Source organism: Erwinia sp. S38 (assembly GCF_016624545.1).
Classification (GTDB): Bacteria; Pseudomonadota; Gammaproteobacteria; order Enterobacterales; family Enterobacteriaceae; genus Erwinia; species Erwinia coffeiphila.
Genome location: NZ_JACVTS010000008.1, coordinates 1 through 115,343, shown reverse-complemented (window position 1 = coordinate 115,343; position 115,343 = coordinate 1). Strand labels below are relative to the sequence as shown.

99 protein-coding genes (1 of these 99 running past the window's edge) are annotated in these 115,343 nt (G+C 56.0%); 53 read left to right on the top strand and 46 right to left on the bottom strand.

What is annotated here, in order from left to right; translation table 11 throughout:
• Nucleotides 1-824: the start of an ATP-dependent endonuclease gene (locus tag IBT46_RS11395; protein ID WP_200545764.1), read on the bottom strand. It extends 841 nt beyond the left edge of the window; 824 of the gene's 1,665 nt are visible here — the first part of the coding sequence; it begins with the start codon at nt 822-824; its stop codon lies off the left edge, out of view.
• A 207-nt stretch (nt 825-1,031) separates the two neighbouring features.
• Between IBT46_RS11395 and hcp the strand changes: the two genes are divergently transcribed.
• The 4 genes from hcp to ltaE all read left to right on the top strand — a co-directional run bounded on the left by hcp (nt 1,032) and on the right by ltaE (nt 6,596).
• On the top strand, nt 1,032-2,684 hold the full coding sequence (hcp, locus tag IBT46_RS11390) for a hydroxylamine reductase (protein WP_200545763.1): 1,653 nt from the start codon (nt 1,032-1,034) through the stop codon (nt 2,682-2,684).
• 3 nt (nt 2,685-2,687) lie between these two features.
• A complete protein-coding gene (gene hcr / locus IBT46_RS11385) occupies nt 2,688-3,686 on the top strand; it encodes an NADH oxidoreductase (RefSeq protein WP_200545762.1) in 999 nt (332 codons plus the stop codon).
• A 121-nt stretch (nt 3,687-3,807) separates the two neighbouring features.
• Complete coding sequence (gene poxB, locus IBT46_RS11380; RefSeq protein WP_200545761.1) at nt 3,808-5,529, top strand: ubiquinone-dependent pyruvate dehydrogenase; 1,722 nt, start codon at nt 3,808-3,810, stop codon at nt 5,527-5,529.
• Between the two features lie 62 nt (nt 5,530-5,591).
• On the top strand, nt 5,592-6,596 hold the full coding sequence (gene ltaE, locus IBT46_RS11375) for a low-specificity L-threonine aldolase (RefSeq protein WP_200545760.1): 1,005 nt from the start codon (nt 5,592-5,594) through the stop codon (nt 6,594-6,596).
• 81 nt (nt 6,597-6,677) lie between these two features.
• On the opposite strand, the gene IBT46_RS11370 is transcribed toward ltaE, so the two are convergent.
• Complete coding sequence (locus IBT46_RS11370; protein WP_105593468.1) at nt 6,678-7,526, bottom strand: N-acetylmuramoyl-L-alanine amidase; 849 nt, start codon at nt 7,524-7,526, stop codon at nt 6,678-6,680.
• Complete coding sequence (locus IBT46_RS11365) at nt 7,523-7,846, bottom strand: heavy metal-binding domain-containing protein (protein ID WP_200545759.1); 324 nt, start codon at nt 7,844-7,846, stop codon at nt 7,523-7,525. Before IBT46_RS11365 ends, IBT46_RS11370 begins: the two co-directional genes overlap by 4 nt.
• 97 nt (nt 7,847-7,943) lie before the next feature.
• Here IBT46_RS11365 and IBT46_RS11360 point away from each other — a divergent pair, with 97 nt between their 5' ends.
• From IBT46_RS11360 to artJ (IBT46_RS11335), 6 genes are all read left to right on the top strand, one after another.
• Nucleotides 7,944-8,483, top strand: coding sequence for a lipoprotein (locus IBT46_RS11360; RefSeq protein ID WP_200545758.1), 540 nt, complete (start codon nt 7,944-7,946; stop codon nt 8,481-8,483).
• 215 nt (nt 8,484-8,698) lie between these two features.
• Nucleotides 8,699-9,427, top strand: coding sequence for an arginine ABC transporter ATP-binding protein ArtP (gene artP / locus IBT46_RS11355; RefSeq protein ID WP_200545757.1), 729 nt, complete (start codon nt 8,699-8,701; stop codon nt 9,425-9,427).
• A gap of 14 nt (nt 9,428-9,441) precedes the next feature.
• Entirely contained in the window at nt 9,442-10,173 is a 732-nt protein-coding gene (gene artJ, locus IBT46_RS11350) for an arginine ABC transporter substrate-binding protein (protein ID WP_200545820.1), read from the top strand.
• A 3-nt stretch (nt 10,174-10,176) separates the two neighbouring features.
• Complete coding sequence (gene artQ / locus IBT46_RS11345) at nt 10,177-10,893, top strand: arginine ABC transporter permease ArtQ (protein WP_200545756.1); 717 nt, start codon at nt 10,177-10,179, stop codon at nt 10,891-10,893.
• Nucleotides 10,893-11,561, top strand: a complete 669-nt coding sequence (artM, locus tag IBT46_RS11340; protein WP_200545755.1) for an arginine ABC transporter permease ArtM — start codon at nt 10,893-10,895, stop codon at nt 11,559-11,561. Before artQ ends, artM begins: the two co-directional genes overlap by 1 nt.
• Before the next feature lie 31 nt (nt 11,562-11,592).
• Nucleotides 11,593-12,324 carry an arginine ABC transporter substrate-binding protein gene (artJ, locus tag IBT46_RS11335; RefSeq protein WP_105593474.1) on the top strand — a complete coding sequence of 244 codons (732 nt, stop codon included), beginning with the start codon at nt 11,593-11,595 and terminating at the stop codon, nt 12,322-12,324.
• 36 nt (nt 12,325-12,360) lie between these two features.
• Here the strand turns inward: artJ (IBT46_RS11335) and rlmC are convergent, their stop codons facing one another.
• The gene (gene rlmC / locus IBT46_RS11330; RefSeq protein WP_200545754.1) at nt 12,361-13,491 is read right to left on the bottom strand and encodes a 23S rRNA (uracil(747)-C(5))-methyltransferase RlmC; all 1,131 of its coding nucleotides are present in this window, start codon (nt 13,489-13,491) and stop codon (nt 12,361-12,363) included.
• An 88-nt stretch (nt 13,492-13,579) separates the two neighbouring features.
• Nucleotides 13,580-14,053 carry a YbjO family protein gene (locus tag IBT46_RS11325; RefSeq protein ID WP_200545753.1) on the bottom strand — a complete coding sequence of 158 codons (474 nt, stop codon included), beginning with the start codon at nt 14,051-14,053 and terminating at the stop codon, nt 13,580-13,582.
• Nucleotides 14,054-14,381: 328 nt separating this feature from the next.
• Here IBT46_RS11325 and IBT46_RS11320 point away from each other — a divergent pair, with 328 nt between their 5' ends.
• Entirely contained in the window at nt 14,382-15,485 is a 1,104-nt protein-coding gene (locus IBT46_RS11320; protein ID WP_200545752.1) for an amidohydrolase, read from the top strand.
• A 159-nt stretch (nt 15,486-15,644) separates the two neighbouring features.
• On the opposite strand, the gene potI is transcribed toward IBT46_RS11320, so the two are convergent.
• From potI to IBT46_RS11280, 8 genes are all read right to left on the bottom strand, one after another.
• Nucleotides 15,645-16,490, bottom strand: a complete 846-nt coding sequence (potI, locus tag IBT46_RS11315; RefSeq protein ID WP_200545751.1) for a putrescine ABC transporter permease PotI — start codon at nt 16,488-16,490, stop codon at nt 15,645-15,647.
• Nucleotides 16,487-17,446, bottom strand: coding sequence for a putrescine ABC transporter permease PotH (gene potH / locus IBT46_RS11310; RefSeq protein WP_200545750.1), 960 nt, complete (start codon nt 17,444-17,446; stop codon nt 16,487-16,489). The genes potI and potH overlap by 4 nt, the downstream gene beginning before the upstream one ends.
• Before the next feature lie 12 nt (nt 17,447-17,458).
• Complete coding sequence (gene potG, locus IBT46_RS11305; RefSeq protein WP_200545819.1) at nt 17,459-18,592, bottom strand: putrescine ABC transporter ATP-binding subunit PotG; 1,134 nt, start codon at nt 18,590-18,592, stop codon at nt 17,459-17,461.
• A 119-nt stretch (nt 18,593-18,711) separates the two neighbouring features.
• Nucleotides 18,712-19,821, bottom strand: a complete 1,110-nt coding sequence (potF, locus tag IBT46_RS11300) for a spermidine/putrescine ABC transporter substrate-binding protein PotF (RefSeq protein ID WP_105593481.1) — start codon at nt 19,819-19,821, stop codon at nt 18,712-18,714.
• A 503-nt stretch (nt 19,822-20,324) separates the two neighbouring features.
• Nucleotides 20,325-20,804, bottom strand: a complete 480-nt coding sequence (locus IBT46_RS11295; RefSeq protein ID WP_200545749.1) for a YbjN domain-containing protein — start codon at nt 20,802-20,804, stop codon at nt 20,325-20,327.
• 86 nt (nt 20,805-20,890) lie between these two features.
• The gene (gene rimK, locus IBT46_RS11290) at nt 20,891-21,793 is read right to left on the bottom strand and encodes a 30S ribosomal protein S6--L-glutamate ligase (protein ID WP_200545748.1); all 903 of its coding nucleotides are present in this window, start codon (nt 21,791-21,793) and stop codon (nt 20,891-20,893) included.
• 24 nt (nt 21,794-21,817) lie between these two features.
• The gene (gene nfsA / locus IBT46_RS11285) at nt 21,818-22,540 is read right to left on the bottom strand and encodes an oxygen-insensitive NADPH nitroreductase (RefSeq protein ID WP_200545747.1); all 723 of its coding nucleotides are present in this window, start codon (nt 22,538-22,540) and stop codon (nt 21,818-21,820) included.
• Nucleotides 22,524-22,808, bottom strand: a complete 285-nt coding sequence (locus IBT46_RS11280; protein WP_200545746.1) for a YbjC family protein — start codon at nt 22,806-22,808, stop codon at nt 22,524-22,526. The genes nfsA and IBT46_RS11280 overlap by 17 nt, the downstream gene beginning before the upstream one ends.
• A gap of 225 nt (nt 22,809-23,033) precedes the next feature.
• Here IBT46_RS11280 and IBT46_RS11275 point away from each other — a divergent pair, with 225 nt between their 5' ends.
• A complete protein-coding gene (locus IBT46_RS11275) occupies nt 23,034-23,300 on the top strand; it encodes a GrxA family glutaredoxin (RefSeq protein WP_200545745.1) in 267 nt (88 codons plus the stop codon).
• Between the two features lie 65 nt (nt 23,301-23,365).
• Here the strand turns inward: IBT46_RS11275 and ybjM are convergent, their stop codons facing one another.
• Nucleotides 23,366-23,743 carry an inner membrane protein YbjM gene (ybjM, locus tag IBT46_RS11270; RefSeq protein WP_105593487.1) on the bottom strand — a complete coding sequence of 126 codons (378 nt, stop codon included), beginning with the start codon at nt 23,741-23,743 and terminating at the stop codon, nt 23,366-23,368.
• Between the two features lie 295 nt (nt 23,744-24,038).
• On the opposite strand from ybjM, the gene IBT46_RS11265 reads away from it, so the two are divergent.
• From IBT46_RS11265 to IBT46_RS11250, 4 genes are all read left to right on the top strand, one after another.
• Complete coding sequence (locus tag IBT46_RS11265) at nt 24,039-25,724, top strand: aspartate:alanine antiporter (protein ID WP_200545744.1); 1,686 nt, start codon at nt 24,039-24,041, stop codon at nt 25,722-25,724.
• Between the two features lie 229 nt (nt 25,725-25,953).
• Nucleotides 25,954-26,688: a phosphatase PAP2 family protein gene (locus IBT46_RS11260; RefSeq protein WP_200545743.1), complete on the top strand. Its 735-nt coding sequence runs from the start codon at nt 25,954-25,956 to the stop codon at nt 26,686-26,688.
• A gap of 8 nt (nt 26,689-26,696) precedes the next feature.
• A complete protein-coding gene (gene ybjG / locus IBT46_RS11255; RefSeq protein ID WP_200545818.1) occupies nt 26,697-27,302 on the top strand; it encodes an undecaprenyl-diphosphate phosphatase in 606 nt (201 codons plus the stop codon).
• Nucleotides 27,303-27,821: 519 nt separating this feature from the next.
• On the top strand, nt 27,822-29,105 hold the full coding sequence (locus IBT46_RS11250; protein ID WP_200545742.1) for an HAAAP family serine/threonine permease: 1,284 nt from the start codon (nt 27,822-27,824) through the stop codon (nt 29,103-29,105).
• Between the two features lie 67 nt (nt 29,106-29,172).
• Here the strand turns inward: IBT46_RS11250 and IBT46_RS11245 are convergent, their stop codons facing one another.
• On the bottom strand, nt 29,173-30,363 hold the full coding sequence (locus IBT46_RS11245) for a serine hydrolase (RefSeq protein ID WP_200545741.1): 1,191 nt from the start codon (nt 30,361-30,363) through the stop codon (nt 29,173-29,175).
• A gap of 275 nt (nt 30,364-30,638) precedes the next feature.
• On the opposite strand from IBT46_RS11245, the gene IBT46_RS11240 reads away from it, so the two are divergent.
• Entirely contained in the window at nt 30,639-31,295 is a 657-nt protein-coding gene (locus IBT46_RS11240) for an HAD family phosphatase (protein WP_105593492.1), read from the top strand.
• A 9-nt stretch (nt 31,296-31,304) separates the two neighbouring features.
• Here the strand turns inward: IBT46_RS11240 and IBT46_RS11235 are convergent, their stop codons facing one another.
• Nucleotides 31,305-32,417 (bottom strand): PQQ-dependent sugar dehydrogenase, encoded by a 1,113-nt coding sequence (locus IBT46_RS11235; RefSeq protein WP_200545740.1) that lies wholly within the window; start codon nt 32,415-32,417, stop codon nt 31,305-31,307.
• 844 nt (nt 32,418-33,261) lie between these two features.
• Here IBT46_RS11235 and IBT46_RS11230 point away from each other — a divergent pair.
• A complete protein-coding gene (locus IBT46_RS11230; RefSeq protein WP_234480085.1) occupies nt 33,262-33,486 on the top strand; it encodes a hypothetical protein in 225 nt (74 codons plus the stop codon).
• Between the two features lie 163 nt (nt 33,487-33,649).
• Here IBT46_RS11230 and gsiD read toward each other — a convergent pair whose 3' ends face one another.
• From gsiD to IBT46_RS11205, 5 genes are read right to left on the bottom strand one after another with little or no spacing between them, the layout of a single operon-like run.
• Nucleotides 33,650-34,555 carry a glutathione ABC transporter permease GsiD gene (gene gsiD / locus IBT46_RS11225; protein ID WP_200545739.1) on the bottom strand — a complete coding sequence of 302 codons (906 nt, stop codon included), beginning with the start codon at nt 34,553-34,555 and terminating at the stop codon, nt 33,650-33,652.
• Nucleotides 34,556-34,564: 9 nt separating this feature from the next.
• The gene (gene gsiC, locus IBT46_RS11220) at nt 34,565-35,485 is read right to left on the bottom strand and encodes a glutathione ABC transporter permease GsiC (RefSeq protein ID WP_105593496.1); all 921 of its coding nucleotides are present in this window, start codon (nt 35,483-35,485) and stop codon (nt 34,565-34,567) included.
• 47 nt (nt 35,486-35,532) lie between these two features.
• On the bottom strand, nt 35,533-37,068 hold the full coding sequence (gene gsiB / locus IBT46_RS11215) for a glutathione ABC transporter substrate-binding protein GsiB (protein ID WP_370569439.1): 1,536 nt from the start codon (nt 37,066-37,068) through the stop codon (nt 35,533-35,535).
• 39 nt (nt 37,069-37,107) lie between these two features.
• On the bottom strand, nt 37,108-38,958 hold the full coding sequence (gene gsiA / locus IBT46_RS11210; protein WP_200545737.1) for a glutathione ABC transporter ATP-binding protein GsiA: 1,851 nt from the start codon (nt 38,956-38,958) through the stop codon (nt 37,108-37,110).
• A complete protein-coding gene (locus IBT46_RS11205) occupies nt 38,958-39,914 on the bottom strand; it encodes an isoaspartyl peptidase/L-asparaginase (protein ID WP_200545736.1) in 957 nt (318 codons plus the stop codon). Before IBT46_RS11205 ends, gsiA begins: the two co-directional genes overlap by 1 nt.
• Nucleotides 39,915-40,179: 265 nt before the next feature.
• On the opposite strand from IBT46_RS11205, the gene moeA reads away from it, so the two are divergent.
• The 3 genes from moeA to IBT46_RS11190 all read left to right on the top strand — a co-directional run bounded on the left by moeA (nt 40,180) and on the right by IBT46_RS11190 (nt 43,828).
• Nucleotides 40,180-41,415, top strand: a complete 1,236-nt coding sequence (moeA, locus tag IBT46_RS11200) for a molybdopterin molybdotransferase MoeA (RefSeq protein ID WP_200545735.1) — start codon at nt 40,180-40,182, stop codon at nt 41,413-41,415.
• Between the two features lies 1 nt (nt 41,416).
• Complete coding sequence (moeB, locus tag IBT46_RS11195; protein WP_200545734.1) at nt 41,417-42,181, top strand: molybdopterin-synthase adenylyltransferase MoeB; 765 nt, start codon at nt 41,417-41,419, stop codon at nt 42,179-42,181.
• Nucleotides 42,182-42,277: 96 nt separating this feature from the next.
• Nucleotides 42,278-43,828 (top strand): sensor domain-containing diguanylate cyclase, encoded by a 1,551-nt coding sequence (locus IBT46_RS11190; protein WP_200545733.1) that lies wholly within the window; start codon nt 42,278-42,280, stop codon nt 43,826-43,828.
• A gap of 35 nt (nt 43,829-43,863) precedes the next feature.
• On the opposite strand, the gene IBT46_RS11185 is transcribed toward IBT46_RS11190, so the two are convergent.
• The 7 genes from IBT46_RS11185 to mntR form a co-directional block, all read right to left on the bottom strand.
• On the bottom strand, nt 43,864-45,456 hold the full coding sequence (locus tag IBT46_RS11185) for an ABC-F family ATPase (protein WP_105593503.1): 1,593 nt from the start codon (nt 45,454-45,456) through the stop codon (nt 43,864-43,866).
• Nucleotides 45,457-45,591: 135 nt separating this feature from the next.
• Nucleotides 45,592-47,082 (bottom strand): sugar porter family MFS transporter, encoded by a 1,491-nt coding sequence (locus IBT46_RS11180; RefSeq protein WP_200545732.1) that lies wholly within the window; start codon nt 47,080-47,082, stop codon nt 45,592-45,594.
• Nucleotides 47,083-47,640: 558 nt separating this feature from the next.
• A complete protein-coding gene (locus tag IBT46_RS11175) occupies nt 47,641-49,152 on the bottom strand; it encodes an efflux transporter outer membrane subunit (protein WP_370569438.1) in 1,512 nt (503 codons plus the stop codon).
• A gap of 40 nt (nt 49,153-49,192) precedes the next feature.
• A complete protein-coding gene (locus IBT46_RS11170; protein WP_200545730.1) occupies nt 49,193-50,761 on the bottom strand; it encodes a DHA2 family efflux MFS transporter permease subunit in 1,569 nt (522 codons plus the stop codon).
• A complete protein-coding gene (locus IBT46_RS11165; protein ID WP_200545729.1) occupies nt 50,758-51,897 on the bottom strand; it encodes an HlyD family secretion protein in 1,140 nt (379 codons plus the stop codon). Before IBT46_RS11165 ends, IBT46_RS11170 begins: the two co-directional genes overlap by 4 nt.
• A 110-nt stretch (nt 51,898-52,007) precedes the next feature.
• Complete coding sequence (locus IBT46_RS11160) at nt 52,008-53,123, bottom strand: SLC13 family permease (RefSeq protein ID WP_200545728.1); 1,116 nt, start codon at nt 53,121-53,123, stop codon at nt 52,008-52,010.
• A gap of 24 nt (nt 53,124-53,147) precedes the next feature.
• Entirely contained in the window at nt 53,148-53,600 is a 453-nt protein-coding gene (mntR, locus tag IBT46_RS11155; RefSeq protein ID WP_105593509.1) for a manganese-binding transcriptional regulator MntR, read from the bottom strand.
• A gap of 517 nt (nt 53,601-54,117) precedes the next feature.
• On the opposite strand from mntR, the gene IBT46_RS11150 reads away from it, so the two are divergent.
• Complete coding sequence (locus IBT46_RS11150; RefSeq protein ID WP_200545727.1) at nt 54,118-55,698, top strand: phosphoethanolamine transferase; 1,581 nt, start codon at nt 54,118-54,120, stop codon at nt 55,696-55,698.
• Nucleotides 55,699-55,772: 74 nt separating this feature from the next.
• On the opposite strand, the gene ompX is transcribed toward IBT46_RS11150, so the two are convergent.
• Nucleotides 55,773-56,282, bottom strand: coding sequence for an outer membrane protein OmpX (gene ompX, locus IBT46_RS11145; RefSeq protein WP_200545726.1), 510 nt, complete (start codon nt 56,280-56,282; stop codon nt 55,773-55,775).
• A gap of 371 nt (nt 56,283-56,653) precedes the next feature.
• Between ompX and rhtA the strand changes: the two genes are divergently transcribed.
• From rhtA to ybiO, 6 genes are all read left to right on the top strand, one after another.
• On the top strand, nt 56,654-57,550 hold the full coding sequence (gene rhtA, locus IBT46_RS11140) for a threonine/homoserine exporter RhtA (RefSeq protein WP_200545725.1): 897 nt from the start codon (nt 56,654-56,656) through the stop codon (nt 57,548-57,550).
• A 348-nt stretch (nt 57,551-57,898) separates the two neighbouring features.
• A complete protein-coding gene (dps, locus tag IBT46_RS11135) occupies nt 57,899-58,402 on the top strand; it encodes a DNA starvation/stationary phase protection protein Dps (protein WP_200545817.1) in 504 nt (167 codons plus the stop codon).
• 396 nt (nt 58,403-58,798) lie between these two features.
• Entirely contained in the window at nt 58,799-59,545 is a 747-nt protein-coding gene (gene glnH, locus IBT46_RS11130; RefSeq protein ID WP_200545816.1) for a glutamine ABC transporter substrate-binding protein GlnH, read from the top strand.
• 92 nt (nt 59,546-59,637) lie between these two features.
• Nucleotides 59,638-60,297: a glutamine ABC transporter permease GlnP gene (gene glnP, locus IBT46_RS11125; protein WP_105593515.1), complete on the top strand. Its 660-nt coding sequence runs from the start codon at nt 59,638-59,640 to the stop codon at nt 60,295-60,297.
• Nucleotides 60,294-61,016 carry a glutamine ABC transporter ATP-binding protein GlnQ gene (gene glnQ / locus IBT46_RS11120; protein ID WP_200545724.1) on the top strand — a complete coding sequence of 241 codons (723 nt, stop codon included), beginning with the start codon at nt 60,294-60,296 and terminating at the stop codon, nt 61,014-61,016. Before glnP ends, glnQ begins: the two co-directional genes overlap by 4 nt.
• 131 nt (nt 61,017-61,147) lie before the next feature.
• Nucleotides 61,148-63,418 carry a mechanosensitive channel protein gene (gene ybiO / locus IBT46_RS11115; RefSeq protein ID WP_200545723.1) on the top strand — a complete coding sequence of 757 codons (2,271 nt, stop codon included), beginning with the start codon at nt 61,148-61,150 and terminating at the stop codon, nt 63,416-63,418.
• 129 nt (nt 63,419-63,547) lie between these two features.
• On the opposite strand, the gene rlmF is transcribed toward ybiO, so the two are convergent.
• Nucleotides 63,548-64,477 carry a 23S rRNA (adenine(1618)-N(6))-methyltransferase RlmF gene (rlmF, locus tag IBT46_RS11110; protein WP_200545722.1) on the bottom strand — a complete coding sequence of 310 codons (930 nt, stop codon included), beginning with the start codon at nt 64,475-64,477 and terminating at the stop codon, nt 63,548-63,550.
• 93 nt (nt 64,478-64,570) lie between these two features.
• Between rlmF and IBT46_RS11105 the strand changes: the two genes are divergently transcribed.
• The 5 genes from IBT46_RS11105 (at nt 64,571) to IBT46_RS11085 (ending at nt 71,874) form a co-directional block, all read left to right on the top strand.
• Nucleotides 64,571-65,203 carry a flavin reductase family protein gene (locus tag IBT46_RS11105; protein WP_200545721.1) on the top strand — a complete coding sequence of 211 codons (633 nt, stop codon included), beginning with the start codon at nt 64,571-64,573 and terminating at the stop codon, nt 65,201-65,203.
• Between the two features lie 114 nt (nt 65,204-65,317).
• Nucleotides 65,318-65,857: a PadR family transcriptional regulator gene (locus IBT46_RS11100; protein WP_234480084.1), complete on the top strand. Its 540-nt coding sequence runs from the start codon at nt 65,318-65,320 to the stop codon at nt 65,855-65,857.
• 421 nt (nt 65,858-66,278) lie between these two features.
• Nucleotides 66,279-67,400 carry an efflux RND transporter periplasmic adaptor subunit gene (locus tag IBT46_RS11095; protein WP_200545720.1) on the top strand — a complete coding sequence of 374 codons (1,122 nt, stop codon included), beginning with the start codon at nt 66,279-66,281 and terminating at the stop codon, nt 67,398-67,400.
• Complete coding sequence (locus IBT46_RS11090) at nt 67,400-70,507, top strand: efflux RND transporter permease subunit (RefSeq protein WP_200545719.1); 3,108 nt, start codon at nt 67,400-67,402, stop codon at nt 70,505-70,507. Before IBT46_RS11095 ends, IBT46_RS11090 begins: the two co-directional genes overlap by 1 nt.
• Nucleotides 70,507-71,874 (top strand): efflux transporter outer membrane subunit, encoded by a 1,368-nt coding sequence (locus IBT46_RS11085; protein WP_200545814.1) that lies wholly within the window; start codon nt 70,507-70,509, stop codon nt 71,872-71,874. The genes IBT46_RS11090 and IBT46_RS11085 overlap by 1 nt, the downstream gene beginning before the upstream one ends.
• 688 nt (nt 71,875-72,562) lie before the next feature.
• Here the strand turns inward: IBT46_RS11085 and IBT46_RS11080 are convergent.
• Nucleotides 72,563-74,812, bottom strand: coding sequence for a TonB-dependent siderophore receptor (locus IBT46_RS11080; protein ID WP_200545718.1), 2,250 nt, complete (start codon nt 74,810-74,812; stop codon nt 72,563-72,565).
• Between the two features lie 483 nt (nt 74,813-75,295).
• Here IBT46_RS11080 and IBT46_RS11075 point away from each other — a divergent pair, with 483 nt between their 5' ends.
• Nucleotides 75,296-75,817 carry a 5'-3'-deoxyribonucleotidase gene (locus IBT46_RS11075; RefSeq protein ID WP_200545717.1) on the top strand — a complete coding sequence of 174 codons (522 nt, stop codon included), beginning with the start codon at nt 75,296-75,298 and terminating at the stop codon, nt 75,815-75,817.
• Nucleotides 75,818-75,988: 171 nt separating this feature from the next.
• Here IBT46_RS11075 and hutG read toward each other — a convergent pair whose 3' ends face one another.
• Both hutG and hutI read right to left on the bottom strand, forming a co-directional pair.
• A complete protein-coding gene (gene hutG, locus IBT46_RS11070) occupies nt 75,989-76,777 on the bottom strand; it encodes an N-formylglutamate deformylase (RefSeq protein WP_200545716.1) in 789 nt (262 codons plus the stop codon).
• Nucleotides 76,774-77,991 (bottom strand): imidazolonepropionase, encoded by a 1,218-nt coding sequence (hutI, locus tag IBT46_RS11065; protein ID WP_200545715.1) that lies wholly within the window; start codon nt 77,989-77,991, stop codon nt 76,774-76,776. Before hutI ends, hutG begins: the two co-directional genes overlap by 4 nt.
• A gap of 82 nt (nt 77,992-78,073) precedes the next feature.
• Here hutI and IBT46_RS11060 point away from each other — a divergent pair, with 82 nt between their 5' ends.
• Together IBT46_RS11060 and IBT46_RS11055 are read left to right on the top strand one after the other, a co-directional pair.
• Complete coding sequence (locus tag IBT46_RS11060; RefSeq protein ID WP_200545714.1) at nt 78,074-79,429, top strand: formimidoylglutamate deiminase; 1,356 nt, start codon at nt 78,074-78,076, stop codon at nt 79,427-79,429.
• Nucleotides 79,426-79,986, top strand: coding sequence for a HutD family protein (locus IBT46_RS11055; RefSeq protein WP_200545713.1), 561 nt, complete (start codon nt 79,426-79,428; stop codon nt 79,984-79,986). The genes IBT46_RS11060 and IBT46_RS11055 overlap by 4 nt, the downstream gene beginning before the upstream one ends.
• Here the strand turns inward: IBT46_RS11055 and hutC are convergent.
• Nucleotides 79,970-80,725, bottom strand: coding sequence for a histidine utilization repressor (hutC, locus tag IBT46_RS11050; RefSeq protein ID WP_200545712.1), 756 nt, complete (start codon nt 80,723-80,725; stop codon nt 79,970-79,972). The genes IBT46_RS11055 and hutC overlap by 17 nt on opposite strands.
• A gap of 277 nt (nt 80,726-81,002) precedes the next feature.
• On the opposite strand from hutC, the gene hutH reads away from it, so the two are divergent.
• From hutH to fucP, 7 genes are all read left to right on the top strand, one after another.
• Nucleotides 81,003-82,547 carry a histidine ammonia-lyase gene (gene hutH / locus IBT46_RS11045; RefSeq protein ID WP_200545711.1) on the top strand — a complete coding sequence of 515 codons (1,545 nt, stop codon included), beginning with the start codon at nt 81,003-81,005 and terminating at the stop codon, nt 82,545-82,547.
• Nucleotides 82,548-82,575: 28 nt separating this feature from the next.
• The gene (hutU, locus tag IBT46_RS11040) at nt 82,576-84,261 is read left to right on the top strand and encodes a urocanate hydratase (RefSeq protein WP_200545710.1); all 1,686 of its coding nucleotides are present in this window, start codon (nt 82,576-82,578) and stop codon (nt 84,259-84,261) included.
• A 113-nt stretch (nt 84,262-84,374) separates the two neighbouring features.
• Nucleotides 84,375-85,532 (top strand): M20 aminoacylase family protein, encoded by a 1,158-nt coding sequence (locus tag IBT46_RS11035; protein WP_200545709.1) that lies wholly within the window; start codon nt 84,375-84,377, stop codon nt 85,530-85,532.
• A gap of 284 nt (nt 85,533-85,816) precedes the next feature.
• Nucleotides 85,817-86,818, top strand: a complete 1,002-nt coding sequence (locus IBT46_RS11030; RefSeq protein ID WP_200545708.1) for a LacI family DNA-binding transcriptional regulator — start codon at nt 85,817-85,819, stop codon at nt 86,816-86,818.
• 21 nt (nt 86,819-86,839) lie between these two features.
• On the top strand, nt 86,840-87,337 hold the full coding sequence (locus IBT46_RS11025; protein ID WP_200545707.1) for an ureidoglycolate lyase: 498 nt from the start codon (nt 86,840-86,842) through the stop codon (nt 87,335-87,337).
• The gene (locus tag IBT46_RS11020; RefSeq protein WP_200545706.1) at nt 87,334-88,248 is read left to right on the top strand and encodes a carbohydrate kinase; all 915 of its coding nucleotides are present in this window, start codon (nt 87,334-87,336) and stop codon (nt 88,246-88,248) included. Before IBT46_RS11025 ends, IBT46_RS11020 begins: the two co-directional genes overlap by 4 nt.
• Before the next feature lie 42 nt (nt 88,249-88,290).
• On the top strand, nt 88,291-89,619 hold the full coding sequence (fucP, locus tag IBT46_RS11015; protein WP_200545705.1) for an L-fucose:H+ symporter permease: 1,329 nt from the start codon (nt 88,291-88,293) through the stop codon (nt 89,617-89,619).
• A 118-nt stretch (nt 89,620-89,737) separates the two neighbouring features.
• On the opposite strand, the gene blc is transcribed toward fucP, so the two are convergent.
• Entirely contained in the window at nt 89,738-90,262 is a 525-nt protein-coding gene (blc, locus tag IBT46_RS11010; RefSeq protein WP_200545704.1) for an outer membrane lipoprotein Blc, read from the bottom strand.
• 271 nt (nt 90,263-90,533) lie between these two features.
• Between blc and IBT46_RS11005 the strand changes: the two genes are divergently transcribed.
• Complete coding sequence (locus IBT46_RS11005) at nt 90,534-90,791, top strand: hypothetical protein (RefSeq protein ID WP_200545703.1); 258 nt, start codon at nt 90,534-90,536, stop codon at nt 90,789-90,791.
• 243 nt (nt 90,792-91,034) lie between these two features.
• Here the strand turns inward: IBT46_RS11005 and ybiB are convergent, their stop codons facing one another.
• The 4 genes from ybiB to IBT46_RS10985 all read right to left on the bottom strand — a co-directional run bounded on the left by ybiB (nt 91,035) and on the right by IBT46_RS10985 (nt 95,398).
• Nucleotides 91,035-92,006 (bottom strand): DNA-binding protein YbiB, encoded by a 972-nt coding sequence (gene ybiB / locus IBT46_RS11000; RefSeq protein WP_200545702.1) that lies wholly within the window; start codon nt 92,004-92,006, stop codon nt 91,035-91,037.
• Between the two features lie 21 nt (nt 92,007-92,027).
• Entirely contained in the window at nt 92,028-94,190 is a 2,163-nt protein-coding gene (gene dinG / locus IBT46_RS10995; protein ID WP_200545701.1) for an ATP-dependent DNA helicase DinG, read from the bottom strand.
• A 129-nt stretch (nt 94,191-94,319) separates the two neighbouring features.
• A complete protein-coding gene (locus IBT46_RS10990; RefSeq protein WP_200545700.1) occupies nt 94,320-94,838 on the bottom strand; it encodes an N-acetyltransferase in 519 nt (172 codons plus the stop codon).
• Nucleotides 94,835-95,398 (bottom strand): helix-turn-helix domain-containing protein, encoded by a 564-nt coding sequence (locus IBT46_RS10985; RefSeq protein WP_200545699.1) that lies wholly within the window; start codon nt 95,396-95,398, stop codon nt 94,835-94,837. The genes IBT46_RS10990 and IBT46_RS10985 overlap by 4 nt, the downstream gene beginning before the upstream one ends.
• A 146-nt stretch (nt 95,399-95,544) precedes the next feature.
• Between IBT46_RS10985 and IBT46_RS10980 the strand changes: the two genes are divergently transcribed.
• The 3 genes from IBT46_RS10980 (at nt 95,545) to IBT46_RS10970 (ending at nt 98,105) form a co-directional block, all read left to right on the top strand.
• Nucleotides 95,545-96,315: a MerR family transcriptional regulator gene (locus IBT46_RS10980; protein ID WP_200545698.1), complete on the top strand. Its 771-nt coding sequence runs from the start codon at nt 95,545-95,547 to the stop codon at nt 96,313-96,315.
• A gap of 55 nt (nt 96,316-96,370) precedes the next feature.
• Nucleotides 96,371-96,478 (top strand): protein YohO, encoded by a 108-nt coding sequence (locus tag IBT46_RS10975; RefSeq protein ID WP_123332295.1) that lies wholly within the window; start codon nt 96,371-96,373, stop codon nt 96,476-96,478.
• Nucleotides 96,479-96,623: 145 nt separating this feature from the next.
• Nucleotides 96,624-98,105: an MFS transporter gene (locus IBT46_RS10970; protein ID WP_200545697.1), complete on the top strand. Its 1,482-nt coding sequence runs from the start codon at nt 96,624-96,626 to the stop codon at nt 98,103-98,105.
• Nucleotides 98,106-98,191: 86 nt separating this feature from the next.
• On the opposite strand, the gene idi is transcribed toward IBT46_RS10970, so the two are convergent.
• From idi to bglX, 4 genes are all read right to left on the bottom strand, one after another.
• Nucleotides 98,192-98,749: an isopentenyl-diphosphate Delta-isomerase gene (gene idi / locus IBT46_RS10965; protein WP_200545696.1), complete on the bottom strand. Its 558-nt coding sequence runs from the start codon at nt 98,747-98,749 to the stop codon at nt 98,192-98,194.
• A gap of 127 nt (nt 98,750-98,876) precedes the next feature.
• Nucleotides 98,877-99,986 carry a suppressor of fused domain protein gene (locus IBT46_RS10960; RefSeq protein WP_200545695.1) on the bottom strand — a complete coding sequence of 370 codons (1,110 nt, stop codon included), beginning with the start codon at nt 99,984-99,986 and terminating at the stop codon, nt 98,877-98,879.
• A 105-nt stretch (nt 99,987-100,091) separates the two neighbouring features.
• Entirely contained in the window at nt 100,092-100,958 is an 867-nt protein-coding gene (locus IBT46_RS10955) for an oxygenase MpaB family protein (RefSeq protein ID WP_200545694.1), read from the bottom strand.
• Between the two features lie 44 nt (nt 100,959-101,002).
• Complete coding sequence (bglX, locus tag IBT46_RS10950; protein ID WP_200545693.1) at nt 101,003-103,300, bottom strand: beta-glucosidase BglX; 2,298 nt, start codon at nt 103,298-103,300, stop codon at nt 101,003-101,005.
• Nucleotides 103,301-103,487: 187 nt separating this feature from the next.
• Between bglX and dld the strand changes: the two genes are divergently transcribed.
• Both dld and murF read left to right on the top strand, forming a co-directional pair.
• Nucleotides 103,488-105,209: a D-lactate dehydrogenase gene (gene dld / locus IBT46_RS10945; protein WP_200545692.1), complete on the top strand. Its 1,722-nt coding sequence runs from the start codon at nt 103,488-103,490 to the stop codon at nt 105,207-105,209.
• Nucleotides 105,210-105,375: 166 nt separating this feature from the next.
• On the top strand, nt 105,376-106,827 hold the full coding sequence (gene murF / locus IBT46_RS10940; protein WP_200545691.1) for a UDP-N-acetylmuramoyl-tripeptide--D-alanyl-D-alanine ligase: 1,452 nt from the start codon (nt 105,376-105,378) through the stop codon (nt 106,825-106,827).
• A gap of 45 nt (nt 106,828-106,872) precedes the next feature.
• On the opposite strand, the gene IBT46_RS10935 is transcribed toward murF, so the two are convergent.
• Nucleotides 106,873-109,305: a DUF3772 domain-containing protein gene (locus tag IBT46_RS10935; RefSeq protein WP_105593548.1), complete on the bottom strand. Its 2,433-nt coding sequence runs from the start codon at nt 109,303-109,305 to the stop codon at nt 106,873-106,875.
• A 194-nt stretch (nt 109,306-109,499) separates the two neighbouring features.
• On the opposite strand from IBT46_RS10935, the gene IBT46_RS10930 reads away from it, so the two are divergent.
• Nucleotides 109,500-110,045, top strand: a complete 546-nt coding sequence (locus IBT46_RS10930; protein WP_105593549.1) for a GNAT family N-acetyltransferase — start codon at nt 109,500-109,502, stop codon at nt 110,043-110,045.
• 25 nt (nt 110,046-110,070) lie between these two features.
• Here IBT46_RS10930 and pbpG read toward each other — a convergent pair whose 3' ends face one another.
• Both pbpG and IBT46_RS10920 read right to left on the bottom strand, forming a co-directional pair.
• A complete protein-coding gene (pbpG, locus tag IBT46_RS10925; RefSeq protein ID WP_200545690.1) occupies nt 110,071-111,021 on the bottom strand; it encodes a D-alanyl-D-alanine endopeptidase in 951 nt (316 codons plus the stop codon).
• Nucleotides 111,022-111,200: 179 nt separating this feature from the next.
• Entirely contained in the window at nt 111,201-111,788 is a 588-nt protein-coding gene (locus IBT46_RS10920) for a Yip1 family protein (protein ID WP_200545689.1), read from the bottom strand.
• 221 nt (nt 111,789-112,009) lie between these two features.
• Here IBT46_RS10920 and IBT46_RS10915 point away from each other — a divergent pair, with 221 nt between their 5' ends.
• The 3 genes from IBT46_RS10915 to IBT46_RS10905 form a co-directional block, all read left to right on the top strand.
• Nucleotides 112,010-112,579 (top strand): DedA family protein, encoded by a 570-nt coding sequence (locus IBT46_RS10915; protein ID WP_200545688.1) that lies wholly within the window; start codon nt 112,010-112,012, stop codon nt 112,577-112,579.
• Nucleotides 112,580-113,443: 864 nt separating this feature from the next.
• Entirely contained in the window at nt 113,444-113,872 is a 429-nt protein-coding gene (locus IBT46_RS10910) for a hypothetical protein (RefSeq protein WP_200545687.1), read from the top strand.
• Between the two features lie 517 nt (nt 113,873-114,389).
• Nucleotides 114,390-115,343: BapA prefix-like domain-containing protein (locus tag IBT46_RS10905; RefSeq protein WP_200545686.1), on the top strand; the 954-nt coding region annotated here is incomplete at its 3' end.

The following is a 115,343-nucleotide window of genomic DNA, read 5'->3' as shown; positions in this document are numbered from 1 at the left end:
TGTGCAAACATCTGTAGCAGGATCAGCCGCCGGCTGCGGCTGTCGGCGGCCACAATCAGCTGATTGATTTCGGCCAGATGCCGCCAGCCAAGTCGGGAAGCACGATGATGATGAGGCGCCCGTTTTTGCGGCACATCATCCACGGACTGCTGCCAGGAGAAATAGTGCTCCAGCAGCTGTTGCAGCGTGCCCAGCCCCTGCTGTAGCGCGCTGTCAGTAAGATTTTGCGGTCGGGAAACCACGTCGCGCGTCAGATTGCTTATCTGGCTGACCAGCTCACCAAACTGCCGCTCTCCTGCCTCGGCAATCGCTTCACGCGGCAGACGTCGGCTAAAGCGCGCATCCCGTAACCTAAGTACCGGATGCAGCTGTATCAGCAATTTCACCCGCTCATTGCAAGCGCTGCCTTCCAGCAGCGGCAGCCCTTCGCTATCGATAAACTGGCGTCGGGTCGTCACACGATCGTCGGCCTGTAAACGCCCTTCAAAGCGTAATCTGATCCGCTGAAGACGATCGTCTCCTTTACGCCACAACGACGAATAACGCTGATAGCGATCGGACTGCACATCGCCCTGCTCCTCACACCAGGTAAAGGTTGCATACAGACGTTGCTCGCGGCTTTGTTGCTCCCCTGGCGGATAATAGAAATCATGCGGGGTAAACTGATACAGCTCCTGCTGCGGCGCTAACAGCAGCGACAGTACATCCAGCAGGCTGGATTTACCCCAGGCATTCTCACCAATCAGTACATTGTGCTGTTCCAGCGGCAGCACCAGTCGACTCAGGCCACGAAAACCCATGACGTCAATTTGTTCCAGAATCATATCCGCCTCAACTCGTCCGTTTTAATGAGAATGGTCGGCGGACAGCGTCAGGTCAAGGCTCGTAATGCAGATTACTATTATTTCCATTTGCGCATGAATTTGAGCCAGATCAAGTCGATACCTGATTAACCCGGCTGGAGCTTGCAATCATCAGCTGCACGATCTTTTATAAGGTGCATTTAAAATGCATCTTATAAGGATGAGATCATGTTTTGTATTCAATGTGAGCAAACAATGCGTACGCCAGCCGGTGACGGCTGCGCCTATGCACAGGGCATGTGTGGTAAAACTGCGGAAACGTCCGATCTTCAGGATCTGCTGGTCGCCGTACTACAGGGTCTGTCAGCATGGGCGCTGGAAGCACGCAGCCTGGGCATCATCGATCACCAGGTCGACAGCTTTTCACCCCGCGCCTTCTTCTCCACGCTGACCAACGTCAACTTTGATTCCCATCGTATTATCGATTACGCCTTCGAAGCGATTCGCCTGCGTGAGGATTTGCGCCAGCGCTGCGAGCTGATGGCCGGAAACGCGGCACCGCATCATCCGCTGGCAAATCTGCGGCTGGAAAGCCACGACATCAGCGTTCTGCAACAGCAGGCGGCGCAGTTTGCCCTGCGGGATGCGAACACCCACCCCGATATCCTCGGCTTACGCCTGCTGAATCTGTACGGTCTGAAAGGCGCGGCGGCTTATATGGAGCATGCTCACGTACACGGTCGTTTCGACAATGACGTCTACGCCCAATATCACCAGATCATGGCCTGGCTCGGCACCCAGCCGAACGACAGCGCGAAACTGGTCGACTGCGCGATGCAAATCGGCAAAATGAACTTCACCATTATGGGCATGCTGGATGAAGCACAAACCAGCGTTTACGGCGACCCGCAGCCGACAACGGTGAACGTCCGCCCGGTTGCCGGTAAAGCGATTTTGATTTCCGGCCACGATCTGAAAGACCTCCAGCTGCTACTGGAACAAACCGCAGGCAAGGGCATCAACATCTATACTCACGGCGAGATGCTGCCCGCTCACGGCTACCCGGAACTGAAAAAACATCCGCATCTGGTCGGTAACTACGGCAGCGGCTGGCAAAATCAGCAGACCGAGTTTGCCCGTTTCCCCGGCCCGATCATCATGACTTCCAACTGCATCATCGATCCCACCGTCGGTGATTATCAGCAGCGCATCTGGACCCGCAGCATCGTTGGCTGGCCGGGCGTGAACCACATTACAGGCGATGATTTCACTGCCGTTATCCATCAGGCGCTGTCGATGGCCGGATTCCCTTACAGTGAAATTCCCCATGAGATCACCGTTGGATTTGGCCGAAAAGTGTTACAGGATGCATGCGACAGCGTTATCGACCTGGTCAGCCGTAAAAAACTGCGTCACGTCTTTGTGATTGGCGGCTGTGACGGCAGCCGCGACCAGCGCAGCTATTACACCGAACTGGCGCTGGCAGCCCCGAAAGACGCGCTGATTATGACACTCGGCTGCGGCAAGTATCGCTTTAACAAGCTCGACTTCGGCACCATCGAAGGGCTACCCCGCCTGCTGGACGTCGGCCAGTGCAATGACAGCTACTCGGCCATTATGCTGGCGGTGAAGCTGGCCGAAAAACTTAACTGCGGGGTTAACGATCTGCCGCTGTCGCTGATGCTCTCCTGGTTTGAGCAGAAGGCCATCGTGGTGCTGCTGACGCTGCTGGCGCTGGGGGTTAAGAATGTGCGTACCGGCCCAACCGTTCCGGCATTCCTGACAGAAAACCTGCTGACCATCCTCAACGAACAGTTTGGCCTGATGCCGGTCAACACTGCCGAACAGGATATGGCTATCGCGCTGGGCGAAGAGGTATAAATCATGGACATGCATCCCCTGTGTCAGTGGCGGATGCAGGTTCATCACCTGCATCAGGAAACGCCGGATGTCTGGACCATTGCGCTGATTAACCACGATTTTTATCGCTGGCAGGCAGGACAGTATGCACTGGTCAGTATTGCGGGCAGCGATGAACTGCGCGCCTATACCCTCTCCTCCACGCCCGGACAAAGCGCGCTGATTACGCTGACCGTACGCCATATTGCCGAGGGCAAAGGCTCAGGCTGGCTGACGCAGCAGCTGAAACCGGGCGATCACCTCTGGCTGTCCGATCCGCAGGGCGAATTCAGCTGTGAAAAGCATCCGGCCGCAAACTATCTGTTTCTGGCCGCGGGCTGCGGCATCACGCCGGTGATGTCAATGTGCCGCTGGCTGCGGCAGCATCGGCCGGAATGCAGCGTGCGGTTGATTTACAGTGTGCGTTCAGCCAGCGATGTGATTTTTGCCGGTGAACTGGCCGCCATGCAGCCCTGGCTGAAACTGACCGTAGTAGCGGAAAATCAGCCCGCAGCGAACATGCTGGCAGATCGCCTGGACCGCGAACGCCTTGCCGCAATCGCGCCGGATATTGCTGACGCAACGGTGATGATCTGCGGACCTCAACCCTATATGGATCTGATGGAGAGCGATGCCGCCGCGCTGGGTGCCAGGCAAATACTGACAGAACGATTCACGCCCGTTGCCGCTACTGCACATGTTGAACCAGCCTCCGAAGCAGGTGCTACTCTGACCATCAGCGGCCCGCCGCTCGCTGCTGCGGCACCGTTCCCCGCTGGCTGGTCACTGCTGGCCGCCATGGAAGCCCATCATCTGCCGGTCACCGCCGTATGCCGGGCGGGCGTTTGCGGCTGCTGTAAAACGCGCGTTGCCAGCGGCAACTACACAACCAGCAGCACGCTGACGCTCAGCGATGCCGAGATCGCCCAGGGTTATGTGCTGGCATGCAGCTGCCAGCCAAACAGCGATATTGTTATTGGCTAACACACCGCGTGTGAAACAGCTTGTTGCACACGCTTTCCCGATCCTGTTCGTCTTCAACTATGCTTTTGCCAGGAATTAATCACGGTATTTTAATTCGATCGTGCTGAACGAGGAGGAAAGCATGAAGCAAACTGTTGCGGCACTGGTCGCGAAAACCCTTGAAAGTGCAGGAGTAAAGCGCATCTGGGGCGTGACCGGTGACTCGCTTAATGGACTGAGTGACAGCCTTAATAAGATGGGAACCATTCGCTGGATGCCCACCCGCCATGAAGAGGTCGCGGCTTTTGCTGCCGGGGCAGAAGCACATCTTACCGGTGAACTGGCGGTCTGTGCCGGTTCCTGCGGACCGGGTAACCTGCATCTGATCAATGGCCTGTTTGACTGTCATCGCAACCATGTTCCGGTGCTGGCCATTGCCGCACATATCCCCTCAAGCGAAATCGGCAGCAACTATTTCCAGGAAACACATCCGCAGGAGCTGTTCCGCGAATGCAGCCACTACTGTGAGCTGGTCTCCAATCCCGAGCAGCTGCCGCAGGTACTCGGTATCGCGATGCGTAAAGCGATACTCAACCGGGGCGTCTCGGTGGTGGTTCTGCCGGGTGACGTCGCCCTTCAGCTCGCCCCGGAGGGTGCCAGCGATGCCTGGTATCCTCCGCAGCAGCCGCTGGTGCGCCCTACGGCCGGACAGCTCTCCGCGCTGGCTGAAAAACTTAACGCCGCCAGCAACATTACCCTGCTGTGCGGCAGCGGCTGCGCCGGAGCCCATGCAGAGGTGGTGAAACTGGCCGAAACCCTGAAAGCGCCGATTGTTCACGCCCTGCGCGGGAAAGAACACATTGAGTATGACAACCCCTATGATGTCGGTATGACCGGGCTGATCGGTTTTTCATCGGGATATCACGCGATGATGAATGCCGATACGCTGGTGGTACTCGGTAGCCAGTTCCCCTATCGCGCGTTTTATCCGCCTGAAGCACAGATTATTCAGATTGATATCAATCCCGGCAGCCTTGGCAGCCACAGCCATGTGAATATGGCGCTGGTGGGTGATATCAAAGCCACACTGAGCGAGCTTCTGCCTCAGCTCAGCGTAAAAAGCGAGCGACGGTTCCTGGACAAAGCCCTGGAGCACTATGCGAGGACCCGCAAAGATCTCGACGATCTGGCCACTGCCAACGATAAACAGGCGATCCACCCGCAGTATCTGGCACAGCAGGTCAGTCGGTTCGCCGCAGAAGATGCCATATTCAGCTGCGACGTCGGCACGCCAACCGTGTGGGCGGCCCGTTATCTGAAAATGAACGGCAAGCGTCGCCTGCTGGGATCGTTCAGCCACGGTTCCATGGCTAACGCCATGCCGCAGGCGCTGGGCGCGCAGGCCATCGATCCACAGCGGCAGGTTATCGCCCTGTGCGGCGACGGCGGCTTCAGTATGCTGATGGGCGATTTTCTTTCGCTGGCCCAGCTCAAACTACCGGTGAAAATCGTGGTGTTTAATAACAGCGTGCTGGGCTTTGTGGCGATGGAAATGAAAGCCGGAGGCTATATGACCGACGGCACCGAACTGCATAATCCTAACTTTGCGGCAATCGCCGAAGCCTGCGGCGTTAAGGGAATTCGTGTGGAGCGCGCCTCCGACCTTGATGATGCACTGCAGCAGGCATTTGCACACGATGGCCCGGCCCTGGTGGATGTGGTGACCGCGAAAGAAGAACTGGCTATGCCGCCGGAGATTAAACTGGAACAGGCCAAAGGATTCAGCCTGTATATGCTGCGGGCGATTATCAACGGTCGTGGCGATGAAGTGGTCGAACTGGCAAAAACTAACTGGCTGAGGTAAAAAAGGATTGTCTTTTTTTCGGGCGCTGCGGCGCCCGTTTTCATGAGTAGAGGAGAGCAAATGTGATCGATCTGCGTAGTGATACCGTAACACGCCCGAGCCAGGCAATGCTGGCAGCAATGATGACCGCTGAAACCGGTGATGATGTCTATGGTGATGACCCGACGGTAAATCTGCTGGAGGCGGAAGCCGCAGCGCTCAGCGGCAAAGAGGCGGCGCTGTTTCTGCCCACCGGCACTCAGGCAAATCTGGTGGCGCTGCTCTGCCACTGCCAGCGCGGCGAGGAATACATCGTCGGCCAGCTGGCCCATAACTACAAATATGAAGCGGGCGGAGCTGCAGTGCTTGGCAGCATCCAGCCGCAGCCGATTTTAGCCGCCGGTGACGGCACGCTGCCGCTGGATGTGGTCGCACAGTTTATTAAACCAGACGATCTGCATTTCGCCATCACCCGCCTGCTCAGCCTGGAGAATACCCATAACGGCAAAGTGCTGCCGCTGAGCTATCTGCAACAGGCATGGGAATTTACCCGCCAGCGCGGGCTGGCACTGCATATTGACGGTGCGCGCATCTTTAATGCTGCGGTGGCGCTGAACGTGCCGCTGGAAGAAATCAGCCGCTACTGCGACACCTTAACCATCTGCCTGTCTAAAGGACTGGGTGCGCCGGTCGGTTCCCTGCTGTGCGGCAGTGCGGAATTTATCCAGCGCGCACGCCGCTGGCGGAAAATGACCGGCGGCGGACTGCGCCAGGCGGGTATCCTCGCCGCAGCCGGGCGCTATGCGCTGCAAAACAACGTTGAACGCCTGCGGGAAGATCATGATAACGCGGCCTGGCTGGCCGGTGCGCTGCGTGAAATCGGCGTGGACGTCACACGTCACGACACCAATATGCTGTTCCTGCGCCTGCCGGAAGATCAGATTGCCGCGCTGGGGCCGTGGATGCGCGAACGTGGCATTCTGCTCAGCCCGGGCGCTGTAACACGGTTGGTGACCCATCTGGATGTCAATCGCGATGCGCTGCAAACCCTCGTCAAAGCATGGCAGGCATTTTTGGCACAATATTGATTAACCCCAGGCCAGGCGATATTGCTGCCGGTATGAGGGACGCTGAACGGGCCAGTACAAGCCCGTCCAGTATCCGGGCGATTAACCCGAACCCGTCCCATATTTTTCAATCAGCGCCGAAGCAATAGCTTCCGTTTCCGCATCGGCAAAGCCGCGATAGTCGCTCTGGCGAAAGTGCATCTGGAACGCCGCGATCAGCACCTGCTGCTGGTACGGTGTCATCTGCGGAGTGACCTCATAACCGTAGCTTGCCAGCAGGCCAAGCAGCTTACTTTTATCTACCCGCTGGGCGGGTGAGCGGTTGCCGAGATAAAACGCGACCCGGTCAGCATCGGGCCAGGCGCCCACACCCTGCTCCGCCAGCCACTGCCAGGGAAACATCGGGCCGGGGTCCTGCTTACGCATCGGCGCAATATCGCTGTGCGCCACCACATCCTGCGGACGAATACCGTAGCGCTGCACAATATCGCGAGCCAGCGGCAGTAGTGCAGCCATTTGTGAAGGGGGAAACGGAGCGAAAACCATCTCTTTGCCCACCCGCCGCCAGCCGGGGTTTTCCAGTTCAATACCAATTGAGGTGTCGTTAAGCCGCGTGGCTCCCTGCCAGTAGCTGATTCCCGCATGCCACGCCAGCATCGATTCCGGCACCAGCCGCCAGACCAGTGGTTGCCCATCATATTTCGGGGGGGATGCCGGCAGCAGATAGTGCGCACTCACCGAGTGGTTAGTCAGCGTATTGAGTGAAGGGGAAAAATCACCTGCGGTATAGTGGATAACCAGCACTTTAATACGCGGACGCGCCCCCCAGGCCTCCTGGCGGGTATCCACCGTATATCCCTTCTGTTCATGCAGCCCCTGTGGCGTAACAGATGTCAGCAAATAGATTGCCAGCAGTACCAGCAGTGGGCGAATAAAGGACAGCGGAGTCATGGGCGGCTCAGCTTCACCGCGGTGCCGCTTATCAATATCATCAGCATATTGTCCTTACCGACGCTCTCATAACCAATATGGACGCCAACCACGGCATCAGCCCCCATTGCTTTTGCCTGTTTTTCCAGGTCTTCAAAAGCAATTTTACGTCCTTTAGCCAGCTCTTTCTCATAAGAGCCCACTCGACCACCCACGATGTCGCGTATTCCCGCAAAAAAATCACGGAAGATGTTCACGCCCAGGATCACCTCTGAGGTAACAACGCCACAATAGTCAGCGATCGGGCTCCCTTCCAGCGTTGGGGTAGTGGAAAATTTCATGTATCTCTCCTTGTAACAATTACAACGCTCTTACTGTGAAGCAGAGCAAATGCCGTCGGTGGTAAAAGCATTCAAGCAGAACAATAAGGAAATCAAGATGAAATACCAAGTCTTTGCTGCTGTTATTCCCCTGACTATACTACTCAGCGCCTGTACCACTGTCGAACCCGCTTATAAGGATATCGGTTCACGTGATGCTCCCTGCATTAGTGGCGGGCCGGACCAGGTCGCCCAGCAGTTCTACGATATGCGCCTGGAACAGCCTTCCTTCGGCGTTCCCGATAAGCAACAGCTGGCTAAATATCGTCCCTGGCTTAGCGGGCCGCTTTATCAGGATTTACTGAAAGCCACCCAAGAGCAATCTTCTAAAACTCCACTGCGGGGAGACTTGTTCAGCAGCCGCTCTGCGGGTGCGAGCAGCGCCAGCGTGGCCGACTCATCCACGATCCCGAATACCGACGCGCGTAATATTGCCCTGCGGGTGAATCTCAGTCATACCGGAAAGCCGGAAGTTCTATGGCAGGATGAAATCCTGATGGCGCGGGAAGGCACCTGCTGGACCGTAGACGACATCCGCTACCTCGGCCCCGTTCCCCATATTACCGGCGGTTCACTTCGCCAGCGGTTCGAAGAGTGACCAATCCTTCCGTGCCGTCAGACCCGACGGCACGATCTCACTCACACATTTGCATAACAACAGCAAAGCTTTTCATGGTAAACGGCAACATTGCCCTATCTTGTGCTACTCTTTAATCACCTCGCCAACAATTATAAATTTTAACGCACGATGATTGCATAACTATTCTGTCGACGTTAAGATTTGCGGCATCAATTGCTATTCACTTTTTGCGCATGAGTATTCAACTAAACGGTATTAACTGCTATTACGGTGCCCACCAGGCGCTATTTGACATACAGCTGGCGTGCCCGCAGGGCGAAACGCTGGTTCTGCTGGGGCCAAGCGGTGCCGGGAAAAGCTCACTTCTGCGCGTGCTGAATCTGCTCGAAATGCCGCGTTCCGGAACGCTTGAGATCGCCGGTAATCACTTCGACTTCAGCAAGCCGCCAACCGAAAGTGCCATTCGTGAACTACGGCAGAACGTCGGTATGGTCTTCCAGCAGTATAATCTCTGGCCGCATCTGACCGTCACGCAGAATCTGATTGAAGCGCCTTGCCGCGTGCTGGGTCTGAGTAAAGAACAGGCCCATGAACGGGCCAGTAAACTGCTCGATCGCCTGCGCCTGACGCCCTTTGCCGATCGCTTTCCACTGCATCTTTCCGGTGGTCAACAGCAGCGCGTGGCCATTGCTCGCGCGCTGATGATGGAGCCGGCGGTATTGCTGTTCGATGAACCCACCGCGGCACTGGATCCGGAAATTACCGCGCAGATTGTCAGCATTATTCGCGAACTGGCGGAAACCAATATCACTCAGGTAATCGTCACCCACGAGGTGGAAGTCGCGCGTAAAACCGCCAGCCGCGTGGTGTACATGGAAAATGGGTACATCGTCGAACAGGGCGATGCCAGCCGCTTTACACAGCCGCAAACCGAGGCGTTTGCAAATTACCTTTCGCACTAACGCAGGACATAATGATGAAAAAAGTTGTACTTGCCGCACTTTTAGCCACCATCAGCCTGGGAGCCAGCGCTGCCCAGACCATTCGTTTTGCGACAGAAGCGTCCTACCCTCCGTTTGAGTTTGTTGACGCCGACAACAAGATCCAGGGATTTGATGTCGATCTGGCTAACGCACTGTGCCGCGAAATTGGTGCAGAATGTACCTTCAGCAACCAGGCTTTTGACAGCCTGATCCCCAGCCTGAAATTCCGTCGCTTCGATGCGGTAATGGCCGGTATGGACATCACGCCAGAGCGTGAAAAACAGGTCCTGTTCACAAATGCCTACTACGACAACTCCGCGCTGTTCGTGGTGCAGAAAGGCAAAGTCGCCAGTATTGATGCCCTGAAAGGCAAACGCGTTGGCGTGCAGAACGGCACCACTCACCAGAAATACCTCAGCGAAAAACAGGCTGATATTCAACTGGTCCCTTACGACAGCTATCAAAACGCCATCCTCGATCTGAAAAATGGCCGCATCGACGCGGTATTTGGTGATACCGCGGTGGTGAACGAGTGGCTGAAACAGAACCCGAACCTGGCCGCGCTGGGTGAGAAAGTGACCGATAAGTCTTACTTCGGTACCGGCCTGGGCATCGCCGTTCGTCAGGGCAATACCGATCTGCAGGGCAAATTCAATGCGGCGCTGGACAAGGTGAAAGCCGACGGCACCTATAAAACTATCTACAGCAAGTGGTTTCAGCAGTAATTAATGAGCGAATTTTATTCTCTTGCCAGCGCCGCCGGGATGACCGTCGGCCTTGCCGTTTGTGCTTTGGTGGTCGGGTTAGCTCTCGCGATGGTTTTCGCCGTATGGGAATCCGCACGCTGGCGGCCGCTGGCGTGGCTGGGCACGCTGCTGGTTACCCTGTTTCGCGGGCTGCCGGAAATTCTTGTGGTGCTGTTTATCTACTTTGGCGCCTCGCAGCTGCTGCTGACGCTCTCGGATGGCTTCACCCTGAATCTCGGCGTGGTGCAGATCCCGATTCAGGTCACCATTGAAAACTTTGACGTCAGCCCGTTCCTGTGCGGCGTGATTGCGCTGGCTATCCTCTACTCTGCCTATGCTTCACAAACCCTGCGCGGCGCGCTGAAAGCGGTGCCTGCTGGCCAGTGGGAATCGGGCCAGGCGCTGGGAATGAAAAAAGCGGCGATATTCTTCCGGTTAATCATGCCGCAGATGTGGCGACACGCCCTGCCCGGTTTAGGCAACCAGTGGCTGGTGCTGCTCAAGGATACCGCACTGGTTTCACTGATTAGCGTGAACGATATTATGCTGCAGACCAAAAGCATTGCCACCCGTACCCAGGAGCCGTTTACCTGGTACGTCATTGCGGCGGCGATTTATCTGCTAATCACCCTGTTCAGTCAGCAGGTGCTGAAGCGTATTGAACTGCGCACGACGCGCTTCGAGCGCGGAGATTCCTGATGCTGAGTTACTTCCCCGAACTGCTTAAAGGGCTGCAAACCAGCCTGACGCTGACCGTGGCATCGCTGCTGCTGGCACTCCTGCTGGCGCTGATCTTCACGGTGATTCTGGCATTGAAGGTGCCGGTCCTCAGCCTGATTACCCGTGGCTATATCACACTGTTTACCGGTACGCCGCTGCTGGTGCAAATATTCCTGATTTACTACGGCCCGGGCCAGTTTCCTTCCATACAAAATATTCCCTGGCTATGGCATTTACTGTCACAGCCGTGGCTGTGTGCCCTGCTGGCGCTGTCGTTAAACAGTGCCGCCTACACCACGCTGCTGTTCCACGGTGCCGTACGGGCAATCCCTGCCGGGCAGTGGCAATCCTGTGCGGCTCTGGGCATGAACCGCAAGGATACGCTGCGCATTTTACTGCCGTATGCCTTTAAGCGCGCCCTCTCCTCGTATTCGAACGAGGTGGTGCTGGTGTTTAAAAGCACCTCGCTGGCTTACACCATTACGCTGATGGAAGTGATGGGCCACGGGCAGCTGCTGTACGGCCGAACCTATGACGTGACGGTGTTTGCCGCCGCCGGGGTAATTTATCTCATCGTCAATGGCTTGCTAACCTTGCTGATGCGACTGATTGAACGCCGGGCATTAGCCTTTGAGCAGCGCAGCTGAGCGAACGATTTCTAAAAAAGGAACTGATAACATGAAAAAAATTATTCTGGCCACGGTTCTGGCCAGCATGACCTTTGGGGCTGTAGCCGCAGATAAAATTCGTTTTGCTTCCTCTGCTACCTATCCACCGTTTGAATCGTTGGACAGTGAGAATCAGATTGTTGGATTTGATATCGATCTGGCCAAAGCGCTGTGCGAAGAGATGAAAGCAGAGTGTACCTTCACCAATAACCCGTTTGACAGCCTGGTTCCTGCCCTGAAGTTTCGCCGTTACGACGCCGTGATTTCCGGCATGGATATCACCCCGGAGCGCAGTCAGCAGGTCAGCTTCACCAAGCCTTACTACGCGAACTCCGCGATTCTGATTGCGCCAAAGGGTAAATTTACCGACCTTTCGCAGCTGAAAGGCAAACGCGTGGGTATGGAAAACGGCACCACACATCAGAAGTATCTACAGGAGCAGCATCCTGAGATTACCGCCGTGGCCTATGACAGCTATCAGAACGCTATTCTGGACCTGAAAAATAACCGCCTGGACGGTATTTTCGGCGACAGCGCAGTGGTCAATCAGTGGCTGAAAACCAGTCCGAATCTTGGCACCGTAGGCAAGCACGTTACCGACAGCAGCTATTTTGGTACGGGCTTAGGGATTGCCGTGCGTAAGGATAACGCGGAGCTGCTGGCAAAACTGAATACCGCGCTGGATACGCTGCGCGCAAACGGCACGATTGAGAAAATTAATCAGCGCTGGTTCCCGGAGTAATGCACAAACGGCAGGCGAATATCTCGCCTGCCCGCTTTATGCTTTCCGCTGTAACAGCGTCAGCACTTCGTAGTGCGCCGTATGCGGGAACATATCAAACAGTTGCACCTGCACAATACGATAGTCACTTAGCCGGGCAAGATCCGTTGCCATCGTCAGCGCATTACAGCTGGAATAAAGTATCCACGGCGGTGCCATTCGGGTGAGATAGTCGCACAGCTCCGCACCGATACCGCGTCGTGGCGGATTCACCAGTACCAGCTCCGGCACGCTGCCCTCTCCGGTGGCAAATTCCGTTGAGTCCAGCGCCGCAAAATTCACCCGCGTTAATCCCATCAGTTCGGCGGAACGTTTCGCGCAGGCAATCGCTTCTTTACTGATCTCAATCCCGGTTAGCTGCATGTCCGGCGTGGCGCAGTGCAGGCCAAAGCCCCCGACGCCGCAGAACAGATCCCACATGCTGTTAACGCCTAATTCCGCTACCCAGCGGCGCGCGGTGGCATACAGCGATGCCGCCACTTCCGGGTTGGTCTGGAAAAAGCTCTGCGGCCGTATCCACAGCGGCACGTCATTGAGCTGCTCGGCCAGAGCCTGATTATCGGTAAGCGGGATCTCTTCATCCCCTTCGAGAATCGCCATCGGCACCGGCTGGATATTGGCGGAAATCGCCGCCAGCTGCGGTAGCGTGCGCTGTAGTTCCGGCAGTGCAGCCTTAAGCTGCGCCAGCTTAGTGGTGGAGCGCAGCACAAAGCGCAGCATCAGCTCACCGCTGTAGCGGCTTTCCGTCAGTAGAATAAACTTCAGCTCGCCGCGGCGGCGCGCAACGTTATAGGGCGTCAGCCCGGCGCGGGCAATAAACGGGCGCAGCGCGGCAAACACATCGGTAAAGCTGTCGGGATAAAGCGGGCAGTCACAGAGATCGACCGGCGTGCCGTCGCGATGCAGCATACCGAGCAGCGGGCGCTCAACGCTGCCGCTGACCACCATTTTCGCCTTGTTACGGAATTTTTCCGGCGGAGAAATCACCGGCTCCAGCCAGTTTGCCACCGGCAGAGAAGCCATCAGCTGCTGCAGATGAGCCTGTTTTTGCGAAAGTTGCTGGGTGTACGGCGTTTCCAGCCACTGGCAGGATCGGCAACGACCGGCGTCGTAGAGCGCGCAATGCATGTTAAAGCCTGTTGATTGGGAGTGCGAAATGCAGGGCGACAGTATATACCCAAATTCGCGCCGGGTGCAGTCTCAGACGAAATGCGGCTCAGCGATAATAGTGTCGGCTGCTCACCGGCACAAACACTAAAAGCAACACCAGCAAATCCGGGAGTTTCTGCGCGATAAGCGAGCTGATAATACGGACGTTATCTTCGCCGCTGATGCTGAAAATCTCCGGGTAGATCCCGGTCAGCGTTGCGACCATCATATACAGCAGCACAACCACCTGAGTGGCAAGGAACGTCCAGCGCCCCCAGTTCCGCCCACGGATCATTGCAATCGCGCAGCGCAGCTCAAGGAAGAAGATCAGCTGGCTGGCAATAAAAATTAAAGTGGAATCCCAGGATTGTGCGCTGCGGTGAATAAAATTCATCACCTCTTCATATCCCAGTTCATTGGCCAGAAGCAGCACGCTAAGCACACGGGTCGCGATCACCGCGCTGCCAGCAATCAGCACCGGTACAGGGATAGCCATCCGGTCGCCGGACAATGTACCACCACCTCTGAACACCTCTGACATATCCCTCTCCTGCCCTGTGCTAAATATCGTCAATCCGCACTGCTACTGTCTGGTTATTAACCTACAACACGCATTCAGACAGATTAATTCAACTATTTTTAGCCTATACGCGCCAATAATTCCACTCCACGAAATAAAATTATTTTCGGTCATTAATTATACCAAAATAAAACCAGACAAAACGTATATTTCTGCATCTGAATATATTTTAATCTCTCAGGAAAACGGCGTACCCGTTGGCTGAGGATGGCCAGATGCATGATTACCGTAAGGTAACCGCCCACTGGTAAGCGTATTACTTTAATTATTTCTGAATGGAGTGGAAAACGTGTTAAGGGTTCTGGAGCACTATAACTACCTGCATGAAATCCCGGAGCTGGGATTCCAGGAATTTAAAACGTCGGCCTATATCAGCCAGCAGTTAAAAAACGCGGGCTTTGTCGTACAGGATAATTTCAATGGGACTACCGGTATTGTGGCGATCCTTGACAGCGGTATTCCAGGCCCAACTCTGGCGCTGCGGGCGGATATGGATGCACTTGGGCACATTATTGACGGAGTACACTGCGCGCGGCACACCTGCGGCCACGATGGCCACTCTTCCGTCGTGCTGAGCGCCGCCGAGGAGCTGATCGCCGGGCATGAAGTAAAACGCGGTCGGCTGAAGCTGATTTTCCAACCGGCGGAAGAGCTGGGGGCTGGCGCGCTGGCGATGATCGCCGGAGGCGCAATTGACGATGTGGATATGATTTTAGGCTTCCATGTACGCCCGGCCCAGGAATGCGCCGTGGGTACAGCCATTCCGGCGGTACACTATTCGGCATGCGTCACACTGGAAGCCATTATTTATGGGCAGGCGGCACACGGTGCACGACCGCATTTGGGTGTCAACGCGCTGGATGCCGCCGTCAGCGCGGTACAGGCGGTAAATGCGGTACATCTGGCCCCGGACAGTGGGTGGAGTGTAAAAGCCACTCGCTTTATCTGCGATGCCGGCGTAACCAATTCCATCCCGGATGAAGCCCGAGTGGTATTCGATCTGCGTGCAGCCAAAAATGAAGATATGGTTGAGCTACAGGCGCGCGTTCAGCGGGCCGTTGAGCACAGCGTGGCGGCCTACGGTGCCAAAGCCAATGTGACGGTGGTGAAAAGCATGCCTGCGGCAGTGATTGATGACGAGATGACCGCACTGATAGCGCAGGCGATTGTTGATGTACTGGGTGAAGCTGCGCTGATGCCGGTACGTTCAACGCCAGGCAGCGAAGATTTCTTCCAGTATCCGGTACAGCGGCCGGAAGTGAAGGCGGGTTTCTGGGGGCTGGGCACGGATCTGCTGCCGGGGCTGCATCACCCTGATATGCATTTCGATCTGGCTTCGCTACCGGTCGGGGTGAAAATATTTAAAGCCTGCGTTCGAAGGGTGCTGGGGTAACTGCTGCCAGGCCTTTGCGAGAGCTGCCGGATTCCGCAGCACGGTAGCGAAAAGGAGAGAACAGCACGGATGCGGCCATCAGATCGGGCGCGGGCAGGAAGCCCGCGCCCTGGTGGTTCGTCGACCGGATGCTGAAAACGAACGCACCCGCCTGACAACTCAATGCCCGGAACGGGCCTTCTGAATATCCTTGATTCGCTGCTTCTCTTCGTGTGCCATCAGACGCCAGGCGATAAAGCCCACCAGCCCAACCACAAACAGAATTAACGAAGCCAGCGCGTTGATTTCCGGATTCACACCGCGACGAACGGTAGCAAAGATCTGCATCGGCAGCGTTGTAGCCCCCGGTCCGGTAACAAAGCTGGAAATCACTAAATCATCCAGAGACAGCGTAAAGGCCAGCAGCCAGCCGGTGACGATGGCCGGCGCGATCATCGGCACGGTGATCACAAAGAACACCTTCAGCGGTGTCGCACCCAGATCCATTGCCGCTTCTTCGATTGACCGATCCAGCTCCCGCAGGCGCGAGTTGATCACTACCGCCACATACGCGGTACAGAAGGTCACGTGCGCCAGCCAGATGGTCAACATCCCGCGATCGGCAGGCCAGCCAAAGGCGTTCGCCATTGCCACAAACAGCAGCAGCAGCGAAAGACCGGTAATCACGTCGGGCATCACCAACGGTGCCGTCAGCATAAAAGCAAAACCGGTCGATCCTTTGAAGCGACCAAAGCGCACAATGATCACGGCGGCAATGGTGCCGAGCATCACCGCCGCCGTTGCCGACAGTGCGGCAATCGACAGGCTGAGCGTGACGGCGCTAATCATCGCATCATCGTGGAACAGCACGTTATACCAGTGGAACGAGAAGCTTTCCCACGCGGCCAGCTGCGACGAGTTAAACGAATAGATCACCAGCAGCAGCATCGGCGCATAGAGGAAGAAGAAACAAACAGCGAGGATCGCCGTACGCCACTTCGAGCGAATGGTCGGCAAACTGTTCATGCCTTATCCCCCATTTCTTTGTTCTGATGCTTGTGGAACCAGACGATCGGCATGATCAGGATCAGCAGAATAATCACCGCCAGCGCAGAAGCCACAGGCCAGTCTCGGTTATTGAAGAACTCCTGCCACAGCACGCGGCCAATCATAATACTGTCCGGTCCGCCCAGCAGTTCCGGGATCACGTACTCGCCCACCGCCGGGATAAATACCAGCATTGAACCGGCAATAATGCCGCCTTTCGTCAGCGGCACAATCACGCTGAAGAAGGTCTTCAGCGGACGCGCGCCGAGGTCGAGAGACGCTTCCACCAGCGAATAATCGATGCGGGTCAGTGCGGTATAGATTGGCAGCACCATAAACGGCAGATAGCAGTAAACAATCCCGATATACACCGCCATATTGGTGTACAGAATGGCGATCGGGTGATCGATCACGCCGGTCCACATCAGGAAGCGGTTCAAAATACCGTTATCGTTCAGGATACCCATCCACGCATATACCCTGACCAGGAAGGAGGTCCAGGATGGCAGGATCACCAGCAGCAGCAGGATATTGCGCGTTGAGGGTGAGGCATGCGCCACCGCCCAGGCCAGCGGATAGCCGATCAGCAGGCAGATGCCCGTTGAAATGGCCGCAACCTGGAGCGAATGCAGATAGGCATCGACGTATAGCGGATCGTCGGTCAGCGTGAAATAGTTGCCGAGATTCAATACCATACTCAGCTGGCCATCGGCCCAGGTCAGCAGCTCAGTGTACGGTGGAATGGCACGCGCAATGTCAGCAAAACTGATTTTTAGTACGATAAGGAACGGCAGTAAAAACAGCAGCGACAGCCAGATGTAAGGCAGTGCTATTACCAGCTTGCGGCCGTGGGCCATCTGTAGCCGGGTCAGCAGCGAAACGCCGATGCGCCGCACGCTCGGTGGTTTGGTGGTACGTTCAGAAAATTGGCTCATTATTCCCCCCGCTTATACCGTCAGAACCACACAGCTATCGGCATCCCAACACAGGCGAACTTCATCACCCCATGTCGGCGTACCGTTGCGGAAACGCTGGCCGTTTTGCAACTGAGCGCTGATCATCTGTCCGCTACGCAGGCGCACGTGATAGATAGACAGGTCGCCCAGATAGGCAATATGCACCACCTCACCCACGGCAAAATTGAAGCCGTCGGCCGGAACATCGTCGCACAGCAGCACTTTTTCAGGGCGTAGCGCCACGTACACCGGCACACCGTCCAGAACCGACACATCGCTCGCCACTTTCAGCGGATGCACCAGTCCGGGGCTGTCAATAATCAGCCCGTCTTCCTGGCGCTCGCGCAGCAGGCCTTCGAAGACGTTAACCGATCCAATAAACTCAGCGCTGAAGCGGGTGGTCGGATGCTCGTAAATCTCCTCCGGCTCGCCGATCTGCACAAACTTGCCGCGGTTCATAATGGCAATACGGCCCGCCATGGTCATCGCTTCTTCCTGATCGTGAGTCACCATCACGCAGGTGGCGCCCACGCGCTCCAGAATATCGACCACTTCCAGCTGCATACGGTCGCGCAGCTTTTTATCCAGTGCGCCCATTGGCTCATCCAGCAGCAGCAGTTTAGGCCGCTTCGCCAGGCTACGTGCCAGCGCCACGCGCTGACGCTGACCGCCAGAAAGCTGGTGCGGTTTACGTTTAGCATATTCCTGCATGTGTACCAGGGTCAGCATTTCGGCCACGCGGCTGGCGATTTCCGCTTTGGGCAGGCGGTCCTGCTTCAGACCAAAAGCAATATTCTGCTCCACCGTCATATGGGGGAACAGCGCATAGGACTGAAACATCATGTTAATTGGGCGCTGATAAGGCGGCACGTGGGAGAGATCCTGGCCATCCAGCAGGATTTGTCCCTGCGTCGGGCTTTCAAACCCGGCCAGCATACGCAGCAGCGTAGACTTACCGCAGCCAGAAGCACCCAGCAGGGCGAAGATTTCGCCTTTGTAGATGGTCAGGTTGACATCATCTACCGCGTGCTGACCATCAAACGATTTCGTCAGATTGCGGATTTCCAGCAGCGGCGTTAACGCCCTGCCAGCCTTGCTTTGAGGACGGGGGATCGCGTCGTTCACTACCATTACTCTCCGGCGCTAAAGAGCCTTCCCGCTGTGGGACAGGCCCAAAAATAACAAACAGAGGCCGATAACCGGCCTCTGCTGCTTAGCAAGAGTGAGTCAGACTCACTACTCAGTTATTTACCACTTTTAACTTTAGTCCATGCACGGGTGCGCACACGATCAAGTTTCGGGTCCTGCAACTTAAGCGTAAACAGTTTTGCCATGGTTTCTGGAGTTGGGTAGATACCCGGGTTGTTGCGGATAGCTTCATCAACAAACGGAATCGATGCTTTCACGCCGCTGGCATAGAAGACAGTATTAGAGATCTGCGCCATCACTTTCGGTTCCATCAGATAGTTGATGAACTGATAGGCCGCATCGGTATTTTTCGCATCTTTAGGGATCGCCAGCATATCGAAGAACGCCAGCGCACCCTCTTTAGGAATGCTGTAGGCAATGTTCACGCCGTTTTTCGCATCTTCCGCACGTTTCTTCGCCTGCAGGACGTCACCCGCCCAGCCAATGGCCACGCAGGTGTTACCGTTCGCCAGGTCGTTAATGTACTGAGAAGAGTGGAAGTAACGAATGCTTGGACGCAGTTTCAACAGCAGATCGGTTGCCGCACCCGAGTAATCTTTTGCATCGCTACTGTTCGGATCTTTACCCAGGTAGTTCAGCACGGTAGCAAAGATCTCTTCCGGGGCATCCAGGAACGACACGCCACAGCTTTTCAGTTTCTCAAGGTTTTCCGGCTTCAGTACCAGATCCCAGCTGTCAACCGGCGCATCTTTACCCAGCGCGGCCTTCACTTTATCAACGTTATAGCCGATGCCGGTGGTAGCCCACAGGTAAGGAATAGCATATTTGTTGCCCGGATCGTGCTGTTCCAGCTTTTTCATCAGATCCGGATCGAGGTTTTTATAGTTTGGCAGCTTGCTGCGATCCAGCGGCTGAAACACACCGGACTGTAGCTGACGCGCCAGGAAGCTGGAAGATGGCACCACCACGTCATAACCGGTGCTGCCCGCCATCAGTTTGCCTTCCAGCACTTCATTAGAGTCAAACACGTCGTAAACGACTTTGATGCCGGTTTGCTTTTCAAAATCGGCTACGGTGTTTGGCGCAATATAATCAGACCAGTTATAAACGTGCAGCGTTTTATCTTCCGCCAGAGAGCCAGCGGAGATCGCCATCAGCGCACCCGCAACCACACCTGACAACCATTTTTTGCGTTGGTTGAACATCTTCCATTCTCCTGAACAGGGATAATCACAGCAGTACCCAGAGGTACATTTCTCAGCAAGCGAACCGGTGAGCGCCTGCCGCAAAATACAGGTCCACAATGAATCATTATTCACTGCGCCGTTAATAGAAAAAACCTATATTTGTAGCGACGTTGCACGCATGAATACGGCAACGCAAGAATAGCCCCACTCACTGGTCCAGACCAGACCTTAGCGTAAAAAACGCCTTTTATCGATTTTCTATGCATGTTTCCTCTACGTGATATGCCATTCGCGGCATAAACAGCGATAGATATCTGGCAATTAAGGGCAAAATGCAGAATAAAAAGTGGTGGCGTCCGGACGGTTAGAGGCAGGAAAAATACAGCTCGCGCAAATAATTAAGCAGAATGCTGAAAAGTCGGAAACCGGGATATTGGCTGTCGGGCTGTCGGGCTGTCGGGCTGTCGGGCTGTCGGGCTGTCGGGCAGTATGCTCCACTGCCCGGCGAGGAGAGAATAGAATCAGTGCAGCATAGAGTGCCCGGTAATAACCGGTGCCCGATCTTCGTCTTCTCCGATCATCAATAGATGATTGGCAAAAGCTTCCATCACAATCATCGAAATCTGCTCTTCACTCTGCTTCATAAAGTGAACGAACTGCGCGTAAGTCACACCGGCACTCACGCTGAGCGACTGGCAGACAATCAGTTTTGGCAGATTATCATCCTGAATATCGAGGAACGCCTTCACCGTCAGTGAACTGGCGTTAATTTGCGACAAATCGCCGACCAGCGGAATCAGCGCAGTAGGCTTCACTTCGGCCAGCGCCGAAAACAGGATCACGTTATCAACCAGATCCAGTTTGGCATCAAACACACCGTCAAAATTCTGCATATGCGGCAGATGAAGGGCCTGGCAGGAATCACACTCAAACCAGGTGATGCTTTGCTGATCCAGCCAACGCCGTAATACGTCGAGATCCGGGACGATGAGTGAATCCATATGCTTTATCTCTTGCCACCATAAAATTGCGCACTAGCTTACGGAAAATCGTTAACAAAAACTACGTTTACGACAGAAATAAGACGTCAGCCACCGGTTTTGAGGCAGAAACCTGGACGAGCCTGTTCTTCGATCCAGCCGATCATCATTGCAGCAATATTAAGACCGGTCGTTTTTTCAATGCCTTCCAGTCCGGGAGAGGCGTTGACCTCCATGACCAGCGGGCCGCGTTCAGCACGAAGAATATCCACCCCGGCCACATCCAGACCGAGCGTTGCGGCCGCACGAACCGCAATTTCCCGCTCGCGATCGTCAATGACCACGCGTCGGGCGCTGCCGCCACGATGCAGATTGGACCGGAATTCCCCCTCTTTCGCCACCCGTTCAATAGCGGCAACGACTTCGCCACCGATCACGAGGCAGCGAATATCCCGCCCCTGCGCCTCTTTAATAAACTCCTGAACCAGAATATGCGCATTCAGCCCGCGAAAGGCGTCAATCACACTTTCCGCCGCCTGCCGTGTTTCCGCCAGCACTACGCCAATACCCTGGGTTCCTTCCAGCAGCTTCACCACCAGCGGCGCGCCGCCGACCATCTTTATCAGGTCGCTGGTATCGTCCGGCGAGTGCGCAAAGCCGGTAATGGGCATGGCAATCCCGGCGCGGGCCAGCAGCTGTAGCGAACGCAGCTTATCGCGCGCACGGGCAATCGCCAGCGACTCATTAAGAGGATAACTCCCGCACATCTCGAACTGGCGCAGCACCGCCGTTCCATAAAAAGTGGTTGAAGGACCAATACGCGGGATCACGGCATCAAAATGTTCCAGCTGGCGGCCGCGATAATGAATCGCCGAGGAGCCAGGGTTGATATTCATATAGCAGGAGAGCGGATCGATGACCTCTACACTGTGGCCGCGCGCGCGCGCAGCCTCAACCAGACGCTTACAGGAATAAAGCGAACCATCGCGAGAAAGTACGGCAATTTTCAACAGTTACCTCCGAAAGCGGGAAGATCAGCGCGTCGCCCAACCCTGCTGGTGCAGATAATCAAGAATAAACGGTCGGCTTTCTTTCACCAGCGTTTTACGAATATGGTCGCTCCAGCTTTCCACCCGGCGATTGCTGTCACGGCTCAGGTAGTAATTTTCCAGCTGGCGGTCATACGCTTCCAGCTCGGCCGGTTCCAGAGCCCGATACTGGTTTTCATGCACCAGCATTGTTGCAGGCATGCGCGGCTTGAAAACCGGGTCCTGCGCGGGTTCCCCCAGGCACAACCCAAACAGCGGCAGCACATATTTCGGCAGTTTAAGCTGTTGGGTCACCTCGGCGATATTATTGCGAATACCGCCGATAAACACGCCGCCAAAACCCAGCGATTCCGCAGCGGTCATTGCGTTCTGTGCCATCAGTGCGGTATCAACACAGCCCAGCAACAGCTGCTCTGCCAGCCCCAGTTGCGCATTCGGGCAAATCTGCTGCAGGCGATTAAAATCGGCGCAAAACACCCAGAACTCGGCGGCCTGGGCAACATATTTTTGCCCACCGCTCAGGGTGACCAGTGCCTCACGCAGTGCGGGATCGCTGATGCGTACTATTGAAGTGCACTGTAAAAAACTGGAACTGGAAGCCGACTGCGCAGCGGCAAGAATGGCAGCGCGCTGCTCCCCGGTCATCTTCCGCTCGGTAAAAGCGCGAATGGAACGATGGGCGCAGAGCAAATCAATGGTCGGCGTCATGAGAATCTCCTTTTTTCCTGGTATGCGAACGGCGCGTGTTAAATAAGTCCGGGGCCATAGCTTTAGCGGTGCGCCACATCATCACGATGGCGGCGGGCAGCATCAGGACAATCCCGGCGAAAATCATGACGGTTAGGGCCAGTTTACCGGTGAAAGGGGATGGCAAAGGAAGCAGTTCATGCAGCGTCAGCAGGGCAATAAGCAACACGATTCCACCCAGGGCTTCGAGAATAAGAACCGATCGGGGTAACTGAGTAAAAGCACGCATTCTGACTCTCCTTACGCTCTGTTAATCAACCCAAAAGTCCCGGCCTCGCGCCGCCACACTCTGCCTTAAAAGAGCAGAAAAACGCAAGGGGTATAGCCTGTACGAATCATACCAACAGGTAATTCCTTCTTTCATTCAACAGGGGTTGCGGGCATCATAGGCGGCATTGAGCAATAAGTTGTGACTTAAGTCACATAAAAGAATCCAACCCTTGAGGAGACATCTATGTTTGCTGTGATTTTCGGACGCCCGGGCTGCCCTTACTGCGTGCGTGCTAAAGAACTGGCTGAGAAACTGACTGAAGAGCGTGATGATTTTAACTTCCGCTATGTGGACATTCACGCGGAGGGTATCACCAAAGCAGATCTGGAGAAGACCGTGGGTAAACCTGTTGAAACCGTGCCGCAGATCTTCCTCGATCAGACTCACATCGGTGGCTGCACTGATTTTGAAGCCTACGCTAAAGCTAATCTGGGACTGTTCCAGTTTTAACAGCTTTGTTCCTCAGGGGAGGCGATATCGCACCCCCTGATGCTGTACTTCCCTCTTCGCCCCCCTTACCCTCTGCTCTGCCGCTGATGAATCTCCACCAGCGTTCGGCAAAGCATCACCGCCAATGCTCCTGAGCCACACCAGAAAACCGCGCTGGTGATAATTGCGATCTCCTGACCCAGCCCCACGCTATGAAAAGTGCTTAGCTGCATTAGCGCCAGGCAGGGCGGCGACGCCAACAGCACCGCCAGCAGTAAAACGGTAAACGGAGCCTCTTTCGACATCAGCGCCGCCAGCGCGCCGGGGATCATAAACAGCAGCAGGCCAAACTGGACGTGGTTAGCCCCACCGATAGCGATCAGATAACGCACGGCAAGAAAGAGCAACCCATAAAGAGAGCTGCAGGCAATAACACCAGACCAGCTGAAGGCTTTAACCCACATCAGAATCTTCTCCAGGTTATTTTTAACCCAACATCAATTCAAAAAAGAATGAGTGTGTGATTGTTATACAACAACAAATTTAATTATCTTGATATTGCTAAAAATAACCAGGCGGATGCTGGCTGTAAGGCAGTATAACGATTAAAATAGTCGTCGCTTTATCCGTAAACATCATTGCTAAAAATTAGCCCACAGCTCTCATGCTGTGACTGAACGGCAACGGGGCCTGGCGGATAAAATTTAGCGCATAAATGCCCTTTCATCAATAGGTTAATGGTAAACAAGAAGTTAAACCGTGAATATAAACGTCGCAGACTTGTTAAGTAGAAATTACATACTGTTATTGTTTGTTGTTTTATCATTGGGCTTGTGTTTAGGAAAATTACGACTGGGCTCGGTACAACTGGGTAATTCCATTGGCGTTTTAGTGGTTTCTTTGCTGCTCGGTCAACAGCATTTTTCAATTAATACCGAAGCCCTGAATCTTGGCTTTATGTTATTTATTTTTTGTGTCGGAGTTGAAGCCGGCCCGAACTTTTTTTCTATATTCTTCCGGGATGGAAAAAATTATCTGATGCTGGCGGTGGTCATGGTCACCAGCGCAATGATTCTCGCATTGGGATTGGGCAAACTTTTCGGCTGGGACATCGGTTTGACTGCCGGGATGCTGGCGGGGTCGATGACCTCTACGCCGGTTCTGGTGGGTGCAGGTGATACCCTGCGGCAAACAATGACAGAAAGCGATAGCCTCAGCCACGCGCAGGATCATCTCAGCCTCGGCTATGCCCTGACCTATCTGATTGGCCTCGTCAGCCTGATTGTTGCCGCCCGTTATCTTCCCAAACTGCAGCACCAGGATCTGCCGACCAGCGCCCAGCAAATCGCCCGCGAACGCGGCCTCGACCCGGACAGCAAGCGGAAAGTCTACCTTCCGGTGATCCGCGCCTATCGCGTTGGCCCCGAATTAGTTGAATGGAGCGACGGCAAAAATCTGCGCGAACTGGGCATTTACCGGCAGACCGGCTGCTATATCGAACGTATTCGCCGCAATGGTATTCTGGCAAATCCCGACGGCGATGCGGTACTCCAACCCGGCGACGAGATTTCACTGGTGGGTTACCCGGATGCCCATTCGCGCCTCGATCCCAGCTTCCGTAACGGCAAAGAGGTGTTCGACCGCGATCTGCTGGACATGCGCATCGTTAATGAAGAAATCGTGGTGAAAAATAACAATGCGGTTAACAAGCGGCTCAGCCAGCTCAAGCTGACCGATCACGGCTGCTTCCTCAACCGGGTTATCCGCAGCCAGATTGAAATGCCGATCGACGACAGCATCATCCTGAATAAAGGTGATGTGCTGCACATCAGCGGTGAAGCAAAGCGCGTGAAGTCCGTTGCTGACCGCATCGGCTTTATTTCGATCCACAGCCAGGTAACCGACCTGCTGGCCTTCTGCTCCTTCTTTATTATCGGTCTGATGATCGGCATGATTAACTTCCAGTTCAGCAGCTTCAACTTTGGCATTGGTAATGCCGCCGGGCTGCTGTTTTCCGGGATCATGCTCGGTTTCCTGCGGGCTAACCACCCTACGTTTGGCTATATCCCACAGGGTGCACTCACGATGGTGAAAGAGTTTGGCCTGATGGTGTTTATGGCCGGTGTCGGGCTTAGCGCGGGCAGCGGAATTAATCAGGGGCTGGGTGAAACCGGTCTGCTGATGCTGGCTGCCGGCCTGATAGTCAGCCTGCTGCCGGTCGTGATCTGTTTCCTGTTTGGCGCGCTGATACTGAAGATGAACCGCGCCCTGCTGTTTGGTGCCATTATGGGAGCACGTACCTGCGCCCCGGCGATGGAGATTATCAGCGATACCGCGCGCAGCAACATCCCGGCACTGGGATATGCAGGAACTTATGCGATTGCTAACGTTTTGCTTACGCTCGCCGGTACGCTGATCGTGGTAATCTGGCCGATTTTCGGCTGACAAAAAATATTTAGGGACTTCAGAGAACTTTTATAGCGGGGTGCAGTCTGAATTAATGCCACTGCTTTTCTTTGAAATCCCCAAATTGAGGAGCCCGTTAAACATTATGTTTAGCGGGTTTTTTTCTTTTCTGCTCCGTAACTTCCACAGCCTCCTTTCCTTCCGCTCTTAATGTTGCCTTAAGCGCTTTCAGGCATCGTAGACTCCCTGTACTTATCGTCGAAACGTCATGAAAATGTCATCAATTCTCAACAAACCCGAAACGAAGCGCGTAATTAGGAGGGAAGCTCTTTACCCTCTTCCGGCTGACTTTTATTTTAAGCAATCCGTGCTGTTAGTGCTGAGCGCGATGTTTCTGATTTGGCTGTCGCGCAGTGAAAGCTGGGACATGGCCATCAGCCAGATGGGGTATGACCCGTTGACTCAGCAGTTTCCATGGAAAGATAACGTCTGGCTGGATGTGATTAACCACCGCCTGTTAAAAGACCTGGTCATCGGCGGCGGTGTACTGCTGCTGATTGCCGGGATCGTACGCCGTCAGTGGCGTTGGGTACTGGTGGCACTGCTGATGGGTATCGGACCGCTGGTGGTTGGTGTGCTGAAAAGCAGCAGTGCGCACTCCTGCCCATGGGACCTGGTGCAGTTTGGTGGTCATGCCGTTTCCTATCCGCTATTTGGATCTATTCCCGAAAATAGCGGGCCGGGCCGCTGCTTCCCTGGGGGGCATGCCTCCAGCGGATTCAGTGCGATGGCGCTGTTTTTCCTGTTCTGGCCCCGTCGCCCGCGCCTCGCCTGGTGCTGCTGGTGGGCGGCGCTGGTACTGGGGACGGCCATGGGCTTTGGTCAGATTATGCGAGGCGCACACTTCATGTCCCACAACCTCTGGGCCGCGTGGTGGGTATGGCTGACGCAGTGTGTAATTTTCGGGTGCGTGACGCATCTGTTTAAAATGAAGAGGAAATAAATACAATGATGGAAGAGATTAACCGCTCGCTGTTTCTCTGGATTAACGCCAACGGCGACTCGCCGGGATGGCTGATCGCACTGGCAACGTTTATCGCCCGCGACGTGATTGCCATCGTCCCGCTGATGATCGTCGTACTGTGGCTGTGGGGGCCACGCAGCCAGCTGACCTCGCAGCGCGTGCTGGTGGTGAAAACCGGTGTGGCGCTGCTGTATGCGCTGGCAATATCCTGGAGCCTCGGCCATCTTTTCCCGCATCCTCGCCCCTTCGCAATCGGGCTCGGCCACCAGTATCTTGCCCATGCCCCTGATGACTCCTACCCCAGCGATCACGGCACGGTGATCTTTACCTTTGCACTGGCGTTTATTGCCTGGCATCGCATCTGGTCCGGTGCCGTACTGCTGGCTACCGGTGCGGCTATCGCCTGGTCACGCATCTACCTTGGCGTCCACTGGCCAATGGATATGCTGGGCGGGCTGCTGGTCGGCGTATTGTCCTGCCTGTTTGCACAAATTTTCTGGCTGATGTTCGGTAGTCGCCTGTTACCGCTGCTCTCTTCTCTTTATCGCACGGTATTTGCTTTTCCAATCAGTAAAGGCTGGGTACGCCACTAATTATTTGATGGGCCGGAATCCTCCGGCCCGCAACGCCAGGATAAACCTCTTCCTCTCCCTCCACTTTTCTTATTGCGCAATAAATCCGAATTAAATGCTGCCTGCTCACTGCCGTTGCGCAATTGATTAAACCAGCAACACTTCAATCCATAAAATTAAAATAACTCATTGTTTTTAATAAAATATAAAAACAGGCACTAACAAAAAACAGCCAACAAGACTACTATTTAACCATTTAAAAAACCTTAAATTCAGTTTAAATGCCTGTTAATAAAGCAGTTACCTGGTAGATAATCCCTGCAAAACCCCCTACGACAGATGTTCGCACCAAAAAAGGTAATAGAATTGTGACTGCGATCACCGGTAATAGATCATCCAGTGCTTTCATCTATTTTTTCTGATGGTAGAGTGTGCGCCATAAAAATCAGAGTGATTAATTAAATCCGTTATCGGTAATTAAAAATTGCTGTGCGGATGTTAAGCGATTTAATTAATTGTTTTTAAACACTGGAGAAAGTGATGGACTCATCCCAAACAGCGGTGCTCAATCCCGTAGCCCCTCAGGATGCCAGTACGTGGCGTAAAACCGACACCATGTGGATGCTGGGCCTGTACGGCACGGCCATTGGCGCAGGTGTGCTGTTCCTGCCGATTAACGCCGGAATTGGTGGCCTGATCCCACTGATCATTATGGCGCTGCTGGCCTTCCCGATGACGTTCTTTGCCCACCGGGGACTGTGCCGCTTCGTGCTTTCAGGCAGCAAACCTGACGGCGATATTACCGAAGTGGTGGAAGAGCACTTTGGAGTTGGTGCCGGTAAGCTGATCACCCTGCTCTATTTCTTCGCCATCTACCCTATCCTGCTGGTTTACAGCGTAGCGATTACCAACACCGTCGAAAGCTTTATGACCCATCAGCTGCAAATGCAGGCACCGCCGCGTGCGCTGCTGTCGCTGATCCTGATCGTCGGTCTGATGACCATCGTGCGTTTTGGTAAAGACATTATCGTCAGAACCATGAGCATGCTGGTGTATCCGTTTGTTCTGGTGCTGATGGCGCTGGCGCTCTATCTGATCCCACACTGGAACAGCTCGATTTTCAACAACATCAGTCTGAGCGGCAGCGGCAGTGGCCTGCTCATGACACTGTGGCTGGCGATCCCGGTAATGGTCTTCTCCTTCAACCATTCACCGATTATTTCCGCCTTTGCCGTAGCCAAACGCGGTGAGTACGGCGAAATGGCCGAGAATAAATGCTCCCGCATACTGGCTCGCAGCCATATCATGATGGTGATTACAGTGATGTTCTTTGTGTTCAGCTGCGTGCTGAGCCTGTCACCGGAAAACCTGGCGGAAGCCAAAGCGCAGAACATCTCTATCCTGTCCTACCTGGCAAACCACTTCAGTACCCCGCTGATGGCGTGGCTGGCACCGATGATTGCCATCGTGGCGATCACCAAATCTTTCCTCGGCCACTATCTTGGCGCGCGTGAAGGTTTCAACGGTACGGTGAATAAGATGCTGCGCAGCCGCGGTAAAACCATTGCTGAACATAAACTGAACCGCTTTACCGCGCTGTTTATGCTGGTAACAACCTGGATTGTTGCCACGCTGAACCCGAGCATTCTCGGCCTGATCGAAAGCCTGGGCGGCCCGATTATCGCCGTGCTGCTGTTCCTGATGCCGATGTACGCCATCAACAAAGTTCCGGCAATGCGTAAATACAGCGGCAAGCTGAGCAACGTATTTGTGGTGCTGGTAGGCCTGGTGGCGATTTCCGCCGTGGTTTACGATTTAATCTGATGTTCCTCAGCGGGCGGACCGATCGGTCCGCCCCTGCTTCACGAGCGCAAGTCAACAACAATTAGCGTTAGCTAAACAGCCCGGTGATTTTCATCACGATAAAGTCCCAGATACGGCCAAAGAATCCCGCCTCTTTCACTTCATCCAATACCACCAGAGGACGCTGATCGATGGATTTGCCATCCAGCTGGAAATCAATGGTGCCGACCACCTGATTTTTTGCCAGCGGCGCAGTGAGCTGCGGCTGAGTCAGCGTAAAGCTGGCTTTCAGATTCTTCATCTGTCCCTTCGGCACGGTGATCGCCGCATCCTTAGCAACACCAAGATTGACCTCGCTTTGCTCACCGTACCAGACGCGCTGCGTGGCAAACGGTTTACCGGCCTTTATCGGGGTCACCGTTTCATAAAAGCGGAACCCCCAGGTCAACAGCTTCTCGCTTTCACGCATGCGAATCGCATCGGTTGCCGTCCCCAGCACCACAGAAATCAGCCGCTGATCGCCGTCAACCGCCGATGCGACAAGGTTATTTCCCGCGCCGGAAGTATGACCGGTCTTGATACCGTCCACCTGCAAATTGGTGCTCCACAGCAGGCGATTGCGGTTGTACTGGCGGATTTTATTGAAAGTAAACTCTTTCTCTTTGTGAATCGCATACTCATCGGGCACATCGCGGATTAGGGCCTGACCAATCAGCGCCATATCACGAGCGGTACTGTACTGCCCGTCGGAATCCAACCCGTGTACGGTCTTAAAATGGGTATTCTGTAAACCCAGCGCCTTCACGTAGTTGTTCATCAGGCCAACGAAAGAATCCTGACTGCCCGCAACATAATCCGCCAGGGCGATACTGGCGTCATTGCCGGACTGAATGATAATGCCCTTGTTCAGCTCTGAAACCGGGATGCGATCCCCCGGCTTCAGGAACATCAGCGATGACCCCTGCAATACTGGATTGCCGGTCGCCCAGGCATCTTTACCCACGGTGACCATATCATCTTTGTTAATCTTGCCGGATTTCAACGCCTGACCAATCACATAGCTGGCCATCATTTTGGTCAGGCTGGCCGGATCGAGGCGGTCGTCCGCCTTGTATTCCGTCAGCACTTTACCGCTGTTGTAATCCATCAATATCCAGGCTTTGGCATCAATCTGAGGCGCAGCAGGAGCCTGTTCAGCGTAGGCCGCTGGCAGTGTTAATAACACCGTTGTGGCAGTGACCAGCGTAAAAACGCTGGCAGAAAGGAGTTTTTTCTTCATGGCGTGACCGGATATCCATTTGAAAGACGTGTATTCGAAGCGCAATCGGGTACAGAGCCACCCTACACTAAGACGTTACATCACTTAAAAGAACCTTCGAACCGTAAAGTTTCTTAGAGTTTATTAGATAAATCTTAACCTTGCCTGTCATGATGGGTAAATAATCGCCAACCCCGACACGATTACACCAGGACAAATTCTGAATTAGGGTTAAACGGTTAAGCCTGTCACAATAATTCGCTACTCTGAGAGCAATCTGCTGAGGAGGAATGACCATGGATCTCGCACTGTTTGACCTGGATGAAACTATTATTTGTGAAGACAGCACAGGATTATGGCTGCACTGGCTGGTTTCTCAGGGCTTCGCCCCTCCCGCAATCCTTCAACAGGAGCAGGCGCTGATGGATCGGTACTATCAGGGTACCCTTTCAATGGAAGAATATATGGATACCACGCTTGCACCGCTGGCGGGCCTGGCGACCTCGACGGTTAGCGGCTGGATACGTCGATTTATCCAGCGTGACATTGTGCCGCGCGTCTATCCGGCGGCACGCGAGCGTATGCGCTGGCATCAGCAGCGCGGCGATACGGTAATGGTGATTTCCGCCAGCGGGGAGCATCTGGTGGCCCCCATTGCGCAACGCCTGGGTGCCGATTGCGCACTGGCGATTGGCGTTGAGGTGGTCGACAGCCGCTACAGTGGCAAAATCTTCGGACCGCTGACCTATAAAGAAGGCAAGGTGGAGTGCGTTAATCGCTGGCTGTCGCAGAGCAGCGCCCGCCAGTTTGAGAAAACCTGGGCCTACAGCGACTCAATAAACGATCTGCCGATGCTGGAAAATGCCGATCGCCCGCACGTGGTGAATCCGGCCGATACGCTACTCTCCCTGGCGCAGCAGCGCGGCTGGGAAGTGTGTAACTGGGTACGCTAGAGCGCTATTTCAGGGAGCCAGCCCCACCCGCAGCAGCTTGCCGTCGGACTCATCGGTGAGCAGATACAGCCAGCCGTCCGGCCCCACGCGGACATCGCGAATGCGCTCGCCGCGATCCTCAAGCAGGCGCTGCTGATCGACTACCCGCTCGCCGTTCAGGCTGAGCCGAATCAGATTCTTTTCCTTCAGCGCGCCGATAAACAACGAGTTTTTCCACTGCGAAAAGCGGTCGCTGTCATAAAATGCCATACCGCTGATAGCGGGTGAAACCTTCCAGTACCAGATCGGCTGCAGCGTTCCCTCAACCTCGCCGGCTTTTGAGCCGGGAACTTTCGCACCGCTGTAATCGATACCCCAGGTCGCCAGCGGCCAGCCGTAGTTGGCCCCTTTGCGTAAAATATTCACTTCATCACCACCGCGCGGACCGTGTTCGCTCTCCCACATCTGCCGGGTCCAGGGATTGAGCGCCAGCCCGTGCGGGTTGCGCATTCCCCACGTCCAGATTTCCGGGCGCGCCCCTGCTTTACCCACTAGCGGATTATCCGGCGGTATTGCACCATCCGCCTTCAGCCGCACAATTTTTCCCTGTAGCGCATTCAGATCCTGCGCTTTTTCAGCCTGAAAGTTATCCCCGAAAGCGATAAACAGATTTCCACTGTCGTCGAACGCCATGCGGGTACCCAGATTAGCTCCACCGGAAAGGCCCGGCTGCTGGCGGATGACTTCGCGGAAATCGCTGAGCTGCTGATAATCCTCACTGAGCCGCCCATAACCTACGACAGCCCCACCGCGTCCATCCGACTCGCCCCGCGTATAGCTCAGCCAGACGCGGCGGCTCTCGGCAAAGTCGGGGGCCAGCACCACGTCAAGCAGGCCTCCCTGGCTGCGGGTCCAGACTTCCGGTACGCCTTTAAGCGGCGCAGATAGCCCTTTTCCGGCCTGCCAGCGCCGGAGCTCGCCGGATCGTTCAGTGATTAACATCCCCTGATTATCAGGTAAGAACGCCAGTGCCCAGGGATGATTAAGACCATCCTGTAGTTCTTCAACCGTTACGTTTTCCGCCATAGCCGTCGGGCTGAACAGCAGTGCGAGCAGGCTAACAGCGGCCAGAGGTTTGAACATTGTTTTCTCTCCGTAACGGGATGTATCAGATAACCGTAGCGAATCGGGGCTAAAGAGGCGGGCTTTTTACAAAACCTTAATGAGGAATGGGAAATCCGCAGCGCTGAACGGAATCCATCACTATTAATTCGTGTAGGGTATGAGTTCATTCACATGCCGCTGAGGAATGGGTGCATGAGGTTCAGCCTCTGCTGCTGCTCCGGGCGGTCCTCGCGCCGCGTTGCGGTGCCTTCGGTTACGCCATTTCGCCGACGGATCGGCCAGGATTGAACATCCCTGTTCAAACCCGGCCTGATGGCAGCGTCCCTGCTGCCTTCTCCTGGCGTAATGCCTCCACCTCAGCGCTGCGGATGCCCTTACGCAGCAGCAGAGGCTTTCTCCTTTGAGCATTTTATCGCTGCATGAACGTCGCTTTAGCATCGGATGTAAGCATGAACCTACAGAGTTATTTAAATATCAGGCAACGCAAAAGTCAGAAAGCAGGCTGGCCGTGCCCCCGCTCGGGCAATCCGCAGCGCTGAATGCAGAGAGGAAGCCAGGATTCGCCTGCATGGACGCAGGCGAAAGGCCCAGCCGCGCAGGACGCGCGTCTGGGCCGGTCCGTGAGGCTGACGAACGGAGTGAAGGAACCGCAACGCGGCGCGAGGACCGCACGAGCGGGGGCACGGCCAGCCAGCGCAAACTACCAAATCTGCAAACAACTTCACGGTAGATCGCACATCTTTGCCGGTCCGTGAGGCTGACGAACGAAGTGAAGGAACCGCAACGCGGCGCGAGGACCGCCCAAGCGGGGGCACGGCCAGCCAGCGCCAACTTCAGAATCTGCAATCAACATAACGGCAGAATGCCCGACCGGGACAACAACCAGCATAGCATTCAGATACTGACCGATAACGCGGCCAAGCTGTACCTGTTCTGCCTGCTGCCGCCCGCAGCGAACATTATCGTGCTGGAAACCCACTACCTCGGCACCGGCCGTTCGGCGAAAGCGATTTCCTGCGGAACCTGTATCAGCATTGTTGCCATCGCAATTTACGCTGCCGCGATCGTGCTCAGCCGCATGATGTAAGTTGGATGATGTGCCGTGAGAAGGACGATGTAAGTTAAATGCTCTGAGCTGGATAATGTGAACCGCACGGTGTGCGTTGGGTAATATCAACCGGGTGGTTTGAGCGCGCAACTGTCCCTGCGCGCTCAACGTGCTATCAGTGCTATCAGTGCTATCAGTGCTATCAGTGCTTCAGTTTAGGGTCCAGCGCATCGCGCAGACCATCCCCCAGCAGATTGAAGGCCAGCACCGTCAGGAAAATGGCCAGACTCGGAAAGATCGCCACGTGCGGCGCCATCACCATATCCGCCTGCGCCGCATTGAGCATTGCGCCCCACTCCGGCGTTGGCGGCTGAGCACCCAGCCCCAGAAACGACAGGCTGGCGGCAGAGATAATTGAGGTGCCGATACGCATCGTGAAATACACCACGATGGAAGAGAGCGTTCCCGGCAGAATATGGCGCAGAATAATCACCCAGTCCGGCGCACCGATGCTGCGAGCGGATTCAATATAGGTCAGGTGCTTCAATACCAGGGTATTACCGCGCACCAGCCGGGCAAAGGCTGGAATGCTGAAAATCGCCACCGCGAGGATCACGTTAGACATGCCGTTACCGAGTACCGCCACCACCGCTATCGCCAGCAGGATACCGGGAAAGGCGAACAGCACGTCGCAGATGCGCATAATAATGCGGTCCCACCAGCCTTCGTAATAGCCGGCCAGCAAACCCAGCAGCGTGCCGATAGCGGCCCCCACCGCCACCGAAAAGACCCCGGCAACCAGCGACAAACGCGCACCGAGCAGCACGCGGCTGAAGATATCGCGGCCCAGCGCATCCACGCCGAACCAGTGCAGCATCGACGGCCCTTCATTAAGCCTGTCGTAGTCAAAATAGTTTTCCGCATCGAACGGTGCCAGTACGGGGGCAAATGCAGCCACCACGACCAGCAGCACGATAAATATGGCTGCCGCCATCGCCAGATGCTGACGACGAAAACGCCGCCAGAACTCACGCCACGGGGTACGCAGACGATCGGGGCTGATTGTCGGCAGTGCGGATAGCGCAGCTTTGCGTCGCCAGTTAAGCATCAACCATCCTTATTTGTAGCGAATTGCCGGATTGATCGCCGCGTAGAGCATATCGACCATCAAATTAATCAGGATAAACTCCAGTGAGAACAGCAGCACCTCGGCCTGAATCACCGGGTAATCACGCATCTCAACGGAATCCACGAGCAGCCGTCCCAGTCCAGGCCAGTTGAACACCACCTCCACGACGATCGACCCGCCAAGCAGGAAGCCAAACTGCAGCCCCATCATGGTGACCACCGGAATCATCGCATTGCGCAGGCCGTGTTTGACCACCACCAGCGATTCACGCACGCCTTTGGCACGCGCGGTACGCATGTAATCTTCCTGCATCACCTCGACAAACGATGCGCGGGTAAAGCGGGCCATCACTGCCGCGACGGCGGCACCAAGGGTAATCGAGGGTAAAATATAGTGCTGCCAGCTGTCGGCGCCAACGGTCGGCAACCAGCCCAGCTCAACGGAAAACACCTGCATCAGCAGGATACCCAGGGCAAAAGCCGGGAAGGAAATGCCGGACACCGCCAGCGTCATCCCCAGACGGTCGGGCCAGCGGTTGCGCCACACGGCGGAAACAATGCCAATCGCCATGCCGAAAACAACCGACCACGCCATGCTGCTCAGCGTCAGCCAGAAAGTGGGCATAAAGCGCAGCGCAATCTCTTCAGACACCGGGCGTTTTGACACCATCGACAGGCCAAAATCCCCCTGCAACGCATTGGTGATATAGCGCCAGAACTGCTGCGGCAGCGGCAAATCCAGCCCCAGCTGTTCGCGTACCATCGCCACCACTTCGGCATCCGCTTCGCGGCCGGCAATCAATCGCGCCGGGTCTCCCGGCAAAAGATGAACAAACAGAAACACCAGCACCGCCACAATCAGCAGCGTCGGGATCAGGCCCAGCAGGCGTTTAATAAAATAGTTAAGCATCGATGTTCCTACGCCCCCTTAACAGGGGGCGTTTTTGCTGTCGGGCGTTACTTCAGGTCAGCATCGTCGAAGCTGAACGAGGTATCCGGCATCACGTAGAAACCGGTCAGGTTTTTAGTGTTGGCGGAAACCAGCTTCTCTACCACCAGCGGCACCCACGGCTGATCTTTCCAGATGCGATCCTGGGCATCTTTATACAGGGCGGATTTTTTCTCGCCGTCGGTAGTGTTCAGCGCATCGGTCAGATCTTTATCCACCTGCGGGTTGCTGTAGAAGGCGGTATTAAAGATGGTTGGCGGCCAGGACTGAGTGGCAAACAGCGGCGTCAGCGCCCAGTTGGCTTCACCGGTCGATGCCGACCAGCCGGTGTAGAACATTCGCACGCCGCTCTCTTTCTGGCCCTTATCTTCAACCTGCGCCGCACGCTGGCCGGCATCCATTGCCGTCAGCTGTACCTTGATCCCCACCTGCGCCAGCTGCTGCTGGGTAAACTGCAGCACCTTCTGCGCGGTGCTGTGGTTATGGGAGGACCACAGCGTGGTGCTGAAACCGTCAGGATAGCCCGCCTCTTTCAGCAGCTCACGCGCCTTCGCCGGGTTGTACTCCGGTGCCGGATAGCTTTGTGCGTACTGAATAGACGGCGGAACAATACCGGTTGCCGGAGTGGCATAACCGGCAAAGGCCACTTTTGCCAGCGCATCACGATTAATCGCGTAGTTAACCGCCTCGCGCACTTTCGGGTTATCAAACGGCTTCTGGGTCACGTTCAGGCTGATATAGCGCTGCATAATGGATGGTGAGGTGACCAGATCGAGCTTGCTGTTTTTCTCCAGCAGTTTGGCCTGCTCGAAGGGGATCGGGAAAGCAAAGTTCGCCTCACCGGTTTGCAGCATTGCCGAGCGGGTATTGTTGTCGACCACCGGACGCCAGGTAATGGAGTCCAGCTTCGGATAGCCCGGCTTCCAGTAGCCGTCAAACTTCTTCACTTTAACGAAGTCGGTTTGATTCCAGGTGACAAATTCATACGGACCGGTTCCCACCGGGTGGAAGCCGATATCCTTACCGTACTTCTTCAACGCGTCCGGGGAAATCATCGCGGCCACCGGGCTGGCCAGCGTATTGATAAAGGCAGAGAACGGCTGCGAAAGCGTAATCTTCACCGTGGTCGGGTCGATAACTTCAGTGCCGGACACCACTTTAAACAGGTTAAAGCGCTTGAGGTGATTGTCAGGATTGCTGGCGCGATCGAGGTTGGCCTTCACCGCCGCCGCATTGAACTCCGTACCGTCCTGGAACTTCACGCCGCTGCGCAGTTTGATGGTGTAGTTCAGACCGTCGGGACTGACCTGATAGCTCTCGGCCAGCACGTTCTGCAGCTTCATGTCCTTATCAAAACCGAACAGGCCCTGATAGAAGGATTTTGCTACCGCCTGCGACAGCGTATCGTTCGCATCATACGGGTCGAGGGTGGTAAAATTAGAGGCGACGGCGATCGTCACATCCTTCGCCGCCCAGGCAGGCAGAGCGGCAAAACTGCCCAGCAGCCCGGCGGTTAACAACAGCTTATGCGTTTTCAGAACCATCATCTCAATCTCCTGTCTCTTATTTTCATTATCAAATAATCAGGCGCGGTTAATCGCATGGCGGGCAACATAATGCCCGGCACTGACCTCAACCAGCGGGGCCACCAGCGGTTCATCGCCAAGGGCACGGATCGGGCTGGGAATTTCATCAACAAGCAGCGCTCGTTCGCGGCGGCGATGGCCGGGCTGGGCGACCGGCACGGCCGCCATCAGCTTGCGGGTATACGGATGCTGCGGATTTTCGAAGACGGCCTGGCGCGGGCCGATCTCTACGATCTGCCCCAGATACATTACCGCCACCCGGTGGCTGATGCGCTCAACCACCGCCATATCATGGGAAATAAACAGAAACGCAATGCCGTAGTCGCGCTGGAGGTCAAGCATCAGGTTAATAATCTGCGCCTGAATCGACACATCCAGCGCGGACACCGATTCATCGGCAATCACCACCTTCGGATTCAGCGCCAGCGCCCGGGCGATACAGATACGCTGCCGTTGGCCGCCGGAAAATTCGTGCGGATAGCGCTGCGCATGTTCCGGCAGGAGACCGACCCGCTCCAGCAGGCTGGCCACTCGCTGCTCGGCCTCCTGCCCGCGGGCGATGCCGTGGACCAGCAGCGGCTCCATAATCGAGTAGCCCACCGTCAGACGCGGATCGAGAGAGGCGTAAGGGTCCTGAAAAATAAACTGAATATCGCGGCGCAGATGCGACAGCGCACTGCCTTTGAGCAGATCGATGCGCTTACCGTCAAAGGTAATCGAGCCGCCCTGGCTCTCTACCAATCGCAGCAGCGATCGCCCGGTGGTGGATTTGCCGCAGCCGGATTCACCGACCAGCGCCAGCGTTTCGCCGTGATGAAGATCGAAGCTGACTTTTTCCACCGCATGCACTCGCCGTGTAACGCGGTTAAAGATACCGCTGCGAATATCAAAACGTGTCACCAGATCGCGAACCTGCAACAGCGGCGGGCCGTCTTTACGCACGGTATCCTGCGGCGGCTCGTTCGCTGCAACCTCGTCACCCACCAGTGGAAACTTCTGCGGAAAGGGGCGACCGGTCATTGCACCGAGTTTTGGCACCGCCGCCAACAGCGCACGGGTGTAAGGCTCTTTCGGTGCGGAAAACAGCGCATCTACTTCGCCGGTTTCCACTACGTTGCCGCGATACATCACCTGTACCCTATCGGCCATTTCCGCCACCACGCCCATATCGTGCGTGATAAATATCACTCCCATCTGCATTTCCTTTTGCAGTACGCGGATCAGCTGCAGGATCTGCGCCTGAATGGTCACATCCAGCGCGGTGGTCGGCTCGTCGGCAATCAGCAACGCCGGGCGACAGGAGAGCGCCATGGCGATCATCACCCGCTGACGCATGCCGCCGGAGAGCTGATGCGGATAGCGGGACATAATATTTTTAGCTTCCGGAATGCGGACCAGATCCAGCATGCGCTTCGCTTCCTCCAGCGCCTGCTGGTGATCTTTCCCCTGATGCAGGCGAATAGACTCGGCGATTTGCTCACCGACAGGAAACACCGGGTTCAGCGAGGTCATCGGCTCCTGGAAGATCATCGCGATATCGGCACCGCGAATCTCACGCAGTTTCCGGGGGGAGAGCGTCGCCAGATCGACCTGCTGCTGATTGCGGCGGCGTAGCAGAATGCTGCCGCTATCAATGCTGCCACCGCCCTGCTCTACCAGCCGCATCAATGCCAGTGAAGTCACCGACTTACCGGAACCGGACTCGCCGACAATCGCCAGCGTTTCGCCTTCGCGAACCGTTAACGAGAGATTATTTACCGCCTGAATGCGCTGACCTTCCTGCTGAAAACTCACGCTGAGGTCGTTGACCGTCAGCACCCGTTCGTTGTGCTGGTGAAGCGCGCTCATCAATACTCCTCGCGAAAAATAGCCGCCACCGGCGCTTCGCCGACCACGCCGTAACCGCGATACATCCCTTCACTGTTAAACGGCAACAGCACATTTCCCTGGCGATCGATGGCGATCAGCCCACCGCTGCCGCCGAGCTGAGGGATTTTTTCCATAACGACCCGTTCGGTCGCCTGCTGAAGCGACAGGCCGCCGTAGTTCATCAGCGCGGCAACATCATAGGCCGCAAGAGTACGAATAAAGACTTCGCCGGTGCCGGTACAGGAAACCGCCACCGTATCGCTGGCATAGCAGCCCGCACCCGGCAGCGGGGAGTCACCCACCCGGCCAACCTGTTTATTGGTCATGCCACCGGTGGAGGTGGCGGCAGCAAGATTTCCCGCTGAATCCAGCGCGACGGCACCGACGGTGCCCATTTTACGATCCGGGTCGAGCGGCTCGCCCGAACGGGCTTCGTCGTGATCCAGCACCACTTTCTGCTGGTTCTGCGCCCGTTCAAGCTGCTTGCGGCGGCCCGGCGTAGAGAAAAAGTCAGCGGCAACCATTTCCTGCCCCTGGGCAGCCGCAAACGATTCCGCACCGGCGCCAGTGAACAGCACGTGGGGACTGTGTTCCAGCACCGCGCGCGCTGCCAGCACCGGATTGCGAATATGGGATACGCCCGCGACGGCACCAGCTTCAAGCGTACGGCCATCCATCACGCAGGCATCAAGTTCATGGGTCGCCTGATGGGTAAATACCGATCCCACCCCGGCGTTAAACATCGGGCATTCTTCCAACAGACGGACCGCTTCAGTCACCGCATCCAGCGCGCTGGAACCGCTGGCCAGCATCGCCTGGGCGCTGGCCACAATCTGCGTCAGCGCCTGACGATAGCGTTGCTCGGCTTTTGCATCCATACTGGTACGAGTTATCGTGCCTGCACCACCGTGGATGGCAATCGTCGCTCTGACCATGATTATTTATCCTGTCTGTTAAATCAGCATGAAAAACACCGGGTTAGCTGGTATTTTTTGAAAAAATACCGTTTTGACTATAGGTAGCATACCTGAGGTTGTAAAGCGGAAAGTTCGCACCCTGATAATAACCAATGGTTCTAACTTAGCTGCGTTTCTTACTTTCGTACCGCCGTTTTCAGCATGCGTGACCCTGCTGTCGAATCGCGCCATAATACTGCCAAAAGCATTTCGCCCGCCCTGCGCCGCGAACCGAGGAGAAGTTATGGAAGCGTTTACATCGGGATTGATCTCCCTCGACGATGCCCTGAGCAATATGCTGAGCCGCATTACCCCTATTGATGAAAGTGAGCTTTTACCGCTGCCGCAGGCGGCAGGACGCATCAATGCGTCGCCGGTAATATCGCCGATGGCGGTTCCCCCTTTTGATAATTCTGCGATGGATGGCTATGCCGTCCGCATGGCCGATATTCAATCCGGTACGCCGCTGACCGTCGCGGGGAAAGCCTTTGCCGGCTCGCCTTTTGACGGTGACTGGCCAGCCGGCAGCTGTATTCGCATTATGACCGGCGCGCCGATACCTGCGGGATGTGAAGCCGTGGTGATGCAGGAACAGACCGAGCAGCAGGGTGACGCAGTGGTGATTACCGCCGAAGTCAGCGCCGGGCAAAACATCCGCCGGGCTGGCGAAGATATCCGCCAGGGAAGCGAAGTACTGACCGCCGGTGTCAGGCTCGGTGCCGCCGAACTGCCGCTGCTGGCCTCGCTGGGGATCGCCAGCGTGCAGGTACTGCGCCCGTTACGCGTGGCGATTTTCTCCACGGGGGATGAACTGCAATCACCGGGCCAGCCGCTGGCCGCCGGGCAGATCTACGACACTAACCGCTTTGCCGTGCATCTGATGCTGAATAAGCTGGGCTGTGAAGTGATCGATCTGGGCATTATTCGTGACGATCGCGATGCGCTGCGCGCCGCTTTTCATGAAGCCGATGCCCGTGCTGACGTGGTGATCAGCAGCGGCGGTGTCTCCGTTGGCGAGGCCGATTACACCAGGGAGATGCTGGAAGAACTGGGCGAAGTCACCTTCTGGAAGCTGGCAATTAAGCCGGGTAAACCGTTCGCCTTTGGTCGACTGCAAAACAGCTGGTTCTGCGGCCTGCCGGGCAATCCGGTCTCCGCCATGCTGACCTTCTACCAGCTGGTGCAGCCGCTGCTGGCTAAACTCACCGGCCAGAGCGGCCCTGCCCTGCCGCCGCGCCAGCGGGTACGCAGCGCCGATGTGCTAAAAAAATCGCCGGGCCGCCTCGATTTCCAGCGCGGGCTCCTGCTGCGTAACGCGCAGGGAGAACTGGAGGTGAAATCCACCGGTCGTCAGGGCTCCCACATCTTCAGCTCATGGCATCAGGCAAACTGTTTTATCGTTCTTGAGCGCGAACGCGGCACTGTACAGCCCGGTGAGTGGGTAGAAATTGAACCGTTTAACGCGCTGCTGGAAGGCTGATATGCATCCCGAACTCAGCGATGAAGAGATGCTGCGCTACAACCGCCAGATTGTGCTGCGCGGCTTTGATTTTGAAGGCCAGGAGCAGCTGAAAGCGGTAAGCGTGCTGGTGGTCGGGCTGGGCGGGCTGGGCTGTGCCGCCAGCCAGTATCTTGCCGCGGCGGGCGTCGGTCATCTGACCCTGCTCGACTTCGACAGCGTTTCACTGTCGAACCTGCAGCGGCAGGTGCTGCACGGCGAAGCGCAGCTGGGTATGGCGAAAGTCGAGTCAGCGCGTGCGCGTTTAGCAGCCATCAACTCGCAGATCCGCTACAGCACGATAAATGCGCAGCTTGACGATGGCGAACTGGCGCAGCTGATTGCCGATCATCATCTGGTGGTCGACTGCTGCGATAACGTCGCCACGCGTGAACAGCTCAACCGCCTGTGCTATGGCAGCAAAACGCCGCTGGTTTCCGGCGCGGCGATTCGTATGGAAGGGCAAATCAGCGTGTTTCGCTGGGGCGATAACGAACCGTGCTATCGCTGCATCAGCCGGCTGTTTGGTGCCGCAACGCTCAGCTGCGTGGAAGCCGGTGTGATGGCACCGCTGGTCGGGGTGATCGGTTCCCTGCAGGCGATGGAGGCAATTCGCACACTCACCGACTACGGCAGCCCGGTTGCCGGTCAACTGCTGCTGTACGATGCCATGACCTTACAGTTCCGCACAATGAAAGTGGCCCGCGATCCCCACTGTGAAGTTTGTTCAGGCAGCGCATCGGAATAAACGCTTTTCATAATTTTTACGGAGTAAAAACAAGCGTTTCGGCTGGCAGAATCTATAATAAAGATGACCGCCCCGGTGGCAGGAAGGATGACGTAGATGATTGCAGACCAGCATGCCGTGACCACTCACTCCAGTAAGCTTTCATTACGCCAGATGATGATTATTTTTTTACTGGCGATCGTGAGCGTAGTGATTCTGATAAACGGCTGGCTGATCTGGAACTCCTGGCAGCGGACCATCGCCTCGGCGCAGAACGACGCGCATAATCTCTCGCAGTCGCTCTCCCGGCAGGCGGAGGACTCGTTTTTACAGGTCGATCTGACATTACAGGACGTCAGCGACCGCATCTCGCTAATTGGACTGAATCAGGCACAGCACGGCTATCTGCGCGAGCTGCTCAGCTCGCGCACCAACTCACTGCCGCAGCTTAACGGTATGGCGATCTATGATGCGCAGGGTAACTGGTTAGTCACCTCCAGGGGGAACATTCCAAAACAGATCAATAACAGCGATCGGGAATATTTCCGCTATCACCTCACCCATACCGACAACAAAGTCCATATCGGCAAGGTGATCCGCAGCCGCGCAACGGGTGATTTGGTGATCCCGGTTTCATTACGCCTGAATAACAGCGATGGGTCCTTCCGCGGAATCCTACTCGCGTCGGTCAACCTTAGTTTTTTCAAAACGGTTTATGGCTACTACAATCTCGGCCGTCACAACGTGCTGGCGTTGATGCTCAGCGACGGCACGATCCTTTACGTGCGCCCCTATGTTGAGAGCGCCATTAACCGCAATATCTCCGACAGCCCGCTGTTCACTACCCTGCTAAAAAATGCCTCCAGTGGTGCCGCCGTGTATAAATCCGCGCTCGATGGTAAAGAGCGGGTCTTCGGCTATTCGGCCCTGGAGCGCTACTCGCTGGTCACCGTTGCCGGCTATGATAAAGGGCAGCTGATGCGCGGCTGGTTCTCCACGCTCAGCGTCTACATCGCGCTTTGTACCATTCTGCTGCTGGTGATTTTCCTGCTGGGTATGCTGGTACTGCGACATATCAGCCTGAACCAGAAAAACCAGCAGGAGCTGACCGCCGTGCGCGATCGGCTTACCGCCATGAACCGGACGTTACAGACGCTGGCGTTGGTTGACGGCCTGACCGGGCTGGCTAACCGCCGCCAGTTCGATCTCTATTTGCAGCACAGCATCGATCGGGCGAACAAATTACATATTCCGCTGGCGCTGCTGATGATTGACGTCGACGCGTTTAAGGCATTTAACGATACTTACGGCCATCCGGCGGGCGACGACTGCCTGAGAAAAATTGCCGATGCGCTGGCCCAGCTGCCCCACCGGCCGGATAATCTGGTCGCCCGCTACGGCGGAGAAGAGTTTGCAATTATTCTGCCCGGCTGCGATCGTGAGGTGGCGAGTCGCCTGGCGCAACAGGTGGTCGAAGCGATTAGTGCACTAAATATTCCCCATCAGCAAAACAGCTGTGGCCAGCAGAGGGTTTCCGTTAGTGTCGGGCTGCATGTCATGACCCAGGAAAATCAGAGACTGTCGCCGCAGGCGTTGATCGCCGGGGCGGATCGGGCGCTGTACGTGGCGAAAAATGCGGGGAAAAATCAGGTGGCGGAGAGCCATTAAGGTGGGCCAGAGGAGCCTGGCCCACGAACAGCAATTTAGACGATGCCCTGGCTGCGCAGGTAGTCTTCATAGTTGCCGGTGAAGTCAGTGATCTTGCCCGGAGCCATTTCAATGACGCGGGTCGCCAGCGAGCTGACGAACTCACGGTCGTGAGAAACGAAGATCAGCGTTCCTTCGTACATCTCCAGGGCCATATTCAGCGCTTCGATAGACTCCATATCCAGGTGGTTGGTGGGTTCATCCATAATCAGGATATTTGGCTTCTGCATCATCAGCTTGCCAAACAGCATGCGCCCTTTTTCCCCACCCGAAAGCACTTTAGCAGGCTTCTTGATATCATCCTGACTAAACAACAGACGACCGAGAATGCTGCGAACCGCCTGCTCGTCGTCCCCTTCCTGCTTCCATTGGCTCATCCAGTCGAATACGGTAAGATCGTCGCTGAAGTCATGGGCGTGGTCCTGCGCGTAGTAGCCAACCTGCGCGTTTTCAGACCATTTCACGGTGCCGCTATCTGCAGCCAGTTCACCCACCAGCGTTTTCAGCAGGGTTGTTTTACCAATACCGTTCGGGCCGAGGATCGCCAGCTTTTCACCCACTTCCAGCAGCATATTCAGGTTCTTAAACAGCGGACCGTTATCAAAGCCTTTGGTTACCGCTTCAAGCGTCAGTGCATTACGGAACAGCTTTTTATCCTGTTCAAAGCGGATAAACGGGTTCTGACGGCTGGAGGCTTTGACCTCTTCCAGCTTGATCTTATCAATCTGCTTGGCGCGAGAGGTTGCCTGACGGGATTTCGAGGCGTTGGCGCTGAAGCGGCTGACGAAGGATTGCAGTTCGTTGATCTGCGCCTTCTTCTTGGCGTTATCAGACAGCAGACGTTCACGCGCCTGGGTCGCCGCTGTCATGTATTCGTCGTAGTTACCCGGATAAACACGCAGTTCACCGTAGTCCAGGTCAGCCATATGCGTGCAGACCATATTCAGGAAGTGACGGTCGTGCGAAATAATGATCATGGTGCTGTTACGCTCGTTCAGCACCTGCTCCAGCCAGCGAATGGTATCGATGTCCAGGTTGTTCGTGGGTTCGTCAAGCAGCAGAATTTCCGGGTTAGAGAACAGCGCCTGCGCCAGCAGCACACGCAGTTTCCAGCCGGGGGCGACTTCGCTCATCGGACCGTAGTGCTGCTCCAGCGGAATACCCACGCCCAGCAGCAGTTCACCGGCGCGCGCTTCAGCGGTATAACCGTCCATTTCGCCGTACTTCTCTTCGAGATCGGCAACTTTATAGCCATCTTCTTCGCTCATTTCCGGCAGCGCATAAATACGGTCGCGCTCTTCCTTCACCGCCCACAGTTCTACGTGGCCCATGATGACCGTATCCAGCACCGAATACTGTTCGAAGGCGAACTGGTCCTGACGCAGCTTACCGATACGCTCGTTAGGATCGATGGAGACGTTACCGGCAGAAGGCACCAGATCGCCACCCAGAATTTTCATAAAGGTGGACTTACCGCTGCCGTTGGCACCGATCAGACCGTAGCGGTTGCCACCGCCAAATTTGACAGAAATGTTTTCGAACAGCGGCTTACTGCCAAACTGCATGGTGACGTTGCTGGAAACTAGCACAGGATTGCCTTTATTTTACGTAATGAGGATGTGAGTCAGCGCGCATTATGCCAAAAACGGTGCGGCGAATACAGTGTGCTGGTGCGGCAGGCGGGCGCGGAGGTAAAAAGGCCGGGTGAATGCCCGGCCGGAAGCTTAGTGACTTTCCGCTTTATGCTTCGATGGAGCTAGCGTTGCGGCCTCTTCGTCGTTACTCAGCCAGTCGTGCAGATAGTGTTCAATCTGCTCCAGGCTGCGGTTACGGGTTTCCGGCACGCACTTAATCACAAACAGCGCGCCGCAAATCCCGATCAGACCGAAAATAAAGAACGCTCCAGAAAGACCGACGCTGGCCAGCAGAAGCGGGAAGGCCAGAGATATCAGGAAGTTGGCAATCCACATCGCGAATACCGCCCCGCCCATGAATACCCCGCGCAGGCGGGTTGGGAAAATTTCGGACAGCAGCAGCCAGGTGACCGGAGACAGCGCACCCTGCTGGAAGCTTAAAAACATCAGCATCCCCAGCAGCACCATATAGCTGCGCAGGACATCCACCTCGCCGTTAATGGTTTCCGGCATGAAGTAGCTGACCGCACCGATAAAGAACAGACAGGCGGTACAGCCGAACTGGCCGATTTTCACCAGCGTGCGACGACCAATGCGCCCCAGCAGCCAGATGCCGACCAAAGTCATCAGCACCGAGATCGCCCCGTTGGCAATGGTGGCAAACAGCGCCGCGTCGGTGCTCATGCCTACCGCTTTCAGCATCGTTGGCGCATAGTACATGATGGTGTTCACCCCCGAGGTTTGCTGAATGACGGCAATCCCAATGCCGATCAGAAACAGTTTAAACAGCCAGGGCTTTTTCAGTTCGCGGATGCTGGAGCGCGTTTGCTGGCGGTCCTCTTCTTCCAGCGTTTCGGTAATCTCTTCCAGCTCCCACTCCACGTCTTCCTTCGCTCGCGTGCGCTCCAGCACCTTGCGCGCTTCGGCCAGCCGCCCTTTCATCGCGTACCAGCGCGGCGTGTCCGGCATAAACATCATGCCGAACCACAACAGTACGGCGGGAACCGTGGCAACGAACAGCATCCAGCGCCAGGTATCATGCCCGCCCCAGGCCGCGTTAAACCCGGCGTTGGAGATATAGGCCAGCATCTGACCGGAAACGATCATCAGCTCCTGAATCGTCACCAGTTGCCCGCGCTTGTTGGCGGGTGCAATTTCCGCGATATACACCGGCACCGTGGCCGACGCGCCGCCGACGGCAACGCCTAAAACCACGCGGAAGAAGATCATCCACTCCACGTCAGGGGCCAGCGCGGTGCCTATCGATCCCATCGCGAAAATAATCGCCAGGGTAATGATGATCTTTCTGCGGCCTACGACGGCGGCAAAATGACCGGAGAACAGTGCGCCAAATGCCGCACCAAACAGCAGTGAACTGGTAACCAGTCCGGTAGTGAAGGGGGTAAGGTGTAACTCGTCGCCCATAAACAGCAGGGCTCCGGAAATAACGCCGGTGTCATAGCCAAACAGCAGGCCACCTAAAGTAGCGATTGCGGCAATCACTTTAACAAGGGGTTCTGTTTTGGTGTTGCTGTTGGGACCTGACGCACGGTTAGCGGTTATATATTGTTCTTTTGCCATAGCGACTTCAATGACCTCTTAACGACCTGGTTGGTAAGGGGACAGAGCGGTAAAACTCAACCTTGTTTTAACAACAACCGTCTGCACATCCAATTTAGATCATTTTTTTCATTTTAATTAACAATGAAAATTAAATTTTGAGAAACCGATCCCATTACTGCCTTTAATTTGTGACGCATCGCTCATTAATCCGCTTTTAAGGTTGAACCGGCCCGATAATATGCCTGCCGTTTCATTTCACATCACAACAAAAGAGAATATAAATTTCATTGCAAAATAGGAATGATAGCCATCTATCATTCATACTCTCAATTAAAATCAACCAAAAATATATTTAAATTAATTAAAAATCAATTAGTTATGATAATGATGGTTTATTTATCATTTCATCATCATCGCTATCACTTTTATCTTGTGGAGTAGGGTTACGGGAGATAACCGGAATTAAAACAGGGATTAAACCTGTGCGGATATAAGAACTGTTCGGCAGCAGCGGCAGGAAGGGATTAACACGGAAAGTTATCAGCCCCCGAAAAGGGGGCTGTGGGGAAGGCAATATTACTGTGGGGTTTCCGCCGGGCCAAATACGGAATATTCCGGCAGGCTGACGTTCTGGTAATTTTCCCAGCCGCCGCCCAGCGCTTTATACAGTGCAACCAGATCCAAACCGGTCTGTACCCTCGCCTGCTCGGCCTGCTGCTGCGCCTGCGCCAGCTGACGCTGGGCGTCGAGCGCCTCAATAAACGAAGAGATCCCCTGGCGGTAACTGTCGCTCGCCAGATTGAACGCCGACTGCTGTGCTTTTACCGTTTCATCCAGACCGACCACCTGCTGCTGATCGCTGCGGTAGCTGACCAGCGCATTTTCCACATCCTGCAACGCGGTCAGCACAGTTTGCCGGTAGCCCAGCGCGGCGCTGGCCTGCTGCGCACGTGCCACTTTAACGCTGGAAACCAGCCTTCCTCCCTGGAATATCGGGATGGAGACGGACGGACCGTAGCTGTAGAAGTGGCTGCTCCAGTTATCCAGGTAGCCCGCGTCGCTGTTGCGCATACCAAACTGCCCGGTCAGCGACACGCTGGGGAACAGCTCGGCCACCGACACGCCGATATTCGCCGTGGCGGCATGCAGGCTGGCTTCCGCCTCGCGCACATCGGGGCGACGGCGGGCCAGCGTGGCAGGGATGCCGACCGGCACCACCTGCGGCAGCGATGGGAACGCTTTGCTGGCCGCCAGTTCGCCATCCAGCGCGCCGGGCACGCGACCGGTTAGCACCGCCAGCCCGTTCATCGCCTGATGGATCTGCGCTTCGTACTGCGGCAGCTGGGAACGCAGCAGGTTGTACTGGGCGCGGGCGTTCTCCACGTTGGTTTGCGGCGCCAGCCCGTTGCGCTGCTGGCTCTGAGTCAGCTCCAGCGTCTGCTGCGCAACGGCGATTTGCGTCTGGAGCGTGGCGGTGATCGCCTGCGCGCCGCGCAGTTGCAGATAGGCCCGGGCCACTTCGGCCTCCAGCGACACCAGCGCGTCGTTGCGGCTTTCTATCGACTGCTGCTGCTGCGCGCCGGCCATTTCAACCTGACGACGGACTTTGCCCCACATATCCAGCTCCCAGGAGGCATCAAAGCTGCCCTGATACAAGCCGACCGGTTTAGACAGACTGTCCAGCACCGGTTTTAAGTCGGTATCGGTATCAATTTGATCAACGCGATCATAAACCCCTTCGGACTCCAGCTCGCCTTTGATGCCCAACTGCTGGCGGTTAAACCTGGCGTTACCGTTCACGGAGGGAGCCCAGGCTCCGCGTGCCTGGCTCAGCTGCTGACGCGCACCGGCAATGCGCAGTACCGCCTGCTGTAGTGAGAGGTTCCCGGCAATCGCCCGCTCAATCAGGCTGTCCAGTTGCGGATCGTTAAAGGATTTCCACCAGCTGGCGTTGATCGCCGTTGCCTGCGGGCGCGATGCGCTGCCCGACTGCATGCTGTTAAAGCTGCCCGGCGTGGCGGGTTTGGGTGCCTGGTAATCCGGGCCAACGGCACAGGCGCTCAGCGCCAGCACGGCAGCCACCAGCATTGCCGTTCGTGAACGGGCCAGAGGGAAATAAACGTGCATGTCAGTGTGCTCCCGCACTGCCTTCGCTCTTGATTGGCGACAGCAATAGACAAAATGGAATCAGGATCAGGGCCACAATGCTCAGGCCCATAAAAACGTCAATATAGGCAAGGAACCTCGCCTGTACGATCATCTGCTGATAGAGCTGCCCGGTGGCAATGGTGATGGGATCGCCCGCCATATGGACAAAGTCGCGCACGCCCTGGGCCCAGCGCTCTACGGCAAGATTGAACGGCTCGTTAAGCGGCGTCATGTTATGCACCATTTCCGCACTGCGCGCCTGGGTTCGTTCGGTGATCATCGCCGTTGACAGCGAAATGCCGATCGAACCGGCCACGTTACGGAACATGGTAAACAGCGCCGAGGCGTCGGCGTTGAGCCGCTGCGGGATAGTGACAAAGGCAATCGTGGTCAGCGGCACAAACAGGAAGCCCAGACCGATAGTTTGCGCGCTGCGCATCATCACCAGCGTCGTGAAGTCGATATCCGGGGTCAGCGTGGCCGAATAGATAAACGACAGCATCAGCAGCGTGAAGCCAAAGGCGATAATCAGCCGGGTTTGTATCAGCGGCATCAGCTTCAGAACCAGCGGGATCGACAGGACGATCAGCACGGCCCCCGGCGACAGCACCAGCCCGGAAAGCGTGGCGGTATAGCCAAGATCCTGCTGTGCGAGCTGTGGGATCACCACCGAGCTGCCGTAAAGTATCGCGGCCATCCCCGCCATCAGCAGCCCCGCCACCGCGAAGTTGCGATCCTTGAGCACGTGCAGATCGACTACCGGTTTTTTGGCATAAATCAGCCAGTAGATCGCTCCGACAATGCCGGTCAGCGCCAGCAGGCCAAAGGTGACGATAAAGCTGGAGTTAAACCAGTCTTCATCTTCACCGCGATCCATCATCACCTGCAGGCAGCCCAGTCCGAGGGTGATCAGGCTGATACCGATATAATCTACCCGCAGCTTGCCCTTCGCCCACTTTCGCTCCCACGGCGGATCTTCCAGCAGCTGATAAATTGCCAGCACGCTGAGTATCCCTACCGGGATGTTAATGAAGAACACCCAGCGCCAGCTGTAGTTGTCGGTGATCCAGCCGCCGAGCGTCGGCCCCATCACCGGCGCGACGATCACCGCAATCGAAGAAAGACCAAACGCTTTGCCGCGATCCTCCGGTTTGAAATAATCCAGCAGCACCGACTGCTGCACCGGCTGCAGGCCACCGCCAAAGAAGCCCTGCATCACGCGGAACAGAATGATCTGCCACAGCTCGGTGGCAATGCCGCAGAGGAACGAGCAGACGGTGAACATCACAATGCAGATCAGGAAGAACTGCTTACGCCCCAGCAGGCGGCTGAGGAAGGCGGAGATCGGCAGCACGATACCGTTGGCGACCAGGTACGAAGTCAGTACCCAGGTGGATTCGTCATAGCTGGCAGAGAGCGAACCGGCTACGTGCGGCAGGGCCACGTTGACGATGGTGGTATCCAGGATCTCCATGAATACCGCCAGCGTGACCGTCATGGCCACCAGCCAGGGGTTACTGGACGGCTTCCAGATCTGGCCGGGGGTCATTCCACCGTCACCTTCGGCTCAACCGAGAGGCCAATCGGCAGCGGCTGATTCGGGTCCAGCCCCTTGTCGATAACAATTTTTACCGGAACGCGCTGTACGATTTTTACGTAGTTACCGGTGGCATTCTCCGACGGGAAGGCCGAGAAGCGTGAACCCGAGCCCATCTGCACACTGTCAACGTGCCCTTCCAGCTTCAGATCCGGCCAGGCATCCACGCCGATTTCCACCTTATCGCCCGGCTTCATGCGGCGCAGCTGGGATTCTTTAAAGTTAGCGACAATCCACACCTCCGGCGAGACCAGCGAGAACAGCGACGATCCGGCCTGTACCAGCGTACCGACCTGCACATTGCGTTTGGTGACAAAGCCATCGTAAGGTGCACGCACTTCGGTGTACGAGAGGTTCAGATTCGCCACGTTAAGCTGCGCCTGCGCCTGTTCAACCTGGCTCTGTCGGGCTTCGACGTTGGTTTCCTGCTGGCGAATTTGCAGAGCAACCTGCGAGGCCACTTCTACCTGCGCTTTGGCATTTTCCAGTTCCGCTTTAGCGGAGCGCAGCTGGGCGCTGGCAGAATCGATATTGCGCTGCGATGTGGCGCGCGGATCGACGTTGCGCTGGCGCTTATCGTCAGCCAGCGCATTCGCATAGTTGGCCTCGGCACGTGCCTGCTGCGCCAGCGCCTGGTCTTTTTGCGCCGGATACTGCACCTTCGCCAGGCTGAGCTGCGCCTGGGCCTGATGCAGCTGTGCCTGCGCCAGACTGAGCTGGGCCTGCGCCTGCGCCTGCTGTGCGGTGGTATCGCGCGGATCGATCACCACCAGCAGATCGCCCTTCTTCACCCGCTGGTTATCTTTCACCCGCAGTTCGGTGACGTAGCCCGAGGTTTTCGGCGAAATGGTCACGGCGTCCGCCTCGGTAAAGGCGTCATCGGTGGTTTCAATATTACGGGTGGTCAGCCAGAACCACAGCGCTATCACCAGCATCACCACCACCACTATCGCGAGGATAATTAGTGGCTTTTTACCGGGCCGTTTGCGGGGAGCTTCATTGTCATCGTGGTTCGGGGATTGCTGGTCATGCTGATGAGGTGTCTCATCAGTCGAGCCTGGTGTCGTTTGATTAGCCATAGTTCCCATCGATCAGAAGGCGCACTCAAAATTAAGTCGCAATGAGTCAGTCTGATCTAAACATAAAGCGTAAATTGACAATTACCAGGCTTTCTTGACGAAACCAGACTATCCCGGGTTCAGGCAGCACGAATAATCAAAAGAAGAATCCAGCCGCTGACCAGCGCCCACAGCAGCATCGGCACGGAATAAAGATGGAAATGCCACCAGATGCGGCGATCTTTCGCCATTCTCAGTGCGATGAGGTTGGCCAGTGAACCCGGCAACAGTCCAAAGCCGCCGATATTCACCGCCCAGGCCAGCATCGCCGAAGGCGGCAGGCTGCTCAGCAGCAGAATGGTGGTGGGAACGTTGCTAATCACCTGAGACAATCCCGCCGCCAGCAGAAACTGCCCCAGCTGCGGCATCTGACCCACGGCGTGCAGCGACGACTGCAGCACCGGCAGCCGGGTCAGTAAAAATACGTCGATAAACATGGCGATAAACACCACCAGCAGGCTCCAGTCGATGGTCAGCAGAATACGCCGCGCCATCAGCAGGAAGACAGCAAACACCAGGCCCAATCCCCAGACCGCCAGCTCCAGCTCCAGGGCTGCAATAAACACCGCATAAAGCAGCGCGCTGGCGAGCAGTAAAGGACGCTGCCAGCGGGCCTCGTCTTCATGCGGATGGCGCTCAATCCGCCTGGCCGGGAAGCAAAAAACGGTTAGCAGCAGCAAACTCAACAGGAGCAACGCCGCCAGTGGCAGCATCTGCCAGATAAATCCGCCGAAACCCAGATCGCCATGACGCCATAGCAAAATATTTTGCGGATTACCGATCGGCGTCAGCAGCGATCCCGCATTCACCGCCAGCGCTTCAAAGATAATCAGCCGCGCGATAGGCAGCGCCGAATATTTCCGTAGCGAAAGCGTCAGGGGAACGAGAATAAACAGCGCGACATCGTTGGTAAGAAACGTCGACAGCAGCGCGGCGCCAGCCACCAGAAACAGCGCCAGCTGGCGCTGATGGTGAAAGCCCTTCACCAGACGCCGGCCCAGCGCGTCGAAGTAGCCGCTGGCCTCAATGCCTTTAGTCAGCATTAACAGACCACAAAGGGTGATCATCGTCGGCCAGTCAACTGCTCGGCGCAGTTCGGCCAGGGAGAAAGGAACAAAGCAGGCCAGCAACAGGCCCAGAACCACTAATAGATGCAGAAAACGATCGTGCAAAAAAGGCCTGAGCAGGGTTGTCATGCTGGCTCGCAGAGTTGAAGTAGATTACTTACGGCTTTCGCTAAACTTCTGGAAAATAGCTAACGTCTCGTCGCTGACGTGATGCTCAATGCCTTCGGCATCGCGGCGGGCGGTATCCGGGCTGATACCTAACGCCAGCAGGAATGTCTCAACGATATGGTGACGTTCGCGACTCTCTTCGGCCAGCTTTTCACCTTCCGGGGTCAGGAAGACGCCACGATAGGGGACCTGCTCCACCAGGCCAGCGGTTGCCAGACGTTTCAACATTTTTGCCACCGTGGGCTGTGAAACCCCAAGACGGGCAGCCATATCCACCTGCCGGGCTTCTCCGAACTCGCGGATCAGATCGGAAATCAGCTCAACATAGTCATCGATTAATTCACGGCGATGGGCTTCACGTACCTGGCGGAAGCCTTCGACATGCTCTTCAATATCTTTCAGTGGCGCGGGCACTGCTACTTTTGCGCGACGACTCATTCAGCTTCCTCTTATTATCCACCGCTGCTTTTTACCAACGTGCAGCGGTCTGTTCGTCTGACATTGTAAACGAAGCTCAAAGAAGCACAAAATTTAGCGTATTAGCTCTGGCTATGGGATATAGCCTGTGCTATATCTGTTGATAATTCGTTCATACCCTGACGTTTGGGAGGGGCTTAAAATGAGAGTACCACTACTGTTGAAACTACTAAGTCGTTCACCGTTCACCCTGCGGCTGATGCTGCTGGACATGCTGCTGAATAACAGGCCGGCAACCCCGGCCTCTTGATCCCTTCCCCGTCCGTATTCATTTTGTATACTGCTTCACATAACTTATTCATATTGCTGGTTGCCTTCCGCTAAAACAACGACTATCTTCCCAGCCTTTCGTAAAGAGTGCCGGCCGATCGGGTCCCTCCCTTCACCTGCCCCCCATTTCTGACGATCTGTATCAGGCGGTCTGCCCCTTAAGTCAAGCTGAAGCGGTGAGCTATAGCGTTTTCTATAAGAATTGAGTATGAACCTGACCCTGCTGAGAACCGCTTCGTTAAGCCGCTACCGTGGCTTACTGAGCCCGTATACCGGGCTGTATTTTCTGCTTTCCTTTATGATTAACCAGGCATTTGGCTACGTTTTGCAGTGGCTTTATCTTTTTGCCTTTACTGCACTATTGATGCTGCTTGCCCGCGTACTGCCTCGTGGGCAAAAGATCCTGCTGGTGCTAACTACGCTGGTTGCCGGCTTCTATTATCCGTTTGGCCAGGTTTATGGCCCGCCCAATTTCAACACCCTGCTCGCCCTGCACGCCACCAATGCGGAAGAAGCCAGCGAGGTGCTGATGATTTTCCCGCTGCACGATTATGCGATTGGCCTGGCGATTATCGCCGCCGGTTTACTGTCGCTGAAGCGCAAACCCGAGCCAAAGGCCAGGTGGGGGCATCGTGAGAGCGCCTGTCTGGCTTTCGTCGTGGTGGCCTGGCTCACCCAGCCGGTGCTGAATCAGCTCACCGGTGGCGTATTCAATCTGAAAGATGCCGGCTATCCGCTGGTGCGCTTCGTGAAAGATACGATTGAAAGCAAAGTGTCGGTGGATAAAGAGATCGACCGCATGAATCAGCTTGCCACACTGCAGGATGACTGGCATCTGCTGGGGGTCAAACCCGATCGGCAAATTTACGTTATTGTGATCGGCGAAAGTGCGCGTCGTGATGCCATGGGGGCTTTTGGTGGCCGCTGGGATAACACCCCTTTTGCCAGCCAGCTTAACGGCAAGTTTTTCAGCCAGTACACCTCCGCGGCCTCCTCCACGCAGAAATCGCTGGGGCTGACGCTGAATCAGGTGGTTAACGGCCAGCCGCAGTACCAGAACAATATTATCAGCCTGGCGAACCGCGCGGGCTTTGATACCTGGTGGCTGTCGAATCAGGGGCAAATTGGGCAGTTTGATACGCCGATTGCCAGTATCGCCCGCCGCGCGAAGACGGTGCATTTCCTCAAGCAGGGCGATTTTGAAGCGGATAAAAATACGCGGGATGAAGATCTGCTGGGCTTTACCGCCGCGGCGCTGGCCAGGCCGGTGGAAAAACCGCGCCTGCTGGTGTATCACCTGGTGGGATCGCACCCGAAAGCCTGCGATCGCACTCGCGGGCGCTTCGTGGAGCATCTGCACTCCAGTGAAACCTCCTGCTATCTGTACAGCATCACGCAGACTGACGGTTTTCTTAGCCAACTGTGGCAACAGCTGCACGGCAGCGGGCTGAGTTTCTCGCTGATGTATTTCTCCGACCACGGTCTGGCGTTAAAGGAAAAAGGCACGCGCAACGAGTATCTGACGCACGATGACAAGTACCGGCAGAATTTTGAGGTGCCAATGTTTATCAGCTCCAGCAACGACAGCCGCCATCAGGTCATCAGCCAGCCGCGTTCGGCGAATGACTTCCTGCTGCTGTTTTCACAGTGGACCGGCATCAGTGCCAAAGAGATAACCCCCACCTATCGGTTTATTTCCAACGATAAGGGCCCGGCGATTCAGATCACCAACTTTGCCCTCAAGCGCCTGCCGTTCAGCCAGCTGAAGCAGGACCCTTTCGCCAAATAGCAGCCAAAAAAAATCCGCCCCGAAGGGCGGATTTATCAGCGCAGATTCGCCGAAGCAAATCGGGCAAAGGCAACTTAGAAGCTGTAGCCTACGCCAGCAGTCCAGGTACCCACGTCAACGCTGCGGATACGGCTCTGCTCGTAGCCCACGTCCAGAGCAACGTTCTGGATTGGGTTGAACTGCAGGCCTGCACCGTAGGAGAAGCCTACGTCGCTGGAATCATATTTTTCGCGGTTTGGTTCGTTGTACTGGTATTTACCGTAGCCGATACCTACAACGCCGTAGATGCTTGCCCAGTCGTTCAGACGGTAAGCCGGGCCACCGGTCACGCCGTAGTACTGGCCTTTGATGTAATCGCCCGCGTCAGTACGGTCTTTCTCGGTGTAAGTGAAAGAACCAATCCAACCCAGCGGATCGCTGCCGTTTTCGTAGCGGTATTTCAGGTTGAAACCGTTCGCTTTGTTAGCAATTCCCTGGTAGTCGCTCTGTGCATAACCAGCGGTAACGGTGCTTTGTGCCATTGCTGAACCAGCAGATACTGCCAGAACGCAAGCCAGTGCGGAAAGACATGCAATTTTTTTCATAACCACCTCAAATGTAAAAAGTACTTCTATCCTGACAACGCTAAAAATATAACAAAATATAGTGAGAAACTCCGCCCTATTTTCATTGTCTAACGGAATATTTGGTGTAACAGAAAGTTAATGAAAGTTTATATGTTATTCATTTTTCTTATATTTATGCGACACAGCGCGGTATTTTATCCCCTGTAAAAAAAGGTTCATTGAGAGTAATCCTAATTGAAACCTGACAGTTCTTTACCTAACTCTTTTGTTTTCTTTAGCTTCCGTTTATTTTTTAGCGCGGCAAGCTGAGATTATCGTCGTCATTCAAGTAGACTGTCGTTCTACATCTGTTAACAACTAACAACGGAACATAAGAACTGAGATTAAGGATGTCCCCTCAACAGTTAAAAAATTCCATCTGGCTTCCGGTCCTGCTTTTACTGATCGCAATGACGTCAATTCAGGGTGGGGCAGCACTGGCAAAATCACTTTTCCCGCTGGTTGGCGCGCCGGGCATTACCGCACTTCGCCTCGGGCTGGGTACGTTAATCCTCTGCATCGTATTTAAACCCTGGCGTCTGCGCTTCCAGCGCAGCCAGATCCTGCCGCTGATTATTTACGGTTTGTCACTGGGCGGCATGAACTATCTGTTTTACTTATCGATCCGCACGGTTCCGCTGGGCATTGCGGTGGCGCTGGAGTTTACCGGGCCGCTGGCACTGGCGCTGGCCAGCTCGCGCCGCCCGCTGGATTTCCTTTGGGTGGTACTGGCGCTGCTGGGACTGGTTTTCCTGCTGCCGCTGGGTGAAAACGTCAGCAGCGTCGATCCCGTCGGCGCGCTGCTTGCCCTCGGCGCAGGTGCGCTGTGGGCGGTATATATCATTACCGGCAAGCGTGCGGGCAGCCAGCACGGACCGGCTACCGCCGCTATGGGTTCGCTGATCGGCGCACTGGTGTTTGTTCCGCTAGGCATTACCTTTGCCAATAGCGGCGGCTGGGCGCTGTCGCTGATCCCGATTGGCCTGGCGATTGCCGTCCTGTCCAGCGCGCTGCCCTACTCGCTTGAGATGGTGGCGCTGACCCGCATGCCTGCACGCACGTTTGGCACTCTGATGAGTCTGGAACCGGCAATGGCAGCGATCTCCGGCATTCTTTTCCTGGGGGAAGTACTGAGCCTGGTCCAGTGGTTGGCGCTGCTGGCGATCATCGTGGCATCGGCAGGTTCCACCATGACTCTGCGTCCGGCAAAGGCGAAAATCGTGCCGGTCAATGAGAACCGTGAATAATAAACATGTTCCCGCTTTGCCAGAACGAAGCGGGAAATTCATCAATATATTATTTTATAAAGTAACAATAAATTAACATGAAAATAATCGTTAATTATTAATTACAAAGAATGACCGTTTCGATGAAAAACAAAAACAGTCATGCAATTCAAAGACCTGCATAAAACCGAAATAAAAATCATTCTTGTTAATATTATCCACCCTGAAAAATAAATAAATACCCACCAAATCAACTCATCACGCACTATTAAAGCGATAGGAACGACCTTTACTGCAGGTTTAAAAAACGGTGCTATACTTATTTCCGTAATTTAACAGGACAACCTGACCATTAAGAGGATATTAATGATGAGTACCGCTAAACTGGTTAAAGCAAAATCTTCTGATCTGATTTACACCCGTAACGATGTGGCCGACGACGAGAAAAAAGCCACCATAGAGGTGCTTAATCGTCTGGTTACCGAATTCATCGACCTGTCCCTGATCACCAAGCAGGCACACTGGAACATGCGCGGCGCCAACTTTATCGCCGTTCACGAAATGCTGGATGGATTCCGCACCGCGATTACCGATCACCAGGATACGATTGCAGAACGCGTGGTTCAGCTGGGCGGCGTTGCCCTTGGCACAACGCAGATCGTTAACGACAGAACGCCGCTGAAAAGCTATCCGCTTAACATTCACAGCGTACAAGAGCACCTTAAAGCGCTGGCTGACCGCTATGCGGTCGTAGCTAACGACGTGCGTAAAGCCATCAGCGAAGTGTCTGATGAAGACAGCGCCGATATCTTCACCGCCGCATCCCGCGATCTGGATAAATTCCTGTGGTTTATCGAATCCAATATCGAATAAACCTGAAACACCGTTGTTGATACTTTCCACCGACATGAGCAGATGGCCACGCCGTCTGCTCTTTTTTTATCCCGCTGCGCTGCGTAGACTTCACGCTATTCCCACAAAAAATCAGAGCCCACTGGCAATTAATTAATCCCCCACGACACTATCTGTTGTTTTTATCCGGCAATTTGCTACAACTGCTAATGCAAGCGGGGCGGCCCATTGCACCACACTGGACGAGATGCACCAAAATGACGCCCCAAATAAGTGCAATACACTGTATCGTGTCAGCACCTTTCGGAAAACTCGCATTAACCTGCTGTTTTCCATATCATTGCAAACCTGGCATGATTCTTTCATAGGGCTGCTGGCATTTACCCGGGACGTCCGGGAAGCGATAAGGATAAAATGATGAAGTCAATTTTTAAGGTCACTCTGGCTGCGCTGACCATGGCGTTCGCCGTGTCTTCCACAGCTGCAGATAAGAAACTGATCGTAGCAACAGATACCGCTTTTGTTCCTTTCGAATTTAAACAGGGTGATAAATATGTCGGCTTCGACATCGACCTGTGGGATGCAATTGCAAAACAGCTGAATCTTGAATACACCCTGAAACCGATGGATTTCGCCGGTATCATCCCTGCGCTGCAAACGCGTAACGTTGACCTGGCACTGGCCGGTATCACCATTACCGACGAGCGTAAGAAAGCGATCGAATTCTCTGACGGCTACTACAAAAGCGGCCTGCAGGTGATGGTGAAAGCGAACAACGACAGTGTGAAGGGTATTGAAGACCTGAACGGCAAAGTTGTGGCAGTGAAGAGCGGTACCGGTTCCGTGGACTATGCGAAAGAGCACATCAAAACTAAAGATCTGCGCCAGTTCCCGAACATCGATAACGCCTACATGGAGCTCGGCACCAACCGTGCTGACGCCGTGCTGCATGACACGCCAAACATCCTGTACTTCATCCATACCGCGGGCAAAGGCCAGTTCAAAGCGGTTGGCGAGCCGGTTGAAGCTCAGCAGTACGGTATTGCCTTCCCGAAAGGCAGCGACGACCTGCGTGAGAAAGTTAACGGCGCGCTGAAAACGCTGAAAGAGAACGGTACTTACAACACGCTGTACAAAAAATGGTTCGGCAGCGAACCTAAATAATAAGAGTCGAACGGCTGTACTTAATGCGGGAGCCGATGCGTTCCCGCATTTTTCCACATCAACAAAAATGGTTTTAGATCCGGAGAATAAACATGCAGTTTGACTGGAGCGCCATCTGGCCTGCTATTCCAATCCTGCTTGAAGGTGCCAAGCTGACCCTGTGGATTTCGGTCCTCGGTCTGATTGGCGGAGTGATTATCGGCCTGGTTGCCGGTTTTGCCCGCGCCTACGGCGGCTGGCTGTCACGCAACATCGCGCTGGTATTTATCGAACTGATTCGCGGCACCCCAATCGTGGTGCAGGTGATGTTCATCTATTTTGCACTGCCCATGGCGTTTACCGATCTGCGGATCGACCCGTTCAGCGCGGCCGTGGTCACTATCATGATCAACTCCGGTGCCTACATTGCTGAAATCACCCGTGGTGCGGTGCTGTCCATTAACCGTGGCTTCCGTGAAGCCGGTCTGGCACTGGGCCTGTCCAGCCGCGAGACGCTGCGCTACGTGATTATGCCACTGGCCCTGCGCCGCATGCTGCCACCGCTGGGTAACCAGTGGATTGTCAGCATCAAGGACACCTCCCTGTTTATCGTTATCGGCGTGGCCGAACTGACCCGTCAGGGGCAGGAAATTATTGCCGGTAACTTCCGCGCGCTGGAAATCTGGAGCGCCGTTGCCGTTATCTATCTGATTATTACGCTGGTGCTGAGCTTTGTTCTGCGTCGCATTGAGAAAAGGATGAAAATCCTGTGATTGAATTTAAGAACGTTTCCAAGCACTTCGGTGCCACTCAGGTCCTGCACGATATCGACCTGAAAATCGAAAAAGGCGAAGTCGTCGTGATTATCGGCCCATCGGGTTCCGGTAAATCCACCCTGCTGCGCTGCATCAACAAGCTGGAAGAGATCACCAGCGGCGAGCTGATCGTTGACGGCCTGAAGGTGAACGACCCGAAAGTTGATGACCGCCTGATCCGCCAGGAAGCCGGCATGGTGTTCCAGCAGTTCCATCTGTTCCCGCAGATGAGCGCGCTGGACAACGTCGCCTTTGGCCCGATCCGCGTTCGTGGCGCGAAAAAGGAAGATGCACAGCGGCTGGCAAAAGAGCTGCTGGGCAAAGTGGGCCTCGCCGAGCGCGCGAACCACTTCCCTTCCGAGCTGTCCGGTGGCCAGCAGCAGCGTGTGGCCATTGCCCGCGCGCTGGCGGTGAAGCCGAAGATGATGCTGTTTGATGAGCCAACCTCAGCCCTTGATCCGGAACTGCGCCACGAAGTCCTGAAAGTGATGCAGGACCTGGCGGAAGAAGGCATGACCATGGTTATCGTCACCCATGAAGTCGGATTTGCTCAGAAGGTGGCTTCGCGCCTGATCTTTATTGATAAAGGCCGTATTGCCGAAGATGGCAACCCGGACGAGTTGATCAGCAACCCGCCGAGTGCCCGCCTGCGCGAATTCCTGCAGCACGTCTCGTAATCCTGCCGGGGCGGCATTCACCGCCCCGTTTTCGTCTGATTCCTAAAATCCCCCGGTTACCCGCTGCCCCTGAGGCAGGCGTCTATACTTTTCTGTTGCCGCTGATGCTGGCGTCACAACAGGAGAACAGGATGCCCGGACTCACTTCCCCACTGCGCTGTCTGTTACAGGCTTTGCTGCTGATGCTGTGCAGCACGTTGCTTTCAGCAGGTCACGCCGTGACCCTGCCCGCCGCGGCCGTCGCCGCCCAGTCACAGCAGACGGCGGCTTCTGCAGAAACTACGCCGCCTGATGCCGATGAGAAGCGTGCAGCGTGGGCCGCACTGGCCAACATTCTGGATAACGACCAGTCGCGCCAGCAGCTGATCGAACAGTTGCGTAAAGCATCAGAACCCCCGGCAGCACCAGCAGATCCGGTCCTGACGCCACCAGAGGAAGAGGAAGATAAAACCGTTCTCCAGAGCGTGACTGACTTCAGCCGTCAGTTCGGCGGCGAGTTCGCCTCCAGGCTGCAAACCCTGCAACGGAATATCGTTGATGCCCCGCATAAGCCGTTTAATCAACAGACCTTCTTTAACGCGCTCAGCCACTTTGCCATGCTGGCCGCGGCGCTGTTCGCCTTCTACTGGCTAACGCGCTGGGCGGCATCTCCACTTTATCGCCGGATGGGAGCGTGGGGGCGGCGTAAAAACAGCGAAAGGACCAACTGGCTGCATTTGCCTGCAATGATCGCCGGTGCCTTTGTTATCGACCTGCTGCTGCTGGCGCTGGCGCTGTTCGTCGGGCAGATACTCAGCGACAACATGAACGCGGGCAGCCGCACCATTGCCTATCAGCAGGGGCTTTTTTTGAACGCCTTTGCCCTGGTCGAGTTCTTTAAGGCCGTACTGCGGCTGATGTTCTGCCCACGTTTTCCCCAGTTGCGTTTCTTCCATCTTACCGACGACCGCGCCATCTACTGGAGCACCCGCATCAGCTGGCTGAGCGGGCTGATCGGCTATGGCCTGCTGGTGATCGTGCCGATCGTCTCCAATCAGGTGAATGTGCAGGTCGGGGCAGTCATCAACGTGCTGGTAATGGGGCTGGTCACCGTATGGGCGCTGTATCTGATTTTCCACAACCGCCGCAATATTCAGCAGGAGCTGACGCGGCTGGCGGACCGCTCGCTGGCGTTTTTCGCGCTGTTTATCCGCGCCTTTGCGCTGGTGTGGCACTGGCTGGCCAGCGCCTATTTTATCGCCCTGTTCCTGTTTTCGCTGTTCGATCCCGGCAACAGCCTGAAGTTCATGATGTCCGCCAGCGTGCGATCGCTGGCGATTATCGCCATCGGGGCGCTGGTGTCCGGTATGCTGACCCGCTGGATCAATAAAACCATCGTGCTCTCCCCGGAACTGCGCCGTAACTACCCTGAGCTTCAGCAGCGGGTAAACGGCTGGCTGTCGGCGATGCTTAAGCTGGCACGGGTGATCAGCGTGTTTGCCGTCACCCTGATGCTGCTGAATGCCTGGCACCTGTTTGACCTCTGGCACTGGCTCACCGTGGGCGCAGGCGAAAAGCTGGTGGATATTCTGATCCGCATCGTGGTGATCCTGTTCTTCTCGGCGGTGGGCTGGACGCTGCTGGCCAGCCTGATTGAGAGCCGCCTGGCTTCGGATTCGCACGGCAGACCCATGCCCAGTGCGCGCACCCGCACCCTGCTGACGCTGTTCCGCAACGCGCTGGCAGTGGTGATCAGCACCATCACCATTATGATCGTGCTCTCCGAGATCGGTGTGAATATCGCTCCGCTGCTGGCCGGTGCCGGGGCGCTGGGCCTCGCGGTGTCGTTCGGTTCACAAACGCTGGTGAAAGATATTATTACCGGCGTATTTATCCAGTTTGAAAACGGCATGAACACCGGCGATCTGGTGACCATCGGGCCAATTACCGGCACGGTGGAGCGGATGTCGATTCGTTCCGTTGGGGTACGTCAGGATACCGGGGCTTACCACATCATTCCGTGGTCTTCGATCACCACCTTTGCCAACTTCGTGCGCGGCATCGGCTCGTTTGTGGCGAACTACGACGTCGATCGCCGCGAAGATACCGATCGAGTCAATGCCACGCTACAGGCGGCGGTCAGGGAGCTTCTGGAGGATAAAACCATTCGGGGCATGGTGATCGGCGAACCGTCGTTTGCCGGGCTGGTCGGTTTAACCAATCAGGCGTTTACCGTGCGCGTTTCGTTCACCACCCAGCCGCTGAAGCAGTGGACGGTGCGGTTCGCGCTGGACGGCATGGTGAAAAAGCACTTTGATGCCGCAGGGATCAAAGTGCCTTACCAGACGGTGCAGGTGATGCAGAGCGGCAACGATGTGGCCGGGGCCGCTGGGGTGCAGGCTGCGCTGCCTGCTCCAGAGTAAACCATTTGAAGCCACCTTACCCGCAACTCTGCACCGAAAAGCGGGGATTGAGTGCAGCGTGCCCTGCTCCGCGATTGTCCTGGCCCGTGAGTTCAGGGCGCTGATGACGCCTGCGCAGCCACAGTCAGCTTACTTGCCCAGCAGGCGCGTACGCTGCGGCTGTTCCATAAAGGTCCAGGCGATAAAGCGGCTTTGTTTTTGCCCCTGGGCCATATCGATGGTACGCACGGCGGCCACATCGGCCTCTTCCAGCGCGCGCCACAGCTCCGGCAGGTTCTCACGGCGGGAAACCAGCGAGGTGAACCAGACGCACTGGCGGGCGAAATTAGCGCTTTCCGTAATCATCCGGCCGATAAACGCTTTTTCACCGCCCTCACACCACAGCTCGTCCTGCTGCCCGCCGAAATTCAGCGGCGCATTGCGATCCAGCCCAAGATTCCGCAGCTTACGCTGGCTGCCTTCATGCGCGTCAGCGGCAGAGGCATGGAATGGCGGGTTACACATCGTGGCGTGATACACGTCATTTTTATGGATAATACCGCTGAAGATCGCCGAACTGTCCTTCTGGCGACGCAGGCGAATCGCACGATTCAGGCCCGGATTCGCGGCGATAATGCCGTTGGCGGCGGTCATCGCCTGCGGGTTTACCTCGGTGCCGGTAAAGCGCCACTGGTACTCGCTGTGGCCGATAATGGGATAGATCAAGTTGGCACCGCAGCCGATATCCAGCACGTTAATCTCGCGCGGCACGACGCGGCTGTTATCTTCCGCCAGCAGATCGGCCAGATGGTGAACATAGTCAGCGCGGCCAGGCACCGGCGGGCAGAGGAAGCCTTCCGGGATATCCCAGTGGGCCAGCCCGTAAAAATGGTGCAACAGCGCCTGGTTCAGGGTTTTAACCGCTTCCGGGTTGGCGAAATCAATCGACTCGCTGCCCCAGTTATTCACGGCAACAAACTGCGCCAGCGCCGGATGACAGGCGATCAGCGCGGCGAAATCATAGCGTCCGCGATGGCGGTTACGCGGGTGGAGAACATTTTTCTCGGAAGGGGTTTTCATCAGTAACTCTCTTGTCAGCAGCGGCGTAAGATACCCTCTGTGCTATTAATGGTAAACATTTCCCGCTGACTTTACTCTTTATAAGGACGATTTATGTCACGATCACGCCATTCCTACCGGCCGGAACAGGGGCACGGTCTGCCCCACGATCCGCTGAATGCCATTATCGGCCCGCGCCCGATCGGCTGGATCAGCTCGCAGAATGCCGCCGGGCAGCGCAACCTGGCGCCCTACAGCTTCTTTAACTGCTTCAGCTATCGCCCACCGATTATTGGCTTTGCCAGCAGCGGCTGGAAGGACAGCGTGGCGAACATCGTTGAAACCGGCGAATTCGTCTGGAATCTGGCCACGCGATCGCTGGCGGAAGCGATGAATGAAAGCTCGGCTTCGCTGCCGCGCGGCGAGGATGAATTTATCCACGCCGGACTGACCGCCCTGCCCGCCAGCCTGGTCAACGTTAGTATGGTGGCGGAAAGCCCGGTCAACTTCGAGTGCAGGCTCACCCAGTGCATCCAGCTGCAGAACGCACAGGGCGGGCTGCTGGACAGCTGGCTGGTGCTGGGAGAAGCCATCGCCATTCATATCGACAGCGATCTGCTGGACAACGGCGTCTATCAGACCGCCCGTGCGGAACCGATCCTGCGTGCCGGCGGCCCCAGCGCCTATTACGGTATCAGTGAAGCCCAGCGTTTTGACCTTGTTCGCCCGGATGCGCGCATAAAATAGGGTCTTAACGAAACTTTTACTCTTTGCAGGCAGAATCCTCTCAAGATATATCTTGATGCGTTTATTGCTCAAGATATATCTTATTTTGGTCAGCCATTAACCTGCAATGTCACCATGAAAGAGATGCTTCATCCCACTGAATCACCTGCCGATGAGTCAAAAAAAGGGAGCGACGTCGGCAAAAATCAGGTTCGCCGCGGCAAAGCCTTTAACCGCACCGAACTGGTCCTGCTGGTGCTGCATCTGATACGGCTGAATCCGACACACGGATATGAAGTTATCACCTCAATCAGGGACTATTCACAGGGCGTATACCGCCCCAGCCCCGGCGTGATCTATCCGATTTTGACCTCGATAGAAGAAGAGAAGTACGCCACGACCATTGAAAGCGGCGGCGGTAAAAAGCAGTACTCGCTGACGGCGGCGGGCGAAGCCTATCTCGCCCAGCATCATGAGGCGCTGCGCGATACGCTGATAAAAATGAAAAAAATGGTGGTCAGCCAGACGCAAAAAGATCCGCTAATCGAAGAGGCGTTTGAGAAGCTGAAATTCAGCCTGCGCAGGCTGACGACAAACAGAACCATTAACACTGAAGAACGTGCGGCTATTGTCGACGCGATTATTGAAGCCAGCGAAAAAATAAGACGAATTTAAAAATCATGGCCAAATAAGTTCAGTTCCATGAGGGCTTAATAAAAAATTCGTTATGGCAATTAATTCACTTCGGCCTAAAACCGAATAGTCATTAGTCGATAAGTTTCTTTCGATTTAATGCGAACAGGAAGACAAAACTTTACACCAATTCAGCTAAGCGCCTTACCGCACAAGGGCTGATGGAGAAAACCCGGGCATACATGCCAGAAAAAAAGAATAACAGTGACCCGTCTGGTTTGAAAACATGACGATACAGTGAAGTTCGCAACATGCTTCGCAATCATCAAAACGATTTCATTGCAATTACTTTACCGATTAACAGCAGTACCTAAATTTTATTAAACGTATCCTGAGCCATTGCTAAATAATGATGGCTCACCGATGTGCCATTTTCTTTTTTTAATTTGAGTGGAATAGCCATATGCAATTACGCATAGTCTCGCTGCTGACCCTTTTTTGCCTGGCCGGCTGCGATAACGTCACCTCCAGCGCCCCGGCCCCCGGTCTGACCGAAGTTGGCGTCGTCACGCTGAAAGCCAGCAGCTTTACGCTGACCAGCGATCTTACCGGCCGCACCACCGCCACCCAGACGGCTGAAGTCAGACCGCAGGTGGGTGGGCTGATCCAGAAGCGCCTGTTCACCGAAGGGGCCGAAGTGAAAGCCGGACAGCCGCTGTATCAGCTTGATGCCGCCAGCTATAAAGCGACCTGGCAACAGGCTGCCGCCGCGCTGAAAAGTGCTCAGGCGCTGGTGATCGGTGACTGCCAGAAAGCCAAACGCTATGCCGGACTGGTGCAGTATCAGGGCGTTTCACAGCAGGATGCCGACGATGCGAAATCCACCTGCGACCAGGACCGCGCCAGCGTCGCGGAAAAACAGGCCGCGCTGGACAGCGCGCGCGTCAACCTTGACTGGACCACCGTCACCGCGCCAATCGCAGGCCGCATCGGTATTTCTGCCGTCACGCCCGGTGCATTGGTGACCGCCGGGCAGGACACCGTACTGGCCACCATCCGCAGTCTCGACAGCATGTACGTTGATCTAACCCGCTCCAGCGTGGAGCTGCTCAACCTGCGCAAGCGCGCGCTGGCCAGCGATAACAACACGCTGAACGTCACCCTGACGCTGGAAGACGGCACCACCTACCCGGAAAAGGGTCGCCTGGAACTGACCGAAGTAGCGGTGGATGAAGCCACCGGATCGGTCACGCTGCGCGCCGTGTTCCCGAACCCACAGCACGTACTGCTGCCGGGCATGTTCGTTCATGCCCTGGTGGATGAAGGCGTGGTGGAAAACGCGATTCTCGCTCCGCAGCAGGGGATTACGCGCGATGCCAAAGGCAACGCCACCGCACTGGTTGTCAATGCAGAGAACAAAGTGGAACAGCGCGAAGTGGTGACCGCCGATGCCATCGGAACCCACTGGCTGATAACCAAAGGCCTGCAGGCGGGCGATCGTCTGCTGGTGGAAGGCAGCGATAAAGTCGCCGCCGGGGACAGCGTGAAGCCGGAAGAAGTGACCCGCAGCGAGGGAGCGAACTGATGTTTTCGCGTTTCTTTGTTCGCCGCCCGGTTTTTGCCTGGGTCATTGCGATACTCATTATGCTGGCGGGGATTATGGCTATCCGCACCCTGCCGGTGGCCCAGTACCCCGACGTTGCTCCACCGTCGATCAAGATCAAAGCCACCTATACCGGTGCCTCGGCGGAGACGCTGGAAAACAGCGTCACCCAGGTGATCGAACAGCAGATGACCGGTCTGGATAACCTGCTCTACTTCACCTCGTCCAGCAGCTCGGACGGTTCGGTGGATATCAACGTCACCTTCCAGCAGGGCACCGACCCGGATACCGCGCAGGTGCAGGTACAGAATAAGGTGCAGCAGGCCGAATCTCGCCTGCCGAGCGAAGTGCAAAGCGCCGGGATCACCGTCACCAAAACGCAGTCCAACTTCCTGCTGATCATGGCGCTGTACGATAAAAACGACCGAGCCAGCAGCTCCGATATCGCCGACTGGCTGGTGAGCAACCTGCAGGACCCGCTGGCCCGCGTCAGCGGCGTCGGCAGCCTGCAGGTTTTCGGTGCCGAATACGCCATGCGCATCTGGCTCGATCCCGCCAAACTCGCTTCCTACAGCCTGATGCCGTCGGACGTGCAGAGCGCGATTGAAGCACAGAACGTACAGGTGACCGCCGGTAAACTCGGTGCCCTGCCTGCCGCCAGCGACCAGCAGCTGACGGCCACGGTGCGCGCGCAGTCGCGTCTGCAAACCGTCGATCAGTTCCGCAATATCATCATTAAAAGTGCCACCGGCGGTGCCGTGGTGCGCATCGGCGACGTCGCGCGCGTGGAAATGGGCAGCGAAGACTACAGCGCCAGCTCGAAACTGAACGGTCACCCGGCGGCCGGTGTGGCGGTGATGCTCGCTCCCGGTGCCAACGCGCTGGATACCGCCAGCCTGGTGAAGGCAAAAATTGAAGAATATCATCACAATATGCCTGCGGGTTATGAAATCGCCTACCCGAAAGACAGCACCGAATTTATTAAAATCTCGGTACAGGATGTGATTGAGACCCTGCTGATCGCCATTGTTCTGGTGGTGACGGTGATGATGCTGTTCCTGCAAAACCTGCGCGCCACGCTGATCCCCGCGCTGGCGGTGCCGGTGGTGCTGCTCGGTACTTTTGGCGTGCTGGCGCTGTTCGGCTACTCCATTAATACCCTGACGCTGTTTGCCATGGTGCTGGCCATCGGGCTGCTGGTGGATGACGCCATCGTGGTGGTGGAAAACGTCGAGCGCATCATGCGCAACGAAGGACTGAACGCCCGTGAAGCCACCGAGAAATCAATGGGTGAAATCGCCGGTGCGCTGGTGGCGATTGCGCTGGTGCTGTCGGCGGTATTCCTGCCCATGGCCTTCTTCGGCGGCTCTACCGGGGTGATTTATCGCCAGTTCTCGGTGACGATTATCGCCGCCATGATGCTGTCGGTGGTGGTCGCTCTGACGCTAACCCCGGCGCTGTGCGGCATGCTGCTCAAGCACACCCAGCCTCCGCAGCACGGCTTCTTCGCCCGCTTTAACCGCCTGTATCAGAACGGTGAGAAGCGCTACCGCAAACGCGTGCTGTGGCTCCTTGGCCGCCCGGTGCGACTGATGCTGGTTTACGCCGTGTTTGCCGGACTGATGGCGCTGCTGCTATGGCGTCTGCCGGGCAGTTTCCTGCCGGAAGAAGACCAGGGCGAAATCATGGTGCAGTACACCCTGCCCGCCGGTGCCACCATCAGCCGTACCGATGCGGTGAACAAGCGCGTCACCGACTGGTTCATTAATCAGCAGAAGGACAACACCAACGTTATCTTCACCGTTAACGGCTTTAACTTCAGCGGCAGCGGCCAGAATGCCGGGATGGCCTTCGTTTCACTGAAAGACTGGAGCCTGCGTTCCGGCGAGAAAAACAGCGCCCAGGGCATCGCCCGTGAAGCCATGGCGGCGCTGAGTGATATCCGCGATGCGAAAGTCTTCGCCATGACCCCGCCGTCGGTGCAGGGGCTGGGGCAGAGCAACGGCTTTACCTTTGAACTGCTGGCCAGCGGCGCAACCGACCGTAACACCCTGCTGAAGCTGCGCAGCGACCTGCTGAAAGCGGCGAACAGTAGCCCCGAGCTGCAATCGGTGCGCGCCAGCGATCTGCCGCAGATGCCGCAGCTACAGGTGGATATCGACAATAACAAAGCGGTGGCACTCGGCCTGTCGCTTTCTGATGTAACCGACACGCTGAGCAGCGCCTGGGGTGGCACCTACGTGAACGATTTTATCGATCGCGGCAGGGTAAAAGAAGTGTATATCGAGGGCGACAGCCAGTTCCGCTCGAAGCCGGAGGACCTGGCGAAATGGTTTGTGCGCGGCAGCGACAGCAGCATGACGCCATTCTCCGCCTTCGCCACCACGCACTGGATCTACGGCCCGGAAAGCCTGTCACGCTATAACGGCTCGGCCGCCTTTGAAATTGCCGGTGAAAACAGCGCGGGCTACAGCTCGGGTGCAGCGATGGACAAAATGGAGCAGCTGGCTAATCAGCTGGCACCGGGTTCCAGCTGGGCATGGAGCGGCCTGTCACTGCAGGAAAAACTCGCCAGCGGCCAGGCCATGAGCCTGTACGCCATCTCGATTCTGGTGGTATTCCTCTGCCTGGCGGCGCTGTACGAGAGCTGGTCTGTGCCGTTCTCGGTGCTGCTGGTGATCCCACTGGGTATCTTCGGTGCCGCGCTGGCCGCCAGCCTGCGCGGGCTAAGCAACGATATCTACTTCCAGGTTGCCCTGCTGACCACCATCGGGCTGTCGGCGAAAAACGCCATCCTTATCGTGGAATTCGCCGAGGCGGCGCTAAAACAGGGAAGCTCGCTGAGTGCGGCGGCGATTTCCGCTGCCCGTATCCGCCTGCGACCGATTGTCATGACCTCGCTGGCCTTTATTGCCGGGGTGCTGCCGCTGGCGGTGGCGACCGGAGCCGGAGCCAACAGCCGTATTGCGATTGGTACCGGGATTATCGGCGGAACGCTGGCCGCGACCATTCTGGCGATTTTCTTTGTACCGCTGTTCTTCGTGCTGGTGAAGCATCTGTTCACCTCACGCCACGGGAGTAAACAATGATGTACCGAATTAGCGTGATAGCCCTGTCGATGATGCTGGCGGGCTGTCTGTCTCTCGATCCCGATTATCAGCGCCCCGCCGCGCCGGTTCCGGCCACCTGGCCGGGGCAGAATGCGGACGGCAGCGCACCAGCCGTGCTCAGTAACTGGCAGCAGGTCATGGGCGACAGTCGACTGAAAACCGTGGTGGCACGCGCCTTAGCCAGCAACCGCGATCTGCGCAAAGCGATCAGCGATATCGAACAAGCGAAGGCGCTGTACGGCGAAGAGCGCGCCAGCCTGTTCCCGACGCTGAATGCCGGGCTGACCAGCACCCGAAGCCGGACCACCGATGCCGGTGTGACCGGCAGCGCGGAGGCCAGCGGCAGCGTCAGCAGCTTCGAGATCGATCTGTTTGGCCATAACCGCAGCCTGAGCCGCGCGGCGAAGGAAACCTGGCTGGCCAGTGAATTTACCGCGCAGAACACTCGCCTGACGCTGATTGCCGAAACCGCCACCGCCTGGGTGACGCTGGCAGCGGATAACAGCAACCTGCAGCTCGCGCAGGAGACGATGGCCAGCGCCGGTAAAACGCTGGAGATCACTCAACGCCGCCAGGCTGCCGGTGTGGCCGACGGGACGGATATGAACGAAGCGATGACCGTTTATCAGTCGGCACGCGCCAGCGTGGCCAGCTATCAGACGCTGGTTGCTCAGGATCGCAACGCCCTGACGCTGCTGGCGGGTGAAAGCCTGCCGGATTCGCTGCTGCCCGGGCCGCTGGATAAGTTGAACGATAATGCCATTGCGCTGGTGCCTGCGGGCGTGTCCTCTTCGCTGCTGCTGCGCCGCCCGGACGTGCAGGAAGCCGAGCACAGCCTGAAGAGCGCCAATGCGGATATCGGTGCCGCGCGCGCCAACTTCTTCCCGACCCTGTCGCTGACGTCCAGCGCGGGCGTGGCGAGCGGGTCGCTTTCCAGCCTGTTCAGTCACGGTGCCAACGTCTGGTCATTTGCACCGAGCCTGTCGCTGCCGCTGTTTGCCGGTGGCACCAACGTGGCGGCGCTGAAGTATGCCGAGGCGGAGAAGCAGGGGCTGATTGCGGCGTATGAAAAGGCGATTCAGAGCGGGTTTAAAGACGTTGCCGATGCGCTGGCGCGCCGTGCCACGCTCAACGAGCAGATGGATGCGCAGCGCGAATACGTAGCAGCGGCGCAGCGCAGTCTGGATTTGTCACTGCACGGTTATCAGGCCGGAAGCGGGGATTATCTGACCGTGTTGACCAATCAGCGTACGCTGTGGTCGGCGCAGCTGGAGCTGATTGCGCTACAGCAAACGGATTACGATAACCGGATTACGCTGTGGCAGTCGCTGGGCGGCGGGAGCTGATCGCGCCCTGGCCGGTATTCAGTTTCTGATAAATAGCTGCTGGGGATGTTCTTTGGGGTGAGTGATTGCCGGGACTGCTGGGACTGCTGTCAGTGCGGTGATTGCTGGGATTGCTGTCAGTCTGCTGATTAGTCATGGATTTGCCTGTCTAAGAGCACGGATTTATTGATTACTTATATCTAACGTTGATTTAAAAACAGCGAATGCTGTAGTTAGAGGTAGCCCTGCCTCTGCGGCTGCCGGTTTTTTGCATATCACTCGAAATTTATACAGCAGGCTGACTGTTCCGCCGCCCGGATAATCCGCAGCGCTGAACGGAGAGAGGAAGCCAGGATAAGCCCGCAGGACGCGGGCGCAAGGCTCGGTCGGCACACGGATGTGCCGTCTGAGCCGGTCCGACAGGCTGACGAACGAAGTGAGGGCACCGCGAAGCGGGGTGAGGACCGTCCGGGCGGCGGAACAGCCAGCCAGCGAAAAACACCACTGCTGCAAACGCCATCAGGTGCAAGGACCACCCGACAACCGCAGAGGCTGGGCGACAAACTCCGGAAAACGCAGTCGAAAAAAAACCGCCATCCAGACGGATAGCGGCCTTATCAAACACAACCCGCGAACGAGAAACCCTCGCCCACCGCTGTTATCAGAAGTGCGTATTCAACGACATAAAGTACGTTCTGCCCGACTCATTTTACGTCTCCGCACCCGCACCATACAGATACGCGCCGGTCGTCGCATTACCGGTAGTCGATGCATTACCTGCACGGTAGTGGCGTTTATCCAGCAGGTTATCAATCCCCGCCGTCACATCCACATACTTATTCACGGTATAAGTCGCGCTCAGACCAAACAGTGCATACGGGCTCAGCTCATTGGTTTCGCTACCCGTTGCCGCCACGCCTTTGTAGTTGTACTTCTTCGGCTTCTGCACGCCGTACCAGGCCATCGTGCCGCGCAGGGACAGATCGTTCATCGCCTGCCATTCCAGCGTCGAGTTAATGGTGTACTCTGGAATAATCGACAGATAGTCGCCGGTTTTCTTGTTCTTGTTCTCAATGATGTAGGTGAAGTTATTCTTCATTGAGACGGTGTCGGTAATCGGGAAGTTCAGCGTACCTTCCAGACCCTGGATCAGCGCGCGCGGCACATTATCCCACTTATACACATCGGTCGTACCGACGCTGTAGTCCGCCGCATAGCCCGCTTCAATTTTATTGCGGTAATCGTTATGGAAGTAGGTCAGGCCCGCCTGATAATCGTCATGATGGTATTCCAGCCCAATCTCTTTGTTGATGCTGGTTTCCGCCTTCAGATTATCATTACCCTGCAGATAACAGGCACCGGCGCTGGCGTAGCAGCCCTGGCCGTTGCTGTACAGGATATAGTTCGGGTTGGTCTGATACAGGTTCGGCGCCTTGTAGGCGCGGGCGATGCCCATTTTCAGCGTAAAATCACTACCGAGTTCCTGAGACAGGTTCAGCGAGGGGCTGAAGTTGCTGCCGGTAATCGAATGGTAGTTAAAACGAATGCCCGGGGTCAGCATCGTGGTGTCGGTCAGCTCAATATTATCGTCGGCAAAGACGGAGTAGAGATCGGCTGAGCTGTAAACGCTGCGGCCGGTCGCAGAAACCCCTGCCACGCTACCCGCCGTTGCGGCATTCTGCGTGTTCGAGGTCGGATCTTTCATCTGCTGATGATTCCATTCGCCACCCAGAGTCAGCGTCTGCTGGAATAACAGGTCCAGCGGCACGTTAAACTCGGTATGCGCGTTGGTATCCGCCAGATTAATGGTGGAGAAGCCTTCGTCAGTGGCATTAAAGATCCCCTCCGTTCCTCCTGCCAGACCTTCATTCAGACGGGTGTTGCGCGTGCGCTCATACTGAATGTAATTGGTGGTGGTGACGCCGTTATCCCATGAACCGGTATGCTTGAGGCTGACGTTCTGGCGATACAGAACATTGGTCTCTTTACCGTAGTACTTCTGCACCAGCGTATTGGTGTTGGTGTTCTGCGTATCTCCGGCGTAGATATTGCCCTGGCGGCTAAATCCGGCACCCAGCTCCAGTGCCTGGCCCGGAATAAATTCCCAGCGCAGAGAGCCGTTGATGTCTTCGTTTTTCAAACCTTCACGGCCCGAAGGAACGCTGCCAATATAAGCGCCGGTGCGCTGAGCTTCATGTCCGGAGTTAATGTACTGCGCATCGGCCTGAGTTTTCGCCCAGCCGCCGTACAGTTTGAAGGTCAGATTATCCAGCAGCTCACCGGTCAGGCTGCCGTTAAAGCGGCGCGTGGCACCTTCAGCCTTATGCTCCGGTACGTTGTAGTAAGTATTAAAACTACCGTGCCAGTCTTTGGTTGCCGGTTTAGTGATGATATTGATCACCCCACCCGCTGCACCGCTGCCGTACAGCGCCGCCGCAGGACCGCGCAGGACATCAATGCGTTCAATCATTTCCGGTGGCACCCAGGCAGTATCGCCGCGGGAATCACGTTCGCCGCGCCAGCCGTAGCGCACCGAATTCTTGCTGGATACCGGCATCCCGTCGATCAGGATCAGGGTATTTTCCGGGCCCATACCGCGAATATCGACCTGCCGATTGTTACCGCGCTGACCACTGGTGGAATTCCCGGTCAGGTTCACGCCCGGCATGGTGCGAATCAGTTCAGAAACATCGCGCTCCGGTGGGTGTTTTTTGATTTCTTCCGCGTTGATAGTAGAAACGCCCGGTGCCTGTAAGGTCTGTACTCGGGCGGAAACGACCATCGTCTGGTCGCCGGAAGCCGCATCTTTTTCGGTTTTTTTGCTGGTTTTTGCCTCAGCGCTATCGCTGGTTTGCTGCGCATCTGCGGCCACGGCTTCTGCGGAGAAGCCCTTTAACGGCAGCAGCGCAAGTCCGACAGCGACACTGATAAGGCTCAATTTTTTACTATTGAATTCCATACTCATCCCTTAATGCCCTGATTTCTTTTTAAAATTACTTATTGTTTTATAAGTAAAAATTCATTTTTATTGTCAACAAACGAAAAGAGAAAGACAATAATAATGATTATCACTTACGAATAAGTATTGCAGCAAATTTCAGGGATCAAATCTCGTGGAGATTAAGTAAATAAAGGGAAATAGATGTATGCAAATGTTTCAATCTGATAACAATGCCCGCGACATACACTTGATATTGGTCAAGTCGAAATCGGGGTTGTCCACAATTGAAATGAGGGTAAATCGGCGAAATCCATCATATTTTTTGAAGGTCTTCATCAAGCTTATGCGGTTTTCTCTTTTCACCGCCCGCGTATGATGTCGTCACGGCAGGAACACTGCGAAATTACCCTCCTGACCGTGCCTGAGTCTTTTTTAGCCAGAAGCCCTGCTTCTGGCTTTTTTTTGATATGCTATGCCTTCAGACCCCATCATGGAGTGATTATGAAACGCATTGCTATTGATATGGATGAGGTTATCGCTGACTTTCATTCTAAAATCCTGCACACCTGGAACCGCCATTTTTCGCAGGCGCTGACCACGGAAGAACTCAACCTCTTTGACCTGCATCAGGACGATCCGGAAAAGCTGGAAGAGATCTTCGAACTGGCCGGGCATCCGGATTTTTTTGCCGATCTGGCAGTGATCCCCGACAGCCAGCGGGTTATTGCCAGCCTCAGCAAACACTATGAGATATTTATTACCACCGCAGCCATGCAGGTCCCGGCCTCATTTAATGCAAAATTCCGCTGGCTGAACACCCATTTTCCCGCCATCAAGCCGAGCCATATCGTCTTCTGCGGTAATAAAAGCATTATTAACGCCGACTACATGATTGATGATAATGCGATTAACTTTGTCGACTTCTGCGGGGAAGGCATTCTTTACACGGCCCCGCACAACCGGCACGTTACCGGCTACCGGCGCGTGGACAGCTGGCGCGACGTTGAAGCACTGCTGCTGTAGTCAAAGGCAGACATTTCTGTCGCTAACAGAGTTCAGGCGTTAAAGAATCCAGGCAGACACAGCGACAAGATTGAAGTGAACCGCCACATGTTTATGCGGCGGTGTTTTCGAACCGACCTGCTGAAAAATCCCCCTTCAGAAATCTTCTGCATACCGGTCTATTGGGCGGGATTACTGTTTACCTTCACGCAATAGCGTATCCACAATCTGCTTCAGCACCACCTGCAAATGCCGGGCCTTATCACCTCGCCAGGCAAACGGCGGCTGCTCATCCATATAGTTACACTGTGCCAGTTCCAGCTGAACCGCATGCTGATTCTCAGCCGGTTTACCGTAGGCGCGAGTAATGTAGCCGCCTTTGAAGCGGCCGTTGATCACCCAGCTGAAGCGAGACTGGTCATCACAGACAGCCGTAAGATGCCCCGCAATCTCCGGGCTACAGCTCGCGCCATCATTGGTGCCCAGGTTGAGGTCCGGCAGCTGCCCTTCAAACAGTCGCGGCACCCTTGATGCGATCGAATGCGCATCAAACAACAGCGCATAGCCAAACTGGCGACGGATGCGTTCCAGCTCCAGACGGATCTGGTCGTGGTAAGGCTGCCAGATGTTTTGCAGATAGCCCGCCCGCTGTGCCGCCGTTGGCGTCATACCCGGCTTAAAGGTCGGCGTACCGTCGAACAGCGTTTCCGGATACAGGCCGGTGGTCGCGGTGGTGTACAGCGCCTGATTATCCGGCGGACGGTTCAGGTCAATCACAAAGCGCGAATAGTTGCCGACCAGCACGCTGGCACCCATTTCACGAGCAAACTCATACAGCTGTGGAATATGCCAGTCAGTGTCCGGCAGCCCTTTAGCTGCATCGCTCAGCCCGGCCTCAACTTCCGGCGTCAGCGCCGTACCGGCATGGGGAATGCTCAGCAACAGCGGCAGCTTACCGGCGCTAAATTCAAAAGCGTTCATCGTTCTTCTCCTCGGAAAATAACCCGGCAGGGCAATTGCCCACCCAGCCAGTAAACCAGCTCCGCCGGGCGTTCCAGCGGCCAGTGGACAAAATCAGCCAGCTTGCCGGGTTCCAGCGATCCCTGAGAATCGGCCAGGCCCAGCGCCCGCGCACCGTGAAGCGTAACGCCGGCCAGCGCTTCCTCGGGCGTCATGCCAAACAGCGTACAGCCCATATTGAGCATCAGCCTCAGGGAGAGTGCAGGCGAAGTACCCGGGTTCGCATCGCTGGCCAGCGCCATCGGCACGCCGTATTGGCGGAACAGCGCGACCGGCGGACGCTGAGTTTCCCGCAGCAGATAGAATGCGCCCGGCAGCAATACCGCCACCGTGCCGCTCTGCGCCATCGCCGCAATATCACTCTCGGTGGCGTATTCCAGATGGTCCGCAGACAGCGCGTTAAACCGCGCGGCCAGCGCACCGCCGCCCAGGGACGAGAGCTGTTCGGCATGCAGTTTGACCGGCAGGCCCAGTTGCTGTGCGGCAAGGAAGACCTTCTCAACCTGCGCGGGGGTGAACGCCAGATACTCGCAGAACGCATCCACCGCATCCGCCAGCTGTCCGGCAGCCACCTGCGGCAGCAGCTCGCGGCAGATGACGTCAACCCACTCATCCGGCGTCTGCTTATACTCCGGCGGCACCGCGTGTGCGGCCAGGCAGGTCGCCTTGATTTGCGCCGAAACCTGCTGCCCGAGCTGGCGGATCGCCTGCAGCATGCGCAGCTCGCTGGCGATTTCCAGCCCGTAGCCGGATTTAATTTCTACGGTAGTCACCCCTTCCGCCAGCAGCACGTCAAGGCGATGCCGGGCGCTGCTGACCAACTGTGCCAGCGACGACTCCCGCGTGGCGCGGACCGTTGAGAGGATACCGCCGCCCGCAGCGGCAATCTCACTGTAGCTGACGCCGTTCAGGCGCTGCTCAAACTCGTGGCTGCGATCGCCGCCAAACACCAGATGCGTGTGGCAGTCCACCAGCCCTGGGGTCACGATGCCGCCACCGAAATCGGTGGACCGCTGCGGAGTAAACTGCCCCGCCTCCTGGTAGGGCCCGACCCAGACGATCTGCTGCCCGTCCACGGCAATCGCACCGTCTTTGATGATGTTGTACTGGCCGTCGCGCATGGTGACAATATCTGCGCCGTACCACAAATGCTCACAGTTACGTTGCTGGTTCATCACCTCTCCCACGTTGTGTGCTTTACTGCTCACCTATAAGTATGTATATGTATATACAACCTCAACGCACAGGAAGCAACCGATGACTCGCTATTTTGCGCCCCGCGCCCTGCTTGAAGATGGCTGGCAGCATAATGTACTGATTGACGTCGACAGCCACGGCAAGATTGCCTCTCTGACTGCCAACAGCCAGCCGCAGGATGCGCAGCGCCTGGACGGTATTGTCATACCGGCTATGGCGAATTTGCACTCGCATGCATTTCAACGCGCGATGGCCGGGCTGGCCGAAGTCGCAGGCGACCCGCAGGACAGTTTCTGGACCTGGCGCGATCTGATGTACCGCATGGTGCAGCGCCTGTCGCCGCAGCAGGTCGGTGCCGTTGCAGCAGCACTGTACGTTGAGATGCTTAAGGGCGGATATTGCCAGGTGGCGGAGTTTCACTATCTGCACCACCAGCCGGACGGCCAGCCTTATCCGCAGGATGAGATGCTGACAGAGCTGATTGCCGCCGCCGAGCGCAGCGGTATTGGTCAGACTCTGCTGCCGGTGCTCTACAGTTACGCCGGTTTCGGCAGCCAGCCCGCGCAGCCGGGCCAGAAGCGCTTTATTCAGGATACCGCCGCCTATCTCGCTCAGCAGCAGCGTCTGGTGAAGCTGATTGACGGCAAACCGCTGATTAACCACGGTCTCTGTTTCCACTCTCTGCGGGCGGTCAGCGAAGCGCAGATGCATGAGGTGCTGGCGGCCAGCCCCGCGCATCTGCCGGTGCATCTTCACGTTGCCGAACAGGAAAAAGAGGTCAACGATTCGCTGGCCTGGAGCGGCGAGCGGCCGGTTAGCTGGCTGCTGGATCGCTTCCAGGTGGACCCGCGCTGGTGCCTGATCCACGCCACCCATCTTGACGACAGCGAGATTTCGCGCCTTGCGGCAAGCCAGGCGGTAGCCGGTCTCTGCCCGACCACCGAAGCCAACCTCGGCGACGGTATTTTCCCGGCCACCGAGTTTATCGCCCGGGGCGGCCGCTGGGGGATAGGTTCCGACAGCCACGTCTCGCTGGACGTCGTAGAAGAATTGCGCTGGCTGGAATATGCCCAGCGGCTGCGCGATCGCCGCCGCAACCGTATTGTTACGGCCAATCAGCCGTCGGTGGGCGATCTGCTGTACCGGCAGGCGCTGGCGGGAGGCGCTCAGGCCTGCGGCGTAAAAACGGGCAGCCTGCAAACCGGCTATCGCGCAGACTGGCTGGTGCTGAGTGACGATGGGCTATTGGGGGCAACCCGCGATGAGGCCCTGATCAACCGCTGGCTGTTTGCCGGGCATCGCGGTCAGATCCAGGATGTATTCGTGGCGGGCGAGCAGCGTATCCGTCACGGCCAGCACGCGCAGCAGGCGTCGATTGACGCTGAGTTCCGTCAGGTGCTGGAGGCGCTGCGATGATCCACTTATTTAACAGCGCCAGCCTGCCGGTCACTCCCTGGCGCAACGGCGGCGGCGAAACGCGGGAAATTATCAGCTACCCGCCCGGCGAAACCGAATTTGACTGGCGCATCAGTATTGCCACTATCGCCACCGACGGGGACTTTTCGGCGTTCCCCGGCGTCGACCGCATTATTACCCTGCTGGATGGGGAAGTGGAGCTGTACTGCGACGATCGGCTGCGCCAGCGTTTGACGGTGAATCAGCCCTACTCGTTTCCCGGAGAGGATCGTATCAGCGCCCGACTGCCCGCCGGGGCAAGCCACGACTTCAACATTATGGCCCGCCGGGGGAGCTATGTGCCGGCGGCGGGAACAACTAAGTCGGCATTTTCACCGCCGGTAGAGGCCGCTGGCGTCGTGATGGTGATTGGCGGCCAGTGGCAGCATGGACAAACGCTGCTGGCGGCCGGTCAGGGCGCCTGGTGGGAAAATCAGGGCGGCCACTTTGTTCCTCTGTCGAGCGACGCCCTGCTGCTGTGGGGAACGCTGCTACCGAGCTTTAACCATGGCCTTTGAAGCGCCCCATCAGCTTGTAGCGTGAACCGGGATACAGCAGCCGCGCGTAGGTGACGATCTTATTATCACTCCAGGTCTGGCGGCGGATCAGCAGGCAGGGTTCCTGCGCGTCAATCGCCAGATGTCGGCACTGCCGCGCATCGGGCAGAACCGCTTCCACCACATGCTCACCGGCGGTAAGCGGTGCCACGCGCATCAGGTAGGTATAGGGGGTTTGCTCGGTGTAGTCCTGCTGCAGATAATCCGGCGCCATCTGCGGGTTCACCAGGCGATCTTCCAGCTGCACCGGCTGATCGTTCTCATAATGGATCATCAGCGAATGAAACAGTTTCTGACCGGTGGTTAAACCGAGCAGCGCTGCCTGCTCGGCGTCAGCTTTGCTCTCGCCCAGTGCCAGAATTTTACTGCTGTGGCGATGGCCGCGCTGGGCAATCTCTTCCGCGATATTGTGCACTTCCATCATTGCGGTATAGCCCTTGGCTTCCGCAACGAACGTTCCCACGCCCTGCATTCGCATCAGGTAACCTTCGCTGGTCAGCTCGCGCAGTGCACGATTGATGGTCATCCGGCTGACGCCCAGCTCGTTAACCAGCTCGCTTTCTGAAGGCACGCGCTGATTTGGCTGCCAGACGCCTTCGCTGATCTGGCTGATAATTGCCTGCTTCACCCGCTGATAAATCGGTGCAGGCTGATCGCTCATTGCAGCGGAAAGTTGAGAAATAGCAGTCTGCCTTACCATACCGAATCCTTATAACAGTGGGAAAATCAGTTTACTGGCTAATATCCTAAATGTATATACATGTTAACTTTTCCGCCGAGACTGCCGTTTATTTCAACAGCTTTATCGACTTTTTTTGTGATCGCAGCAATACAAGTTAGCTTGGTTGTATAGACAAGAATATACGTTTGTGATTCACTCAATTCAGACCGAAGTTTAACTCGCATTAACAACCTGTCGGGCCGATGCCCGTAATACAGGTTTGATGCTCACCCAGTTGTCTATACAGGAGTATACTATGTCACTGACTCAGCCCCTCTGCTTACTGACGCCGGGTAAGGTCGATCTCGCCACGCTGAAAACAATTTATCGCGGCGGCGTAACCCTGGCGCTGGACGAACAGGCGCGCAGCCGCATCCAACAGGCCCGTGATACGGTTGAAGCCATTGTCAGCGAAGGCAAAGTGACCTACGGCATTAATACCGGCTTTGGCAAACTGGCTCAGACCTCCATTCCGGCGGACCGGCTGGCCGAACTGCAGCGTAACCTGGTCCTGTCCCACAGCGTAGGCCTGGGTGAACTGCTGCCTGATGACGTGGTACGCCTGGTGATGGCGACCAAAATTATCAGCCTGGCACGCGGCCATTCCGGGATCAGAATTGAACTGGTTGATGCGCTGATCGCTCTGTTCAATGCCGGTGTGATGCCATGCATTCCGGAGAAAGGCTCCGTGGGGGCGTCCGGCGATTTAGCTCCGCTGGCACATCTCTCCCTGATGCTGCTGGGTGAAGGTGACGTGCGGGTGAAAAGCGAGCTGATGCCCGCTCGCGACGGCCTGGCGCTGGCTGGCCTGGAGCCGATCGAACTGGGGCCTAAAGAGGGCCTGGCGCTGCTGAACGGCACTCAGGTTTCTACCGCGCTGGCGCTGCGTGGCCTGTTTGAAGGCGAGAACGTCTTTGCTGCCGGGCTGGTAGCCGGTGCGCTGTCGCTGGAAGCGATCAAAGGCTCGGTAAAACCGTTCGATCACCGCATCCATGAAGCCCGCGGTCAGCAGGGCCAAATCTCAGTAGCCGCCGCCGTATCCGGCCTGCTGGAAGGCAGCGTTATTCTTAACTCTCACGCTAACTGTGGACGCGTACAGGACCCCTACTCCATCCGCTGCGTGCCGCAGGTGATGGGTGCCTGCCTGGATAATCTCAACCATGCCGCCCGCGTGCTGCAAATCGAAGCCAACGCCGCATCCGATAACCCCCTGGTGTTTACCGATACCGGCGAGGTGATCTCCGGCGGTAACTTCCACGCCGAACCGGTGGCGTTCGCCGCCGATATTATTGCGCTGGCCGTAGCGGAAATTGGGGCCATCTCCGAGCGTCGACTGGCGCTGCTGCTGGATACCGGCCTTTCGGGCCTGCCGCCGTTCCTGGTCAACGACGGTGGAGTGAACTCCGGATTTATGATCGCCCAGGTCACCGCCGCCGCGCTGGCGTCGGAAAACAAATCGCTGGCGCATCCGGGCAGCGTCGACAGCCTGCCAACCTCCGCCAACCAGGAAGATCACGTATCAATGGCCACCTATGCCGCCCGCCGCCTGGGAGCCATGTGCTTTAACACCGCTGCGGTAGTGGGCATTGAGGCTATGGCCGCCGCGCAGGGGATCGACTTCCACCGCCCGCTGCAAAGCTCACCGCAGCTGGAGGAAGTGCTGAGCACTATCCGCCAGAAAGTCGCTTATCTCGACGAAGATCGCCTGATGGCGCCGGATATCGAACAGATGCGTTTATGGGCCGCTGGCGACAGTTGGCCGGAAATGATTGCTGCGCTGCTGCCTGCACGCGCCCACTAAGCGATGAATACCGATAAGGAAAACAACCATGACTGAATCCGTAAGCAAGGCCGTTGCCCGTACCCTTCGCGCTCCCCACGGTGACACGTTGCACTGCGCCAACTGGCTGATTGAAGCCGCTTACCGCATGATCCAGAACAACCTGGACCCCGACGTTGCCGAACGCCCGGAAGATTTGGTGGTGTACGGTGGTATAGGTAAAGCCGCGCGTAACTGGGAGTGCTTCGAGCAGATCCTGCGTTCGCTGCAGGCGCTGCAACCGGAAGAAACGCTGCTGGTTCAGTCCGGCAAACCGGTTGGCGTGTTCCGCACCCACGCCGATGCGCCGCGCGTGCTGATTGCCAACTCTAACCTCGTGCCGCACTGGGCCAACTGGGACCACTTTAATAAGCTCGATAAAGCCGGGCTGATGATGTACGGCCAGATGACCGCCGGCTCCTGGATCTACATCGGTGCGCAGGGGATTGTGCAGGGCACCTTTGAAACCTTTGCCGAAGCCGGTCGCCAGCACTATAACGGCGATCTGAGCGGTAAATGGATACTCACCGCCGGGCTGGGCGGCATGGGCGGCGCACAACCGCTGGCTGGCGTGCTGGCGGGTGCCTCCGTGCTGGCCATTGAGTGCCAGTCTTCACGCATTGATTTCCGCCTGCGTACCCGCTACGTAGACTACCGCGCCGAGAACCTTGACGAAGCACTGGCGATCATTGACCAGGCGAATAAAGAGAAACGCGCGATTTCCGTCGGGCTGCTCGGCAATGCGGCAGATATCCTGCCGGAACTGGTAAAACGGGCGAAAGCAGGCGGCATGAAGCCGGATATCGTCACCGACCAGACCTCTGCGCACGACCCGATCAATGGCTATCTTCCGCAGGGCTGGTCCGTTGCACAGTGGGAAGAAGCCCGCCGCAGCGATCCGAAGTCCGTGGAGAAAGCCGCCCGTGCCTCGATGGCGGTGCACGTGCAGGCGATGCTCGACTTCTGCCATATGGGCATTCCTACCGTAGATTACGGCAACAATATCCGCCAGGTGGCGCTGGAAGAAGGCGTGACCAACGCGTTCGACTTCCCGGGTTTTGTACCGGCCTATATCCGTCCACTGTTCTGTGAAGGCAAAGGTCCGTTCCGCTGGGTCGCCCTGTCCGGCGATCCGGAGGACATCTACCGAACCGATGCCAAACTGAAAGAGCTGTTCCCGGACCATACCAACCTGCACCGCTGGCTGGATATGGCGCAGGAGCGGATCGCGTTCCAGGGGCTGCCGGCGCGTATCTGCTGGCTGGGGCTGGGCGAGCGCCATCTGGCAGGACTGGCGTTTAACGAAATGGTGCGCAACGGCGAGCTGAAAGCGCCGGTGGTGATCGGCCGCGATCACCTTGACTGCGGCTCGGTAGCCTCGCCGAACCGTGAAACCGAAGCGATGCGCGACGGCTCGGATGCGGTATCCGACTGGCCGCTGCTCAATGCCCTGCTGAACACCGCAGGCGGCGCCACCTGGGTCAGCCTGCATCACGGCGGCGGCGTGGGCATGGGCTTCTCGCAGCATGCTGGCGTGGTGATCGTTGCCGACGGCAGCGCCGAGGCCGATAAACGCCTGGGCCGCGTATTGTGGAACGATCCGGCGACCGGCGTCATGCGCCATGCCGATGCCGGCTACGAGGTGGCGAAAGCCTGCGCCGCGAAGCACGAGCTGAATCTGCCGATGATCGACTAAGCGTTATTCAGGCCGGTATCACCGGCCTGTTTTCTTCCCCGCAACCCGCTTCTTCCTCCCCCGATTTATGCTACCTTGTTTCTGCGCGTTACCCTGCACAGGAGAAGTATTGAATGACAGTTCCCGTTTCGCTGATTGAAGAAGCCACCGGCTGGCGCAGAGCCCTGCACGCCCGCCCCGAACTGGGATATCAGGAGCATCACACTTCGCAGCTGATCGCCGAGCAGCTGGAGGCTTTTGGTCTGCAGGTTCACCGAGGCCTGGCAGGCACCGGCGTGGTCGGCACGCTGGAAAATGGCCCAGGACCGGTTATCGGGTTACGCGCTGATATGGACGCCCTGCCGATCACTGAACTGAGCAATCCGCCGCACCGCTCCACCAATCCCGGGGTGATGCACGCCTGCGGGCACGACGGCCATACGGCGATACTGCTGGCGGTGGCAAAGCACCTGAGTACCACCCGTCGCTTTAGTGGCACGCTGCATTTTGTCTTCCAGCCCGCAGAGGAGAACCTCGGCGGCGCCCGCCGCATGGTAGAAGACGGGCTGTTTACCCTGTTCCCGATGGATGCCATCTACGGCATGCACAACTGGCCGGGGCTGCCCGCCGGTGAGGTTGCGGTTAATGCGGGTGCGATGATGGCCTCGCTGGACTCCTTCGAAATCACGCTGCGCGGCCGCAGCTGCCACGCAGCCATGCCGGAAAACGGCGCAGACCCGATTGTGGCCGCCGCGCAGCTGATTATGGCGCTGCAAACCATTCCGGCCCGCCGCCTGTCGCCGCTGGCCTCTGCGGTGGTCAGCATCACGCAAATCAACGGCGGTGAAGCCATTAACGTCATCCCGGAAAACGTGGTGCTGCGCGGCACGCTGCGCTGCCTGCAGGCGGACGTGCGCAGCCGGGTAAAACAGATGATCGATGAATTCGTGACCTCCTTCACCGCGCCGCTGGGCATTGAGGGCAGCATTGAGTATCAGGGCGACTATCCGGTGACCATGAATCACGCCGCTGAAGCCGCGCTGGTACGCGACTGCGCGCTGACGCTCATGTCCGCTGAAAAAGTGCACTGGAACGTCAGCCCGTCGATGGCCTCGGAAGATTTTGCCTGCATGCTGGAGCACTGTCCGGGAGCCTACTTCTGGATCGGCGCTGACGGAGACACGCCGTCACGGCCGCTGCATAACGCCAACTACGATTTTAACGATGGGCTGATTGCACCCGGTATCGCACTGTGGACCGCGCTGGTTGAGCAGCTGCTGCCGCGCAGCTGATTGATATTCACGTGGCCGCTGCCATCGCTTACTATAAATTTATGGCCCCAAAGGGGCCATTTTCCTGTCGCCTTTTCCCCGAACGGCCTCTCCCCTTGATAGTCTGACGCACTCTTTTTACCGCCATTTTTACAAAACGTGATGCGCGTAGAGGTATTTAAAACTGATTTGCTTTTAGATAATGCCAATACGTAATGCAAACGTTGTCATTCACTTTCTAAAGGTAACTATTTCGCTACCTTTATTTTTTACCCCGGAATGCAAACGTTGTCACTGGTGAGAAAATGGCCAATATTATTGATATCGCGAAGAAAACAGGGTTATCCCCTTCTACCGTTTCCCGGGCGCTCTCTAAACCCGAAAAAGTGGCGGCCGGTACGCGGGAAAAAATCATGCAGGCAATAGATGAACTGGGCTACGAAACGAATATTTTTGCCCGTAATCTGCGCCAGGGCGGCTCGCGCACCATCGGTCTGATCGTGTCAGACATCCTTAATCCCTTTCATGCCACGGTTGTTAAGGCCATTCAGGATGAGATTTATCGTGAGGGATTCACGCTGATCGTTGGCAGTTCTGAAGAAGATGCGGCTAAAGAGAGCACCATTCTGGCCCAGCTGCGCAGCCACCAGCTACAGGGATTGATCATTATCCCAACTTCCGGCACCTGCGAGAATCTGACCAGCTTCAGCGGGATTCCGGTGATTGAAATCGACCGATTTTCGGGCCGTCAACAGAGTGACATTATCCGCCTTGATAACGAAGAGGGGATGAAACTGGCGGCCGCACATTTGCACGGTCTGGGGCATCGGCATATCTGTTATATCGGCGGCAGCACCTCGGCCGAAACGTTCAGGGAACGTCTTGAGGGTTTCCAGAAGTATTGCCCTGAGCAGACCACAAAAATGCTGTTTGAGCTCCCCGGAATAGCCGCCCTTCAGGCCCAGGCGGCCGACGTCACGCGGCAGGTATGTCAGTTGCCCGCCTCTGAACGCCCGACGGCGATACTCGCCGCCAATAATGATATCGCCGCAGGCGTCGTTCAGGGCGTCTACCAATCCGGTCTGGCCCTGGCGCAGGATATCTCCCTGATTGCTTTCGACGATCCCGAATGGGCCAGTTTCTTCCCCTGCCCCGTGACCGCAATCCGCCAGCCGGTTTATGACATGGGGCAGTTTGCCGCACGGCAGCTTTTCCGCCGCATTCGCGGGGAACTGCTTGAAGAAGCAACAACATGGCGCTTCACCCCACAGCTGATTATTCGTCACTCCACCGCTTCACTAACATAACATCCCACTTCAGGAGACATTATGAATCAACGACCTATCCCTCTGATTGAGGTCAACGCTGAGTCCATCAGCCCTTATGGCAAACTGCTTGCGCTCCCCGACGGGCAGCCGACCATTGCCCGTGGCGATATTGACTATTACCACCACATTGCTGATTCAAATGATTTTACCGCGCATCCGGTGACCAGCTATTTGATTTCCCATCCCAGGACTTTGCTGCTGGAAAAAATCGAGCGCCATCGCCAGACGGAAGAGACCTTTATCCCTCTGAACGGCTCCAGCGTGATGGTGTTAGGTAAACCCGGTCCACTGGAGGAAATCGAGCTGGTTGCCATACATCTGGACGGGTCGTTTGGCATCCAGCTGTATCGCGATACCTGGCACTACGCGCCTTTTGCTATCGACGATCGGGCGACCTATCTGCTGCTGTCGGGCAAAGATTCCGGCCCGGATATCGAAATACGGGATGTCACGGCAAGGCCGATAGCCCAACCGCATGCTGAGGAGGTTAATGCATGAAGCATATTGCCTGCTACGGTGAAGGGCTGATTGATTTTACCCAACAGGGGGAGGCTTTCGTCCCACATCCTGGCGGTTCACCTTATAACGTTGCCATTGCCCTGGGGCGTCTGGATAGCTCCGTTGAATTTTGTTCGCAGCTCAGCAATGACATGTTCGGTAAGCAACTTTATCACTACCTGAAAAATAACCATGTTGGCGTGCAAAACGTTGTATTCAGCGACGCACCGTCGACGCTGGCATTTGTTTCAACACCCAACCATGCTGAACCTGAATATGCATTTTTCTCCAACGAGGCTGCTGATGTCGCGCTAAATGAACAATCAACCGTTTTAAAAACGGGAGCGAAAATTCACCACTATGGTTCTATTTCGCTTATGCAGGAACCCTGCGGAACCTACTGGGAAAAAGCCATATTATCTCAGGAAGGTTTCATCTCTTTTGATCCCAACATTCGCCCCGGATTAATTAAAAACCGTGATAGCTACTTACAGAGATTTAATCACGTTCTGAGCCGGACTACTTTACTGAAATTGAGCACGGTAGACCTGGAGTGGCTGGCACCGGGGAAAACAACGGCGGAATTTATCCAGCTTGCTTTCAGCAGCGGCGTCAGAATGGTGGCTATCACCTCGGGCAACGATGGTGCATGGCTTTATACGCCTGAATTCACGCTGCATCAGCAGGCGATGTCGGTGAAGGTGGTCGATACCATCGGTGCCGGGGACACGTTTATGGCCGGTTTTTTATCGGTTATTGCCAGCCTGAACGGCAGCCTGGATGCCCTGGAGAAAAACCGCGGACTGCTTGAACTGGCACTGAAAACCGGATGCTTAGCTGCCGCCCTTAACTGTCAGGAAAAAGGAGCCAACCCACCGTTTAAAGAACATCTGAAGGCACTTCTGGAATAACAATAATTACATCTAACCTCACCCTCACAGTAAGGATATCCCATGAGCATGATAAAAATGTTCACGACGCCCGATGGTAAAAATCATCTGGCATCATTTATTCTTTTAACGTTATTGTTTTTAGTATTAGGGTTCAGCACCGGGTTAATTGACGTTCTTAATAAACATTTTCAGAATACGCTAAACGTCACAAAAGCAGAATCGGCACTGGTTCAGTTCGCCAATTATATTGGCTATTTCTTTATGGCTATTCCTGCCGGAATACTGGCACAAAAATATGGCTATAAAGGCGGTATCTTTGTCGGGCTGGCGCTGATTGCAGCCGGTGCATTCTGCTTTATTGCCGCCAATTCCGTCGGTGAGTTTTGGGCATTTCTGCTCGGGTTATTTATTCTGGCTACCGGGCTGACCTGCATCGAAACCATCGCTAACCCCTATGCCGCCGTGATGGGGTCGCCGGACCAGGGAGCCTCTCGACTTAATCTCTCGCAGTCGGTTACAGGAATTGGTCTTATCCTGGGTCCGCTGATTGGAGGGCACTTCATTCTGTCTTCAACCGGAGACGTTTCAACCAGCAATGATGCGCTGTTTGTCCCCTATATGGGCATTGGCGTGACGGTTCTGGTACTGGCGGTCATTTTTTTAATCAAGAAAATGCCGGATATCGTGCTGGAAGACAAAACCACTTCCGCCGCCGCTATGCAACAGAATCATGACAGCATCTGGCATAAACCCCATTTTGTACTGGCGATAGTTGCCCAGTTTTTCTATGTGGCTGGGCAAACGGGCATCTTCAGCTTCTTTATTAACTATGTTGTCGACCATTCGCCGCTGTTTAGCACGGCCACGGCACAATGGCTACCGACCAGCTGGAGCTGGAATTCACCGGAAGGCTGGAAGATAACCGAGCGCGGGGCGTCGCAGCTGCTGGCATTTGGTGGCTTTGGCCTGTTTATGATCGGTCGCTTTACCGGGGGGCTGCTGTTAAGCCGCTATGCGCCGCACAAAACCCTGGCCGTATTTTCAGTCATAAACTGCCTGCTGATGCTGATCACCATGCTGTCGACCGGATGGGTGGGCATTGTGGCATTGATCCTCAGTTTTTATTTTATGTCGATTATGTTCCCGACGATTTTCGCCTTGGGTATTAGTGGGCTGGGTGAAAAAACCAAACGCGCTTCCTCTTATATCGTGATGGCGATTGTCGGTGGCGCAGTAATGCCAATCACGATGGGGGCGATTGCCGATAAATGGTCAATGTCGGCAGGATTTATTATGCCGCTAATCTGCTTCGTGATAATTGGTCTGTACGGTTTAATGTGGCTGCAGTTAAAAAACCGCAACGCCTCGAGTACCATAGCCACAGCTTAATAACGTATTAGATTTAACAACCCCGTCAGAAAATATCACCGGTTCAATCCGGAGGACTTCTTCTGCCACTTTCCAGCCCTGCTGAATAACGTCAGGGCTGGAAAAACGTTTTTAATTTCTACTGATTCACCCACACCAGTTTATCCACCGGGAAGTTCAGCCCCCGGGCGATAGCCAGGTAGTTTTGTTTTACGCTCTCGGGGATCTGCGGCGTGCGCGACAGTATCCACAGGTAGTCACGGTTTGGCCCACTGACCAGCGCATAGCGATAGTTCTCATCCAGCGCGATAACGTTATAGCCGCCGTAGAACGGACCGAAGAATGACACTTTAAGCGCCGCAGTGGACGGTGCACCGGTGAAGTAAGCCCGGCCTTCACTCTCCTTCCAGCGCGCTTTCGCCCGGTCGTAGCCACGGTTAAGCACCGATATTCCGCCATCGCTACGTTTGCCATAGGTTGCAGTAACCTGTTCCAGGCCACGCTCGAAGCGGTTTTCCAGCCGGGCAACCTCATACCATTTTCCCAGATAGCGACCGGCGTCAAATCCGCTTATCGGCGTGACGCCTTTCGGCGGCGTCGGGGATTTACAGGCGACCAGCCCCAGTGAAAGTACCACTCCGGTAAGAACGGGCCACAGCTTCATGCTTGCTCCTTAGTCATATCATTATCAGCCAGACAGAGTGTAGTACAAACCGGTTATCAGGCCATCGACAGGTGGCGAACATCGGTTGACTCAGCTGGCAGGGATATTATTTTCAAATATCACTATCCACACGTCGCTATTTAACCCAAAAGAATGATTCAGCATCATAATTTACCCGCAGGGCACATTACGATTATTCTTAGAGATAATTTTTCCGTTATCAACCAGGCTTAAATTGAATTTCTAACCCAGAAGAAGGAAACATTTCATCATGGCTGACATCGAAACCAAAACGAAAGATGACTATATTAATGACGTGCTTTCTCAGCTTAAAGAGATTCGCCACTACGCTAAAAACAATACGGAAACCCTTTCAGCACAGTGGCTTGCTTTCGACTCCGGCGAGTTTAAAGATAAAGAGCTGGCGGGGAAAATTGACACGCTGCTGAATGCCCAGGGCAAGCTGCATGACGAAGTGGAAGCCTCGATTGCCGATATTGAAATTTTGGTGAACAAGTCAGCAGCCTGACAGATTATCTGTCCTCGGCAGCACCCAGTTTTAATTTAAAAAAATGCGCCTTTTGGCGCATTTTTAACTTAGGGATCGGATGCAGTATTGCCGGTAATACTATTTCACTGGCACTATCTTAATTCGTCCCTTAATCAATCGCCCCTGATTTTAATCCTGACTGACCTGCATCCGTTCAAGGCCGCTGTGGATTCACCGTCGGCACACTACGCCAACGGTCCTGTCAGCCTCTTACCGCCTGCTTCAGTATCCCGCTAGCGTAATCTCACCCAACGCCGCTTCCAGCGTCTGCGCCCTGCCCGTTGCCACATAGCAGCAGGCAATTTGCAACCGCAAAGACTGCGGTACTGCCACTTCATGATCGAGACAGCGGGTGATCCACGCGGCGGTGGTCGCAGCATCTTTCGCCTCGGGCAGCTCGCCTGCCGCAAATGCCACCTCCTCCTGACGCGCCAGCAGCACCTGGGGTTCTGCGCCGTGGATCAGGCTGATTGACGGGCAGCGCTGCGGACTGGCGTAGACTTCGCCCTCGGTGCCGTTTAGCAGCAGGCCACGGCCGCCGATGTCACTGAAGAATTTGCCCACCTTCGGGATATATTCCGGGTGCGACACGCTGGCCAAGCGCAGCGCCGCGTCTTCGGCAAACGGCGTTGCCAGCTTGGCCAGTGTGTGCGCACTGTTGCGCACGCCCATGCGCCAGCGCATCGCCAGCTGGTGCTCCATCGGTTCGCACAGCTGGCCGATGGTGATAAACACCAGTTCACCCGCCTTAAGCCTGTTCTGCGCCTCCGCTGCCGTCAGCACGGCGGGCACACCCAGCGCCTGAAACACCGCTTCGCTGGTGATGCGCGTCGGGTCATCGCTGACGCCGTGGGCCAGCACCGGGAAGCCGAGGCGGCTCAGCAGCAGCGCCAGCAGCGGAGTCAGATTACCCTGCCGCCGCGCGCCGTTATAGCTGGGGATAACGATCGGCATCGGCAGATGAGCAGGAGGCGTCAGGCGCGGCATCTGCTCCTGCATCGCCTGATAAAAGCCCAGCATCTCCTCTTCGCCTTCCCCCTTAATGCGCAGCGCAATCAGGATCGCGCCCAGTTCAAGGTCCGGCACGTCTCCCGCCAGCATACGGCGGTACAGATCGCGCGCGCTGTCGATATCAATATCTCGGGCATGATTTTTACCGCGCCCGATCTCTTTTATAATCTTGTTAAGTTCCATGCGTTTGCTCACTAAATAAGGTTAACGCCTGCGGCGCGGCGGCACTCTTTTTTTCGCGGTCGGGGCTGCCGCCTTTGGCAGCTCGCCTTCCGGCATTGGCGGCTGTTCAATAGGAAACACCGGCAGTGCCCCCAGCAAACGTGCGCCGTAGCTTTTGCTCAACAGCCGACGGTCGTAAATCACAATCTCACCGAAGCAGTCGTGGCTGCGGATCAGTCGCCCCACCTGCTGGATAAGATTAAACGAGGCGCTGGGCAGACTCTGCACCTCAAAAGGATAACGCTTGAGGCTTTTCAGCCACTCACCCTCGGTCAAAATAACCGGACTGTCCACCGGGGGGAAAGCGATTTTATGAATATGAACCTGGGAAAGCAGCTCCCCTTTCAGATCCAGCCCCTCGGCAAAGGACTGCAAACCCACCAGCACGCTGGTTTCCCCACGCTCTACACGCTGGCGATGCAGCGCCACCAGCGCCGGGCGAGGCTTGTCGCCCTGAACCAGCATCATTAAACGCAGCTCGGGCAGGTAGGCAATAAACTGCTGCATCGCCCGGTTGCTGGCGAACAGCACCAGCAGCCCTTTATGTTTTGCCAACTTTATCTGGTGGCGGAAAAAATGCGCCATTTCAGCCAGATGCGCCACTTCATTAGCCAGCAGCGGCTCGTGCTTCATCTGAGGAATAACCAGCTTGCCCTGCTCGACATGATTAAACGGCGAGTCCAGCGCAACAAAACGGTCATCCGCTTTTTCACTGAGGCCGGACATCTCCTGTAGCCGCTGGAAGCTGTTCAACGAGCGCAGCGTCGCGGAGGTCAGCACCACGTGGGGAATTTTACGCCAAAGCAGCTTTTCCAGCTGATCGCTGACGCGGATACCGGCGCAGTGCAGCATCAGATGCGCGTTGCCCTCGCGCAGTTCGCGGGTCACCCACTTTGACACCGGTGCGCCGGACGTCTGTTCCAGCGCCGCAAGCCGCCACAGCTTGCTGCTGGCTTCAAACCAGCCCAGCGCGCGGTTCATTTGCAGCAGCGTGCGGTGCAGGCGCACAACATCAAACTGACCGCTTTTTTCACTGAGATCGTTAACCAGCCCTTCGGCCAGCCCCCGCAGCGCATCGCTGAGTTTGAACAGCCTGCCGCAGATCGTCATGATCTCTTCCGGCAGCAGCCCCATCTCGAAACGGTACTCCCCTTGCTGCCCTTCCGGCGGCAGATAAAGGCCGAGGATCTGCGACAGCATTTGCAACTGTTCACGCACCACTTCGCAGTGCTCTTTCAAGCGATCCGGGTTCGCCAGCGGCGGCGGGCGTTTGGGCCTGAACTGCGCCATACACTGCTCTACCAACCGGGCAAACAGATCCAGCTGAAGCGTATTCCAGCCGGGGGTGATTTCACCGCTCATTTCCAGCGCGTCGCGCGCCACGTCCGGCAGATGATGCCCCTCGTCCAGCACCAGCAGCAGATGTTTCGGCGGCGGCAGTACGGATTCCGTTTCCAGCGCCGCCATCACCAGCGCATGGTTAGCCACCACCACGTCGGCGTTTTCTATCTCGCGCCGCGCCACATAGAAAGGGCATTCACGGAACCAGTGGCAGTTGCTGCCGAGGCAGTTGGCTTTGTCGGTACTGATACGCTGCCACAGCGAATCTTCGATATTGTCCTTACAGTGATCGCGCAGGCCGTCCCATTCGTAGCGGTTCAGCGCCTTTTCCAGCTCACAGCAGATCGCCCGCTCCGCCTTGCTGGCGGTCATATCATCATCGAGGAACAGCAGCAAATCGCCCTGCTTTTCTTCGTCGGTCGCCAGCGCAGACAAATTGCGCGGGCACACGTAGCGCCCGCGGCCAAAGGCGGCGGTAAAGGTCAGTTCGGGAATGATTTTCTTCAGCAGCGGCAGATCTTTACTGTAGATCTGGTCCTGTAATGCCACGTTGGCGGTGCTGACCACCAGCGGTTTTTCCTCAGCGCGGCTGACGGCAATCCCGGGGATCAGGTAGGAGAGGGTTTTCCCCACGCCGGTCGGTGCTTCAATAGCCAGATGGCGCCCCTCTTCACCCGACAGCGTTTTCGCCACTTCAGCAATCATCTGCCGCTGCGGTGCGCGCGGAATAAAATCGGGGACTTGCTGTTGCAGGGCTTTATACCACCCCGCAATTTGCGCTTTTAACGCCGCAGTTAACGCCATGACAACCCTTTGCAAAAAATCAGGGCTGTATTTTTACACAGTATCGCGCTGGCGTCAGCCTGCGGATGCGGATCGCACCAGGAAAGTCGAACCGCTGCGCATTTCTCCGGCGGCGCGATGCTCCGTTTCTCAGAGCGTTTTGTACATCAGCGTGGTGGCATCCAGAACCCCTTCGGTGGAGCGGGCATAAAAGGGAATTTCCCCCGCCACCTGCCAGCCCAGCGAGCGGTAGAGCGATTCCGCCACGTCGCCGCTGCGGGTATCCAGCACCAGCAGCGTGCGGCCTGCCTGCTTAGCACGCTCTTCCGCCTTCAGCATCAGCTCGCGCGCAATCCCACGCCGACGCGCATCGGGGTGAACCAGCAGTTTGATCACCTCGGCGCGGTGCGCACCGTTTGGCGGCATAGCCAACACCACCATCACCGTTGCCACGATGCGGTCAGCCAGTCTGGCGACTAACAGCGCTTTATCGCCGCAGGCCAGGCTTAATACGACATCCTGCCAGAAGCGGGTGAAGGTCTGCGGGTCACAGTCCACAAAACCCACGCTGGCACCCTGCGCGACGCATCCCTTCAGTACGCGACACAACGCCGGAAGTTCCTCACGCGCCTGCTGCGCGTCCAGCCACTCATATTCAATCTGGGTCATGGGCGTGCCACCACCAGCGCATAATGCGCGCCCCCGGCTTCCGGCGCGCTGAACGACGTGCGGCCAAACAGATGAAAGCGCAGGCAGTCGCCCTTTTCCAGCCGCCACTGCTGTTCGTTCATGCGGAATATCAGCACGCCGTCCAGCATCCAGATGTGTTGCTCCAGCCCGGCAACCGGCGGCAGGTCATACTCAATCAGCGCGCCCTGCTCCAGCTGCGCCTCCACCAGCTCAGCGTGAAACGCCTGTGCGGGCGGTGATACGCTGCGCCGCAGATAGCCGCTGCTGGCATCGCGCCAGACGTTCTGCTGTGCTGGCCGCAGGTGCTGCGGGCCGCTCTGCTCCACTTCGCTGAGCAGACGCGACATGGTCAGCCCGTAGGCGCTGCACAGCCGGTTAAGCAGTGCGGCAGTCGGGCTGTTTTCGCCGCGTTCGATGCGTGACAGCGAGGCGCGACTGATACCGGTCATTTCCGCCAGCGTCTCCAGCGACCACCCCTGATCAACCCGCAGATCGGCCAGCCGCTGCGCCAGACGTTGCTCTGTTTGCTTCTGATCCATAGCTATCTCATTTAAGGGAAATAATCTCATATATGAGATCTACCGCAAGCCAGCGCTCAGATCAAGTTGTACATCCACAATTTATCTGTACAGCATGCTAATATTAAGTGCGGGCCGATAAGGCCTGAGAGTGAATGAGGTGAGAAATGACGTTGTACAGCATCGGTGATGTCGCTGAGCGCTGCGGGATTAATCCGGTAACACTGCGCGCCTGGCAACGCCGCTATGGCCTGCTAAAACCGCAAAGAACCGAAGGCGGCCACCGCCTGTTCGATGAAGACGATATTCAGCGCATTGAAGAGATCAAACGCTGGATGAGCACCGGTGTGCCGGTGGGAAAAGTGAAGGCGCTGTTGGAAGGCGAAAACATCGAGATCCACGACGGCTGGGTTACGCTGCAGGAAGAGATGATGACCGTGCTGCGCCACGTGCGCCCGTCAAAGCTGAGAGCAAAAATTGCCACAATTGGCCGCGAAAATCCGGCTGAGGCGTTGATCGACCACGTTTTTCTGCCGATCCGCCAGCGGCTGAATCTGGACCAGAATACCGCCCGCGCGATGTGCAGCCTGCTGGACGGCGCACTGATTGACTATGTTGCCTTCTGCCTGACCGGATCGCGCAAAAAAGCCGGCAAAGATGCCCTGCTGATCGGCTGGGGCAGTGAGGATCGCACCCGCCTTTGGCTGGAGGCCTGGCGGCTTTCCCAGCAAGGGTGGCGGATTGACGTGCTGGCCGAACCGCTGGATCAGCCGCGCCCGGAGCTGTTTCCCGGCCAGAGAATTTTCGTTTATACCGGCAAGGCACTGACCCGACGCCAGCAGGAACAGCTGGCGCACTGGCAGGAACAGGGGTTCACGGTGACCGCACACGGCAGCGAACCGGCGACTGAAGAGAAGAAAAACCACTCTTTGGTTTAATAATCTCAAGCGAAGGCGCTATAATCCGCCTTCCTTTGAGAAAACGGGTTACGTTATGAACTGGCAAAAAATTGGTGTGGTCTTTATCTTTCTGCTGATGGCTTTAGGTGGAATTGGTGGCGTTATGCTGACTGGCTATACCCTGATCCTGCATTCGAAATAACCCCCTTTTGCTCACCAGGCGGCATTTTCTGCCGCTCCTCTTCTGTTTGTAACTTTTCGCTTTATCTTATAACCAGCTGGAATTTAACTCCGCCAGCCGGGCTGGTTATGCTCAGGGTTTATTCCAAAAAGACCTATAAAACATCATGACCGATATCACCACCTCTTCAGCGCACGTTGCGCAGGCAGGGAATGCGCCTACCGGCGCAGCAGTCACCATTCGCCGCGCGGCGGATGTCTCTCAACTGGTTAACAACAGCGACAGTTCACGCAGCAATGCCCGTATTGTTATCGGCATCGCGCTCGGTGGCGTATTCCTGGATGCCTACGATCTCGGTGCGCTGGCCTTCGGTATGAAGGATGTGACGCGCGAGTTTGGCCTTTCGCCTTCCGGCGCGGGGATGATTGCCTCAGCTATTACCCTCGGCGCAATCGTTGGCGCACTGATTGGCGGCTACCTGACCGACAAGATTGGCCGCTATCGTGTGTTTATGGCGGATATGTTCTTCTTCGTCTTTGCCGCGCTGGCCTGCGCGTTTGCCCCTAACGAGTATGTGCTTGCCGGGGCAAGATTTGTCATGGGAATGGGTATCGGTATCGATTTACCGGTGGCGATGGCGTTCCTGGCGGAATTTTCAAAACTCAAAGGGCGCGGTAACAAGGCGGCGAGTATCGCCATGTGGTGCCCGACCTGGTACGCGGCGATCTCGGTTTCTTATCTGCTGGTGCTGTTCTTCTGGTCGGTGCTGCCGGAAAGCCATAGCGACTGGATGTGGCGTATTATTCTCGGATTTGGTGCCATTCCGGCGCTGATTATTATCGCCATTCGCAGCAAATATATGAGCGAATCACCCATCTGGGCAGCGAATCAGGGCGATCTACACGGTGCCGCCGCTATTCTGCGAAATTCCTACGGCATCAATGCCCACGTGGCGAAGGATGCCGATCTGACGCCAGCACGTCCGGTGCGCCGCGCCAGCTGGGGCAACTACGCTGCGCTGTTTAAAGGCGTTTATCTGAAGCGCACCACGCTGGCGACCGTCACGTCTATCGTTTCCCCGTTTGCCTATAACGCCGTGGCCTTCGGCCTGCCGGTGATTATTTCCAGCTTCCTTGCGCAGTCGATGCTGACCACCATTCTGCTGTCGCTGGCGCTGAATCTGCTGTTTGCCTTTACCGGCGGCATTCTTGCCGTGCGGCTGGTGCCGCGCTTTGGCGCATGGAAGATGATGACGCTGGGCTATATCTGCCAGATTACCGCCCTGCTGGGCCTGGCGCTGGTTGGCCGCCCGGAAGACGGACATCAGGCGGCAATTTCAGTGGCAATGCTGGCACTGTTCCTGCTCGGCCAGGGCTTTGGCCCGGGCGCACACACCATGACCTACGCGTCACTGAGCTATCCAACCTCGCTGCGCGGCGTGGGCGTGGGCTTTAATCAGATGATGGTCCGCGCCAGTTCTACCGCCTCGCTGTTCCTGTTCCCGGTGCTGGCGGCGGCGCTGAGCACCAACGTGTTCTGGGTGATTGCTCTGGCACCGATCGTCGGCCTGCTGGCGCTGCTGGCAATCCGCTGGGAGCCGTCAGGCTATGATGTCGATGCGGAAGATTTCGCGCTGAACGGTAAGTAAATGCGCTGCGGGGTGCCGTTTAGCACCCCGAACCCCGCAACCGTAACACAAGGACTTCTCTTTCTGAGCGAAGAGGTGGCGAACCCTCATGCTTCACTGGTCAGTACTGTATTCGCCTTGTCAATAAAGCGGGTAAATTCATCAGGGATACGGGCAAAGGTATGCAGGAACCAGGGGGTAAAGCGCTCGGGTTCCTGCTGAATTTCGGCCTGAATGTCGGCCAGAGAAGCATAGCGCCACGCATCGGCTTCTTCGGGATTCAGCTGCGGCTGTTGGTCGCTGATGGTGAAGTAGACGTGGCCGTACTCATGCTCGGTCAGACCATTGCTCAGCGGCAGGTTATAGCTCAGTTCAAAAACCGGCTCTAGCGTCAACTGCATGCCCATCTCTTCAAACAGGCGGCGCTCCGCGGCGTGGCGGGTAGATTCCTGCGGATACGGATGACCACAGGTGGTATTGCTCCACAGGCCGCCGCAGTGATATTTCCCACTGGCGCGCTGCTGCAACAGCAGCTGGTGTGCAGAGTTAAAGACATAAACGGTTACCGCGCGGTGCAGTAGTCCCTTTTCGTGCACCTCGAGCTTTTCCATCTTACCGGTGGCGCGATCGTCACGGTCGACAAGGATAACTTCAATAGCTGCCATGCAAACTCCTCAGGTCATTTCCCAGCTATTCTGGCATATCCGGGCGGCATTATACTGTACAGAATAGTGCGCACAGCCTAAATTTCAGCACAACCGCCACCGTTTGTCGCTTTTAGCGTAGAAAAGATCACTCGCCGGCTTCAACCACCTGCTGTCGGGCACGGAAAATATGCCCTGCGCCATATTGCAGCAGCCGCGCAACCAGCTGATAGCCGCCGTTTTCTTCCGCCTGAGCAAATTCGCGCTCCAGCTGCGTGACCGGTGCTGCCCACAGCAGATTCACCTTCTCGCCGTCAAAGCTCGGCAGCGGAAACTGCCCGGCTTCGCGACCCAGCGCACCGGAGAGGATAAAGCCTTCAAATCCTACCGGTGCCATAGAGGACGACAGCGTGTGCCCTTCACCCAACCAGCTGAGGCGATCCCATGGCAAATGCGCAAAACCGGCCAGCGCGCTGGCCATCTGCACGGCATTGTCCTCGGTCATCACCCCGGCATCTATTGCCAGCGCAAGCTCGGTTCGGCGGTACTGTGGAGCCAAATCCTCATAAAGATGATCCACCCACGGCATCGGGCGAATGCTCATGCCGAGGGTGAGAAAATACCAGTTTCCTTCATGGTAATGCTGAGAGATCGCCATCGGCGGCCAGCTGCCGCGATCGATGGCGTAATACTTTATCGACTCGCCAAACTGTTCGCTGTAGCACGCCAGCATTTTTTGCTGGAACGGCTCCCAGCGCTGCCCTTCCTGCCAGTCGCGCCAGAACTGCCGGTGCTGCTGCGCGCGGGCATAGTGCGGGTTGGTGGATGCCGAACCCAGCGGCGCGGTCAGCCGGTTGGCCTTGATGCAGCCGGCGGAAAAGCTCACCTGCTTTTCCTGATACAGGCTCCAGCCAGGGATCACCGCCAGCAGCTGCCCCTGATACCACAGGGCCGCACCGTCATCGCTCGGTTCCCAGATAATCTGCAAACCGGCAGGGTCGAGCATCGGTTCAGCCAGCAGCGTGCGGCAGAATTCCGCACTCAGCAGCGGTGCTCTGCCCTGCTCCATGGCGGCCATATCTTCCTGCGCCGGAGCGGGCAGCAGATTACGCAGCCAGCAGCCACGCACGGCAAACTGGGTGCGAAACGCTTCCGCAGGCCAGATGTAGAAATAGGCTGTGCGTTCATCCTGTTCAACCAATGCAATCAGCGTCTGCTGTTGATTGGGCACTTCAGCAATCTGATAGGGCTCTGTCATAACGCCTCGACGTTGTCTGGAGGGGTCCTTCTTCCCGGAGAGTAGAGCAGGATGACGGGTTACGCTATGTCAGAACAAGGGTATTTATCTCAAAAGCCATGCGGGTCAGCGCCCCATGCGCGCCATGGCACGCTGATACGCACCCTGCCGTATCGCCCAGCGCAGCAGTCCGGCGATAAGATAAATCCGCCCGTTGATCGTGCGGTGCCGCATTGGCGAGTAGTGCAAACCAAAGTCATGCAGCGCCCAGTCGGGCAGCAGAGCGATACCCGCCTGTAGCATGGCTCGCATCGCCGGACGCGCCTGCCAGCTGGGTGCCGGCGCGTTCATCAGTAGCGACAGCACCTCGCGGGTACGCTCATCGCAGCGCAGCTGGGGCCGCATCCGCTCAAGATAGGTTTCAACTTCCGCCACGCTTTTCGGCACTTTCTCAGCTCCCAGCGCTTCCGCAACCCGCGCCGCTTCAGCGTAATAGCGATCCTGCTCCGCCAGGCTAAGCTGCGGATTTTTATAGCGAAGATGGGCGGCAAGAAAACAGCGGGTCTCGGCAACATGAACCCAGGTCAGCAGCGCCGGATCGCTGGCGGCATAGGGAACGCCGTACGCATCCGTGCCGGTAATATGCAGGTGGATACGCTTTACCCGCTCAATCAGAATATGCGCATCGCGAGAGTTGCCGAAGGTGGTAACGGCGATAAACTGGCTGGTTCGCCGCAGTCTGCCCATCATATCCTGACGGAAAGTGGAGTGATCCCAGACGCCCGCCAGCGCCAGCGGATGCAGCATCTGTAGCAGCAGCGCCGAGATGCCGCCGCACAGCATCGATGAAAAATCACCGTGGACCCGCCAGATAACGCTGTCCGGTCCGTAAATACCGGGATCGCCCGGCGGCTGCGTAATATCAAATTCATTCAGCGACAGGCCGTTAAGGCGAAAAACCTGCTGCTGAATTCTGTCTCTTAACCCTGGCATACTGTTCCTGCCTGAAACGGGGCAGGCCATCCTGCCCCCAATCCTCAACGGTAATCGAACTCGGCGTTTTCGGTACGGGTGGAATCCAGCCCGATCATCACGCTGAATTTACCCGGCTCGGCAACGTGCTGCATTTTCGCATTCCAGAATTTCAGCGCGCTGACGTCGATCGGGAAGGTCACGGTCTGCGACTCACCGGCTTTCAGCATAATACGCTTAAAGCCTTTCAGCTCTTTCACCGGGCGGCTGATGCTGGCTACCTCATCATGCAGATAGAGCTGCACAACCGTCGCCCCGTCGCGCTTACCGCTATTGGTTACCGTCACGCTGGCGTTAATCTTGCCATCGCGCGGCATCGAAGAGGAAGAGAGCTTCACCGGCGACAGGCTAAAGGTGGTGTAGCTTAAGCCGTAGCCAAACGGATACAGCGGGCCGTTGGCCTCGTCATAATAGTGCGAGGTGTATTTATTTGGCTTCTCAAAGTTATACGGCCGCCCGGTGTTCAGATGATTGTAATAAATCGGCAGCTGTCCCACCGAACGCGGGAAGGACATCGGCAGCTTGCCGGACGGGTTGTAGTCGCCAAACAGCACATCGGCAATGGCGTTACCGCCTTCCGTGCCGCTGTACCAGCTCTCCAACAGTGCATCCGCCTGCTGGCTCTCTTTTACCAGCGCCAGGGCACGGCCGTTCATCAGCACCATTACCAGCGGTTTTCCGGTGGCTTTGACCGCATCAATCAGTTGACGCTGGCTCTCCGGCAGCGTCAGGTCGCTGCGGCTGGAGGCCTCATGCGCCATCCCGCGCGCTTCTCCAATCGCCAGCACCACCACATCGGCTTTCTTCGCGGTTTCCACCGCTTCATCCAGCATCTGCTGCGGTGAACGGCTGTCCACCGTCATCGCCGGTTCGTAAAGATTGAGGAAGTCCTGAATGCCTTTATTGTCGGTGACGTTCGCCCCTTTGGCATACAGCAGATTGGCCTTCCCAGCAGTGGCATTTTTCATCCCCTGCAGCAGCGTAACCGACTGCTTCGCCACGCCCGCAGCGGACCAGCTGCCCATAATATCGATCTGGCTGTCTGCCAGCGGCCCAATCAGCGCGATATTACCGCTGTTTTTAAGCGGCAGCGTATCCAGGCGGTTTTTCAGCAGTACCATGCTTTTGCGCGCCACATCGCGGGCATCGCTGCGATGCAGGCGGCTTTCGGCATTCGTATCCGCCGGGTCCTGGTCGGCCGGGCCTAAGTGGCTGTAGGGATCGTTAAACAGCCCCATATCGTATTTCACATTCAGCACGTGGCGCGTGGCATCATCAATTTCCTGCTCGCTGACCGCACCGCTTTTGACCAGCCCCGGCAGGTATTTGCTGTAGTACTCATCGCTCATACTCATGTTCACGCCGGATTTGATCGCCACGCGCACCGCATCCTGTGGATCGCTGGCCACGCCATGTTTGATCAGCTCTTTGATCGCCCCGTGATCGCTGATGGTGATGCCTTTAAACTTCCACTCATCGCGCAGCACGTCTTTCAACAGCCAGCTATCGGCACTGGCCGGTACGCCGTTCAATGAGTTGAGCGCCACCATCACCCCGCCGCTGCCGGCATCCAGTGCCGCTTTATACGGCGGCAGATAGTCCTGGAACAGCCGCTGCGGACTCATATCCACGGTATTGTAGTCACGGCCGCCTTCAACCGCGCCGTAGGCGGCAAAGTGCTTGACGCTGGTCATCACCGAGTAGCGGTCCGCCGGGCTTTTACCCTGCATGGCGGTGACCAGCACGCGGCCCATTTCCGCTGTCAGATACGTATCTTCACCAAAGCCTTCCGAGCCGCGCCCCCAGCGAGGTTCACGGGTCACATCCACCATCGGAGCCCAGGTCATATTCAGACCGTCATCGGCGGCTTCATAAGCAGAAATTCGCCCCACCTTCGCCACTGCGTCAGTATCCCAGCTGGAAGCCAACGCCAGTGGGATCGGGAACTGAGTCCGTTGACCGTGGATCACGTCATAGGCGAAAAACAGCGGGATCTTCAGACGGCTGAGCTGCATCACCTGATCCTGCATCTGGCGGATATCATGCCGGGTTACGGTATTGAAAATCGCCCCCACCTGCCCGTGCTGGATCATGTCGCGGATCGCTTCTTTAGGGTTATCCGGCCCTACGCTTATCAGGCGCAGCTGGCCGATTTTTTCGTCAAGGGTCATCTTTTTCAGTAGATCGGTGACGAACGCATCGCGTGCGGCAGGTGTCAGTTCATGTGGACCAAACAGGTCATCGGCAAGGGCTGGCTGAATCGCCAGAGCGGCAGCAAAGCTGACGGAACAAATCCATTTCATCAGATGATCATCTCTCAAGTGACTAAGGCGTATGAGTTTCATGACGGACAGGTAACAAGTTGATTCAGTTTGTCATACCTTGAGGATAGCAGCTAGTGAGGTATCGACGAATGTCGCGTGATAACAACAGCTTTATTGCATCCGCAGCGGTGCTAAAGTAGGGGGGTGATTCTGACAAGGATATGACATGCACACTTCTCTTCCGGCAGGACAAAAACTGATTTCTGAACTGGGTCGCATCGTCGGCCGCAACCATCTTCTTACCGATCCCGCGCAAACCGAGCGCTACCGTAAAGGCTTTCGCTCCGGCGAAGGTGAGGCGCTGGCGGTGGTCTTCCCGGGTTCGCTGCTGGAACAGTGGCGGATACTCCAGGCCTGCGTGGCGGCAGATGCCATTATTCTGATGCAGGCAGCCAATACCGGCCTAACCGAAGGCTCCACCCCCAACGGCAACGATTATCCCCGCGATATCGTGATCATCAGCACGCTGCGTATGGATAAAATCCGCCTGCTGGACGAAGGAAAACAGGTACTGGCATTCCCCGGCAGTACGCTGTACCAGCTGGAAAAAGAATTAAAGCCGCTGGGGCGCGAACCCCACTCGGTGATTGGCTCCTCCTGTATTGGCGCGTCGGTACTGGGGGGGATTTGTAATAACTCCGGCGGTTCGCTGGTGAAACGCGGCCCGGCCTATACCGAAATGGCGCTGTACGCGCAGATCGATGCCGACGGCGTGCTGCGCCTGGTTAACCACCTCGGCATTAACCTGGGCACCACGCCGGAGCAGATCCTCACCCGTCTGGATGATGATACCTGGCAGCAGGGCGACGTCCTGCACGATCAGCGCCACGCCTCGGATCACGAATACGCCGAGCGGGTCCGCGACGTGGAAGCCGACACCCCTTCGCGCTTTAATGCCGACGCACGTCGCCTGTTCGAAGCTTCCGGCTGTGCGGGGAAGCTGGCGCTGTTTGCCGTCCGTCTGGATACCTTTGCCAGCGAAACTGCCCAGCAGGTGTTCTATATCGGCACCAATAATACCGACGTGCTGGACCAGCTGCGCCGCCATATGCTGGCCAACTTCAGCAATCTGCCGGTTGCCGGTGAGTATATGCATCGCGACATTTTCGATATTGCTGAAGTGTACGGTAAAGACACCTTCGTGATGATCGACAAACTCGGCACCGATAAAATGCCGATGTTCTTTACGATGAAAGGCCGCGTTGATGCCTGGCTGTCGCGCATCAAGTGGTTTAAGCCCCACTTTACCGACCGCGTATTACAGAAGCTGACCGCCCTGCTGCCCTCCCATTTGCCTGCCCGTATGAAGCAGTATCGCGAACGCTATGAGCATCATCTGATGCTGAAAATGTCCGGCGACGGGGTGGCCGAAGCACGTGCATATCTGCAAGAATTTTTCCACCATGCCGAAGGCGCATTCTTCGAATGCGAAGGCAAAGAGGGTGCACACGCGTTTCTGCATCGCTTTGCCGCTGCCGGTGCCGCGGTGCGCTATCACGCCGTGCATCACGATGAGGTGGAAGATATTCTGGCGCTGGATATCGCGCTGCGCCGCAACGACCGTGAGTGGTTTGAACGGCTGCCTGCCGAATTTGACGGTGCGCTGACCCACCGTCTCTACTACGGCCACTTCCTTTGCCATGTGTTCCATCAGGACTATATTGTGAAAAAAGGAGTGGATACCCACGCGCTGAAGGAAAAAATGCTGGCGCTGCTGGCCGAGCGCGGCGCGGAATATCCGGCAGAGCATAACGTGGGGCATCTTTATAAAGCGAAACCCCAGCTGAAAGCGTTTTATCAGCAGCTCGATCCGACCAATACCTTCAACCCGGGTATCGGTAAAACAACGAGAGAAAAACACTGGGGCAGCTGCGACTGTCAGAAATAACCCGCGGTTCCGGGGCGGAATTATTTCGCCCCGGTGCGCCCGATCATATTCATGTTATTAATCCTTTCCGATGCGCCCCGAAACATTGTTTTTTCCCATTTTTGCGCTAATAGTCAATTGTATCCTGTGATAACTGTAATCATGCCAACTGACTGGCGGAGGAAATATGGGCGTAGTAGCAGAAGAAAACATTACTGCTTCAAATAATAATAGCCTTACCAGCAATAAAAATTACTGGACCGTACAAGATGTAGAAAAAGCCACGAAGGGCAGCTGGGTTATTCCTCCAGCCGAAGGCTGGACCGCAACCGGCGTGTCTATTTTCGCTCCCGCCCTCCAGCCCGGTAATATGGCGGTTATCCGCACCGAAGATGATAAAACCGGGCTGCTGGCCAGCGTGGCTTTACGCCTTTCTCCTCCGCCCTCCTGCCTGATCACCACCGAACCGGAAAAAATTCTGTCGGACAGCATTCCATTGCTTAAGGTTGCCGATAATACCGATGCTGTGCTTGCTATGGGCCGCTACGCCCGCGATAAGATGAAAGGCCGGGTGCTGGGCATCACCGGCAGCGCCGGTAAAACCACCTGCGTGGCCATGGTCGCCGATGCGCTTTCCGCCTGGGGGCCAACCTGCAAGAGTAATAATAACGCTAACCTGCCGCGCGGCGTGGCGTGGAATATCGCCTCCATGCCGTGGGACAGCGCCCATATCGTGCTGGAAATGGCCATTGGCAGAATGGCGGTCAGCTCGCGCATGGTACGCCCGGAAGTCGCAATTTTTACCAATATTCAGCCCGCGCACCTCGGTGAAAACACCACCGTCCACGATGTTGCCCTGACCAAAAGTGCCATCTTTGTCGGCATGGCTCCCGGCGGCGTGGCGATTTTAAACCGCGATATGCTGGAGTGGGAAACGGTCAGCCAGGCGGCCGAAGCGAAGCAGCAGAATATTGTTAACTACGGCACGCATCCCGACTGTCAGTACCGTCTGGTTGAATATGACGCGCAGAAGCAGCAGGTTACCGCGCAGATTGGCGACCGCACCCTGCACTACACGCTGGCGGCGGGCGGAAAGCATATGGCACTGAACAGTCTGGCGACGCTGGCCGCAGTAGAAGCGCTGGGCTATCCGCTGGAACCGGCCATTGAGAAGATCGGGCAATTTGCCGCCCTGGCAGGGCGCGGTGAGGAAAAACAGGTCACCGTTAACGGCCTGCCGCTGACCCTGATCGATGATGCCTATAACGCCAATCCAGGCTCGATGCAGGCAGCCATTGAGCGCCTGAGCGGCCAGAGCTGTAGCGGGCGCCGTATTGCCGTACTGGGTGAAATGGCCGAGCTGGGTCCCGGCTCGGAGAGCTATCATACCGAACTGGCACCGCTGCTGAACGCCAGCCAGATCGACCAGATCTTCCTGGCAGGATCGAGCTATAAACACTGCTGGGAACAGCTGGATGAAGGGAAAAAAGGGGCGTGGGTCGATGCGCCGGACGACCTGAAACCGCTGCTGCTGGAGGCACTACAGGCCAATGATACGGTGCTGTTGAAGGGCTCAAACAGCACCAAAGTTCATCAGTTGGTGAGTTGGATAGATCAGATGCAGGATAAAGCAGGCTAAGCCATCAGGCTGCCGGTGGGGTTGCCACCGGCGGTCATTATGCGTTTACTCCGCGGCATCCTGTAAAACCACCTTCCCGTCTTTACGCTCAATAATCATCGTCTGCGGTGCAGACAGCGCCACGCCTTCCTTGCGCAGTCGGGTCAGAATATCGAACAGCAGATCGCTTTTCGCTCCGCTCACCTGGCGCGGGCTGGCGACGTTGCCGGTAACGGCCAGTACAATACCGGTCGAGGTGAGATCTTTAAACGACACCGACGGCTCCGGGGTTTCCAGAATGCGTTCATTATCGTTGTAAACGTCCAGCAGCAGCTGGCGCACCTGCTGCGGATCGATATCCAGCGGGAAGGTCAGCGTAATAGTCGCTACCCCCTGCGCATTGCCCATGGTGGCATTACGCACGTTCTGCGAAATCAGCTGCGAGTTCGGCACAATGACCGTGGACTTATCGCTAAGCTGGATCTCAGTGGCACGCACGTTAATGCGACGGATATCGCCTTCAATACCGCTGATACTGACCAGGTCACCGACTTTTACCGGACGCTCGGTTAACAGGATCAGACCGGAGATAAAGTTCTTCACAATCTCCTGTAAACCGAAACCGATACCGACCGACAGGGCACTGACGATCCAGGCCAGCTTGTTCCACTGCACGCCCATAATCGACAGCGTCATCAGGATCACCAGCACAAAGCCGATGTTGCTGAACAGGGTGATCAGCGAAACGCGCATCCCCTTATCCATGGTGGTTTTAGGCAGGAATTCGTTTTCCAGCCAGCGTTTCACCGAGCGCAGTACCCAGATACCCACCGCCAGGCACGCCAGCGCGTTCACCACATGCGCCGGAACGATATTCATCGACTCCAGGCCTTTACCGCCCCAGAACTCGATGGCTTTCTGCACCAGTTCTATCGGCGTTGCGCTACCGAAAGTGCCGTTCAGCAATGCCATCGCCGCCGCCAGCAGCAGCAGCGTTTTGCCAATCGCACCCAGCAGGGCCGCAACCTGGCCGAGATGGCGCGCGTCGATGTTTAACGAGGCCTGGATGCGCTTGCCCGAGGCATTATTAGTGGAGAACAGGCTCTCGCTGGCATCGGTCACCAGCTGGCTGAAGATGTAGAACAGGCCAAACACAATGCCCATCCAGATCAGCTCATAAGCAAGGAATCGCGCCAGGGTAATGTAACCAATGACCAGCGCAACCATGATGGCAAAACCGATCAGCGTCAGCGCCATCTGAATCAGCCCGACCAGCGTTGACCTCGCTTCCGGCTGATGGCCTTCCTGAATCATTCTGCGACGTACGCGGTTGGTACGAATGCTGATCGATAGCGCGGTTGCCCCAATCAGTAATGCGGTCATACCGTTGGCAAAAATCGTCGTCGCCACGCTGGTATTCGCGCTGCTGTTAAAGTTTTCAACCGTCTGAAAAATAAACACCAGCGCTGCGGTTAGCGGCGGATACGGCTTCAGGGACATCGCCACTTCATTGGAGATTTGCGGCAGGCGCCATGATGGACGGCGAGTGGAGAGGAAAGCGCGCCCCAGACCGGCGATCAGACCGCAGAAAATACTCAGCCCGACCAGTTTATCAGCGAAGACACGAACGTCATCCACAACCTCATCATGGCGGGTAAAGGCCAGATCGAGGAAGTTAAACGCCAGCACCACCGCGCCGAGCGTGGTTAACGCCGTGGCGGCGGCAAGGAAGCTGCGGCGCAGACGTCCTTCCGGCAAGTGGTTGATCCCCACCCAGGCGAGGAACTGTTCAAGGTAGCGGCGACCCAGCGTTGCCACCAGACCGGCAGCCAGGATCCAGCTTATCGTGCCAAACACCCAGCCCGGTTCAAAAGAGAGCGACGCGGCGGTTTTCAACTCATCAATAAAGTCACCGATCTTTTCACTGTCGTCGCTCTGGTTGTTGGTCAGCGGCGCCCAGAAGCGCGGACCGAAAATACTGCCTGCGTTCAGCGCCAGCTGGGTTTTCAACGCATCGCGGCGTAGATTAACAATCTGGGCAGAAAGATTGATCGAACTGGCTTTGATTGTCTCGGCCTGCTTGATTTGGTCGTCGGTTTTACTTTTCTGGCTTTCCAGCTTGCTGCGTTTGGTCGTGACTTCGCTGGTTTCCTTTACTCCACTGTCCGCCGCTGGCGCAGGGCCAAGTACCGCCAGCTGCGCCTGCAGCTGCGCGCGCTGCGGAATCAGCCCCTGAATCAGGGCATCGGCATCACCGGACAGCTCCAGCGCCAGATCGTTAAGCGCATTCAGGCGAGTATCGTTGGTTTCGCCGGATACCTGCTGCTTTATTTTGTCGAGCACCTTCTGCATCTTAGGCAGCTCAACGGCAGCATTGACCTTGATCGGCGCATCACCATTTTGCTGAGCGCTGTCGCTGTCTGCCGCCTGCACCCACTGCGGCGACAGCGCCACCAGTGCCAGCAGACACACCCGAAGAAAAGTTAACATGCCTGACATGAACGAAGTTCCTGATAAAAAAGAGAGGGCACCGGTCGGTGCCGGATGAATATCGCGGCATAGTTTATGCCTTTGCCGTGGGCCGCACTATAAGATTTGCGATAGAAAAAAAAAGTCTCAGCCATAAGAAGAATCTATGGTGTTTCATCGTGAGCTGCGTGGCAAATTAGAAAGAAAAAACACAAGGACTCGTCATGGTTAACCCTGCATCTGCCGTCTGCATCCGCGACGCAGAAGAAGCCGATTTCGATATCATCACCCGCATCTATGGCTGGCATGTCCTGCACGGCTGTGGCTCATTCGAAGAAACACCACCGGATGTGCATGAAATGACCGAGCGTTTCCGCAAAGTTCGCTCCTTTGGCCTGCCCTGGCTGGTTGCGCTGATTAATAATGAAGTGGTCGGCTACTGTTACGCCACGCAGTATCGCCCCCGCCCCGCCTACCGTTACACCATTGAAGACTCCATTTATCTGGCACCCGATGCGGGCGGCAAAGGCATTGGCAGCGTGCTGATGGCGGCGCTGATCGCCCGCTGCCAGCAGGGACCGTGGCGGCAAATGCTGGCGATTGTCGGCAACGGCGAACGCAACGCCGGTTCGCTGAACCTGCATAAAAAAATGGGTTTCGAAACGGTGGGCAATTTCCGCAACGTGGGATTTAAGCACGGTGAATGGCGGGATACGCTGCTGATGCAGCTGGCGCTACAGCCGGACGCGCCAGAAGTGCCGGAAAGTTAGACCCTTCCGGCACGCTGTAAGCGGGTTACTCCACCGCGCTGTCGTCGGCAACACCGTTACTGGCTACCTGAGCGGCCTTCTGCTTTTTATAGCTGAGCGCGGCGGCAGGAACCGGGGAGATCTTACCGGTTTCAATCCAGCTACGCAGGCGGTTGGCATCGGCGAAATGCGTGTACTTCCCGAAGGCATCCAGCACGACCAGTGACACCGGGCGCTTATTGATCACCGTACGCATGACCAGGCAGTGCCCGGCCTGATTGGTGAAACCGGTTTTGGTCAGCTGAATATTCCAGTCCGGGCGATACACCAGATGGTTGGTGTTACGGAACGGCAGCGTGTAATTCGGATGGCTAAAAGTGGCCATATCTTCGCGGGTGGTACTCAACTCGCCCAGCAGCGGGTAGCGCTTACTGGCGATCAGCAGTTTGGTCAGATCGCGGGCGGTTGATACGTTATGAATAGACAAACCGGTTGGTTCAACGTAGCGGGTATTCGTCATCCCCAGCGAGCGCGCCTTGGCGTTCATCGCCCGAATGAAAGCATCGTACCCACCCGGATAATGATGCGCCAGGCTTGCCGCCGCGCGGTTTTCCGAGGACATCAGCGCCAGCAGCATCATATTCTTACGGCTGATTTCGCTGTTGAGCCGCACGCGCGAATAGATCCCGCGCATTTCCGGAGTCTGACTGATATCCACGCTGAGGATCTCATCCATCGGCAGATGCGCATCCAGCACCACCATCACCGTCATCAGTTTGGTGATTGAGGCAATTGGGCGCACCAGGTCAGGGTGATTAGCGTAGATAACTTTATTCGTATCCATATCGACAATCATCGCACTGCCGGAGGCAATTTCCGGCTGCGCCGCGCGCGTGGTTTCAGATTGTGGAGTACGGGCATTGGCCTGAGTAACGAGTAGCGGGCCGGAAAACAGCAGGGCCAAACTCAAAAGAGATAAACGGATTTTTGCAGGCATCAGTTCAGAACTTAACGGCTAGTGATTCAGGTGTGGTAACCACACGCCGCCACCCGCTGAAACGGAGAATACGCGAGGGCTGGCTCGCGCATAATACGCTGTAAACCGGGTATTTTCCTACGGATTATTCGTTTCCAGGCGTTTCCAGATCGCCACCGGTTTCCCGGTGGCGAAGGCACTTAAAACAGGCGATAACCATAGCCCCACATCAGGACCGTGATCGCCAGTAACACTTCCAGTACCAGGATACCAATCGCCAGCGTAGAACCCGAAATTCGCAGGCTCTCTTCGCGATCAATGTTCAGGAACAGGGGAATACCGACGTAAAGCAGATAGCCGGTATAGACCAGCGCCAGAGCACCAACCAGCACGCACAGCCAGACCAGCGGATAAAGCGCAACCAGCCCGCTAAGAAACAGCGGCGTGGCGATGTAGCCGGCGAAAACCATACAGCTGTTCAACTGTGGCCGCTGCGGATAATCACGCGCCATCCACCAGATTACCCGCCCCATCACCGCTACCCCGCCAAGGATCACGGCATAAAACACAATCGCCAGCGCGAAGGCACTGAACAACGACAGCGGAATGGTCTGACCCACGCCGATATCCCAGCCAATTTGAGTGGTACCAATAAAGGCGCAGACCACCGGGATCAGCGCCATCAGCAAAACATGATGAGTGTAATGATGAGAGAGCGTTTCGTTCTCCCGCTTGATATCCCGCATCTCACGGTCAGGATGCGCAAGAAGTCCCCATACGTGGTTCATATCTTCACTCCTCACAACGTCTGGCCGCCCGTGGTTTCTGTCTTGAGCGGCAACACTGTCAGTATATGCGCCACTGAATTGTTTGCTTTTCACCCGGCAACGCCGATCGGCTAACACCCTATTTTTACTTCAAAAATAAATGCGCGGATTTTCTGCAGGCTGCGGGATCGATCACAAAACGCTAGACTAATAAGGAGGAAACACTTTTAAGGAGATCTATTTTGCCTGCTGATGTGAATGCGCTGATTACGGAATACGGCTATTGGGCACTGTTTATAGGCTGCCTGGCGGAAGGAGAAACTTTCACTCTGTTGGGCGGCGTTGCCGCTCATGAAGGACTTTTGCACTACGGCTGGGTACTGCTGGTGACAGCCTGCGGCGGCATTCTGGGCGATACCGCGCTATTTTTCCTGGGCCGATACTACGGCACCAGCATTCTGAAACGCTTTAAAAAGCATGAGGACAAAATAACCTCAGCGAATCAGCTGATCCGCAAACGACCCGTGCTTTTTGTTATCGGCGTACGTTTTATGTATGGCCTGCGCATTGTCGGGCCGATCATCATCGGTGCCAGCCGCCTGCGTCCTGCCACTTTTCTGATGCTTAATGTGATTGGCGCACTGCTGTGGGCGACGCTGTTTGTCTCACTGGGCTATCTGGGAGGCCAGGTGATTGCGCCATGGCTGCACACGCTGGACCATCATATTAAACAGCTGTTCTGGCTGGTGCTGGCGATCGCTTTAGTCTGGGGTGCCCGCTTCACCTTCCGCCGCTATAAGCGCAACAGATGATACTTCGGCCTTATCCTGCGGGATGCAACTCCCGTATCCTGCAGGATGCAAAATCATCATCCCAGGGATAGCCCTTCAGCTCCTTCCCCACCGCGAGTAACAGGCAGTGAGACATCGAACTGCCTTCCATCTCTTTATGTGATTGAAAAACCGACGCCTTACTATTGTTAACATTAATTGATGGGCATTTGCTGCCTAAGAGAATCAGTCACATAAAAAAGCATAGAAATAATGAAAAAATATTTCTTAACTTTTGCTGAGATAGTCTATGCAAACTAATGAACCATAACTGCAATACGTTATAATAACGTTGATTTTTCAGCTATTTTACATAAAAAGGCAATTTATTGTGATCAAGATCACATTTTAAAATAAAAAAAACGATAAATTTTTTAATGATTTTACGAATAAATCACACTTTTCACGGGCGATAAGTATAAAAAGAAATCAATAATTACATTTTTAAACAACAGAAAGTCTTATCAATCACGTTCAGACCAGGAATTTTCGCACTTCAAACGCCCTCACCCTGTAACGTATAAAATTTTTTAATGGAAAAAATCCATTTTAATTCATGATGTTATAAAAATGTGACAATTTACCGTCACTGGTAATGCCATTAAGTGAGACTTATCTTAATTTTAGATAGCCTGCTGTTACCATATGAAACCACCCAATAGGAAATGCCTATCAAAAATCACTCTCCCGTGCATTCAAACCAATTTCAATTAACTGAATTAACACACTAAGCTCCAATTCAGTTAGAGATCGGTGTTCTCAGGTCGCGGAGATGATTTCAAATTGAGTGAAGCGCAGCTAATGATGAAAAGCTTTAACCTGTTGATGGTGTTAAAGGACTGCAGTATGAAAGAACATCGTGTTGACTATCGGTTAGTCCCTGGCCTTACTCATGCTATGGCAGGTGCACTACTTCCCGCTAAATGCTCAGCAGATACTCTTGTTTCGCCCTCCTTCACTGGTTTAGCGATCGATCTTGACGCTCGCACCGCTACTCATTTCATCGCGCAGAGAACGGCACTGACCGCCTGCTTACCCTTTCAATCCGAAACGAATGTCGGCCTGAGCAATCGCGTCGACGCTGATCCACAGATCCAATACAGCGAGCTTGATCTCAGGATTATCCTACGCAACGGATATTGCCGATTGGCAAGGATTGTGTCTACGGCTGGCAAATATGTGAAGCCCGGCAGGTTATATTCCAGGATGGCTGAAAATAATGTGAGCTTTAGCAAACTATTTTCTCATCCCCCTTATTTGAATATGGGTAAATAAATTTTCACCTGGTGAAAATAAGGACTGCGTTTCCTGAATAAGTAAGAAATTCCAGTTTTGTAGGGAGGAGCGATCCGCCCTGCCATCATGAGGTACTGCGCTGATAGTGATATTAATTATATCAATATCAGAAAGTCACCTCTGACAATAATAATCCAGGGTAATCAACTGGATAATAAAACTATTTTTATGCCCCTTATTCAGGGCGGCATCGTCTTGCCCGTTTGTCAGATTAATCATTGTTTATTAGTGAATTTATGCCTAATTAAATGCGTAAACCACAAGAACAGTAAAAAATAATCTGATAGCCTGGTAACAGACCTGCCTCACTGAAAATGTCATTCAATAAGGTACGCATAAAACTTCCGCGCCAGAAGCAGTAAGCAGTTGAAATAAGAAGGGAATAAGCTCCAAAGGTGCTTGCTACAACTTCTATTTAGTACGTATCAAATTAGTAAACGATTTGGTAAGGCTCTGGGGCCTGCCAAATGCTCAATCCTCATGGGAGTGCAAGTTTATGAATAACATAGCTGTAACCGTAAAGGACGGCGGAGCAACCTCCAGCGTATCAGCTGATAGGGTTAATCTGTCCGCGCCTAGCGTAGTAAAGCTACAACTGGAGCGCAGCGAAATCGCTGCAACAACACGCTCCGGGAATGATTTGATCGTTACGCTCCATTCTGGCGAAAAGGTCGTACTCCAGAATTTCTTCGTGGCCGATGCACAGGGCCATACCAGTGATTTAGTCCTGGAAGATAGTCAGGGTGCTCTGTGGTGGGTGCAAGATCCCGCCACCGGTTTCCATTTTGAATCTATTGCCGATATCGACGGCTTATTGCTGGGCGGTGCTGATTCTAGCTACGCAGCTGGGCTGGCATTTGCTGGCGCCGGTCTGCTTGGTTTAGGAGCGATGTTCCTGGGCGAAAGCGACGACGATAAAAACAATAGCGACGACAGCGATTCAGATTCGGACAGCGATTCAGACTCAGATAGTGATGCTGATGCCGATGCCGATGCGGATGCGGACTCTGACTCTGACTCTGACAGCGATTCCGATTCCGACAGCGATTCCGATTCCGATTCCGATTCCGACAGTGACTCCGATTCCGACAGTGACTCCGATGCGGATGCTGATGCGGATGCGGACTCTGACTCTGACTCTGACTCTGACTCTGACTCTGACTCTGACTCTGACAGCGATTCCGATTCCGACAGTGACTCCGATTCCGACAGTGACTCCGATTCCGACAGTGACTCCGATTCCGACAGCGACTCCGATTCCGACAGCGACTCCGATTCCGACAGTGACTCTGATTCCGACAGTGACTCCGATGCCGATGCCGATGCCGATGCCGATGCCGATGCCGATGCGGATGCTGATGCGGATACTGAAGCACCAAATCCTCCAACCGACCTCGACGTCTCTGACGACGGCAGCTCACTCTCCGGTAAAGGCGAGCCGGGCAGCACC

Coding starts and splice junctions, on each gene's coding strand:
- hcp (WP_200545763.1), top strand. CDS start 1,032: ATGTTTTGTATTCAATGTGAGCAAACAATGCGTACGCCAGCCGGTGAC.
- hcr (WP_200545762.1), top strand. CDS start 2,688: ATGGACATGCATCCCCTGTGTCAGTGGCGGATGCAGGTTCATCACCTG.
- poxB (WP_200545761.1), top strand. CDS start 3,808: ATGAAGCAAACTGTTGCGGCACTGGTCGCGAAAACCCTTGAAAGTGCA.
- IBT46_RS11370 (WP_105593468.1), bottom strand. CDS start 7,526: ATGACTCCGCTGTCCTTTATTCGCCCACTGCTGGTACTGCTGGCAATC.
- IBT46_RS11365 (WP_200545759.1), bottom strand. CDS start 7,846: ATGAAATTTTCCACTACCCCAACGCTGGAAGGGAGCCCGATCGCTGAC.
- IBT46_RS11360 (WP_200545758.1), top strand. CDS start 7,944: ATGAAATACCAAGTCTTTGCTGCTGTTATTCCCCTGACTATACTACTC.
- artP (WP_200545757.1), top strand. CDS start 8,699: ATGAGTATTCAACTAAACGGTATTAACTGCTATTACGGTGCCCACCAG.
- artJ (WP_200545820.1), top strand. CDS start 9,442: ATGAAAAAAGTTGTACTTGCCGCACTTTTAGCCACCATCAGCCTGGGA.
- artQ (WP_200545756.1), top strand. CDS start 10,177: ATGAGCGAATTTTATTCTCTTGCCAGCGCCGCCGGGATGACCGTCGGC.
- artM (WP_200545755.1), top strand. CDS start 10,893: ATGCTGAGTTACTTCCCCGAACTGCTTAAAGGGCTGCAAACCAGCCTG.
- artJ (WP_105593474.1), top strand. CDS start 11,593: ATGAAAAAAATTATTCTGGCCACGGTTCTGGCCAGCATGACCTTTGGG.
- rlmC (WP_200545754.1), bottom strand. CDS start 13,491: ATGCATTGCGCGCTCTACGACGCCGGTCGTTGCCGATCCTGCCAGTGG.
- IBT46_RS11325 (WP_200545753.1), bottom strand. CDS start 14,053: ATGTCAGAGGTGTTCAGAGGTGGTGGTACATTGTCCGGCGACCGGATG.
- potI (WP_200545751.1), bottom strand. CDS start 16,490: ATGAACAGTTTGCCGACCATTCGCTCGAAGTGGCGTACGGCGATCCTC.
- potH (WP_200545750.1), bottom strand. CDS start 17,446: ATGAGCCAATTTTCTGAACGTACCACCAAACCACCGAGCGTGCGGCGC.
- potF (WP_105593481.1), bottom strand. CDS start 19,821: ATGTTCAACCAACGCAAAAAATGGTTGTCAGGTGTGGTTGCGGGTGCG.
- IBT46_RS11295 (WP_200545749.1), bottom strand. CDS start 20,804: ATGGATTCACTCATCGTCCCGGATCTCGACGTATTACGGCGTTGGCTG.
- nfsA (WP_200545747.1), bottom strand. CDS start 22,540: ATGACGCCGACCATTGATTTGCTCTGCGCCCATCGTTCCATTCGCGCT.
- IBT46_RS11280 (WP_200545746.1), bottom strand. CDS start 22,808: ATGCGTGCTTTTACTCAGTTACCCCGATCGGTTCTTATTCTCGAAGCC.
- IBT46_RS11275 (WP_200545745.1), top strand. CDS start 23,034: ATGTTTGCTGTGATTTTCGGACGCCCGGGCTGCCCTTACTGCGTGCGT.
- ybjM (WP_105593487.1), bottom strand. CDS start 23,743: ATGTGGGTTAAAGCCTTCAGCTGGTCTGGTGTTATTGCCTGCAGCTCT.
- IBT46_RS11260 (WP_200545743.1), top strand. CDS start 25,954: ATGAAAATGTCATCAATTCTCAACAAACCCGAAACGAAGCGCGTAATT.
- ybjG (WP_200545818.1), top strand. CDS start 26,697: ATGGAAGAGATTAACCGCTCGCTGTTTCTCTGGATTAACGCCAACGGC.
- IBT46_RS11250 (WP_200545742.1), top strand. CDS start 27,822: ATGGACTCATCCCAAACAGCGGTGCTCAATCCCGTAGCCCCTCAGGAT.
- IBT46_RS11245 (WP_200545741.1), bottom strand. CDS start 30,363: ATGAAGAAAAAACTCCTTTCTGCCAGCGTTTTTACGCTGGTCACTGCC.
- IBT46_RS11240 (WP_105593492.1), top strand. CDS start 30,639: ATGGATCTCGCACTGTTTGACCTGGATGAAACTATTATTTGTGAAGAC.
- IBT46_RS11235 (WP_200545740.1), bottom strand. CDS start 32,417: ATGTTCAAACCTCTGGCCGCTGTTAGCCTGCTCGCACTGCTGTTCAGC.
- IBT46_RS11230 (WP_234480085.1), top strand. CDS start 33,262: ATGCCCGACCGGGACAACAACCAGCATAGCATTCAGATACTGACCGAT.
- gsiD (WP_200545739.1), bottom strand. CDS start 34,555: ATGCTTAACTGGCGACGCAAAGCTGCGCTATCCGCACTGCCGACAATC.
- gsiC (WP_105593496.1), bottom strand. CDS start 35,485: ATGCTTAACTATTTTATTAAACGCCTGCTGGGCCTGATCCCGACGCTG.
- gsiB (WP_370569439.1), bottom strand. CDS start 37,068: ATGGTTCTGAAAACGCATAAGCTGTTGTTAACCGCCGGGCTGCTGGGC.
- gsiA (WP_200545737.1), bottom strand. CDS start 38,958: ATGAGCGCGCTTCACCAGCACAACGAACGGGTGCTGACGGTCAACGAC.
- IBT46_RS11205 (WP_200545736.1), bottom strand. CDS start 39,914: ATGGTCAGAGCGACGATTGCCATCCACGGTGGTGCAGGCACGATAACT.
- moeA (WP_200545735.1), top strand. CDS start 40,180: ATGGAAGCGTTTACATCGGGATTGATCTCCCTCGACGATGCCCTGAGC.
- moeB (WP_200545734.1), top strand. CDS start 41,417: ATGCATCCCGAACTCAGCGATGAAGAGATGCTGCGCTACAACCGCCAG.
- IBT46_RS11190 (WP_200545733.1), top strand. CDS start 42,278: ATGATTGCAGACCAGCATGCCGTGACCACTCACTCCAGTAAGCTTTCA.
- IBT46_RS11180 (WP_200545732.1), bottom strand. CDS start 47,082: ATGGCAAAAGAACAATATATAACCGCTAACCGTGCGTCAGGTCCCAAC.
- IBT46_RS11175 (WP_370569438.1), bottom strand. CDS start 49,152: ATGCTGGTGGCTGCCGTGCTGGCGCTGAGCGCCTGTGCCGTTGGCCCG.
- IBT46_RS11170 (WP_200545730.1), bottom strand. CDS start 50,761: ATGACCCCCGGCCAGATCTGGAAGCCGTCCAGTAACCCCTGGCTGGTG.
- IBT46_RS11165 (WP_200545729.1), bottom strand. CDS start 51,897: ATGGGAACTATGGCTAATCAAACGACACCAGGCTCGACTGATGAGACA.
- IBT46_RS11160 (WP_200545728.1), bottom strand. CDS start 53,123: ATGACAACCCTGCTCAGGCCTTTTTTGCACGATCGTTTTCTGCATCTA.
- mntR (WP_105593509.1), bottom strand. CDS start 53,600: ATGAGTCGTCGCGCAAAAGTAGCAGTGCCCGCGCCACTGAAAGATATT.
- IBT46_RS11150 (WP_200545727.1), top strand. CDS start 54,118: ATGAACCTGACCCTGCTGAGAACCGCTTCGTTAAGCCGCTACCGTGGC.
- ompX (WP_200545726.1), bottom strand. CDS start 56,282: ATGAAAAAAATTGCATGTCTTTCCGCACTGGCTTGCGTTCTGGCAGTA.
- rhtA (WP_200545725.1), top strand. CDS start 56,654: ATGTCCCCTCAACAGTTAAAAAATTCCATCTGGCTTCCGGTCCTGCTT.
- dps (WP_200545817.1), top strand. CDS start 57,899: ATGAGTACCGCTAAACTGGTTAAAGCAAAATCTTCTGATCTGATTTAC.
- glnH (WP_200545816.1), top strand. CDS start 58,799: ATGAAGTCAATTTTTAAGGTCACTCTGGCTGCGCTGACCATGGCGTTC.
- glnP (WP_105593515.1), top strand. CDS start 59,638: ATGCAGTTTGACTGGAGCGCCATCTGGCCTGCTATTCCAATCCTGCTT.
- ybiO (WP_200545723.1), top strand. CDS start 61,148: ATGCCCGGACTCACTTCCCCACTGCGCTGTCTGTTACAGGCTTTGCTG.
- rlmF (WP_200545722.1), bottom strand. CDS start 64,477: ATGAAAACCCCTTCCGAGAAAAATGTTCTCCACCCGCGTAACCGCCAT.
- IBT46_RS11105 (WP_200545721.1), top strand. CDS start 64,571: ATGTCACGATCACGCCATTCCTACCGGCCGGAACAGGGGCACGGTCTG.
- IBT46_RS11100 (WP_234480084.1), top strand. CDS start 65,318: ATGAAAGAGATGCTTCATCCCACTGAATCACCTGCCGATGAGTCAAAA.
- IBT46_RS11095 (WP_200545720.1), top strand. CDS start 66,279: ATGCAATTACGCATAGTCTCGCTGCTGACCCTTTTTTGCCTGGCCGGC.
- IBT46_RS11090 (WP_200545719.1), top strand. CDS start 67,400: ATGTTTTCGCGTTTCTTTGTTCGCCGCCCGGTTTTTGCCTGGGTCATT.
- IBT46_RS11085 (WP_200545814.1), top strand. CDS start 70,507: ATGTACCGAATTAGCGTGATAGCCCTGTCGATGATGCTGGCGGGCTGT.
- IBT46_RS11080 (WP_200545718.1), bottom strand. CDS start 74,812: ATGGAATTCAATAGTAAAAAATTGAGCCTTATCAGTGTCGCTGTCGGA.
- IBT46_RS11075 (WP_200545717.1), top strand. CDS start 75,296: ATGAAACGCATTGCTATTGATATGGATGAGGTTATCGCTGACTTTCAT.
- hutG (WP_200545716.1), bottom strand. CDS start 76,777: ATGAACGCTTTTGAATTTAGCGCCGGTAAGCTGCCGCTGTTGCTGAGC.
- hutI (WP_200545715.1), bottom strand. CDS start 77,991: ATGAACCAGCAACGTAACTGTGAGCATTTGTGGTACGGCGCAGATATT.
- IBT46_RS11060 (WP_200545714.1), top strand. CDS start 78,074: ATGACTCGCTATTTTGCGCCCCGCGCCCTGCTTGAAGATGGCTGGCAG.
- IBT46_RS11055 (WP_200545713.1), top strand. CDS start 79,426: ATGATCCACTTATTTAACAGCGCCAGCCTGCCGGTCACTCCCTGGCGC.
- hutC (WP_200545712.1), bottom strand. CDS start 80,725: ATGGTAAGGCAGACTGCTATTTCTCAACTTTCCGCTGCAATGAGCGAT.
- hutH (WP_200545711.1), top strand. CDS start 81,003: ATGTCACTGACTCAGCCCCTCTGCTTACTGACGCCGGGTAAGGTCGAT.
- hutU (WP_200545710.1), top strand. CDS start 82,576: ATGACTGAATCCGTAAGCAAGGCCGTTGCCCGTACCCTTCGCGCTCCC.
- IBT46_RS11035 (WP_200545709.1), top strand. CDS start 84,375: ATGACAGTTCCCGTTTCGCTGATTGAAGAAGCCACCGGCTGGCGCAGA.
- IBT46_RS11030 (WP_200545708.1), top strand. CDS start 85,817: ATGGCCAATATTATTGATATCGCGAAGAAAACAGGGTTATCCCCTTCT.
- IBT46_RS11025 (WP_200545707.1), top strand. CDS start 86,840: ATGAATCAACGACCTATCCCTCTGATTGAGGTCAACGCTGAGTCCATC.
- IBT46_RS11020 (WP_200545706.1), top strand. CDS start 87,334: ATGAAGCATATTGCCTGCTACGGTGAAGGGCTGATTGATTTTACCCAA.
- fucP (WP_200545705.1), top strand. CDS start 88,291: ATGAGCATGATAAAAATGTTCACGACGCCCGATGGTAAAAATCATCTG.
- blc (WP_200545704.1), bottom strand. CDS start 90,262: ATGAAGCTGTGGCCCGTTCTTACCGGAGTGGTACTTTCACTGGGGCTG.
- IBT46_RS11005 (WP_200545703.1), top strand. CDS start 90,534: ATGGCTGACATCGAAACCAAAACGAAAGATGACTATATTAATGACGTG.
- ybiB (WP_200545702.1), bottom strand. CDS start 92,006: ATGGAACTTAACAAGATTATAAAAGAGATCGGGCGCGGTAAAAATCAT.
- dinG (WP_200545701.1), bottom strand. CDS start 94,190: ATGGCGTTAACTGCGGCGTTAAAAGCGCAAATTGCGGGGTGGTATAAA.
- IBT46_RS10990 (WP_200545700.1), bottom strand. CDS start 94,838: ATGACCCAGATTGAATATGAGTGGCTGGACGCGCAGCAGGCGCGTGAG.
- IBT46_RS10985 (WP_200545699.1), bottom strand. CDS start 95,398: ATGGATCAGAAGCAAACAGAGCAACGTCTGGCGCAGCGGCTGGCCGAT.
- IBT46_RS10980 (WP_200545698.1), top strand. CDS start 95,545: ATGACGTTGTACAGCATCGGTGATGTCGCTGAGCGCTGCGGGATTAAT.
- IBT46_RS10975 (WP_123332295.1), top strand. CDS start 96,371: ATGAACTGGCAAAAAATTGGTGTGGTCTTTATCTTTCTGCTGATGGCT.
- IBT46_RS10970 (WP_200545697.1), top strand. CDS start 96,624: ATGACCGATATCACCACCTCTTCAGCGCACGTTGCGCAGGCAGGGAAT.
- idi (WP_200545696.1), bottom strand. CDS start 98,749: ATGGCAGCTATTGAAGTTATCCTTGTCGACCGTGACGATCGCGCCACC.
- IBT46_RS10960 (WP_200545695.1), bottom strand. CDS start 99,986: ATGACAGAGCCCTATCAGATTGCTGAAGTGCCCAATCAACAGCAGACG.
- IBT46_RS10955 (WP_200545694.1), bottom strand. CDS start 100,958: ATGCCAGGGTTAAGAGACAGAATTCAGCAGCAGGTTTTTCGCCTTAAC.
- bglX (WP_200545693.1), bottom strand. CDS start 103,300: ATGAAATGGATTTGTTCCGTCAGCTTTGCTGCCGCTCTGGCGATTCAG.
- dld (WP_200545692.1), top strand. CDS start 103,488: ATGCACACTTCTCTTCCGGCAGGACAAAAACTGATTTCTGAACTGGGT.
- murF (WP_200545691.1), top strand. CDS start 105,376: ATGGGCGTAGTAGCAGAAGAAAACATTACTGCTTCAAATAATAATAGC.
- IBT46_RS10935 (WP_105593548.1), bottom strand. CDS start 109,305: ATGTCAGGCATGTTAACTTTTCTTCGGGTGTGTCTGCTGGCACTGGTG.
- IBT46_RS10930 (WP_105593549.1), top strand. CDS start 109,500: ATGGTTAACCCTGCATCTGCCGTCTGCATCCGCGACGCAGAAGAAGCC.
- pbpG (WP_200545690.1), bottom strand. CDS start 111,021: ATGCCTGCAAAAATCCGTTTATCTCTTTTGAGTTTGGCCCTGCTGTTT.
- IBT46_RS10920 (WP_200545689.1), bottom strand. CDS start 111,788: ATGAACCACGTATGGGGACTTCTTGCGCATCCTGACCGTGAGATGCGG.
- IBT46_RS10910 (WP_200545687.1), top strand. CDS start 113,444: ATGAAAGAACATCGTGTTGACTATCGGTTAGTCCCTGGCCTTACTCAT.